The sequence below is a fragment of the Thalassoglobus neptunius genome, assembly GCF_007859735.1.
GTDB classification, from domain to species: domain Bacteria; phylum Planctomycetota; class Planctomycetia; order Planctomycetales; family Planctomycetaceae; genus Thalassoglobus; species Thalassoglobus neptunius.
Genome location: NZ_SIHI01000008.1, coordinates 1 through 101,119, shown reverse-complemented (window position 1 = coordinate 101,119; position 101,119 = coordinate 1). Strand labels below are relative to the sequence as shown.

Here is a 101,119-nt window from a genome sequence, read left to right as displayed (position 1 = left end):
GAATCATTTCGATCATCTCCCACTGAAGGTCAGTCAGGTCACTTGGGTACGCTTTTCGAATCGCCTCGGACACCGTGCACTCCTTTGCGTTGATGAACCGCAAAGTGTGAACAAAACCAGACTTTCAAAAAACCTCAGTTTCCGGATAGCCTCTAACTCGTTCTCATGACTTCTGTGCGGTCGATGATCGACGCAGTTCCATGATCTGAAAATCGTTGGATTCTGGCTGTTCAAGTTCATTCAGTTTCGAGTCGAAGACCCGAATTGAGAATCCTTGACTCTGGGCCAATTGATAGAATTTCTCAGACTGATATCGTCCGGGATCGCCGAGCCAGCAGACCCCATTTTCAGAGAGCATCAGGGAGAGCAAGTTCAGGATGACACCATGCAACGGGGCATCATACGTGACTTCACAACCGACGATGGCATCAAACGTCTCGGCAATCGGTTCCCGCCAATCCAATTGAAGCGTCGCAGGGTCTGAAAACCCGTTGCGAACGGCATTCATGCGACACAGATGCAACGAGGTTGGATCATAGTCGCTGAAGGTCACGCGATCTCCTCGCGCCAAGCCCGCCAACCCCACAAGACCAATTCCCGATCCAAGCTCAAGAACCTGTGTTCCAGGTGCCCATGGCGCTTGCGACATCAACTGACTCATTGTAATCGAAGAGGGCCACAGAAACGCCCAATACGGTGTATAGCCGTTTTGCTCATTGGCCTTTAAAACTTCATCGTCATCCAGGAAGAGATCCGGTTGTGAAGGACACAAAACTTCAAGTGTTGTTCCTGAGACGTCAAACTTTCGGTCTTGCCATCCGCCCGGAATCTCCGGAAGCGATTGCAAGTCTGAGGACAACCGAGGGAATGCCGATGGCTGATCGCTTCTCTCCTCGGATTCATTCTGTCGTTCCATTCCCAACACTTCTCTCTTCAAGAAAGCAATTCTTCACTCGACAAACCGCCAACGAGCAAATTTGTCCCGCGTCGATCTCGATGCCGTCGCTTTTATTTTTGGATGCGAATTCGAGTTTCGGACAAGAAAGAAAACAGCACAATCCTCCCGGTGGACGATTCCAGAGAAACGGGAGAGACGATGAGTGACTGGATCTATTATCTGTCGGCGATAGTTCTCCTCATCGCCAATCTCATTGCCTGGGCGGGGATTTTCTACCGTCTGGCAGGGCACTGGATCATTTTCGCAAACTGCCTTCTGTTTATGTCGCTGTTGCCAGCCCGACCGAGTGGGCTTGGATTAGGCTGGTTTGCCATTTGTCTGATCGGCCTGCTGGCTGTGCTCGGAGACTCATTCAATTTCGCCATTCGACGACATTCCCTCTTCCGGGCCACGAAAGACATGACCAGCCGCAGCCGAATCCTCGTCGGCGCTGGTCTTGGAAGTTTGACGTGTGTGATTGCCGGAATGGCTGTTCCCATCATCGGTTCCATGCTTGCCGTTCTGGGAGCTGTCGCGGGTGCGGCAGGAGGTGCGTGGCTGGGCTCTGTCATCACTCCGACAGCGCCGATTCGTGATTCCGCCGATCAAGTCGAGAAGCGACTTCTGACGCGATTCCTCACGGAAGAACAGATCAAGATTCTTCCTAGAGTTGTCTGCGGTGGCTTAATGCTCCTGATCGCCTTTTCTTCCACGTTTGTCTGACCGCTGTAATCGTCGCGAGAAGCAGGACACGTTGAAGTTCCGAGAACTTTCCCGAAGAGGGCATGCGCACTGCAGAAAGACAGAACCGCTTCGGCGTCGAATGCGTCCTGACAGTGTGAACAGGCAGTGCAACACCTCTCGTGTGGCTGACTTTAACAGTTCCGAAAGAGATCGTGGACCACCGCCACACATCGAGTCGAGGTATTCCGCAGGGGCGTTCACAACGTGCCCCAGGAATTTCAGTGAAACTCGTCGTCAAGGAAACTTCTTCCCCAGACATTTGATATGCCTCCTCGTCGCCGTCCCCAACAATCCGCTCCGAGTTCGGTGGAACATCACCTCCATCCTTCCCAGTTTGTCGATGCGTTTCTCTCGTATCTGCAGGCTGAATGCGGAATGTCGCTGAACACGGTGAAGGCGTATAAAAATGACATCGAGCAGTTCGTCACCTGGATGAACAACTCGCACGTTGGATCAGTCCTCGACGTCGATCTCAATGCTCTCTCGCAATTCCTGCAAGCTCTCCATGAACGCAATCTGAAGCCGACGACTATTTCTCGCCGGCTTGTCGCGATCAAAATGTTCTTCCGCTATCTGGTGCTGGAAGGAGTCGTCGCTGAGAGCACCGTCGACTTGATGTCTTCGCCGAAGCTTTGGCAATATCTTCCGACTGTCCTCAGCCCGGAAATGGTTGACCGACTTCTCGATGCTCCATCATGGGAAGACAGCTTCCCCAAACGCGACCGGGCCATTCTCACTGTTCTTTACGCGACTGGTTGCCGTGCATCTGAAGTTGCCGGGATGCAGTTGAGAGACTTGAGACTCGAAGAAAACTATTGCCGGTGCCTCGGAAAAGGAAACAAGGAACGCATCGTCAATCTGAATCCCGTCGCCCGCAAGGCGCTGGACGATTACCTTCATAAGGAACGTCCTCAATTGATCCGTCGACGAGACGCTGACGATCTGTTCGTCACTCGCACCGGACGGGGAGTGACGCGGATTATGATCTGGCACGTCGTGAAGAAGTACGCGAAACGAATCGGGTGCAGCGACAAGATCAGTCCGCATACGCTCCGGCACAGCTTCGCAACTCATATGCTCGCCGGGGGAGCAGAGATTCGTGCACTGCAGGAGATGCTCGGGCACGCCAGCATCCGAACGACTCAAATCTACACGCAAGTGGAACACAGTCGTCTAAAGTCAATTCACACAAAGTGCCATCCACGCGGATAGTGCAAGTTGCTCTGTCCTGTGCACTCGCTTGTGCGGTCTCACTCATCCGAAAGTTGAGTTTGCGGGTGCGAGTCAGTGGAAACCAAATTGAGAATGTTCTGGCCCGATTTCGCGATGCTGACAGGGTAACTTTCTGCTTCGGGCCCTGAAGATTGAGAATCCACAGGCCCGATCACCTTTTCAATTGCGGCCGACTCAATCATAATTGTTGATCTGTTCCACTGATGAACTTTTTGACCGACAGATTGACTCCCGGAGTTTCCATGCGAACACCTTCAATAGCTCTCTCCCTCTTTGCGTTTCCCTTATTGCTCAGCACCGCAGTCATTGCGGAAGACTGGACAAACTGGCGCGGCCCCGGAATCGACGGAACCGTCGACAGCGGAAACTATGCCGTCGAATGGTCCGACGAGGAGAACCTCGCCTGGAGCATCAGCCTGCCAAGCCGAAGTGGTTCCACTCCAATCGTGCTGGGAGACCGAATCTTCGTCTCTTGTACGATCGACGAGAAAAACGGCCTGCTCTGCTTGAACCGTCAAGGAGAGATCCTGTGGCAACAAACGCTCGGGGAAGCCAAAGCCGGAAAACATAAGAAAGCCAGCGCCAGCAACCCTTCTCCAGTTACCGACGGAGAACTTGTTTTCGTCTATTACAAGAACGGCGACTTCGCAGCACTCAACCTTGAGGGGGAAGTTGTCTGGAAGAAAAACCTTCAAGCTGCCTATGGTGAAGACACTCTCTGGTGGGATCTCGGAACATCTCCGGTTCTCACCGAAGACAACGTCGTTATCGCCTGCATGCAAAGTCCGCCCTCCCCTTCTTATCTCGCAGCTTTCGACAAAAAGACGGGTGAAGAAGTCTGGAAAGTCGATCGCGAATTGGGAGCCCCTGAAGAAGCAGCGCAAAGCTACTCAACTCCAGTCGTGACGGAATTCGAGGGACAGGAACAAATCGTGGTTCTCGGGGCCGACTTCGTCACCTGCCACTCTGCACAGAACGGTGAAGAGCTGTGGCGTGTCGGAACATTGAATCCCGAACAGGAACGGTTCTTCCGTTCCATTGCTTCACCAGTGATTACCAACGGGATCGTCATTGCCCCTTACGCCCGAGGAGCCACACTCACTGCAATCCGCATGGGTGGAAGCGGAAACGTGACGGAATCACACGTCCTCTGGACGAAGAAGGATTTTTCATCTGACGTCCCGACGCCTGCCGCGATCGACGGCAAAGTCTTTCTGTGCACAGACAAAGGGCAAGTCGGCTGTATCGACGCCGAGTCAGGCGAAGAACTCTGGAAAGTCGAAACGCCCAAGCATCGCCTCAAATTCAGTTCGTCTCCGATCCTCGCTGGCAACCGGTTGTATCTGGTCCGCGAAGACGCCGTCACATTTGTGGTTGATACCGATCGCAAAAAGATCATCGCGACGAATGAGCTCGGAGATGACGAATTCATCGTCTCGACTCCCGTCTTCACAGATGGGCAAATTCTGATTCGAACATTCGATCACCTCTACTGCATCGGCGGCTCGGCCAAAAAAGTGGTCAAGAACTGAGCGACTCGATGAACGCCCCGGGACTCGCAATCCGAACAATTGGCAAAACCGGAAAAGGTTCTGTTCGATTTGCAGTCGACCGGGAACGACAACTCATTAACGTGATCCTGCGTTGTCAGTGAACCGTAGGTTGGGGCGAATCCATCACCCAACCTCGTTCACCGGCATCCCACAATGAACACAGTGAAACCGCTCCTTGGAATTGCAGGATTTCTGTTGGCACTCGCATTCATTCCACTCCGGAATGCGATGATGTCCCCACCAGACGACTACTGGTTTCAGGCGCGAGTCGTCGATCAGGACGAACCTGTCCTCGTCAAATTCGGTGCCGACTGGTGCCCTCCGTGTGTCGCCATGGACCCGGAAACTTGCCCGGCTGAAATCGCGTTATTCCGGGAAGCTGCACGTCGTCAAAATTAATGTCGACGAGAAACCCCATCTAGCAAAGCACTACGGTGTTTCCGGGATTCCTCGTGTCTTCCTTTTCGATCACGGACGTGTCAAACGATCGCGAACCGGATACGCTTCCCAGGAAGAACTGAGCGAATGGGTCTCTCCTTATCTGTGATCCATTCGCTACGAATCCGAGTCTTCGAGCGTTTCGAATTGAATGTGAAGAATGCCAACAACAGTCCATGGATTCGGAACATCAATCTGCGACGCTCGCGGACACCTTTCGTGGAAATATTCCAGCTCCGGAGACACAACAGACTTCGATGCTGTGGAGTGCTTTTGCATCGCCCATCTCCCGGTCGTTCCGCTCAAAACAGTCCACATTTTCAGAAAATCGGCGACCGGGCAATCGTTCAACTACCTGCAAGTTCCCATTCGCTGGTCCGTGGGCCTCGTGGTTGCAGCGTTTCTTCGACGATGGGCTGTCGTTCCCGTTTTATGCAACACGGGGTTCTTTCTTTTCCTCACATTGGAACTCTATGAGGGCCTTCGCGAATGGAATCGCGAAACACTGCGTCTCCTCGCGATCAGTGCTTCCTTCGGCATTATTTCCTGCCTGATCTGGCCATTGCTCAATTGGCTCGATCGAAGAAATCGCGCCCTGCGGACAGTTTTGGGGCCGAGTCTTTACGGAAGCAGTGACCCCGCGACGTGGACGAGGGAACTTCTGGAAAAAGTGGCCCCGCCCCATCAAATGTTCGCGACGTCCAGCTATGATGAAGCGGTTGACCAACTCCTGCATGAGCGACAATTCGGACGGGCGATGTTGGCAGCCCGTCTCTCGACAGCACTTGAGGAGACCAACCTCGGCGAAAAACTGACCGACAAAATTCTCCGCGATCCGGATGTCGTGAGAAAACTGCAACTCGTCCAGCACGACTCGTCGCTCTGGGCCAGCGAATTCGGACAGGGAATGGTCAACAGCAACGAGACACTCGACCAAATCAACTGATCCCGAGTCCAGTTCTATCTAGATCATTTTCTGTTTTGGTGTGCACTCACTCGCACGAGCAAACTCAGCCATTGACCTGATGAAAAAGCTCAAGCGAGTGCACAGGAAAGAGCAACTTGCTCTAAAGACTCGCAGAACTCAAACTTCCGGAAGTTTTCAAGGCGACACGGATGACTCGCGCTGCGGCAAAATCTGATCAAGCACTGCACTCTCGCAAACAGCTTGCGAAAGTCCTCAAGGACTACTGGGGATACGATTCCTTCCACGAGTTGCAGTTGCCCGCAATGGAGTCTGTCCTCGCAGACCGTGACTCGCTGGTCGTCCTTCCAACCGGTGGCGGGAAATCTCTCTGCTATCAGGCTCCTGCGATGTGCCGCGAAGGGATGGCCATTGTCATTTCACCTTTGATCTCGTTGATGAAAGATCAGGTCGACTCACTCAGAGAGAATGGAATCTCGGCAGCCTTTATCAACAGCACACTCACTGCTCAAGAGAAGTGGGAAATTGCCGACCAGATCAAAGGCAGAGAAATCAAACTTCTCTATTTGGCCCCGGAACGAATTCAGGCGCGTGGCCAACTCACCCGGTTGATTGAATCGGGAAACCCGTCGTTTGTCGCAGTCGATGAAGCCCACTGCGTCAGCCAATGGGGACACGACTTTCGCCCGCATTATCGAGAACTCAAATCGCTGCGAGAATGGTTTCCGGAAATCAGTTTTCATGGTTACACAGCCACAGCAACAAACCGGGTGCGGGCAGACATCATCGAACAACTCGGGCTTCACGAACCGGAAGTTCTGATCGGCCACTTCGATCGGCCGAATCTCTTCTATCGGATCGCCCAGCGAGACAATTTGCTGGAACAGGTTCAAGGGGTGATCGAGAAATTCCCATCACGAGCGGGAGTTATCTACTGCATCAGCCGCAAAGAAGTTGAACGTGTGACGGATCAGCTTCAGTCGCTGGGATATCGGGCTGCGGCGTACCATGCAGGAATGGACGACGCACAACGACAGGCGAATCAGGACGCCTTCATCAAAGACGAAATTCAAATCATCGTCGCGACCGTCGCCTTTGGAATGGGAATCGACAAGCCCGACGTCCGCTTTGTGATCCATATTGGAATTCCCAAAACCCTCGAAAACTATCAACAGGAAACAGGCCGGGCTGGGCGCGACGGATTGAACTCGGAATGCCACCTCTTCTTCGGAGGCAACGACGCCCGAACCTGGAAAAGAATTTTCAGTGACCAGCCGCCGACTCTCCAACAAGCTTCACTTGAGTCGCTGCAAACCGTCGTCGATTTCTGCCATTCCCTCGACTGCCGACACCGGAGTTTGGTGGAACATTTTGGACAGGAACTCCAGGAAGACTGCGGGACCGGATGCGATCACTGCACTGACGGACGAGAGTTCGAACCGGATTCGCTTCGCTACTCTCAGATGATTCTCTCTTCGATCTATCGGCAGGGAGAACAATTCGCCACGAGCTACACCGTTCGAGTGTTACAGGGCCGGGCGGATGACCGAATTCGTCAGAACGCACACGATGAGCTGACGACCTATGGACTTCTCCGCGACAAATCTCAAGAGACCATCAAAGCATGGATTGGCCAACTTGTCAGCCAGGGATTTCTCGGCACTTCAGGAGAGTTCGGAATCCTGAAGATCACGGAAAAAGGCGGAAAACTTCTGCGGGGGGAAGTCGAACCGAGGCTCTCGATGCCAACTCCGAAACGCTCCTCTTCGGCATCTCGAAAAACGTCATCGAAGTCGACCGTCCCTGCCGGGTCCGTAGAACTCTTTGAAGAACTCCGTATCCTCCGCACTCGCATCGCACGGGAGAAATCGGTCGCTCCGTATCTCATCTTCGGAGATGCTGCCTTGCAAGATATGGCATCGAAACTTCCGACAACCGAACAGGAGTTCCTTGAAGTCTCAGGCGTTGGAACCAAGAAGTGCGAGCAATACGGGGAAGAATTCTTGAGCCTGATTCGCAACTCGCTGCAACAGGAATCGTCTCCTTCTGAGGTCGTTGAAGATTCCGAAGAGGGGCAAAATGTTGAACCGTCCCGTCGACCCATCTCACAGGCGAGTCTTCGAGTTTTCCCGCTCTTTGACGAGGGAAAATCGATCGAGCAAGTTTGCGAGGAACTGGGCCGCCAACCGTCCACCGTTGAAAAATACCTCGTCGACTATCTTCGCGCACGGCAGACGACCGATGCGGAACGATGGGTGCGTCCTGAAATCATTAGCACAGTAGAATCTGCACTTGAGGAACTGAAATCTCCCCGCTTGAAGGATCTCTTCGAACACTTTGAAGAGAATATCGACTACACGACACTGCGGATTGTCGTCGAATGTTACCGCAACAAAATGGCAACTTGAGCGTGAAGCGACCTCATCACTTCTCTTCCCGGGCCCGAGTCCGGACCAGTTGACTTGTTGTTCGTCCTGTTGGCGCGTGCAACTTCGTGAAGACAATTTGGCAATGCCCCTTGAAAGCGGGTCATTGCCCGCGAAAGATCCGATACGGTATCGTTTTCAGTCGGCGTTGAGATTTCTGATTCAGGCGCAGCCCGAGAAACAAGGCAGGCAACATGGCGAAAAAAGCATCGAGCTCCGAACAAGATGACATGGATTTTTCCATTGGGCTTCCAGCTTCGGGAAAGTCTGACGTGATCACAGCTCGGAAAGCGGGCGGGATCAGCGATCTTGAACTCTCAATTTCTCCTCGATCGACGTCGCCTGCCATCGCTTTGAGAAATCTCGCGAAAGCGATGAACGTCGCGCTGAAGATGGATTTCATCGAGACCGATTTGGACTGGGTCTACAAAGTGGCGCGTGTTCGCAAAGGGCAGCTGCACATTATTCACAAAGACTACATCGGCCTCGGGGATGGAATCTTTGCCTCATTCGGGAAGGCCATCCGATCCTTCCGCCTGACACTCACTGGGCCTGATGCTGCGTCACCGGAAGGGAAAGAGTGGATTGAAAAGCATGGAAAAGCTCCACTGAGCGGAATGATCAGCCTCGTCGGCCGAAAACTTGACCTCCTTCAGGAGTTCGAAGACATGGCTCCGCTTTATGTGCAGCAAACACTCGATCGCCTCGAGGCCAAGCGAATCATCAAGGACTGGCACAGAAATGAATGGGACATCAAAACCACTGTGATCGGTCTCGATGTCATTCTGACTCCTCTCACCGAAGACGAAGATGAAGAGTGATTCAAAACTCAACTGAGACGCGGTCTTCAACGCGTGTTGTTTTCTGGTTCGAGAATTCATCGACAGCGACAGCAACAACGACATCGCATCGAGAAAACGACCAGAGAACGAATTTCAAATAATAAAAAAACGTGGCGAGCGTTTTATTGCTCGCCACGTCTTGATGAAGTCTGGACCACTTCTCAGTGAACTCTCGGTTATTCCTCAGGAAGCAGAGTTGCTGGTGGAACAAACGAGGCGATTCGATGGAAGCCGGCATTCACTTGTGCTTCCATATCGGAAACACTTGCTCCTCCAGGAACAATGATGTGATGGCCGCCGCCGAGATGGGCGATCGCTTCCATCAGGTCACGATCCGCATCGACCCCCACACTCATGGTGTGAATCATGATCCCAGCTTGCTGTGCCTCATAGGCAAGACGCAGCACATATCGCTTGTGACCACTGTTAGTCGAGTAGTCCGCGTTTCCATCGTTGTCGTAGTCGAGTAGTTCGTTCCAGCTCCAACCGTGTGGAAGGCTTGTGCTCTCCCCGGAATCCATGGTGTTGGTATTTCCGTCGGTCATGAGCAGGATCGTTTTCTTCGACCCAGGTCGGCTGTAGGTATTTACCATCAGCGTTCCATCTTTCAAACCGCCGCCCATATTCGTTGCATTCGAATAGTGGGACGCCTGCTTGTAACGCATCAAGTCCTTAATTGAGAGATAATCGTCCGTAATCGGCTCATCTCGGACATCCACGTAAGGGATGAGTGGATCATCCTCATTAACCACCATTTCCATACGGTGATTCGTGTCGTAACTCACCATCCCGATGTGGTCATCAAATCCCAAATCGGCGAGATAGTCACAGAACAGGAAGTGCCCTTCTTTAATCGCGTGAAACGGATAGTGACGGGTCTTCCAGAGATCTGCAGTCTCATTCGCACTTGAGTAATACTTCAGGATGTAGTTAATCAGAGTGAGTCCGCCGTATTTTTCGCGATAGTTGCGGTCTCTAAACTCTCCATAGGTCCGAACGTGATCGATATATCCGTTCCAGCTTCCAGACCGATACGGATATGACTCAGTAAGGCCGAAGTAGTCCCGTACTGCAGAATTCGTATCATCGAACCGAATCGTGACAGTTCCAGCACCATCGGGAGCGTCGAAGTAGTACCAGAACGACCGTCCATCGAGGAGTTCCAGATACAGATAATCGATGGGTTCATTTGCTTCATAGGTGTAGTTGTATGGTCCGTAGCTTCCGTGACTTTCATAGTCATCTCCGCCGTTCGTGAAACCAACATACACTTCGCGGACTCGATACGGCGCATTAATTGTCGCCGTCATCCGGTCTCCTGAAAACTCGACATCCACTCCCGATTCCGTGACGGTCACCGGTTCGGATTCCCCCGATGCATTGAGAGTCACCCAGGCTGTTTCAATATCTCGGTTTCCGTTGATATCGACATCGTTGCCGCTGAGACCTGTGAATGTATGGGAGCTTCCATTTGTATAACGAACCTGAACTTGCTGAATTTCCGAACCACTGGTGACCCGGAGGTCGTCGAACTGGAATTCAACAGAGGCGGTTAAACCATCGGAACTATTCGTCACCGTCAGATACTCAGGAGTGAACGAGAGATTGCCAGTATTTGGCATCTGAAGATCATTCCAGACCTTCGCGAGGTTCGCGATCACCTCAGCATCGGCAAGATGGTAGTTCGATTCGTCGTTGAAGTAGCTGTCGAAGTTCATCGAACGAGAAAAGTCGTGAACAACAACGATGTCACGAGATTCAACATAGGCAATGGCATCAGTTCGGACGGCTGCCCGTCGATCCCCGGTCACACCAGAGAAGAAGAGTTGCAGCTTGCCATCAGGTTGAGAAACATCATCATTGTCGCGGCGAGCGACAACTTTGACGACATTCGAAGGCGATGTATTCCACTCAACACTGTAGCTGTCGGTATCGTCGTTGTAGGTTCGTTTTCCGAACGTCACATCTGTGTCCGGGTCAACATACACGCCATTGAGCTGAGCAACACGAGCAGCTTCAAGGCGGGCTTGTGCTTGCGCATACACCGTAACGTCAAGCGTATCGAGCGGTGCATTGTTAATGGCGTTTGTAATCTCGAGCGAAGCTGCCAGTGCAGCTGCGTCGACGGCATTTTGCATCCGCTGTTTCGTCAGGTTTAAGAACCCGATATCGACTGCCAGCGACACAATCGTCAGACACCCGACAAGCACAACGGCAGAGAGAATCAAGAATGCCCCTCTGCGCCCCCTCAACTCCTTAGACATTTGTGCCATCCTTGACCACCATCTTTTTTGTTTCACTTTCATGAATTCACATCCTGGAACAAATTGGTAAGTGGATCCGCGACATCATCGTTCAGTAAGCCCATTGAATCAGAGCTGAGCATCGTTTCGGGTGATCTGTTCCACCCGAATTCGAACTCAGCCCTCAAACTTTCGACTACTTCAATCCGAGTCGGAAGATGATTGACGAACGCAATGACTGTCCGTGCATAAATTTGAGGGGAAAACCGCTCACTTCCTGATAAGCGATGGAGATGTTGATATTGAAGTACTGCATGTAATTCGCCGAGGAATCCAAATCGAACGTCTGGCCCTGATTGGGTCCCTCTGCATGCGTAATCGTGATCGTGGCTGCATCGCCATTGACTCCATTGGCTTTGAGCACGTTGCGAATGTCTTGAATGACTTTCTGATTCGTCGTCGTCCCCGGGGGAACAATTCCGTTCCGGTGCATCGCCGCAAAACGCCCTGCTTCGCGAACAGCACTTGTCAGGTTCGTGGACACATCAAGCGCTCGCCCCATCTCCATCACACCAAGAGCGATCGACATGAAAATCGGAGCGACAATCGCGAATTCAACCGTTGCCACAGCACGTCGATTTGACTGGCACGCCGACTTGAATCGCTTCAATGAAACTCTCATTCGAACTACTCCTTATTCGTGACGCATCACGGATTGGCCAACCAGCGTAATTCCTCTGACCCAGAACGGAGGCATTATGGCCACCTGTTCATACGGCACGGTGACACGCACAACGAACAGCTCTCGACGATCAAGATCAGTCAATTCAACTTGCTCAAGCGAATCGGGATCGAACGTGTCAAAGTCGAAGTCCGGATCATCGAAACAGTTTCCGTCGAGCACCTTCGTTGTCGCTTGCGCCGGGGAAATCGTCGAACTGAGAATGGTGTCTACTTTCGAGGCCACCTGAGCACTGGTGATGCCCTCCACAGCCCCGTATCGTGCTGAACGCTTTGCAGAAGCATTCAGAATGTTGATGACCATGTACACATGACCAAACTCCACAATCGCTGCCAGAAAGACAGCAAAGAGTGAACAAACCAAAGCAAATTCGACAAGCACCACCCCGGAGTTTCGATCTCCGGTAGCCCTGACTTGCCTCCCAGCCCGCCTTCGGTTGAGGGATAGCATAGTGTCTCTCTCTTATATGCGCAATTGAATTGCATTTAATCGTCCACACTACTGCAATTTAGATCACGCATTTTTCCGGAGTTGTATATTTCTGCTCACATCGCAAAGAAATCTCGGATTTGGGGAAATTGCTAAGAATTCTCGATTTCAGGCGTCATTTCCAAATTCGTGAGAGCTTCCGACTTGAGTCTCCGAACAGGAGAAATCCGTTGATCAAGATCAACACGAAGCGATTTCGCCACATTGCTCGTCTGATCGTCGGCCTTGTGATGAATGAATCGAAAACTCGGATGGTGCCAGCCTCTTCAAAAACGCCCCGGTGATTTAACTCTGCTGCGAGATGAAGCACGTCAAATGGTCATTCAGATCACCAAAAGAGCACTTGTCATCGCTTGCGCTTCAAGAAATGTCGCGTTCTGCGTACTCTGGAGGCCACTGCTGTTGCCCCATACTGATCCACAGGGACTCATGAACGAACTTCTTCAATACCTGTCGACACTCTCGACACTCATCATCGCCCTGACCTGCGCGGTGCACTTGTTTGTGTTTCTGGTCTTGTGGATCTGGTCACGAAGAGATCTCAAGAAGATCGCGTCCGCACTCTTCGATTTCACGAGAGGCATGAGCCATCAGAGTCTGCTGGATTCGACAGCTCATCTCTCTGACCAGATCGATGCTTTCCTTTCGGATGTCAACGAAGCTCTCGACGAAGATGACCGAAAAGCTGATCGCGGAATTCTGCTTCAAAGAATGCGTGTTCTCGACGAGAAGCGGCGATACCTGAATTCGATGATGTTCGAGACAGTTTACAACATGGCCCGCACCATGATTGAGGCATATCCCCTCGCTGGAGTCCTGGGAACGATTCTGGCGATCGGAGCGGCACTTCAGGCGAATCCTGGAGGAGCAGGTGAATCGACCGCGACCGTTGGGCTCATTCTGGGTCGGTTCGGAGACGCCATCTGGTCGACCGCTGCCGGTCTCATCGCAGCGATGTTGTTGATGTTCATCAACAGTTGCCTCGAAACCCCATTCGGGAGACTCTCTGAGAATCGAAGGCATGTCCGCGAAACGGTTGCGCGCGTCAAACGAGAACTGGCATTCGCTGAGCAAGCTGAGGAGATCGCATGACGACGACTCAGGGAGTGCGAAAAATGACGCTGCAGCTGACGCCGCTGCTTGATCTCCTGCTGATTGTCATCTTCGCTCAATATATGGAAGTTCAGGAAACGCAAGTCGCTGTCGAACAGGAAGCATCTGCGGCACTGGTCGAACGTGATCAGACGATTGCTGAATTGAAGACAGTGGAAGCGGAGCTTTTTGAAACGGCACAAAGACTCTCCGTTCTCCGCGGCGAGTTAAGCGAACAGTCACAGCAACTCGCACTTGCTCAGGACCAACTCGAAACAACTCAGCAACAACAAAATGTGCTGACCGACCTTCTCGTAGAACTGTTCGACATTCCCGAACAGGTGGTCGAACGGACGATTACATCGACGAAACCTCCTGCTGGCAGAACGACGTCCGAAGTCGAACGTCTCAAAGAGCGGTTTCGACAGATCGCTGTCGAGCAATCCGGCCGCGTCATCGAGCACCTTCTTTCGTATGAGGAAATTCGAAAGCGATGCGATGTCTGGGACGTGCATGTCACTCCCGACAACTTCCTGACGATTTCCAGCGGCGACCAGATTCTGAAGATGCAGATTCCCATCGACATCTCGAAAGATTTCGTTCAGCAGGAATTCATAGACGAGTTTATCGAAACCGCCCACACGCTGCCTGACCCGAAAGATCTCGTCATCATGATGCTCACCTACGATCGTCGCTCTCAGCGTTGGGCGACAGAAGGTGTTCGCGATGCGCTCCCTCAAATTATTCTCAGAATGAATTTCGAGAGCAGTAGCCGAACGAGATATGATTACGCCGATCTCGGATTCCGAATTGAATAGCTGACAAGTTTCCGGGTAACCTGAAGACAGACGCAATTTTTATCAGACAGGATGCCAATCCAGTCTGTCGATCCAAGGAAACGAACGATGAAGAAACGTTACGCAGGCGGAATCGGGGTCATTCTTGTGCTCGGTTTTATCATGGGACAATTGTGGAGAATTCCTGGACTGGGCACTCACTCTGACGAAGCAGGCGATGTCGCTACGGAAAACTCCGAGACTAACAACGAAGATGATTCAAGCACAGACTATTCACAAGTTTCCGTAAGCAGCGACTTGCGCAATTCAGTCTCGACTCTCCCTGCCTCGGAAACAGCACCTGTCTCGCCGTTTGTGACTGTGGCGATTCAAGCTGACAAATATCGATTGACCGATCCCGAAGAACCGCAAGGTGGCGAAGTCATCTCGCTGGAAGAAGTTGTTGAGCTTGTGAAGAAAGCCTCCGGAAGCGACAACGGAATTCGCCTTCGCGTCCTGTTTTATAAGAACGCTCAAGAAGGAGCAGTTGCGGATCTGCACGCAGCGATGGCTTCGGCGAACATCCCGAGAGAAGACATTCAGGAGATTTCCGATTTTGTCGATTGAGGAATCTGACCGCGCGCTGAGCGACTGGATGAGTCACAACCTTCTTCGACAACCTTCCCCAAGTTACCCGAACTGGACGACGGACCAACTTTTCGCTGCACTCGCAATCCAGCTACGAACGGTTTGAAGTTCTTGTCGAATGATGCCGATTCTGCCGATGGACTCTGTTTTTCCAGATTCATCACGTAGTCCATCTGGACTGCCCTCAAGAAAACCAAAGTGACAATCTCCATGCCGTCCCAATCACTTCCCGAAGTCATTGAACAGCAACGAAAAGAAATCGAAGGGTTGCGTCAACAACTGCTTCAATCTCAGAAAATGGGTTCGATCGGTGAACTTGCATCATCGATGACTCATGAATTCAACAACATCCTCACGACGATCATCAATTACTCCAAACTCGGTCTGCGCCAAAAGGATGAACAGGCGCGGGACAAGGCGTTCGACAGAATCCTGAACGCAAGTCAGCGGGCTGCCAAAATCACGACGGGGCTGCTGGCCTATTCCCGCTCGAGCGAGAGTCGACGCGATCCGCACAATCTTTCCAAACTTGTGCGCGATGTGATCATCCTCGTTGAGAAAGATCTCAAAGTTCACCGCATTCACCTCGATACCCAGTATCTCGCGGAGCCTTATGCCAATGTGAACGCCGGGCAAGTCCAGCAGGTCTTACTCAACCTGATTGTGAATGCCCGACAAGCCATGGTCGCCGGTCGAACTCTGACCATCAAGGTTTCTGAGTCCGTCGACGATCAATGTGCTGAGATCTCAATCCGGGATCAGGGATCCGGAATTTCTCCTGAAGTGTTACCCCGGATTTTCGAACGTTTTTACACCACCAAAACGGCCGATGATCACGGACAGGGAGGAACGGGATTGGGACTCTCCTTGTGTCGGGAAGTCATGGAAGCCCACGGAGGACGAATTCGCGTCGAGACTGCTGTTGGACACGGAACACAGTTCTCGCTGCGGTTTCCGACCGTCGCTCCCCCGGACTTCAGCCTGAAATCCGCGTCGAAACAAGAATCTTCCGAATCACCGACAGGGAGCCCGTCCGTTGCGGCCGCTTCTCTCTCGTAGTTCCTTCTGGCTGATCGCTTGTCTCATTCTGTGTTTCATTGTGCGAGTGGGCGTGGTCGTTCTTCGATCCTCGGAATTGTCGGACGATCCGGACTCGTACATTCAGCTTGCTGAAGGACTGGCAGCGGGGCGAGGATTTTCCACTCCCGGAACGGAACAGTCGACCGCTTTTCGCCCACCGTTCTATCCGGTGTTGATCACACCGTTTGAGTATTTTGGCGGGGGATGGGGACGAGGGTTACTCAATGTTTTCTGTGCCGTGGGGGGCGTCTATTGCATTTGGAGAGCGAGTCAGAATCTCAACCTGAATCCGTTCTCAGGCATCATTGCGTGTTTGATTTTCGGACTCGATCCCCTGCTCGTCCGGTACACGTCGCTGTCGATGACCGAATCAATCACGGCCTTTCTCGCAGCTGGGTTAATCGCCCGGCTCACGAATCGAAACGCAGCCTCGCCTGCGGCAAATTCACTCACCGGTCTCCTGTTCGGAGTCACGGTGTTGACGCGGCCTACATTTTGGGCCTTTGGAGGTTTGATCGCCCTCTGGATGATCACAACCGAAGCGAAAGCCCGGCTCGCAAATAGTCACTCTCGTGAGATGCGTCCTCTTCTCTTCGGAGGGCTTGGTATCTTGCTGATCGTGTCGCCCTGGGTACTTCGGAACTGGGGCGCATTCGGGCGTCCCGTGCTCATGACGACTCACGGAGGCTATACCGTTCTGCTGGGAAATAATGATGCGTTTTACGACGAAGTCGTGAATCAACCGTTGGGCACTGTCTGGGATGGTCAACATGGCCCCGGCCAAGCTGTGTGGGCGCACAGCGTTAATCAAGAGATGGACCGACTGGGGCTTCGAAGTGAGATCGAGCGCGATCGATGGATGTCTCTCAAAGCTCAGGAAACAATTCGCCGCAGGCCGACAGAATTTATTAAGTCCTGCGGGATTCGCTTCCTGAGATTCTGGAATCTCGGCCCGATGGCCCCTGCTGCAGAAGGAATCCCGTCCGCGCTGATGCGAACAATTCAAATCTATTACGCGATGCTTTGGACTCTCATGGCGATCGGCATCGTTCGCCTTCTCCGGTCCGGGTCACAAGCATGGATCGCGTGGGGACCCGTCTTTTGCCTCGTGATCGCATTCACGTGTGTGCATCTGATTTATTGGAGCAATGCCCGGATGAGAGCCCCCGTTGTGCCCGCGATTGCACTTCTCGCTGCGGCAGGAGTGGCGAATTCAAAACTTCTCCGATCATCGAAAACAGACCGTTCTCAAATTGATTCTGACTCATGCAAGTCGAGTCATTCTCAACTCATTTGAGGTGCGGCAGACAGCTCTCGCTTGAATCCGAGGCCCTTCACCGGCAGTTCCTGCGTTAAACTGGTGGTATTGTTCTAGTTATTCCACCTGAGAGCAATTTGCTGAATAGTCAACGCCCCCCGGATCGATCATGAGATTGACGGGCGTGTCTTCGGCTCAATTGAGACGGTCTGTAAAGTTCCGGTGATAGTTCCTCATGGATGAGGTGAAGTGGTGTACGAAGAATTTTTTGGACTGGATAAACGACCTTTCAACAATATCCCCAATCCCGACCTCTATGTGGATCTGGAGTCCTCGAAGAAATCGCTGAACGAATTGCTGAATTGCGTGATGCAATCTCGCGGGATTGGAGTCGTCACCGCTCCGGCTGGACTCGGAAAAACAATCCTTTGCAAGAAACTGGCTGATCTTGCAGCTTCGCGCTTTCAAACAATTCTTCTGGGAACCGCGACCTTCTCGAACCGCCTCGATCTGCTTCAACACATCCTCTACGAATTCGGGATTGAATACGAAGGGCTCAACGAGCACGAAGCTCGGCTGAAGATCATGGATGCGGCGCGCGCCATCTCCAGCGAGGGGCGGAACCTGCTGATCATCGTCGACGAAGCACACCTCCTTAATTCCAAGTTGTTCGAGGAACTCAGAATTCTGGCGGACTATGCCCCGGACGGCGAATCGTTGATTCAGCTTGTCTTAAGTGGTCAGTTCGAACTTGAGGAAAAACTTGTCCATCCCTCTTTGGATGCCTTCAATCAGCGTGTTGCCGTTCAAACGTGCCTGAAGCTGCTCTCTCTCGACGAGTCGATCACTTTCATTGTCGAACGACTCCGGATGTGCGGAGTTTCAAATCCGGGCGACGTTCTCGACGAGAGTGCTCTTGAGACCATTTGCCGAGCGAGTGATGGCAACCCGCGGTGTCTCTGCCAACTTGCTGACCATAGCCTCATTCTGGCCTTCGCTGAGGAACTCAAACCTTTCCAACAGGCAACTGTTCTGGCGGCACTGGAAGACTTGAAAGAGCTTCCGCTGCATTGGAACGACGTCAGTAGCGACGTTGAGTCCGAACAAGAGTTGACTCAGGATTCCTCACGTGAAACGGACCTCTTCGAACTGCCGGAACAATCGACGGAAGAGTTCTCCTCCTCCGAATCTGATGACCAGGGCGTTGAGTCTGAATTGAGCGAAACTTCCCTCGACGAAGAAAACGAGGATTCGAACAACGCGACTTCCGAGTTGCCTCTGAATCTGAATGAGACCGTTGAGTTCTCTGTTCTCGAAGTCGGGGCGGGGATTGAGTCGCCTTCCGAATCATCACCTGCAGCGGAACACGAGGAACAGCCCGCTGTTGAACTCTCCGCTTCCGCTGATCAGGACGAGCAGTCGAAAATGATCGAAGAACTCATCCGAGACAAATACGCGACGCTCGATGGGCTGCAAGAGCGGGAAGAAATTGACCTCGACCACATTCTCGATTCGGAACACTATCCGCATCCGGTCGGTTATCGAAATTCACTGACGTCGATCAAACGCTCCGTTGCCGACAAGTCCGAGATGGGTCAGGAAGATGAAATCCTGATCACCGTTCAGGATCTCGGACAAGAAATTGCCGAGGTCGTTCAGCGATCTCAACGTTCACGTTCGAGTGATTCGAACTGGCAAGGAGATACCTGGATTGAACTCGATGTCGTTCAACCGTCTCCGCTGCCGAGTGAATTCGAGTCCGAGACGATTCACGATGTCAGTGCTCAGCCCGTCAACTCAAGTCCGCTTGAGCACGAGCGACCAACTCCGCAAGAGCCGGAGAAAACGAATCCTGAAAGCGGAAATCACCAACCGCCACAACGATTCTCACGTCTGTTTGCTCGACTCAGCGAACGCCGTCGCCAACTCAAGAATCGTCAGAAACATGACGTTTGAGAGTGCGGATGCGAAGGAGATCTGTTCAACAGGTTCTTGTAAACCACCAAGCTCCATCGTCTGAAATCCGATCGTGCGAATCCCGAGGAACTTGCTCTGCCTGAAGTTTTTTCGAATGATAGAGGTTGGAAACCCTCGACGGTCTTCTTCGATTCGGGAAGCCGATCAATCAGAGCAACAAAGTACACGTCCGTGAAGTTTGAAACCGAAAAGTCGCCAGCCCCTTATCTCAACCGCAAGGACCAGTATCGGTTGATGGGGCTTTGCGGCATGCTGCTTCTGATCGTTATCTCAATCGACTTCACATCTCGAGCGGAAAACTGGGCATGGTTCTTCTCCATTGGTCAGGAAGCGGACGTTTCGGAACTGAAAAAACTCGATCTGGAAGACCTCGATTTTCGAATCGAAGATCCCAATCAAACTCCGCTGGCTCAGGATGAATTTCGCGTCCCCAAAGAAGCTGACCTGGAACCGCCCGCCGACAACCTCCAACTCGATGTTTCGCAGATTCCGAAAGAGCTCTTGGAAGACGTTCAGGACCGGCGTGTGGGGCTGCTGAGAACCGAAGAGCCAGCAATGGACATCGTTCTCAAACGGGCTCAGGTCCTCAGCGAGGAGGAACTGGAGGCAGCAGCAACTGAGAATCCCGGATTTCGGGTGGTCTTTACGGATTCCGAGAAACATCGCGGGCAACTTCTGCGCGTTGACGGAACGCTCTGGCGTCTTCAGCGATACCCGTATGGTGATCCGGAGTCGGAAGATGATGACCTCTGGCAAGCCTGGATCTTCACCGCTGATTCCGCAAACAATCCCTGGGTTGTGTTTCTCACCGAAAAACCGGAATCACTAACTCCCGCTGAACAAATCGATGAGCCAGTCACCGTCGTTGGTTACTTCTTCAAGAATTATGGATACGCCACCGAACTCGGTTTGCACATCGCTCCGATGCTCATTGCAAAGACGATGAAGCTGGTCGAGGTTGAGCAAGTCCCGCAAGACAAGAATGACAATCTGGGCCGCTACATTTTCGGTTTCCTGATGGGAATCGGCCTGTTGTTTGGGATCATGATCTGGCGTTTTACTGTGAGCGATCGTCGCTATCAGTCTGGTCGACTGGCCAAGATTGCAGAGTCCACTCACGATGCCAGTCCTGAGACCATTTCCGCCCTCGACACGATCGAAACTCACGATCCGAATCAGCTCAGCATTTCCGGAAGCGATCAATCCGATCGTGACGATGAGACCAACATCTGACACGGGTCTCCGAAAAATCTTCGTCCTGTCCGAAGAGCCGACTCTGGGCACTCTTTTCTGGAAATGTTAAGAAATCGTCCGAGACAAGCACGTTCTCCGATTTCTAATGAGGTCTTTGAGCCACCCGCGTTTGCAATCCCAACGTTCGGAACTGCTTCAATCGATTGCCCACATCGACCAGTGAGCTAAGATTGCATTTGAAGCAGACTTCGTCGTTGTGTTCACAAATCGCATGAACGACTTCAACCATTGTTGTCGTTATCCATTCATACGATCCCACCAAATTGAGCGACTTGCTCGAGTGACTCGAATTCAGACAGGATCTCATGGACGCTCAGGTACTGACCTTTGTCCTGCTGCTGGTCGGATTCCTTCTGCTGGGGCTGGAACTGTTCCTCCCTTCTGGAGGGGTCATTGGAGTCATGTGCGCTGCCTCCTTTTTAGGATCGGCGTACTTTGCGTACACAGCCTGGGCGACATCGCATCCTCTCTACTGGAGGATTTATCTGTCGACGATGGTGATTCTCGCCCCAATCACCCTTTACGGAATTTATTATCTCCTCACTCAAACTCCGTTCGGGAATCGGATTCTGCTTACCGCTCCCACTGAAGAAGAAGTAACGCCCTACCAGGATGAGCAGAATCGGCTCCAGGAGCTTATTGGAGAACGAGGCAAAGCTCTGAACCTGATGACACCCGGCGGGCTTGTCGAAGTCAACGGAGAGCGTTTGCACGCGATCAGTGAAGACATGGTCATCGAGTCGGGACAATCGATCGAAGTGGTGGGAATTCGGGGAACCCGCGTGCTCGTGCGTATCGCCGATGCAATCCCTCCACGAGATTCCCAACTCGCGGAGTCTGTTGAGGATTCCCCCGAACCCGATGACAGCCACGACCGAAACGTCGACCTTGAAACCGACCCTTTCGATCCGTTCTTGCCACAGGAAGAAAGCTGAGTGGCTCACTCGATCATTACCGAGCTTTGCCTTTCTTCCTGGACTTTTTCTTCTTCGAAACTCGATGGACCGCTTGAACAAACTTTTCGTCCAGGCGGACGAATTCTGTCGAGCGTGTATCTTCCCGTCTGACTCGACCGTTGAAATCTCGCAAGAGGACAAACGGAAGACAAATGGCTTCCACGGTCCATGGGCGTCCGCGATCACGGGAGCGCCATCGGATGCGCACCGGATCGCTCGGCGAGTTCGTTTGAGAGTCGAGGCACCAGAAGAACGAGGGAAACTCATACACCTGATTCAGCACAGCGACGACGAGACCACACCGAAGATCTTCCGGGGCAACTCTCGCAGCGACAGCAAAGTTCTCATTGTTCAATGGCGTCGTATTCTTTTCGTTGGAGAGCATCTTCTTCTCGGGTTCGCAGTGATTCGCGCAAGCAAACGCAGCATCTATCGAAAGAAGCAAGTTCAAGTGAGTGCATGCCCGGCATGAATTTGGTCGAGCGTCTTCAGTCCGCAGCTTCGCCCATTTCAAACACTCACCGTTTCTTTCTCGAGATTCCGAGATCGAAAAGTGGAAGCGTTTGAGAATGTGTGGACACTCACGTTGTGATGCGGGTTCACATCAAACAAAGAGAATTCGAATTCTCCAGCCCGAAAGATCTCAAGCTGAGAGAGTTGGGAATGAGATTCGAATGGCGAGATCGAAAAAGTGATTCGTCAAACGTTGATTTGCGGTTGAATGGTCTCGCAATGAATCTTTAAGAGCGCGGCTTTGAGTTCGTTAAACATTTTCTGATCGGCGAACGTTCCGACAATCGCTCCTCCCGATCCTGCAAACTTCGCACTGGCGCCAACGCCACGGGCTGTGTCAATCATCAACTTTTGAGAAGGCGAAATCGTACAGATGCTCGCACGCGTATCGAAATTCCGATCAACGAGTTGATGCAGTTTTGATGAGTCACCTTGTTCAATGGCACTCTTTGCCTGCACCGTGAGATTGGCAAACGTCTCCATCGCTTGCAAAACGTCAGGATCTCCAGCCTGATACCGTGCACGGAGCGGATTATGAACGACATATGTCGGCTCGCCCGCTTCCAGGCTGTAGGCCACATAGACGTTTTTGAGATTCTCTGACGAGAGGCTTTCGTAACGACCGCACTCCATTCCGTCTTCAACGGTCATGACGTCGGTCGCAAAATCCATCGACACAAGTCCTTCATAGATCTGAACAACTCGGTCCTGTAATCCTGCTGCGATTCCCAGCTCTCTTGTTTCGACGCTTAACGCCAACGAAGGCTGTATATGCTGCGGGACGTCGATGTTATAGAACTCGATCAACGCTCGAAGAGTGGCAACGATGATGGCACTCGACCCCGCCATTCCCACTGCGCGAGGAATTGTTGTGGAATACCGAATCGAAAAGTTTCGATCGTGCAGGGCGAGGTTCTTCTCTTCGCAGTATTCGTAGAACCGTTTGATCGTCGCTTTAATTAAACGGACTCCGCCATAGTAGCCATGGAGTCGAACGTCGTCGAAGAGATCACGAATCGACCGAAAGCTTGACTGATCGTCGACGGATTGAACGATCTCCACTTTCGGCCAGTCGTAGAGAGTCACCTCCGCGAAAAACTGACGGACGGTGAACGCGATCGTTTTTCCGTGATACCCGTCCGACGGATTCCCGATCAGTCCCGCCCGCGCGTAAGCCCGTTTGCGAATAATCTCCATTACGAAACTCCTTCTTCGGAATCGAGCTTCTCTCGAAGGTAAGTCCGCAATCCGTCTCCGAACTGAGGATCGGAGAGAGAGAAATCGACAAACGCCCGGAAGTAGCTTTCAAAGTTTCCGATATCAAATCGAGGTTCCGTGGAAGGCAGTCGAATGCCAATCCCCTTCCCGCCTTCTCGGAGAACTCGCTGCATGGCATCGGTCAGTTGAATTTCGCCACCTTTTCCGCGATCGGTTTGTTCGAGAGCTTCGAAGATCGCGGGACTGAAAACGTATCGAGCCGCGACGGCCAGATTACTGGGAGCTTCATCGATTGCAGGTTTTTCGACGAGACTTTCCAGTTCGAAGATGTCGTTGCTGATCGGGCCTCTTGGCTTCGCAACTCCGTAATGGACGACTTCACGAGGATCGGTCAATTCTTCGAAGGCAACGACGACGTCGGCTTGAGAACGTTCGTACTCTTCAATCATTCTCTCGACGATCCGCGACTTCGCATGCATGCCGATAATGGAGTCACCGAGAGCGACAACAAACGGCTGCCGTCCCACGAATGGTTCTCCGATCAAGACAGCATGGCCCAATCCCAACTGTTCGCGTTGGCGAGTGTATGCGTATTGAACCTGATTCCGTTCGAACGCCAATTCCGCGAGATGCTCTTCTTTTCCCGATTCGCGAAGATGCTTCACGAGCTGATGGTTCACGTCGAAGAAGTCTTCAATCGAAGACTTTCCGTAACCGGTGATGAACAGAATTCGTTTAATGCCCGATTCTTTGAGTTCTTCGACGACATATTGCACGACGGGACGACGGCCGACCGGCAGCATTTCTTTTGGTTGACTCTTCGTCGCTGGCAACAGTCGTGTTCCCAGTCCGGCAACGGGAACAATCGCAAGATCAAGTGGCATCTGAAACTTCCTCCTGAACGTCCTGAGCTAGGTGCTCATCCCTGTGCACTCACTTGTCCGGTTTGACTCAATCAAGTTCCGTGTCTGCGTGTGCGATTCATGAAATTCAATTCGAGACTCAAATCACAGTGCTTATTTCACACTGTTTGTTTCCGTGTTATTTCGAAGACTCTTCGTTCAACGACGACAACAATCCGACGATGGAACGAACCATGGCACCGGTTCCGCCAGCGTCACGACTTGCACATTCTTTCTCAGAATAGGCTGCGCCGGCAATATCGAGATGCACCCAGGGAACGTCATCGACGAATTTCTCCAGAAACTTTGCTGCTGTAATCGCTCCGCCCCAGCGAGTCCCGATGTTTTTGCAGTCCGCGAAGTCGGACTTCAGTTGATCCGCATAAAAGTCATACATCGGCAATTGCCAGATCAGTTCGTCAGAATCACGGGTTGCCTGAATGACTTGATCGCACCACTCCTGCTGATTGGTGAATGCTCCCGTCAATTCCTCACCCAATGCGACGACACAGGCACCGGTCAGAGTGGCGAAATCAATGAGGCGATCAGCTTTGTGGTCGACGGCATACGAGAGAGCATCCGCGAGAACGAGTCGGCCTTCCGCATCGGTATTGTGAACTTCGATCGTCGTTCCGTTCCTCGCTGTCAACACTTCACCGAGTTTGTACGCTGAGGGCCCGGTCATGTTTTCGACCAATCCGATCACCGCCAGAATATTCACCGGCAGTTCAAGTTTGGCACAAGCGTGAACGATTCCGAGCACTGTAGCTGCCCCGGCCATGTCCGCCTTCATCGAGATCATACTCGCAGACGGTTTCAAAGACAGGCCACCACTGTCGAAGGTGACTCCCTTTCCGACCAGTCCGATTGTCGGTGAATCCTCCCCAGCCCCTCGATACTCAAGCACGACAACGCGCGGCGGCCGGGCACTTCCGCGAGCGACAGCCATCAAAGCCCCCATCTTTTCATTCTCGATGAGGTGTTCGTCCAGAATTTTTCCGGTCACTCCGTGTGAAACAACGGCGTCGACGGCGCGGGCAGCGAACGTTTCCGGATAGATGTCGTTCGGATGTCGGTTGACGAGTTCGCGCGTCAGATTGATCGATTCACCGAGTATTCTTCCACGCTGAATCGCTTCTTCGTTTGACGGAGATTCCGGAAGGCCCAGAATATTGACTTCGGTCAACTCAAAGCGATCTCGTTCCTTTCGATAAATCGCTTGCGACGCACAGGCTGTCGTCGCGCATTCTGCAAACCGCTCGAGAAGAACCGTTTCTCCGAATTTCTCGATGAGGCACGCCGGGATCGTCAGTGCGGCGGACTGCTTTTCTTTTGAGGCAACTTTTCGAAGAACCCCGGAGAGGATCTCATAGGTTTTGGAAAGGTCCGGTGAGGACTCGTCCCCGTAATTGACGATCAGGAGCCGATCAGCTTTGATCGACGGGACATCATGGAGGGTGAGAGATTCCCCTCTCTTGCTGGGCCAGCCGTCGCGGGTCGACAATCGAGACAGTTGGCCACCGAGGAGTTCATCCAACTCCATCAGTTCCGGGCTCAGCGACTCGCCCTCAAAACACCCAACAATCAGCCAACTGGCAGCGATTTCGGCAGGAGACGCTTCAGCGACGTGAAACTTCATGATGACGGCAACACACTAATAGAAGTTGATGGGTAACGGTCAGAAAAGTCTAGTTGTAACATATTCGCCCAATGCCGCCACTTGGCAGCAGACTGAAGGTCACATACGATCCGGGAAATTTGAAACTGCTCAAAAAATCTCCAGAACAGAGTCTGTGAAATGGCGAAGAAATCAATTGCTGACGTCGATGTCTCCGGCAAGAAAGTGCTGATGCGAGTCGACTTCAATGTGCCACTCGACGATGAGTTGAACGTCACGGATGATCGACGAATTCGAATGGCCCTGCCTTCGATCGAGTCCGTCCTCGATCGTGGAGGAAGCCTGATTCTGAAGAGCCATCTCGGACGACCAAAGGGAAAAGTCAAACCCGAAGAGAGCCTCAAGCCAGCCGCTGAGAAACTGGCGGAACTCCTGGGACGCGAAGTCGCGTTCGCGACCGATACCGTGGGCCCTGACGCACAGGCGAAAGTCGCAGCTTTGGAACCCGGCGGAATTGTGGTCCTTGAAAATGTTCGCTTCGCGGGTGAAGAGGAACTCAAGGACGAAGCGGAATCGACGACTGATGAACAGCGTGCCGCCAAGAAAGCTTTCGCCGAGAAACTCGGTTCGTTTGCTGACATCTATTGCAACGACGCATTCGGAACATGCCATCGCGCTCACGCCAGCATGCACACCGTCCCGCTGCTGATGGAAGGAAAGCCGAAAACGGTTGGATTTCTCGTTCAGAAAGAGATCCAGTATCTCAACGATGCCATTTCCTCGCCCGAACGTCCATTCATTGCGATCCTCGGCGGAGCGAAGGTTTCTGACAAAATTAAAGTCATCAAAAATCTGCTCGGCGTGTGTGACAAAGTCTTGATCGGCGGAGCGATGGCTTACACGTTCTCGCTCGCTCAAGGTGGAAAAGTCGGACAGAGTCTGGTTGAGAAGGACAAAGTCGACCTCGCTCGCGAACTGATCAAGGAAGGCGGCGACAAACTCGTTCTTCCGATCGACACTCACTGCGGAGACGAATTCAAGAACCCGAACTGCAACAAAGTGGTTGTGCCCGCCGGGGAAATTCCCGACGACTACGAAGGCTTCGACATCGGCCCGGAAACGGCGAAGATGTACGCTGAAATCGTGAAATCGGCAGCGACAATTGTCTGGAACGGCCCGATGGGTGTCTTCGAAGTTCCTCCGTTCGACGCGGGAACAAGAGCCGTCGCTGAGGCGATCGCCGAGTCGGATTCCATCAGCATCATCGGTGGCGGTGACAGTGCAGCTGCGATTCAGCAGTTTGGCCTCGCTGATAAAGTGTCACACGTCAGCACTGGTGGAGGAGCGAGCCTCGAAATGCTCGAAGGCAAGGACTTCGAAGCCTTGCAAGTCATTGATGAAGCGTAATGCTCATTCCTGCCCGGATGAAAGCGAATTGCACTCAACTGGACTTGTTTCGTTGCCGTCACGCAACCGATGCTCGTCCATCTTGAGTGCACACTCACATGCTTTGAACTCGTGGGAGTTCGTGAAATTTCGGAGAAGAATTGCTTCGAAACCTCCATGTTTGCAGCTTGGCGGCGGGTTTTCGCTCGCCGCTGCTGCACGGCGGAATCGTGAGATTTCCTGAATTCATATGTTGGTTTCAACTTATCGACGCAGTATGATCTATTCTCAGGATGTGACTGCTCTTGTGGGTCTCCTATCGTCCAAAATGATGAGGATGTGAGGCTGCTTACAGTCTTTCCGAGAGTTTTGCCAAACACTCTCATGACGGCAGACGTTCAATACTTCAATCACGCAATCAAAAACAGTAGGCGTTGTACATCTCTGTAATTGATTGCCCCGCCCCACTTCCTAGCCATTCCATGGACTTTGACCTCAGGAGGTTCATATGACCCCAAGAATTCTATCGCTTCGACTCATTCTCGGCTTGTTGATCGCCGCGATTGCTTCTCCCACGCTCATCGCAACTGCTCAGGACGCTGCAGCCGAAGCCGAAACAGTTGATGTTTATGCTGTTCCGGAAGGGACTGACGCGAACGAGTTGCAACTCTACCTGCGAAAACTCGCCCGAACACCACCTCCGGAAAGAACCCCCGAAGGAATTCTCGCTCACCTGCAGAAAATGGATGAATCGTTCACAACGATTCTGGATCGCGACGCGGTCGACGAAGAAACATACCTCATGGCTGCCGAACTTCGCCTGCAGGTTCTCGGTCTGCTTCCTCAGTTCGGTGACAACACCGGAGCATTGAAGCGAGCCAAGCTCATCGAAAAACTGCAGAACGATGATCGAGCTCAAGTCAAAGCCCTGGCAGCACGCATCGAACTTCAGGAGCGAATCGGTCGATTGCCAACGCTTCCTGACGCTGCCAAGAAAGAACTGATCAAAGAACTCGCTGGCAATTTGAAATCCGCCACAATGGAGAATCCGGAAGAACTCCAATTAGCGATTCAAGGTGCCATGCAGGCCGCACAAATGCTTGATCGTTACGGAGACACCGAGAACGCGGTGTTTGCCTACGATACTTACACTTCAATCCTCAAAGCCAAAAACGAAGCTGACCTCGGCGATCTGATTGAAACGCTCGAAGCAACCGCTCGACGTCTCAAACTGCCCGGGAACGAAATCGAAGTTGCTGGCACAACTCTCGATGGATCGAAGTTCAATATCGATCAATACAAAGGAAAAGTCGTTCTCGTCGACTTCTGGGCAACCTGGTGTGGTCCATGTATCGGTGAACTTCCAAACGTCAAGGAAATGTACGAAGCCTATCACGACAAAGGCTTTGAAGTTGTCGGGATCAGCCTCGACAATGACCGCGAAGCATTGGTGGAATTCGTCAAAGACAACGACCTCAACTGGGTCACACTGTTTGAAGAAGCACCGGAACTTCAAGGTTGGGACAACCCAATCGCCCGCTACTACGGGATCAGTGGAATTCCAACTGTCATCCTCGTCGACCAAAGCGGAAAAGTTGTCAACCTGAATGCTCGCGACGAAGTGTTGCGAACGGAACTGGCACGACTTCTCGGACCGATCGACGATTCGAAATAGAGATCAGAATCACAAAACCGGGATCACGTGAGTGATTTCAAAGTCTGATCTACAAACAGTTTCGAGAGATACAGAAGGCCGCCTGAACAAGATTCAGGCGGCCTTTTTCCGTTCTCAAATCACCTCAGAACGAAGCATGCCTTCCAAGCGGCAGAATGATCATCTTCAACTGTTTGGGCTGACGCAAAATGAAATTCTCCTTGTGACGTTTTGCCTCACGCCAGCGGGGTTTGCTAGAATGTCTGCATGAAAATGACTCGCCTCTTCTCTCTCCTTGCGTTCCTTTCTTCCCAACTCTTCCTCACACAACTTGTGTTTGGGACCGAGCGCATCGACTTCAATACGCAAGTGCGGCCGATCCTTTCTGATCGCTGCTTCCTGTGTCATGGCCCCGATGGAGAAAATCGCGAAGCGGATCTGCGACTCGATCAGGAAGCCGACGCGCACAAAGCTGTGGAATTCGCGACAGCCCCTTTTGTCATCAAGCCGGGAAGCCCTGACGAAAGCGAAGTCTTTCTGCGGATCATTTCCGATGATTCGAGCGTCAAAATGCCGCCGCCTGACTCGAATCTCTCTTTGACTGACAGTGAAATTGACATCCTTCGGAAGTGGATCGAGCAAGGGGCAGAATATGACCAGCACTGGTCGTTTCGAAAACCGGTCGCTCCAGAGTTGCCGGAAGTCTCCGATCCCGATTGGCCTCAACAGGACCTCGACAGGTTCATTCTCCGGAAACTCGATCAGGCGGGGTTGGCTCCCAATCCTCCTGCGACGAAGGAAAAATGGATCCGTCGCGTCACGTTCGACCTCACCGGCCTTCCGCCTACGCTGGAAGAAATCTACAACTTCCTCGCCGATGACTCGGATCGATCGTACGAAAAAGTTGTCGATCGCCTGTTTCAGTCAGAGCGCTACGGCGAACGGATGGCCTCAGACTGGCTCGATGTCGCAAGGTACAGCGACACCTACGGATATCAGGTCGATCGTGATCGGTATGTCTGGCCGTGGCGAGACTGGGTGATTCGGAGCTTTAACAAGAACACTCCGTACGATCAGTTCATCACCGAACAAATCGCGGGCGATCTTCTTCCCAATGCGACAGACGATCAGATTCTCGCCACCACTTTCAATCGCCTTCATCCGCAGAAAGTCGAGGGAGGAAGCACGCCTGAAGAGTTCCGCATTGAGTATGTCGCCGATCGAACGCAAACGTTCGGAACCGCATTCCTCGGGCTGACTTTCGAATGCTGCCGATGCCACGACCACAAATTCGACCCGCTCTCCCAGGCGGAATACTTTCAGCTTTCCGCCTTCTTCGACAACATCGATGAAGCGGGGTTATACAGCTACTTCACGCCCGCCGTTCCCACTCCAACGCTGTTGTTATCGACACCTGAGCAGAAACTGGAGATCGCCAGTCTCGAAGAGTCGGTCGTGAAATCCGAGACCAAGCTGCAACGGATCGCGAAGAAGAGCGTCGGCAAGTTTGATCAATGGCTGTCGCAAAACAAGACGGAGAAAGTCCAACTTCCGGAACCGCTGCTGCATCTCGATTTCGAAACGGTTTCGGGTCGAAATCGTTCCGTCGAGGGCGTTACCGGAAAGGCAGCCCAACTGACGGGTGATGATTCCATCGACACAGAAGTCGGGAACTTCCAACGTTCGCAACCCTTCTCCATCTCATTGTGGCTGAAGACTCCGGATGTGAAGGAACGTGCGGTGATTTTGCACCGATCACGAGCCTGGACGGACGCGGGAAGCCGCGGATATGAATTGCTGATCGAAGACGGGAAATTGAAGTGGTCACTGATTCATTTCTGGCCGGGGAACGCTATCAGCATTCGGACTGCCGATCTGATTTCGACCAACGACTGGCACCATGTCACTGTCACGTATGATGGTTCGAGTCGGGCTGACGGGTTGAACATTTTTGTGGATAGCAAGAAGTCCGAAGTCGACACAATTCGTGATGGATTAAAGAAAACGATTCAGGGAGGAGGCGGCGACAACATTGCGATTGGGGAACGTTTTCGAGATCGAGGATTCAAGAATGGGACCGTCGACGAGTTGCGAGTGTTCGATCGCGAGTTGACTCCCGGAGAAGTCCAGGCACTCACCAATCTCGAATCACCCGAAAGTTCTTCAAGTGATCTCTTGGTCTCTTCTCTCTCACAAAAAGAGGCTCACCAATATTTCCTGCAGACTCAACACAAGAAATACCAGTCGGCGCTGTCGGAGCTTCAGAAAGACCGAAAGAGGCTGAACGACTACATCGAGACGATTCCGGAAATCATGGTGATGCGTGAACTTCCCAAACAGAAACCGACGTACCGACTGATCCGAGGCAATTACGACACACGAGGCGAGCAAGTCCATCCGGCGACGCCTGCCGTTCTTCCTCCGCTCACAGACTCTGCCTCTGCCAACCGACTCGCACTTGCAAAGTGGTTAACGAGTCCAGACCACCCGTTGACAGCACGTGTGACGGTCAATCGCATATGGCAAATGGTCTTCGGAAGTGGCCTTGTCGCCACGCCTGAGGATTTCGGAAGTCAGGGTTCCAATCCTTCCCATCCCGAACTTCTCGACTGGCTGGCCGTTCGTTTCATGGACCAGGGATGGGATCTTCAGCAATTACTCAAACAGATCGTGCTTTCAGCGACCTATCGACAATCATCGCAAGTCCGTTCGGACCAGATGAAAATTGATCCGGAGAACCTGCTGCTGTCTCGGTCTCCAAGCTATCGCATGCCTGCTGAAATGTTGCGTGACAATGCGCTTGCTGTGAGCGGCCTGCTTGTGAATCGAGTTGGTGGACCTCCAGCCAAGCCGTATGAAGTGGCGGTCTCTTTCAAACCGGCCGAACCTGACACGGGAGAGGGACTCTATCGCCGCAGCGTTTACACATACTGGAAACGAACCGGCCCCGCGCCCGATATGACAACGCTTGATGCATCCAAACGGGATGTCTGTCAGGTGAAACGCGAGCGAACGTCGTCGCCACTGCAGGCACTCGTGATGTTGAACGGCCCTCAGTTTGTCGAAGCAGCGCGTCTTCTCGCAGAACGATTGATGGTGACTCATCGCCACGACGATCAATTCGAGGTCGACGACATATTGACCGATCTCTTTCGGATGCTGACGAGTCGCTATCCGACGGAGCAGGAGCGCGAAGTGCTCCATCATTTGTACGAATCGCAGTTGGCCAACTTTCAACAACAGCCGGAAGACGCTGAAGAATACTTGAACGTCGGACAGCACGAGCGCAACAAAAACCTTCCTGCCCCTGAGCACGCAGCGGTCACCTCGATCGCGAATGCGTTACTCAATCTGGATGAATGTGTCATCAAACGCTAAACAGCTGAAAACGTTCGAATCTCCACTCAACTTCAAGAAGACCAGACATGAAAACTCATTGCGTCGGACATTCAATGTCGTCTTCCCGTCGGGATTTTCTCTCGCACGCCGGGTTCGGACTCGGCTCGGTTGCCCTCTCGCAACTCCTCTCCCCTTCCAGCGCGAATGCAGAATCGGGCGCGCTGTCCGCGTTGCATGTCCCTCCGAAAGCGAAGAGTGTCATCTTCCTGTTTCAGGCAGGAGGACCTTCTCAAATGGACACGTTCGATTACAAACCTGAGCTGACAAGACTGCACGGGGAGGAACTTCCTGACGAGGTCCGCAAAGGTCAGCGACTTACCGGGATGAGTGGCAATCAATCGAGTCTGCCACTCGTGGGATCCCCATTCAAATTCGCCCAGCATGGCGAGTCCGGGGCGTGGCTGAGCGAATTGTTTCCGCACACAGCCCGCGTTGCTGACGATCTCTGTTTCATCAAGAGCATGCACACCGAAGCCATCAATCATGGTCCGGCAGTCACTCATGTGCAAACAGGATCTCAATTTCCTGGACGCCCCAGTATCGGGTCGTGGCTGAGTTACGGATTAGGTTCTGAGAACGCCAATCTTCCCGCATTTGTCGTGACGGTAACGAAGAACAAATCCGGACAGCCGCTCGTTTCCAGATTGTGGGGAAGTGGCTTTCTTCCCTCTCGCCATCAGGGTGTTCAGTTCCGAGCGGGAGACGAGCCTGTTCTCTACATCAACAATCCTTCGGGCCTTTCGACGCAGAGCAAACGCAACATGCTCGATTCGCTGAGAGAGCTTCACTCGATGCAACTCAAAGAATCAGCGGACCCGCTACTCGAAACACGGATCTCTCAATACGAGCTTGCGTTTCGCATGCAAATGTCCATTCCCGAAGCGACGGACGTCTCTTCAGAAACGGAACAGACCTTCTCTCTTTACGGTGAGGACTCTCGAAACCCCGGAACATTCGCAGCCAACTGTTTGCTGGCGCGCCGACTGGTCGAACGTGGTGTCCGGTTCGTGCAGCTTTATCATCAAGGATGGGATCACCACGGGGGACTTCCGGGAGGACTTCGAAGACAATGTCAGGAAACTGATCAGGCCTCCGCAGCATTGATTGAAGATCTGAAACAGCGTGGTTTACTCGATGAAACGCTTGTCATCTGGGGTGGAGAATTCGGTCGCACGAATTACTGCCAAGGGAAGCTGAGCGAGAATTTCGGACGCGATCATCATCCGCGGTGCTTCTCGACGTGGATGGCTGGGGGCGGCATTCAAGGAGGAATCAGCTACGGACAGACCGACCCTTTGTGCTACAATATTGAAGAGAATCCAGTGCACCTGCATGACTTTCAGGCGACGCTGCTCCACCTGCTCGGGATCGATCACGAGCAACTCACCTACAAATATCAAGGACGGCGATTCCGACTCACGGACGTTCACGGACACGTTGTCGAAGACATCCTTGCATGATTTCAGCGAAATGATCATGTTCATTGTTCCAATTCGCTGATCAGTTGAAGCCCCGCCTCTTTTGCTATGAGCCACAACATGACTCGCCACATCTTACGACTCACCATCGTTTGTTTGATCGGAATTGCATTGCCCGTTAGTGGCGATGATGAGATCCGCTTCAATCGCGACATTCGCCCAATTCTTTCGGACAAGTGTTTCGCCTGCCACGGGCCTGACGATGCACATCGCGAAGGAGGAATTCGCTTCGATCAACAGGAAAGCGTACTCCGAGAAGCCGATTCCGGGCTGCATCCGATTGTTCCTGGAGATCCGGATGCCAGCGAGTTGATTGCCCGTATCACGTCGAAAGAAGAGTTCGTTCAAATGCCGCCGGCAGACGCGAACAAACCGCTCACCGCCGAGGAAATCGCTCTACTGACAAAGTGGATTGAAACCGGAGCCCAATGGGAAGACCACTGGTCGTGGGTTCCTCCCGTTGATCCGGCCGTTCCAGATGTGTCGGATTCTTCGTTCGTGAAAAACCCGATCGACAACTTCATCCTCCGTCGTCTTGAACAGGCATCACTGACGCCGAATGCCGAAGCAGATCGCGCAACCTTAATTCGCCGAGTGACACTCGATTTGACGGGACTTCCTCCGACACCGGAAGAAGTTCAGGCATTCATCGCTGACGAGTCGCCCGACGCCTACGAACGAGTCGTGGACCGTTTGCTCGGTTCAGAACGATTCGGCGAACATCAGGCGCGATACTGGCTGGACGCTGCACGCTATGGCGACACACACGGGCTGCACCTGGATAACTACCGGGAAATGTGGCCGTACCGGGACTGGGTTGTTTCCGCCCTCAATGACAACATGCCCTTTGATCAGTTCATTACCGAACAACTCGCGGGTGACCTCCTTCCGGATCCCACTCCAAGCCAACTCATCGCGACAGGTTTCAACCGAGCCCACGTGACGACAAACGAAGGCGGATCGATTAAAGAAGAAGTTCAGGTCCGTAATGTTGTCGACCGAGTGGTGACGTTCGGAACAGTGTTCATGGGTGCCACGTTTGAGTGTACTCGCTGCCATGATCACAAATTCGACCCGTTCACGATGCAGGATTTCTATTCGATGTATGCCTATTTCAACAGCATCGATGGAAATCCAATGGATGGAAACCGAAAGGACCACGCACCGATTCTTGCCGTCCCTTCGCCCGAACAGTCCGAACATCTCGCAGAACTTAACGACAAGATTTCACAGCTTCAAAAGGACAAACAGAAAGACTGGCCAGAACTCGATGCCGAACAAGCAGCATGGGAACTCGCACTGTCCGAAGCGAGCGATCCCGATTCCGCCGCGTGGTCGGTTTTGACTCCTCAGGAATTCACATCCTCAGGAGGAGCATCGCTGGAGTTGCTCGAAGACCAATCGATTCTCGCGACGGGAAAGAATTCTCCGACCGACAATTACACCGTCGTCGCCAAGACCTCGGGAACAGAATGGCAAAGTGTTCGCCTGGAAGGGTTGACGCACGAGTCACTGACCGATGCCGGAGCGGGAAGAAGTTCGAACAGCAACGTCGTTCTCACAGAGTTTGAAGTCTTCACTGCCCCGATTCCGGAGAACAACGCCGATCCAAAATGGACCCGAGTGAAGTTGACCGGGGCCACGGCTGACCATGAGCAATCGAATGGAGATTTCAAAGTCACGAATGCCATCGACGGAAAGAAAAAGACCGGTTGGGCAATTGAAGGCTTCGCCAAAAAAGAGCCACACACAGCGATCTTCACGGCGGAAACTCCATTCGGTTCCGAAGAAGAATTCCTGGTTCGAATTGTTCTCAAACACGAATCAGTCCACAGCCAGCATCAGTTCGGACGCGTCAGACTGTCACTTTCGGAAGAGTCTCCCGTTCACACAAACGTTCCTGCGGAAATCCGCACGATCGCCGGGATTTCTTCTGATGAGAGGAACGATGAACAGAAGAATAAAATCACAGCATACTTCCGCGACAAAATCACGAAGAGCGAGGACTACATCGCTGTTCGAGACGCGCTGACTCAAACAACAAAGGAACGCGACGAGTTCAAAGCAACGATTCCAACGACGCTCGTGTGGAAAGAGAAATCAACTCCCGAACCTGCATTTATTCTGGAACGTGGAGAATATGACCAACCGGGCGAAGAACTGTCCCGTCGAACACCATCATCCTTGCCCCCAATGGACGAGGAATATCCGAACGACCGACTTGGGTTAGCGATGTGGCTTATTGACAGCGATCATCCGCTGACGACTCGCGTCACCGTGAATCGTTACTGGCAACAGTTCTTCGGAACCGGGCTTGTCAGAACTTCGGAAGACTTCGGTTCGCAGGGAGAACCTCCATCGCATCCGGAACTTCTCGACTGGCTGGCGGTTCGTTTCGTCGACATGAACTGGGATGTCAAACAGTTCATGAAACTGATCGTAATGTCTCATGCTTACCGACAGTCGTCGGTCGTCTCGCCGGAGAAACTCGCGAAAGATCGAGCGAACCGGTTGCTTTCCCGAGGACCGCGATTCCGTCTCGACGCGGAAGTTCTGCGAGATCAGGCGCTCTACACCAGCGGTCTTCTTGTCGAACGCCTTGGCGGCCCCGGAGTGAAACCGCCACAACCGGAAGGACTGTGGTTTGCTGTGGGTTATTCCGGATCGAATACGGTCCGCTTCGAGCCAGATTCCGGACCGGAGAAAGTTCACCGAAGAACGATCTACACATTCATCAAGCGGACCGCACCGCCTCCTCAAATGAACGTGTTTGATGCCCCTTCGCGAGAATCATGTACCGTTCGCAGAGAACGCACCAACACGCCGATGCAGGCGCTGCTGCTCTTCAACGATCCGCAATATGTCGAAACCGCCATCGCGCTGGCGCAACGCGGGATGCTGGAAGGTGGAGAGACTGCGGAATCGATCGCTGAGAGAATGCTCTGGCTGAGCCTTGCTCGCGAGCCGGAACAAATCGAAGTCGACCGCCTTGTCGATGCTTACAAGCAAGACCTGGAAACGTTCCAAAGCGAGCCGGAACATGCCCGCGAACTCATTGGACTGGCGAACTTCCCGATCGACGAATCCATTGCTCTTCCTGAACTGGCAGCATGGACGATGTGTGGCAACCTGCTGTTGAATCTGGATGAGGTCGTCACAAAGAACTAAAACAACGTCCTCTCTGACTCGCAGCGACTGACACGAGCGAACTTGCACGCGTTACCTGAATTGAGTCAGGCAACTGCGTTCAAGAGATTGGACTAATCTCCGGCGCTCGCAGCGATTTCGAGGAATTCGCTGGTCGGATTGGAGATTACCGGAGAGTTCTCGGAAGCTTGGGGTTTGGCAGGATCAGAGTGGTTCTCACCGGGGGTATTCAGGGAGAGTTGCATCCAACCGTCGGCAATTTCGATCTCGGTCACTTCAAGTTGACTTGGAGCGTTCACGTTGTCGGAGTGAATGGAAAATCGCGACGGAAATCGGGGAGTCTGAGCAAGCATTCGGTTGAAGGAATCTCTGCGAAGTTCGAAGACGGTCGTTTCGTTGGATGCGATCGATTTCAGTTCGTCGATCATGACTCCGATTCCGATTTGCCGTCCCTGCAGTTCCGGTTCGATATTGACGGTCACTTGATGTTCCGGAAACTCGGGTCCCCACACAGGTCGAAATCCCAAATTCGCCTGCAAGACAACAAGCCCATTCTTCAGTCCCACTCGAAGAGGTGACTGCTCGGCCATCACCAGACTGCCGAAGCGTGGGTTTTGAATAATCAACTGCGGCGAGCCGTTGTCGATCTGCACGCTTTCGAGAATCGTGTCCGGAATCATCAGACCCGCAAGTGGGGAACGTTCGATCACATCATTCATGAACGACTGCTGCACTCGGACAATCACGCCTTCTTTGGGAAGGCTGTTGGGATCGAAATGGCGAGTGGCCAGTTGATCTGCTCCAGGACCAATATGAACGAGCAAATGCTCATTCGTGGAGCGGGTCGCGATGTCCGTCGGATCGAATTTGAGACGACTCAACACGGAGCCGAACTTCGATTGCAAGTTCTGATTGAGTGCGAAAACCCGAGCATTCACGCGTTCATCAAATTGGCTGATCACGCGTTGATTGATGCGGTTCGCTGCGTTCTGCCGGACGTACTCCTGTCGCTGATTCGCCATTCGAAGAGCGGTCTCGCTTGCCAGATTTCCGAGAAGCGGAATTCCGTCGAAGGGAGTTGAAGCGGAATAGTTCTGTTGAAAGATCTGACAGGTTGTGACCGGTGCAGCCGATGCCAGTTTTGTTCCGTCAAACACAACCGCTTTTCTGGAATGAAAGTGATATTGGCCTCGCGACGAAATTTGAGTCCGTCGGACAAAGCTCGTCGTTTGGTTGTGTGTCTGACCATTCAGCGTCACAAAGAATTTGGCCGGTCGCAGAGACTTGACCATCTCGAGATTCGCCTGAGTGGTCGTACACTGATTCCCAAAAACTTCTGCTTCGAGAATCCGATCGCGGACTCCACCGCATTCGGACGTTGACCGATTGATCCACTTCGAAAGAAACGACTGATGGACAGCAATCGTGATTCCCTGTGAATGTGAATCAACTGTTTCGATCTGAATCGGAAGATCTTCGTTTTCGGATGCACTCTCCAGAAGCTGTTCGAATTCTTCACCAATCGAACCTGACTCAACGGATTGAGTTTCGGGAACAACGTGAGTTTCGGGAACGAGAAGCGATGGAGACTCTGCAGCTTCTGCTGTTCGGGAAAGCAATTGTGTTGACAACACGATCAACTAAACTGCCACGATCTCAGTGGAGATTTTTGCCATGAGACTGGTCTCTGATTAGACAGGAGAAACGCGTTCACGAGACGTGATAAGGGAAATGTCTGAAAGCCTAGGTTGCACAGCGACGCTGCAAAGGGGTTTGGCATGGAATTGGATCGACCATCGCGTCCATCACCGACGGATCGCCAATTGACGCCTGAATTCTCGTCCGAAATTGGAAGCAAATTCGGCCCAAAAATCATGTTGCATTCGAAAAATCACGACACGGGTCCAATTCGGTCACTATCTGGACCGGTCCGATTGATCCGAAAAGTCAGGACAGCGCAAATGCCCGGATAGGTACGTTTTCGGAGACATTTTTTTGCAAATTTGCATGAGCAACGCATGAGCAAACGCGGTGAAAGCCATTTCAAGAGTCCAGCCAGAGTGCCGGCACCAGCAACATGCTCACTGACGCGGGCTCAGGTGGCACGCCATGCAAATTTTGCTACGATCAACGTTTGTTGAATTGTTCTCTCCGGAATGTTCAGACATTCCCAATTTGATAAGTCCTCCACTACTTCTTCCTACCCGGAGTCCTTGAATGTTTCGTGTTTTCATTTCCTGCTTTCTCGTGGGAGCTCTTTCCATCACAGCGTGCGGCGAGGAGGGATACAAATCTCTCTTCAATGGCAAAGACCTCACTGGATGGGACGGCAACCCCGAACTCTGGTCCGTCGAAGACGGTGTGATCACTGGCAAAACAAACGGACCTGATCATCTCGATCACAACCAGTTTCTCATCTGGGACGGTGGTGAAGTTGGTGACTTCGAACTGAAACTCGAGTTTCGTGTACTGGGTGACAACAACTCAGGAGTTCAATACCGATCGAAGAAAATGCCCAATGTCGGCAAATGGTCGGTCGGTGGATATCAGGCCGATATTCACGGAAAACCTGAATACACCGGAATGCTTTACGACGAGCGCGGTCGCGGAATCGTTGCTCAACGTGGTCAAAAAGTGACGGTCGACAACGAAGGGAAGAAACATGCAAGCTCCCTTGATGTCGCTGTTGATCCCATCGACGTCACCGATTGGCATGAACTGACCATCACGTGCAAAGGAAATCACCTGAAACACGCAATTGACGGAGTCACGACAGTCGAGATCATTGACGATCACGAAGCTGAACGAGAGATGAAGGGACTGATCGCGTTTCAAGTGCACCGCGGCCCAGCGATGACAGCGCAGTTTCGCAACATTCGCTTGAAAACACTCGATCAGAAAAAGAAGTCGAAGAAAAAGACCAGCCAGTCAAAAGTGCGGCCTGAGAACGCCAATCCGAAATGGATCTGGCTCAACGAAGGCGATCAACTGGCCGAGAAAGTCTTCTTCCGAAAAGAATTTGAGCTCAAAGGTGCGATCGCTGCGGCACGGCTTTACACCACGTGCGATGACGAAATGACGATCTTTCTGGATGGAAAGAAAGTCCTCGAAAGTTCAAGCTGGTCGGAACCGGTCTTCTTCGACCTGAATCCTCTCATCGACGAAGACGCTCCGGGCGGAAAACATGTTCTTGCCGTTGAAGCCAAGAACAGCGACGGCCCTGCTGGTCTGTTGGTGATGCTGAACTTTGAATCGGGCTGGCGCGACGCGTGGTCGATCGTCTCTGACGGGAGTTGGAAAGCCTCCACGAAACCGGCGAAAGGCTGGCGGAACCTCGATTTCAAAACTCCGAATTCGTGGAAGAACGCCGAAGTGGTTGCCGAGCTGACCGGTGGTCCATGGGAAATGACCGACGAAAAACTTCTCGCCGCTGCGAAACTCAAACAACCTGAAGCGACTCCGATTGACCAGCTGATCACCAAAAAGGGATTCGAAGTCGAGTTGCTTTATTCCGTCCCGAAAGACGAAGAAGGATCATGGGTCAGCATGTGTACCGACCCGGAAGGACGACTGATTGTCTGTGATCAGTACGGCGGACTCTTCCGCGTCACTCCTCCAGGAATTCGAGGGGCAACTGAAGTTGAGATTGAACCAATCAATTTGAATATCGGAGAAGCTCAAGGACTTCTCTGGGCTTTTGACAGCCTCTACATCGTCGTCAACTCCGGTGGAAAATTCACCAGTGGCGTTTACCGAGCCACCGACACTGACGGAGATGATCAACTGGACCAGTTGACGACGCTGCGTCAGTGGGAAGGCGGAAGCGGTGAGCATGGTCCTCACGCTGCACTGCTGACTCCGGATGGCGAAGGGTTGTATATCGTCGTCGGAAACAAGACCGCATTGACGGAGTTCGCGAGTTCGCGCGTCCCGCAGATTTGGGATGAAGACAACATGCTGCCTCGCGCTTACGGCCGTGGCTTCATGAAAGGAACTCCCGCACCCGGTGGATACATCAGCCGCATCGATCCTGAAGGCAAGAACTGGGAACTGGTCACTGTCGGATTTCGGAATGAATACGATGCTGCCCTGAACGCCGATGGAGAACTTTTCACATACGATGCCGACATGGAATGGGATATCAACACTCCCTGGTATCGTCCAACTCGAATTTCGCACGTCTTGAGTGGTGTCGATTTCGGATGGCGAAACGGTGGCGGCAAGTTCCCCGAATACTTCGCGGACACACTCCCCCCCGTGGTTAACATTGGACCGGGTTCTCCCACGGGGATCGTCTTCGGTTACGGAGCAAAGTTCCCTGCCCGGTATCAGAAAGCACTGTTCATCAGTGACTGGAGCTACGGGAAAATGTACGCCGTCCACTTGAAACCGGATGGAGCATCGTACACTGCCGAATTCGAAGAGTTTATCGCCGGAACACCGCTTCCGTTGACCGATCTGGTGATCAACCCTGTTGATGGAGCGATGTACTTCGCAATCGGTGGTCGAAGAGTTCAATCCGGTCTCTACCGAGTCACTTACACCGGAAAACAATCGACCGAACCTGTCGATGCCAGCCAGAAGAACGGTTCCAAACTCCGCGCACTTCGAGCGCGACTCGAAAAATTACACGGAGAAAAACATCCTCGCGCAGTGAAAATCGCCTGGAAGCATCTGAGTCATCCCGACCGCGTCATTCGGACCGCAGCACGAACAGCGATCGAACACCGTCCGATCAGTGAATGGCAAGAGCTGGCACTGAAGGAACCCGATCCCAATGCACGCATCGAAGCACTTCTCGCATTGTGCCGAACACATCGTCGTCCGTCCAAGAACGACGATGAAGCTGTCGACACAACACCCCCTGACTGGAGCCAGCCCACACAAATCTCCAAAGAAGACCTTGAGCTTCAAACGAAGATTCTCATTTCTCTCGGCGAGCTGAAACCGGAGTCACTCGACCGTCAGCAACAGTTGGCGTCATTGCGAGTCTTGCAGCTTGCATTGCTTCGGTTCGGTCAGCCTGCTGCGGAAGTCAGAGATGAACTCATCAAACATCTGAATCCAATGCTTCCCGCCGACAGCCCGGAAGCAAACTCAATGCTGCTGGATGTTCTGATTTACCTTCAATCTCCGCAAGCAGCTGCCAAAGGGGTTGCCTTGCTCAACAATGCTCCATCGCAAGAAGAGCAGATTCTGTACGCGAAATCGCTTCGACACCTGCAAGCGGGATGGACACCCGAACTGCAAGAGCAGTACTTCAACTGGTTTGTGAAAGCGTCTGGTTATCGCGGAGGAGCAAGCTTCGGGATGTTTGTGAACAACATCAAAGAAGAAGCTGTTGCACACCTCAACGAAGAAGAGAAAACCCGCCTCGAACCGATCCTCACGAAGAAACCTGAAGGTCAGGTCAACCCGTTGGCGGCCGAGCCACGCCCATTCGTGAAGAAGTGGACGATGGATGAACTGCTTCCCAAGGTTGAGTCGAGCCTCGTCAATCGCGACTTCGAACATGGCCGAAAAATGTTCGGTGCTGCCAACTGCTTTGCATGCCATCGATTTGCGGGAGAAGGTGGAGCCGTCGGACCGGATCTGACCGGACTCGCTGGTCGATTCGACAGAAAGTACATTCTGGAGTCGATTCTGGATCCGAGCAAAGTCATCAGTGATCAGTATTCTGCCGTCCAGATTTTGACCATTGATGGAAAAGTGATCCAGGGACGTATCGTCAACCTTGCTGGCGATTCATTCCAGATCAATACCAACATGCTCGACCCGAACGCTCAAGTCCGCGTCGACCGGAGGCAGATCGAAGAGATGATTCCTTCCCGAGTTTCTATGATGCCACAAGGACTGGCCGACACTCTGAACGAGGAAGAATTGCTCGACCTGATGGCGTTTCTTCTTTCACGGGGAAACCGTGATGACAAGATGTTTTCCAAACCGGAACAGGCCTCAGCAACTCCCTGACGAATTGGGACGAGTCCTGAACTTCGATTGATTTGACGAAAACCTTCCGTGTCTGATGCTGAGACGCGGAAGGTTTTTTCCAATTATTGAGGGGTTTCTTGCACCCTTATTTCGGATAGGATTTGCTTGATCTCAACAGATCGGATTGATTGACGATTGCAAGCTGACAGGAATCTGCCAGACTTCGATAGAGCGCCTCACGGCGTCCCCTTTCTTAAATGATTTCAACGGAGCCCATCGATGCCCCCATCTGCAACGGATTATCGTCGGTTGCATGACCTGCACAAGGATCTCAAAAAGACACAAGACAAGTTGGCTCGGGGTCCTCGGCAAATTCGGGCTCGCCAAGCTCGCGTAGAAGCAGCACAGGATGAGTTGACCAAACTTGAACAGTCGCTGCAGGAAGTGCGTGGTCTCGCTGACCGCAAGAATCTCGACCTCAAGTCCAAAGAAGCTCACATGGTCGAGTTGCAGTGCAAACTCAACACAGCTGCTTCGAACCGAGAGTTTGACATCATCCGAGGGCAAATCGACGCAGACGTGGCTGCAAAAGCGGTGCTCGAAGATGAAGTGCTCGAAGCACTCGAACGGGTTGATCGAACGCTTTCAGAGATTGCAGAGAAGAAGGAAGTCATCGCCCAGCTGGAAAAAGAAACACGCGATTTCGCCAACGACTTCGAACAAAAATCGGCTGTGCTCCGGGAACAAGAGGTCTCTCTGAGTGAACAAATCAAAGAGACTGAGAAAATCGTTCCGTCGGAAATTCGAGAGCAATACGACAGACTGGTCGACGCTTACGGTCCGGAAGCAATGGCTCAAGCCAACGGCGGCGTCTGTAACAATTGCTTTACCCAGTTGACTCCACAGTCCAAGGTGCTGCTGAATTCCGGAAAGATTCTGTTCTGTGGTTCGTGCGGTCGTCTTCTCTATCAAGGATGATGTGAAACTTCCTTGAATGAAATCGCAACAACGACGCATCCGTTCGAGATCACAAGAGAGAGCGTGATGAGTGAATCTCGAGATCGAATCCGCGTCGCTCTTGTTCGATGTTTGATCATCGCTCTTGGAGTCATTTCTCCGCTGCAAGCGTTTGCGGACGACACAACTCCTTCATCCCTGACGTCGAACTCTGAATGGCTGAGTCTCGAGAACGAATTCGTCCGTGTGGCGATCAAGATGTCGGCCGGTGGTGCGATCGGCTGGTTTTCGGAAGCAGAATCGGAAGAGAATCTGATCAATCATTTTGATCAGGGCCGATTGATTCAGCAGTCGTTTTACGGCATCGTCGACGGGTCTCGCTGGGCTGAGAAACCCTGGCGATGGAATCCTGTTCAGGGCGGAGACTACCGGGGCAAGAAGTCGACAGTCACCGATTTTCACGCGAAGCCGAACGAGTTGTATGTCAAAACTCTCCCGATGCACTGGGCGGCTGGCGATTCAATTCCCGAAGTGACGTTCGAGCAATGGATCACTCTGGACGGGCCACTTGTGCGAATCCGGTATCGCATGGAGTATACAGGCGACGTCGAACATCCGGTTCACGATCAGGAAATCCCGGCTGTCTTCCTCGACCGGCGGTTTTCGGAACTCGTCTACTATTCAGGTGAGAAACCTTTCACCGATGATGCGCTGACTCGCCGCAAACCCGGTTATCCCAACGAGCGTTACAACTGCCCGGAACACTGGATCGCATACGTTGATGAGAACGATTACGGAGTCGGCGTTTCTGTTCCCGTCGCGGAGGTCTTTACCTGCTATCGCTTCGGTGATCGAAATCAACGAGGAGCGTGTTCGTACTTCGCTCCGCTCACTCAGTTTGCCATCGTGCCTGGCACTGTCTTCGAGTACGAGTGTGCTCTCACCTGCGGGATGCTCAGTTCAATCCGTAAAACGCTGATTGAATTTCAGAGCTCGTCCACGGATGAATGACGCTCAAACGAATAATGCTCAAACCGTTCCCATGGCTCTCTGAGCGCGCTGGGATTACTCGCGCGGATTCAAATGCTTCAACAAATCGCGTGTTCTCGCACGTTGTAAATTGAATTACTCGTCTGTTTGTTACTCGACCACTGGCGGGGCGAACAAAGACGGATCAACGGAAGCGGGTTGAATCGAACGGCTGGTTTCGACAGCCTGCGGACTTGGCATCGGCGGGAGCTGTGTTCCCGATTGAGGCGGATAATAGTACTCGTTCGAAGTGTGTTGAGGAATCATGCTTGTCTGTGGATTCCCGCTCTGAGTGGGTTCAACCGGCGGAGACGACGGAACAGGAGTCGGGGCCGCTTCGGAAGGAGCCCCGTAAACTTCACCCGGGTACATTTCGCCGGAATGATACACCTCTCCAGAAGGATAGGTCGATCCGCTGAACTGGTTTTCGCAATCGGGACAGTAGCTGTCCGAAACTCCTCCGTGGTAAATCCCGCCGTCGACAGGGTATTCGCCACCGTAACTTGAGAAGCCGTCGACGTATGAGCCGTCATAAGAGCTGAATTCGTCCCAGCCTCCTCCGCATCCACAATCAGTTCCATAATCGATGGGCTGACTGCAGTGTGAACAATGAGAGGCCGAATGCGGAGCTGAGTTCAGGTCGCGATACCATCGCTTCAAATCTCGTTGCTGTCGCCGTTCCGCAATTGTCATTCTGCGGGGATGTTTTCCGTAGTGTTGACGCCCCGTCGCTGGTGGAGGACAGGATTCACTCACACAGGAATTGTAGGAGGGTGTCCATCCGTAGCATCCACCCATTCCCGGACCGTAGTACTCGGGACAGCAATAGCATCCAGAAACAGAGACACAGACGACAAGAAGGGACAGCAGTTGAGAATGCATGTTTGATCCTCGTGATCAACTCATAGGGCGCACTGAGGAATGTGCGCAGGGGGGGTTACCTCTGCTATCGTCCGGGGGAATAGAGAAGCTTTAACGATTTTGCGTCCTGTGAGAAAAAAAACTGAATCTCGCAGACCGGCAGTTTCTGCCGGGAAGAACCGGGAAATGAAGTCGACTGTCCAATGCGGACAAACCGCATCATCCGGAACAATTCTGAGGACAACACCTGCGAATTCTTTTGCTGTGTCGGTCACACAGCGTAGAATTTGAGCTGAGAGAGCGAACTTTTGCAGAACATCTTGCACACCGTAAACTTGTGTCGCAAAATGAACTTCCGTCGACAGCAGCATCGACGACTCAGGAGACGAGTCGTTCGGTCAGCGTGAGCACACGAACCGGTTCACGCCGACCTCACAAGATGATTGCCGGGCGGCGGACCGGAGAATGACGCACTCCGTCATAATCCGTATAATGGATAAGGATGCACATTCTCAACGATCATTGATTTTGACTGTCGAGTCTTACCGATTTAGCGACTGTTGTGGAATGTTTCTCTCCACTACTCATCGGTCATGGAGGATCTGAGCGGTTCCTTTGAAAAACGATTTCCTCATCCTGTCGCCGACTGACACTATTCTGGAGTCGACCCCAAATGTCGAAAAAGTATCTGAGCCTCGAAGAAGCCGCCAAAATGTTGAACGTTTCCCCCGCAGAGTTGTTGCGGATGCGGGAGCAGAATGAGATCCGTGGGTTTGCGGATCGCGGGAACTTCAAGTTTAAGACCGATGATGTCGAAGCATTGGCTCGTGAATTCGGAGCTGACTCCAACCCTGAGCTTCCACTTCTGGACGATGACGATGATCAGGATGATGTCGGCGAACAGCCAACCGTCATCTCGAAGAGTGGTTTGGAGGATCTCGACGACTCGCTGAAGAGCAGCGATAGCGATGTGCGAATCGTCGGTGGCCCTGATATCGATCTCATCGACGACAGCGACAGCGACGTCAAACTCGTTGGGCTGGACAGTTCTGACGACATCCCGGTTGAGGAAGACAAAACTGCTCCCGAGATGAATCTGGGCGACAGCGATAGCGACGTCCGTCTCATGGGGTCTCCTGACGAAGCAGAGAAAGTCGCGGAAGATACCGGAAGCGACAGCGACGTGAAGCTTGTGAGCGACGACGACGACGCAAGTGATGTCACTCTGATGAGCAGCGAACACGAAGCTGTCCGTGTCAGCGGAGATGAACAGTCCGTATTCGCCGATGACGACGATTCCGGAATTTCACTCGATACCGATGACAGTTCTCTGATCGGCGAAGACAGCTCTCTCATGCTTGGAGCTGGCAGCGGAATTGCTCTCGAGGGACCAACCGACAGCGGAATCGAATTGACCGCTGACGAAGATGACGAAGGAATCACTCTCGACCTGGATGACGATTCCGGAATTTCTCTGGTCAGCGATGAGAGTGGAATTTCTCTCGATGCCGCAGACGATAGCGGAATCTCCCTCGAGGAAGATGATCACTCGGGGACGATTCCTATGATGGACGCTCTGTCTGACGATTCCGTCGCTGAGACACAATTCGAGATTCCTCCGCTTGAGGACGAAAGTCCAAGCAGCGTGTTCGATCTCGACACTGTTGATGCGGACGACAACGCACTCAGCTCAGCCGAATTGGGAACAAGCGACAGTGTCTTCGATCTCGACGATGAAGGTTCCGCATCGGAATTTGCATCATCGGATGTCTTCGATGCTGAAGAAGACGATCTGGAAATTGAAGAAGATGTCTTCGGCGATGAGGACGATCTGGACGTCTTTGACGCGGACGACGATGTCTTCGACGACGAAGAAGGTGAGGAGTACCCATCACGAATCCGCGGACGAGCGGGATCGGATGCTGACTGGGGAACGGGCGTTTTCGCTGGGCTGACGATTGCGAGCCTTCTGCTCCTCGTCTGCGGAGTGGTCATGATTGACCTCGTCAATACGATGTCGAACGCATCAACTCCGAACCCGATTTCGGGAGCGATCCTCAATGCACTCGGCGGACTCTATAGCTAAGAACGGTCAATCGGCAGATTGAGACGAACTCGTGACAGGAACAGGTCGAACCGACATCGCGTCGGTTCGACCTGTCTTCGTTTGATGATGTCAGCAACGTGTTTCTCGGCGGACCGATTTTCATCACAGCGAATGGTTCAATCGTTCGGAATCTTGTATCCTCGATGAGAAATTTGAACCCAACGAGCAAGCCAATGCCTGCGTAGACGTCTTCGAGACGACTTCGCAGTCCGGGAACGTTCTGGTTCAAGCTCAACCGTGAACTTTCGCAACTCATTTGACGCAGGTGGTTGCCCATTGAAGTTGGTGAATGTCGTTCAACACAACTGAGAAAGCCTCACTGCCCGATCGTTCGAGTGGTCCCCGAGCACGCCATTCATTCAATTTCCGATTTGAGACACCCTACAGCCAGGAATTCAGAATGCTGATGAACCGATTATCCGTCTGTCTCTTCACTCTCGGATTCATCGTTCCCCTTTCAGTTGTTTCTGCGGACGAACCAACGCTTGAAAAAGGTGATCTGGTCGTATGGATCGGGAACACTCTCATCGAAAGAGAGCAGGAATACGGAGACTGGGAGTTAGAGCTCACGCGTCGTCTTCCGGGACAAGACATCCGATTCCGAAATCTGGGCTGGAGCGGCGACACAGTCTGGGCAGAGTCTCGCGGAATCTTTGATCCTCCCAAGGTTGGATATCAGCGACTGGTCGAACTCGTCAAAGAGTTGAAGCCCGATGTGATTGTCTTCGGATATGGGGGAGTGGAATCCGAAGGAGGGATTGACGCGTTGCCTGCATTCATCGAGCAATACGAAAAACTTGTTAGCGATGTTTCCAACCCGGAGATTGAGTGTCTCCACTTGCTCCCGATTCCGCTCGAAGAGTCTTCTTTTCCGGTTCAAACTTCAGAATCGAAGAGCTTCATTCAACAGGCGAATCAAAACATCCAACTTTACGCGGATGCGATTCAGAAATTCGGAGAGAGTCGCGGAGAGGCTGTCATCGATCTCACCGATGCATTGAATCATCGACCGGAGAATCAACAGTGGCGTGACAATGGCCTGCATCTCAATGCAACCGGCTACCGGGAAACCGCTTCGGCATTCGTCGACGCATTCGGTCTCGAAGAGCAAGATCCTGTCGGAGATACTGACGAGTTACGCGCCTTGATTCGCCGCAAGAACGAACTGTTCTTTCACCGGTGGCGTCCTCAGAACATCACCTACCTCACTGGATTCCGAAAGCACGAACAAGGTCAGAATGCCGTCGAAATCGCCCAGTTCGATCCACTGATCGTCGAAGTGGAAACTCAAATTTTTGCGATCATCGATTGAGGTTTCGGTCTGTCCAAGGAGGATTTCAATATGCTCAATCGCAAAATGTCCGGAATTGGATTCCTGGCGATCATCGCATTCATTTGTCTGTCACCTGCCCGGGTGTTTTCTCAACAACAACCGATCAGTGATGAACAGCTTCGCGACCAGGTCTTAAACGCGATCGAGCGTGGACAGCAGTATTTGATCGACAAGCAAGCCCGCAATGGAACCTGGACACCCGGAAATTTCGCAGCTTACAGCGACGGAGTGAACAGCCTGGCGACACTGGCCCTTTTAAACTCAGGGCTGTCGCCAGATCATCCAACTGTGGATGCAGCCTTGCGCCATCTTGAGAATCCGCGTGTCGATCCGAACAAAACGTATGAAATCGCGATGGTGATCATGGCTCTCGCAGCGGGAGACAGGGCACCGGGAAAAATCGGGCGGCTGGCCGCTCGGCTCGAACGCATTCAGGAACGCGATGGCTACTGGGGATATGGAGATCTCGGCGGAGGAGATAACAGCAACACTCAGTTTGCCGTCTTAGGACTTCGTGAAGCGGTCTATGCCGGAGCAAGTGTTGACCGCGAGGTTTGGGAACGTGTTCAACAACACTTTCTGAAAGCTCAAAGCGGAAGTGTCGACAACCCCAACGGTGCTGGCTGGGCTTATACCGAAGGTGGCTCAGCGTACGGAAGCATGACCGTGGCTGGCCTGGCATCGTTGATTATCACTCAGGAGATGTTGCAAGACGATTCAGACGTTGATGAACAAGGTCGCATCGACTGTTGTGCGGGAGACGACAGCGAAGCCCAAAAGGCAATCGATGCTGGTGTGCGATGGCTTTCCAGTCACTTTCAAGTGCGCAGCAATCCTGGGGAAAGCGGATGGCTGTTGTATTATCTCTATGGGCTTGAACGTGCTGGCCGATTCTCTGGACGGCGTTTCTTTGGCGATCACGACTGGTATCGCGAAGGAGCCAGATTTCTGGTCGACCGACAAAGCCCTCGCGAAGGATTCTGGATTAGTGAAACACAACGCAACGAAGTTGTGGGGACCAGTTTCGCACTGTTGTTTCTTTCGAAAGGTCTCTCCCCCGTTCTGATCAACAAAATCAAGTATGGTCCGCGCGATCAACAGACTCGTGATGTCGCTGGGAATGCCTGGAATCAGCACCAGCGTGACGCCAATAATCTGACAGCATACATCTCTCAACGCGATCAATGGCCAAAGCTGATGAGCTGGCAAGTAGTCGATCTGCGGGCGGCAGCCAACGGAGACGGAGTCGCTTCGCTGCTGCAAAGCCCGGTTCAGTTGTTGACCGGATCAGAGGATCTCGATTCCATTCAGGGACGGGAACTTGAACTTCTGCGTCAATACATTCTTCAGGGAGGATTCATCTTCGCTGTCAACAGTTGCCAGAGTGCCGACTTTCACGATGGATTTCGAGATCTGATCAAACGCCTGTTCGACGATCAGTACCAACTCTATCGACTTCCAGAGACTCACGATGTCTATCGCAGCGAAGAACTCTTCGACAACAATCCGCCAGAGTTGTGGGGAGTCGATGTTGGCTGTCGAACGGCGATCATGTACTCGGAGTTTGATCACGCCTGCCGCTGGAACAAGTGGACTCTCAGCAACTCTCGCGATCGACTTCCGCAGATTAAGTCACAGATTGACAAGTCGATGAAGCTGGGCGTGAATGTGATTGCTTACGCAACTAGTCGCGAACTTCAGGACAAACTCCGAACACCTCAGCTTCTCACTGCGAGTGATCTCAATGAAATGAATCGCGGCCGGATGACAATCGCTCGCCTTCAACACACCGGAGGTTGGGACACCGCCCCCAACGCTCTTCGCCGACTTCAGTCCGCACTGGAAACCGTCGGAATTGATTCCGCTCCGCAGATGCCAAATCTCCGAGCCAACGATCTGGCGATCTTTGAATACCCGATGATTTACATGCACGGCCGCAAGAACTTCTTCCTCAGTGAAGAGGAAACTGACGGCCTTCGCGCTTATCTCGAGAACGGCGGATTTCTGTTTGCCGATGCCTGCTGCGGAGCCGAAGAATTCGACGAGAGTTTTCGTCGCATGATCGAACAGATTTTTGGGGAACCGCTCTCCCGAATTCCGTCCGGACATGAGATCTATAATCTGCAAACTGGTTACGATCTGCGTCGGGTCAATCGAAGAATCCCCCCGAATGGAAAGGGAGGATCGATTCTCAACGTGAGAGACACAGTCGGAGAGGCAGTTCTCGAAGGAGTGCAGATCAACGGGAAATACGTTGTGGTCTACAGCAAATACGACCTCAGTTGTGCACTCGAACGTCAGTCGACTCCCGCATGTGCGGGCTATTCGACCGAAGATGCCGCGAAGATCGGAGTGAATCTCGTTCTCTATGGATTGTTCCAATAGAACGTTGAAACTCCATCCCCCACACCCAAATCAATTTCGTCTCAGCAAGACTGTACGTTCACTCCAGTCGAAACGTACCAACTTCGAACTCAAGTAGCGCGATGGCACTTCTCAAGATACGCGGTGGACGACTCTTCGATCCGGCAAATGAGATTGATGGAGAAGTTCGAGACCTTTGGATCGAAGACGGAGTCGTCATCGCCAAATCTCAAGTGGCTGCACGACGGCCAGACCGGGAGATTGATGCCACTGGAATGATTGTCATGCCGGGTGGGGTCGATATGCACTGTCATATCGCTGGTCCCAAGGTCAATGCCGCCCGAAAAATGCAACCGGAGGACAAACGCAACTCGCCTCCTTACAAACGCACCAAGCACATGCGTTCAGGAACGGTCGGAAGTGTTCCAAGCACATTCGCCACGGGATATCTGTACGCCGGACTGGGCTACACGACAGCGTTCGACGCAGCTGTCCCTCCGATTGCTGCTCGTCATGTTCATGAAGAATTTCAAGACACCCCCATCATCGACAAGGGCTTCTACCTGTTGATGGGAAACAATCACTATGTCCTCGATCAGATTGCCGCCGGCGAGAAGGACCGACTCAAATCGTATATCGCCTGGCTTCTCGGCGCAGCCAAAGGGTACTCAGCGAAAATCGTCAATCCCGGGGGAGTTGAAGTCTGGAAGCAGGGCGGCGGCAATGTCGGTTCACTCGACGACGAGATCGATCAGTTTCGCATCACTCCTCGACAGATTGTTCAGGGAGTGGCTCAAGCTACCAACGAACTGGCGCTCCCTCATCCGCTTCACGTTCACTGCAACAACCTCGGAATTCCCGGAAATTACACGACGACACTCGAAACCATGAAAGCTCTTGATGGGCTTCGCGGTCACCTGACGCACATCCAGTTTCACAGCTACGGAGGAGATCCGGACACCCAGGAAACCTTTTGCTCGAAGGTTCCGGAACTCGTTGAGTATGTGAACACTCACGACAATTTGACCGTCGATGTCGGACAGGTCATGTTCGGAAAGACGACGTCCATGACCGGGGATGGACCGTTGGGATACTTTCTGCACAACGTCTTCGGGAGAAAGTGGTTCAGTTCCGACACAGAGATGGAAGCGGGCTGTGGGATTGTTCCGATCGAGTACAAAAACAAATCGCTGGTCCACGCTCTGCAATGGGCGATCGGACTTGAGTGGTACTTGCTGATCGACGATCTCTGGAGAGTCGCCATGAGCACCGATCATCCGAACGGAGGTTCATTCCTCGCGTATCCGCAAATCATTGCCCTTCTCATGGAACGAGCACGACGCGACGAGATGCTCGAAAGCGTGCCAGCTGGTGTTCGAGATCATTGCACTCTCGCCGAAATTGATCGCGAATACACACTCTATGAAATCGCGATCATCACCCGAGCAGCACCTGCGAGAATGTTAGGACTCAAACGAAAGGGTCAACTCGGACAGGGCGCTGACGGCGACGTGACTATCTATCAACCGCAGGATGATCTTCAATTGATGTTCGAGTTGCCTCGATACGTCATTCGACGCGGCGAAGTAATCGTCGATGATGGAGACCTCCGATCGGACAGCGAAGGCAAACTCCTGCACGTTTCTCCCGGATACGACGAAGACGCCGTCCCGCATATTCGTAAATGGTTTGAAGAATCGTACTCCATTCAATTCCGCAACTATCCGGTGGACCTTTCTCACCTCCATGACCACGAAGAAATTGAATGCCTGACTGATTGATGCCCCGGCCCCGCATTCCTGGACCAATTCGATCGGGGCAGTGAGAGCATCTTCATTTCAGGTTGGCACTCAGCCGCTTGGGCAATCTCAGCATTCATCGAAAGCAACGAATTCAGGTGAGTGTTGAGAGACCCTGAAGATAAATTGCTTACTCTTCTTCCGGAACTGGCGGCCGGATCACGATCTCGGCGAAGTCTTCATTCTGCTCAGCCCGATAGCCGTGATGTCGGACGAGTTCCAGGACGGCAAGGAAGATTCCGATGATCTTCGATCGAATCGTTTCTTTCTCAAACAGCGTACTGAACTTCACTTCCTGCTCAGCTTGCACACGCAGTGAAATCTGCTCGACATACGTTTGAATCGGAGTCTCGTCGTAACGAATGGTCGATTCAGATTCCACGTCCTGCTTCTTCAGAATCCGACCAAGCGCGCTCACAAGGTCCCATAGCTCAACTTCTTTGATCCGATCGATCGACGGGTCTTTTCCGGTCGAAGGTCGTTCATTGGCGAGTCGCGGATACCGTTCCTGCCATTCCGCCGCACGCTCCTGAAGCGCCAGCGCAGCATCTTTAAACTTTTTGTACTCAAGGAGTTGCAGCACGAGATCGGACCGGGGATCTTGCGATTCTGCACTCAACTCTGGTTCGTCTTCCGACGTTTCATTCGGCAAGACCATTCGACTCTTGATCTCAACGAGAGTGCTCGCCATCACAACGAAATCTCCGACCAAATCGAGATCGAGATGCTGCAAGACCATCAGAAAGTCTTGAAACTGCTGCGCGATCTCACCAATTGGTAGGTCTTTAATGTCCACTTCGTTTCGTCGCACCAGATAGAGCAACAGATCGAGAGGACCGGTAAAGATTTCGAGTTCAACGCGGTATTGGTCAGACATGCCACACACGGAACGAGAATGCACAGAACACTTTCAATCCTCAGAGCGTAGCAGATCCCACGAAACAAAGAGAGCGCGGAATTTCTCCGGGAGCGCGTTCTCAATCGCATGCGAAGACGTTGAAATGTCCGAGCTTCACACCGAAGAAATCACTCCAGGTCAAGAAGTTTGGAATCCCCGGTCTTGACGTCTGTCACGGTGATCCCGCTCGCTTCATCGCTGGCCATCACGAGTTGATTTGTCTTGCTGCAATATTCGAACGAAGTCCGCGACTCGATCGACCGTCCGAGTTCTTGCAGCTCGCCTTTTCGCAAATCCGCCAGCCGATAGAGCTTTCGGTTGACTACAATCAGCTCGTTGTCTTCGTCAAAAACCAGTTGCGGCTTTCCACCGACAATTGAATGCCGAGACAGTTCGCGCTGTCGTTCGAGATCGTAGACAACAATTGTTCCGTCGCCATAAGCAGCAGCGACGAATTCGAGACTCGGGGAAATCGCCGCCGATGTCATTGCTCCAGATTTCGTCGAGATCCGCCCGATCTGATTGGCGTCGAAGAGAATCTCTCCCGTTTCGACCGACCAGACGAGCAAGGCAACATTTCCCCCGGCGAGCAAACGTCCTTCGTCGGCAAGAGCGATGGCATTCGAAGTCTTCGGAATCGTCAGTCCGCCCGTCGTGTTTCGAGCTTCCAGACTCCAGACTCGAACAATCCCTTCGACGTCAATCGTGGCAGCGAAGCGACGATCAGACGTCGATACGGTATCACGAATGGCGGAAGTGTGACCCGGAACTTCTGCTGGGTTGGTCAGACTGCCATCAGTTCCGAAATCATAGAAGAGCGCACTTTTCGCAGATGAGATCATCACCTGGTTCAGCCCTTTCGAAACGACCATTCCTTTCGCTTTGGGAATGTCCGTTCCTGACCAGAGTCGCTCACCACTGGAAACTCGCCAAGTCTCTGTCATCCCGCGATTTCGGGACGCGACGATCACCCCGCCATCTTCCGCGATCCCAACGGAACTCACGTTGCCTCGAAGGACAACAACCTGTTCTTCGCCTCCGCCTCCGGATCGGAAAAACAGAAAGTAGGCAGCCAGGAGAAGCACACACGCTGCTCCCCCAATGACCGTCGCCATTCCACCGGGGACAGAAGAAAGAGCCCCCACATCGAAGCCGGACAACGCAGGACCCTTGGAGACCTTTGTCCGAGCCTTCTTCAACTTTCGCCCAGCTTTGACGATCTCCGCTTCACTCCGCTCGTCGCCTAAAGTTTCCAGCGACTTCAGAGCTGCACGCTTCACCATCAATTCGTCGTCGGCAGCTAACTCTTCAAGTTCGGCGATCGACGATTTGTCTCCAACTTCCCCGAGCAAACTCGCGACTTGATAGCGAACCTGCGGAAGCGGGTCGATGACCATATCCCGAATGACGGGCAAAGCATTGGAGGACTTAAAACGAGCGAGAGAAATGAGGGCTTTCACCCGGACTTCTGATGTTTCGTGAAGAGCAGAAGTCAATACCTCAATCGCTTTCGGATCACCAAGATCACCGAGAGCCTTCGCAGCCGAAGCACGGACTTCGTCAGCATGATCACGCTGCAACACACGTTCGAGTGCCGGACGAGCGGCTGAATCCCCGACGGCACCGAGAGACTCGACGACCCGGCGACGCAATTTCGCATCCGCAGTATCGAGCAGTTCGCAAAGCGGAAGAACAGAACGCGGATCACGAAACTTATGAAGCACTTTGACAAGGCGATGAAGAACGTCCGGATCGTGACGTCCATGCGTTTCGTTCTCCAGAAGCCCGAGCAACTTCGGAACAATTCGCTTGTCGCCGAGTCGGGCAATCGCTTCTGCAGATGTCAGTTGAACTTCTTGATTGTCGCTATCAAGGAACGGAGCGAGATTGGAAACGAAGGATTTGTCCCCGAGTTCCCCCAATCCCACGATCGCATTTCGCTGAACTTCTCCCGAAGAATCGTTCAGTGCTTCAACGAGAACGGGAGCAACCTTTTTGGATCTCGTACGAGCCAGCCCTTTGATCGCGTTCTGGCGAATCTCTGGATCCGGATCAGATGCCAGTTTCATCAGCGGGCGGAGTGTCCTTGGATCATCAATCTCGACCAACGCTTCAGTCGCGATTTGCCTGATCGGAAGAGAATCGTGATCGAGAATCGCAGCCAAGGCTTCGACGCTGTTTTCAGACTTCAGCTCTCGCAACGCGGAGAGTGCAGCATGCCGCAAGGAATCCGAACTCGACGGAGACGTCACGACTCCCAGCAATGGCTTCAAAGCCGGTTCGCCCAGCCGGGCGATCGAAGATGCAATTCGAATTCGATGTTCCGGGTTAATTGTTTGAACATAAAGAAGCGGCAACACAACATTCGCGACACCAAAATTCCCAGCTGCGCGAATCGCTGCTTCGACTTCCTCGGATGAAGAACTCAGAAGAGTTCGCATCACCGGTTCGAATCCCTGTGCAATTCTGAGTTTTCCGATTGCTCGAATCGCATCGGGACGAACCTGATCGGAGAGTTTGGGAAGTAGTCCGAGAATGGCTTCCCCGCCAGATTGACTTTGCAGCTCAACGAGTTTTCGAATGGCTTCGCGAGCGTCCTTCGACTTCCGATAATCGAGTGGAGTTTCCGCGTGGCGTTCGACAAGTTGAACGTACTTTTTCACTTTCCCTTTTCGTGCCTGATCGCTGCTGGTCGGACTCTCGATCAATGTGAGATCAGTCTCGCGAATAGCGTTCTGAACGACTTCGGCGAGTTGCCGGCGCACGACGTGTTCAGGAGCCTCCTCTTCATTCCCGGAAGACTTCGATGCCCCTGATTCTGAAACCTTCAGCTTTGGAAGACGCACTGCCTTGCCGCAGGATGGGCATCGGACTTCGGCACCGGCGAGATCGCGTGGGGCATTCACGACACGTTGACAATGTCCACACTTCGTCGAAACTCTGTCGGACTTCGGAGTCGCTTCCCCGGAGTCAGCAAGTTTCACCCGATTCTGCGAAACATCGTTGGTCTCAACAGCAGGAGCCTTCGAATCGCTGACGGCAGCGGACAAATGATCGGCACCTGACGGCGTCTTTGTTTTCCCTGCGACTTCGGGCTTTCGCGAACCGATGCGTTCGCTTGATTCCCGAAGACTTGTCTGGGGTGTTCGACTCTTGTCTGCCGACTGAGCCCCGTTCGAGACACCAACGCGGGTTCCGCAATCACGACAACGCAGCATTGCCCGGGGAATCGCTGCTCCGCACTTCGGACAGTCACGGTCAGCTTCTGGAACCAATGGAGAATTCACTTTTGATGAATGGCTCATATCGAGAAAGTCGGTCGACGGCGCACACACAACTGACGGGTCGTTTGTGGCTCGATGAAAACACAAGAAACCGGAAGTCGGCATACACCGACTCCCGGTAGTTGAATTTGTCAAACGATCAACAAATCCGTCTTATTCGAAGCTTCCTTTGATCGTCGAAGAACGGATGATGTCGATTCCACCGTAGTTGGCGGTTTTTGTCAGTTCGACTGTTCCATCGAGGTATCCATCGCCAGCATCGAATGCTGTTGCTGGTTGGAAACCTGGGTTGAGGTATCCGTCGCCATTCAGGTCACGGAAGGTGCGAACGCTTCCGTCAGCCATCAGGATGTTGCAAGATGGCTGTGATCCTGCACCGTGAAGAGCGAACCAGTCGCGAGTATCCTGCAACCAGATGATGCCGTCGCCAGCGAGTGTTCCATCTTCGTTACCGCGATCAACTCCGGCAGGAGTGTTCTCGGTTGGGAGGATGTCGAATTTCCAGGCGTGAACGCCACCAGCTGTCAGAACAACATCTGCAGTTGTGATCAGAACGATGTTGTCGCCTGAAGACTGTGCAGGACCGTCGTTGAAGGATTCAACGAGTCGAGCGTTTGCAGAAACCAGACCAGGAAGATCTTCAACCAGGACAGCTTCATCAGCGTCCCCAGGAGCCGCATCGCCGAGCATGGCGATCGCACTGGAAACGATTGGTGAAGTTTCAACAACACTCAGAGTGATTGGACCGTTCGATCCGCCCAGACCTTTAGTTCCTGAAGTTGGAACGAGGTTTCCTGATCCATCGTCGATTGTACGAACACCGGATCGAACCATGTGCCAGCTACTTGCGTAGTTGGTGGAGTAACCTTGTGTCAGAATTCGGTCAACGAGGAAAGTTCCACGAGTACCAGCAGCGAGTGAAGTCAAACCGTCAGTGCTGTTGCACAATCCGGTGTCGAGACGAGAAACAGGAGCTCCGTCTTTTCCGTCTGTGGTGTCAGCACCGAGAAGGTCGTTGACCTTTTCTGAGTACTGGAGTGGGTTTGATGGGCAGATCATCTCTGAAGGATAAGCTGCTCCGATGTTGACGAGGTCGGCAACCCAACCCCAAGTGTCAACACATCCGTCACGACGGAAGTCGTAAGCACCTGTGCAAAGTCGCTTCTGAGGATCTTGTTCTGCGAATGTGTAGAAACCGATTCCGAACTGGCGAAGGTTGTTTTTGCAAGATGCACTTCGTGCTGCTTCACGAGCACGCTGAACAGCTGGCACCAACAGGGCCACAAGAATCACGATGACTGCAATCACGACCAGCAGTTCGATCAGTGTGAATCCGCGACGATCTGCGGACCGCTTCAACATAGTACGCTTCATTAGAGTTTCTCCTGGGATACTCATCTTTGGAGCTCAACTGCTTCTAACTTCCAAACAGTTAAGTCACAAAAAAATAAAACATTTCCAACTCACAACAGAACACTCTGTTGCGATCGACATTCAATGGACTCTGAGCGCTTATTCTGGGAGGGCGACACTCCTTCTGTTTTGGATTTTGTTCTGGCTCAAAGAGTGCAGCCCACATGAAGTTCACTCGCTTCGCACTTCGAACCCGTGTTTTATGTCAATCTCTACAGTCGCTATCCCGACAGATGTACTCGTGCCTGATATACCACTACGCCGCACGAAGTCCTGCAACCACACTGCCTGCCATGGCACCGTTGAATGAAACATCTTCCAATGAAGATGAGTGGGTCAGGACGTACTCTCATAGCTTCCGATTATTGATCTGGCATAGCTTCCGATTATTGATCTGGCGCGAATGCTACCCCCCGAAAAAGAAGATTTCGTGAATGAGATGCGAAAAGACGTTTAGAATCGATTTCTGTCCTAAAGTCGGTGGATCAGCTTAAAAATTGTGCCTCTTGCCTTGGTTCGATATGCTCTGTTCAATGAAACCCAATTGACATCAGCAGCTTGCTGCGAACCGATTCACAGTTTCTTCACATATTCTTCAATCAATCTCGACAAAGTTCCCATGACACAATTTCGATACTCGCTCAACTCAAGCACCATCAAACCCACTCCAATTCTGGACAAGATTCGAGTCGCTGCAGAAGCGGGCTACGACGGAATTGAGCTATGGCATGCCGACATTGATGAACACCTCGAATCAGGCGGGACGCTGACCGAGATCCGGAAGGCAGTCGATGATCACGGGCTGGCTGTTCCGACAACGGTCATGCTCAAGGGATGGTGCGAACCCGATGGCCCCGCGGACCAGGAAGGCATCGCAGAATGCCGCAGGCGCATGGAGCAGGCAGTCGCTGTCGGTGCCCCGCACTCAGTGGCAGGCCCTCCGCACTTCGATGTCGATTTCACACTCGCTGCCGAGCGCTATCATCGACTTCTCGAGATCGGCATCGAGATGGGCGTTCGACCGTCGATGGAGTACCTCGGATTTGCACAGGAAGTCAACTCGATTGCAGCAGCGCTTCAGATCATGAATGACTCGAAGCATCCCGAAGCGACAATTGTTCTCGATCCGTTTCATGATTTTCGTGGCGGAGCTGGACACGACGACATCGCACAACTTCGACCAGAACAGATTGCGGTTTGCCATTTTGATGATGCCCCAGCAACGCCACCTGCTGGAGAGCAAAGAGACCCCGATCGCGTGATGCCCGGGCAGGGAGTGATTGACCTCAAGAAGTTTGTCGCCCTGCTTCGACAGATTGGCTACTCCGGTTTCGTCTCGCTGGAACTGTTTCGAGAAGACCTGTGGGCAGCAGACCCGCTTTCCGTGGCAAAATCTGGACTGCAAGCAATGAAGGCAATCTGCGATCCCAATTGATCGATTCCGGAATGTTGCTGAAAGGAAACAAACTGGTAATCGTGGATCGATTCGGATGGTTGTACACGTTCTGACGGTTTCGCCAATGTTGCGACAGAATTATCGGTCGTCAATTTCCCCATGCTGTAAGTTGGAGTATCGCATCATCATTGACGCCTTTTGCCAACTGTTGCCATCGGGAAACTGTCTATGCCCAACGATCGACGAGTCATCTGTCTTGAGTTGAATGAACTCTCCACCGAACTGCTGAACCTGTTCATTCAAGCAGGAGAACTTCCCGCGTTCGACAGGTTGCGAAACCAATCGATCGTTGCAACAACAGATGCAGAAGCTTCCGGAAAGTGGCTTCACTCGACGACTCAATGGCAAACCGTGTATTCCGGACTGCCACATCATGTCCATCAGGAAGATCGTCTCGCCTTACCTTCAAGCGTTCGATCGTCGCCGGTTGTCGAATCGATTGCCGACTCCGGAAGACCCATTGCCCAGTGCGGGACATGTTTTGATGACGATGAAGTTCGCTCACTCAATGAAGATCTGAGCGAGTCGAATTCCCCAATCGCTCAACTGCTCTCGAACGATGAACTCGAACTGTTATCCCGGTTCTTTCTTCAACGCGCAACTGACGACCGAGACCACTCAACACCGATCGGTGCTCGAGAAACGCTCGGACTTTTCCGCTCGCTGAGGAAGCGAGGACTCACCGGTCAGACCGCACAAAGAATTCTGCAACAACTCTTCGCCGAACGAACTCGATCAGTCCGCTGGAAACGGCCGCTTCTTCTGGATGCCATTCAGTGTGATCTCTTCGAAGAGTATTACAGTTCTCATCGTCCGGCATTATCGATGTTTCGGTCTCACACAGCTTCTCACTTTCAACGTCGCTACTGGCGATATTTCCAACCCGAACTCTTTCCCATTCGTGCTTCTGCTTCCGATCTGCTGACATTTCGCACAGCTCTTCTGGAGTGCTACCGAAGCATCGATCAAACCATCGAACGGTTCTTGAGGCTGGATCCCCAAGCGACCATCATGGTCGTCCCAGGCTTAGGACAACGAGCCTTCCCGGAACATGATCAAGCAGGTTCTTCTCGCGAATCGTCGTTCGTCGGGCGGGAGTTTCTGGAACAACAACTGGCCCCCAACCGTAGCGTCTTCTCCGAACCGACATTCGGCCCCGAGTTCCGATTGCGATTCGAAAACTGCGACGATGCTGCCACTGCCGTAAACGCTCTGGAGTCGCTGATCGACTCCGAAGGTCGTCCGGCCTTTGAACTTCGTCAGCATTCCAATCGACTGACAGGAATCGCGACGCGACGAAGCATCGCCGCGAAAGAAGAGTTGCTGACGGACCAAAAGACCCGGCAGAAGGTCTTGCTCTCAGACCTTGTCCGAATTGAGCAGAACCCGCTCAGCAGCCATGCAGATCCCGAAGGAATTTTCTGGATCAGGCAACCCGGAATTCGTCATCGCGTCGTGCAACAACCGATCTCGCTGACGCAAATTGCCCCGACCATTCTGGACATTCTCGATCTCCCCTGCCCTTCGGAATTGCAGGGAGCTTCACTCTTCGAGTCTCCGGCCGAAGACATTTCCCCCGTAAGAAGCCATCATCTCCAGACGGGACGTCGCACGGTTTCTGCAAAGTGCTGAAACAATCAGCGGCGGTAGCGGCGACTTGATTCGGCGAGAAACTCACGCTCCTCATGGGTCAAGCTCGCCTCGCCTGACTCACTGATCTTCTGCAAGATCTTGTCAACTTTCTCAGCGATGTGTGGAGGAATTGTCGTTCCGAGACTCGAAGTGGTCTCTTCCTGAACGGGTGGTTGATGCACTTTCAGCTTTGGACCCCGCATCCGTCGGAACACATTGTTCTTCGAAATTCCCTTGGGGATCAGCGACGAGATCTGCCATGCCCGCCGGTAATAAAGAAACCCGAACAACATCCCGCCGATATGGGCTGAGTGAGCGATATGATCGCCTCGATTCCCCCCGGTGAGTTGTTTCAACATCGGAAGAAAGTCCATCCCCGCAGAAATGACGACCAGCAGGATCACCGGAACAGGGATGATTCCATAGATATACCAGCGATGATGTGGCCAGTTCATGGCGTAGAGAACAAGCACCGCCGAAACAGCCCCCGATGCCCCCACCGCAGCGACGTTCTCACCGTTAATGAGCCCCCAGATGATGTAGAACACCGCTGAGAAAACTCCGGCCGTCAGATAGAACCAGAGAAACTCGTACTGACCATACTTGGCAGCGACCTGTCGACCAGCGAGAAACAGCAGCCACATATTGAAGACGATGTGCCAGATCGTTTCTGTGGAATGCAAGAAGTCGTAAGTGGTCAAACGCCAGATTTGGCCTTGGAGAACTTTCGTCGTTTCCAGCGTCATCCAGCGATTCAGAACTGGAGTATCGGGCAGACGATTTTGTTGTCGGAGTTGCTGATAGACTTCCTCGAGATTCGCATTCTGAGGAACGATCGGAGCGTTCATCTCGAACCGAGTCTTGAACTCGTCAAAACTCATTGGGCTTTTGATGACGAGCTGACCGACGAAAACGATCACATTGACAATGATCAGCGTCTTAACAATATTCTGCATCCATGGGTGTGAACTCCCCCCGTACCTGTAGGAGGACTCTTCACGCATGTAATCCCGATTCTCAACACCCATAACTTCCTTATGTCCCTACGAAGTCGATCGCCGCCACCAAGGTGCTTGCCAGCGATCTTCGGTCATATGCGATGTTCGTTCAACTTCGCATATGGGAGGATGATAACTCACTGGACTGCGGTGACCAGTGGACAATCTCATCGAGAAGCGTTTGGAACTCAGAGTGTTGTCGAATGCCCGCGACCAGCGCATAGAACGGAATTTGGCGCCGTTGAAGCTCACTTTGCAGTTGCGGAAGAATCATCTTCTGGAAATACGCCTGCTGACGTTGTCGAACCCAGACGAAACAACCATAGAGCAACGGAAGCGTTAATCCTGGAACGATGTACCAGTAAGACCAGCCCAAGCCGACGAGTCCATGAATGAAGATGATGGACCAAACCAGCAGCATGGCTGTCACGAACAACGGAAGAGCGCCCGCTGTGTGAAGTCGTTCGTTGGCCTGAACCAGAAACCCATACAACTGGGCATCATGAATGCCGTCTCTCAGTTCGTCCTTTTGATACGGCTTGCATACGAGCTCACCCGATTCACGAGAGACCAAGACCATCTCTCCCTCCTCGGGCAGATAATCCGCGAGGTACTCAAGTTCCTCATACGGGCTGAACACGAAGGCTTCCTCCAACCGGAACGACTCGTCAACAATCGTCAAATTCTACGAAATTTGGCGAATTACTTCCATGATTTTTTCATAGTCATTTTCAACTTGAATCGGGGAATTCGCACAGCTGCTCCCAGACTGTCCATTTTTCCCCATGTGATACTCAACCGTTGCTGTTGAATCTTTCAGTTGATGGCCTGTGAGGATGCACACAACTCTGTCGCTGGGCGCGATCACGCCTTGTTCTCTTAACAATCGAGCCCCCGCAACACTTGCCCCGCTCGCAGGCTCACAGCCTAATCCACCGGCTCCGACCTGAGCTTTGCCGTCGAGAATCTCCGGGTCGTCGACTTCGCGAACGACACCGTCGCAGAAATCCAATGCTCGCAGGCACTTCATCAAATTGACCGGGCGATTGATCTCAATGGCACTTGCCAGCGTACTCGCTCGTCGATTGTCCGCATCCATCGCCTGGTAAAACTCATTCACCAAAGCTTCGTCAGGTTGACCACCGTTCCAGGAGAGTCCTTTCTCTTCAACGAGCTGATAGAGGGTATTTGCTCCGCGAGCATTGATCACCGCCAGACGAGGCACGCGATCGATCAACCCCAGTTCCTTCAGTTCGATGAATGCTTTCCCGAAAGCACTCGAGTTCCCGAGATTTCCGCCCGGGACAACAATCCAGTCGGGAACTTCCCAATTGAGCCCTTCGAGAACCCGATACATGATCGACTTCTGACCTTCCAACCGGAAGGGATTCACGCTGTTGCAAAGGTAGATATTCGCAGCCCGGCAGACTTCACGAACCTGTTTGAGTGCGTCGTCGAAGTCCCCCTGAATCTGAAGCGTTACCGCCCCATAATCCAGTGCCTGAGACAGCTTTCCGTAGGCAATTTTTCCGCTGCCGACGAAGACGATCGTTTTGAACAGCTTCGTCACTCCGGAATAGATGGCAAGCGAGGCACTCGTATTCCCCGTCGATGCACACGCTGCCATTTTCGCGCCGACAATTCTTGCGTGAGTCGACGCGGCAGTCATTCCGTTGTCTTTGAAACTCCCGGAAGGGTTTAATCCCTCGTATTGCAGAAACAGATTCTTGTCGTCGACTCCAACGAACTTCGCGACATGTTCGCTTTGCTGAAGCTGTGTCTGCCCTTCCCCGATCGTCACGATTTTGTCTTCGGGAGCGAATGGGAGAAGTTCTCGAAATCGCCACACGCCGCTGAAATCAAGCGGATTCCGACGCGTTGACCAGCGACTCTCGAATTCCTTGAGACTGCCCGGAACAGGCACACGATCCCAGTCATACTGAATGTCGAGCAAGTCACCCGTCTGGGGACAAGCTGTCAGGACTTCATTGACTCCATAGGTCGTGGTATGAGCCGGGTTGATGCTGGATTGAAAAGCGAGTTCAGTAGACATGTCTCTCTTCTTAACGACCGCGTCCGCAGCCACTCGATCGATCTGTTGATTCGAGGAATCTTCAAATCGCTGTGATCAAAATTATCTCAGTCGCCCGTTTTACGACGACGTTTCTGGTGTTTTAATGGAAACCATCTTTGAAAATTAACGCAGAAAGTTTCCGCCCGACGAAATGCTGCTCGCTCGGCCATGCTGCGTGTTCTTCGTGAATGATGCCCCGGTTCACTCCCTGCGAACACGCGAATTCTCAAACACAAGAGACGATCGCTTGTCAGGGAACGATTGTCAATGCGTCCTCACGACCGAACGTCGTCCACAGCTGTCCAATGCGTTTTCGGTCCGGCGTGCCATCAAATGTGAGGTAAGCGTATCGGGATCGAAAAGGCTGTCCGGGCTCAAGGGAAAACTCACCGAGCACGCACGGTGAAAAGACAAAATACGGCTTCGTTGGATGCAATCGAACCGGTTGAGGGCTTCGAAAATTTTCAGGATGCGAGAACATCACAGCACCGCACTGCTTTCCGGAGACCTGTCCAAAGAGACTGACCCAGTCGGGGCGTGAATGGTTCCCCTCAACCCTGTCGCTCGTCTCGTTGGTCACCATGGAGTGTCCCTGCTCTGAGAAGAATTCCGCAGCTCCTCGGAAAGCAAACCCGCCATAGTGATATTCGTCAATCGTGAGCGGAGTTTCGGCAACACATGTTTGGACCGATTCGATTTCGAAGAAATGAGGATCAGCAATCGCAAACAGGCGAATCGTCCAGACTTCGTCCAGGACATCCTGATTTTCAGTCTTGGTGACAACATGAGCCAGCCGAACCTTCAGCTCTCCAAAAACTGGTCCCGAAACCAAATCCAGCACTTCACGATGCTCGACTGTTCCGGTTTCCGCTTTCTGATTCCAGAAGTCGACCCGCTCTCCTTCGAAAGTGGTTTTCGTCCACGCGGAGAAAATGGCGTGTTGATGAACGTGATCCGCGGGGAACTCGTCCGTCACAATCAGCCCGTCGGGAGTCCAAGCAGGATGAATGTGACCGCTCCGACGAAAAATGGGATCTGCACCTTCTGGAGGAGAAACGACTTCGACGTTGTAAGCGAGAACGTTTTTGTCATTCAGACTCATGATCACTCGGCCCTCGTCACGAGAGACTGTGACCTTGTCCGCAGGCGGATTCTTTGACTTTTGAATCGAGAACTTCGGAGTTTCCCCGGCTGAAATCGGGTCCTGAAGAATGAATACGCACCGTTCGGAATCTCCGATTCTTTGCGCGTCTGTCACTGATTTTGTTCTGAGATCGACGACCTCCAGGTGTTCCACTTCCCCCAGACTTTCGGGAACCGCAATCTGAATGGGGCAATCTTCAAGCAAAATCTCGGACGCCGGAAGCTCAAACGTGTGATCGTCAGCGGAAGCTGCGTCACCGAAAGGCCCCCCGAGGAAAACGATCGAGATCGTTATGATTGTGCTGTTCCGCCAACTCATGAGACAATCCTCTCGACTCAGCCAATAATCTTGAAGGGTTTCGCAACTTCCGGGGTCCGCCGAACATTCATCGCCGAACATTCAACGCTGCTCATCTTGGCGACAACTGCTGACTTCACAGATTGAGGACGTCCTGCATGGAATACAACCCCGCAGGCTGCTTGCATACAAACTTCGCAGCTGTCAGAGCACCGTAAGCATAGCTGTCGCGAGTATGCCCCCTCACGTAAACTTCCAGCGTTTCGCCCATCATCCCGAAGACAATCTGATGCTCGCCGACGTTGTCGCCGGTCCTGAGGGCGTGATAACCGATTTCAGATTGCGGCCTCTGCCCGCTTCGTCCTTCGCGGCCATGAACATGGTCTGTCTGGCCCATTTCCTGGGCAACAACTTCTCCGAACTTGAGAGCAGTCCCGCTCGGCGCATCTTCCTTAAACCGGTGATGTCTCTCAATAATTTCAACGTCGACCCCACCCGGAAGATTCTTCAAAGCACGCCCCGCTTCTGCGACGAGCTTCATCGCAAGATTCACTGCGAGACTCATACTCGGAGCGATAACGAGTGCCGTTTCCTGAGACGTCGCGATCACGCTTTCCCGCTGACTCTCCGTCAATCCTGTTGTGGCTTCAACGAGTGGAATTCGCCGCTCTGCACACACCTGGGAAATCGCAATCGCCCCGTCCGGAGTCGAAAAGTCGATGACGACATCGACACGATCCGGAAGCGCCGAAGTGACGACGACTCCGATATCTCCAATCCCCGCAATCTGACCGACATCTTTGCCGATTGAGGGACTTCCCGGAGCGTCGATCGCTGCGACGAGATTCAGTTCCGGATCTTCGTGACTGAGGACAATCAAACGTTGTCCCATCCGACCGGCGGCCCCGTTGATTGCAATATTGAATTGGTCCAACATGTGACTTCGATTTTCCACTGGCAAGTAAATTTCTATCTCGAAACATGCTCAAAAACATAAGGCCAGAATAGCAAATCCAGCGCAATTCCGCAGTCGACGGACTGATTTCAGACGCAATCAGAAAGCTGAGAGAGTTTGCCCATTTCGCCGTTCAGTCAATTCCGAACGGAGCAGCATACACAACTCTTCCCGAAACATTTTCAAGAGACCCGGGAGTCAATTCAGCGGCCATCCAGACATCGCCCGAGAACGGCGAAGCGAGCGGCTTTGCCAACTCGCTCGAAAAACCGAATCTCGGATAAAACTCCGGATGACCGAGAACGATCACGATGTGATGCCCCGCCTCTCGGCAACTCTTTAAGCCTTCGCTGACAAGTCGCGATCCGATGCCTTGATTCTGGAACTCCGGAACGACCGCGACCGGTGCCAACGCCAGTGCATCGACAGTTTTGTCGGCACAGACGATTTCGAGATGACTGAAGATGATCGTTCCAACGACCGATCCAGAAACTTCCGCAACAAGCAACTCCGCGACACAACCTTGAGCGGTCAACTCTTTGACCAAAGCCGCTTCATCTTTGGTCTCAAAAGCGGCTTTGCAAACCGAGATGATTGCATCTTGATCGCTCGATCTTGCTCGCCGGACGGACGTGACGGAATTGTTATTCACGAACGTACTCTTGGAATCGTTGTCGGAGCTTTTGAGTCACAGGCCCCGGTTTTCCATCGCCGATCTCACGACCATCGAGTGAGACAACGGGAATCACTTCCGCGGCCGTGCCTGTCAAAAAGCACTCGTCAGCAATGTAGATATCGTGCCGCAAGAGCGTCATTTCCACGACTTCAATTCCGGCCTCACGTGCCAGTTCCATGGCAACGTTGCGCGTCACTCCTTCGAGAATTCCTGCATCAGTCGGGGGAGTTTTCAGAACGCCGTTCTTCACGATGAAGATATTGTCGCCGGTACACTCAGCCACTTCTCCCTTGTGATTCAACATCAGAGCTTCGAGAGAATCGGCATCGGTCCCTTCGATTTTCGCCATGATATTGTTCAAGTAATTCAGCGACTTAATTCGCGGACTGAGCGCAGACGGATGATTTCGAATTGTGCTCGCCGTAATGATTCGCAACCCGTTTTCGTACAGTTCTTCCGGGTAGAGCGAAATCGTATCCGCAATAATGATGACTTGCGGATCACTCGTCCGTCGAATGTCGAGCCCTAATGTCCCTGACCCGCGTGTGATCACAAGTCGCACATAGCCATCAACAATTCCATTCGCAGCCACAGTTTCATTCACTGCAGCCAGCATCTTCGACTTGTCGATGGGAATTTCGAGACGAATTGCTTTCGCGCTTTCGTAGAGGCGATCGATGTGATCTTCGTGGCGAAAGACTTTCCCGGAATAAACCCGAATGCCTTCAAAAACGCCGTCGCCGTACAGCAACCCGTGGTCATAGACACTGACAACGGCCTGTTGCTTATCGACAAGTTGACCGTTGAGATAGACCTTTTGCGTTGCCTGATCCGCCATCTTTGTCTCGACTTCCGTTAGAGCATTCTTCGAATTGGTTTCACGAACTCGCACTCGCGGTCGTCCTGCTACGAAATGTGACTCCCGACATATCCGGGAAAAACACTCGATTCACACGTTTCAGGATCGCATCGGGACGACGCAGCCAAAGCTGAGTCCAAATGTTCCCACGAGTGCACAGGACAGAGCGGATTGCTCGTGCCACAGGATCAACCTTGCACTCTGTCAAGATAGCAAAAAGTGATTCGACAGAAAGCCAGTCGCGTCAATGACACTCGCAATGTCGAGCAAGTTCAGGAAGACTCTCCGAATTCTCATGAACGGAACGAATCACGCAACGCCTTGGGCAGCTTCATTCAGCGACTGAATTCGCCCCTCGCTGAGCCGCACAATTCGCTCAGCCTGGCGTGCGATGTTGTCGTCGTGAGTCACCATCAAAATGGTGAGTTGCTGCTCCTCATTCAGTTTGTGAAGCAATTCCATGATGTCTCCGCCGGTCCGGGAATCGAGATTTCCTGTCGGTTCATCGGCGAGCAGCACATTCGGGCGGGCAATCAATGCTCGAGCAATCGCTGCCCGCTGCATTTCTCCTCCCGAGAGTTCCGAAGGACGATGCCGGAGTCGGTGATCGAGACCAACCTGCTTGGCAATCTCGACCGCCTGCTCTTTCAGTTCTGACTTTCGACGCAGATATTCCCAAATCGAATATCGGATCATGAGCGGAGAAAGAATGTTCTCCAGCAGACTCAATTCCGGAAGCAAGTGGTAGAACTGAAACACGAATCCGAAGACGTTGTTTCTCAGTTCATCCCGAGTTCGTTCAGGCAGATTGTCAATCCGAGTTCCTTCCAGCCAGACTTCTCCGACGTCCGGAACATCCAACAACCCGAGCAAGTGCATCAGAGTACTCTTTCCGGATCCGGACTGTCCCACAATGGACAGAAACTCGCCCCGGTTCACTTTGACATCGACTCCCCGAAGAACGGGAACCTTGTGTTCCCCTTTTCGATACGATTTGTCGAGAGCTTTCGCTCGCAAGTGAACAGGTTCATTCATCGAAATCACAGAAGGTTGAGACATGGGTCACTCGTCTTGAGGTCTCGCTGCTGCCATCCGTATCAACAGCCTGATGGGCCACCATTATTCGTAGCGAAGTGCCTGCACAGGATGGAGTCGTGCTGCCCGGCGGGCGGGTAAAACACTCGCCAGCACAGCGATCACAATGGCCCCCAACGCAACCCAGAACACCATCATCGGTGAGACAAGTGTTGGAATTTCACGGAAGTAATAGATGGTCTCATCGAAAACTTTCCGCCCCGTAAACCATGAGAGGAACGCTTCGACCTGATTGATGTATCGCACAAAGAGCAGCCCCAGGACCACGCCCACACCACTCCCGACAATTCCAAGGGAAAGTCCATACGACAGGAAGATAAACATCACCCCGCGAGAACTTGCCCCGAGAGCCTTCAGGATTCCGATGTCGCGAGTCTTCTCGACAACGATCATGAAGAAGATCGCCAGAATTCCGAACCCAGCGACAGTAATAATGAGAAACAGAAGAACGTTGAGAATGGCAGACTCCATCGCGACTGCCTCAAGCAACGGTCCCTGTTTTTGCTCCCACGTCAAGACTTGAAACGTCCCCGTATGAGGACTCAGCCCCGAACGCAGTTTCCGAACAACATCCCCTGCCGAGTTGTAGTTCTTCAGTTTGAGTTGAAGACTTGTCACAGCACCATCTCGCCAGTCGAGCCCTTCGTTCGGTCGAGAAGGATCGGGCGAAAAGAGCATCCCGCGTGCGAGTTGAAGTTGCTCCAGATTGCAGAATACGAGATTGGAATCGTACTCGCTCATGCCGCTCTTGAAAAAATCAACAACCGTCGCCTTAAAACTGGCCGGTTCCGGCTTTCCAGTTTTGATGGTTGTCAGCGTCACGTCCTGACCGGGCTTGACCATGTAAATCATCTTGGTCTTGCCGGTCGCTTTGTCTTTGTAAGGAAAACTGACGAGTCCTGCCCCCACGTAAATTCGGGCTGGCAGCGGATCCATCGGGTTAATCTGCTCGGCGATGCGAGTCGATTCGAATGGATCACGAAAAGACTGAATTCCCCCAGTCCCATCGAGACGCTCGTGGCGCTCATGGCTGATTGATGAACCATTCGCTGATGAACCGTTCGCTGTTGAATCGTTCTCTTGTGAACCGTCCACCGACGAACCACTCACTTGCTGAATTTCCGGAGAAGAACCATCGTCAAAGGGATCCGCCAACGAGAACGACGAAACAGGCTCAATCGCAGGTGCAGCTTCAACTCCTGACAATAACTCGGGAGGAGCAGAAACGGGCGATTCGAAATTTCCGTACTGGTTATCGAACTGATCGCGAAAGTTCTCGAACTCGATCCAGTCTTTTCGAGTCGCTCTCGCATCATCGGTAAGCTCCCAATCGAGCGGTTCGTTGGGATCTCGTAAGCGCCCGCGAATCAATTCGTCGTCAAGAATAATTTTCTGTCGACTCATCATATGGCCGGCAAACGGACTCACATGATTCTTGCCATTGGGGTCAATCCCGATGAGAGTCACCGGACGGTAAACAGTCTGTCCGCCCCAGTCGAAACTGATCATCCCGTAGATTTCGACCGTCGGAGTCATGAACTCGACTTCGGCACCAACGAGTCTTTCGACATCCGCCATCAACTGACGCGGATCGGGAGTCCCGTCCGTATTGGTCGTCTCGATCATCACATCCGCAAGGATGGCGTGAATTCGATCCTTCATCTGGCTGCTGAACCCAGACATGACACTATTGACGACAATCATCGTCGCCACGCCCAATGTCACGCTGATGATGCTCGCGAGAGCAATCAACCGCGTCCGAAGATATCGATTTGCAATCAAAAACTTGTACATGCGCACTCCTTTGCGTTCGGCAACTCGCCGATTCTGCCGGAGTCTAAAGCACTTTCCAGTGTGAGTCGAGGCGAGATTGACTGCGATATTCTTGCAGTCGCCGATCTTTCGATGAGACTTTTTCCAAATTCATCCCGGAATGAGCCAGCATCGATTCACGCGATCAAACACCGCTACGAAGAAACGACGCGAGTCGAAAAATTCCGGAAAAGGTCGAACCAGTCACGACTGAATCAGAACCCACGCTGCAATCCCGATGCTGCTGACAATCGCGACCAGAATCCAGATCCACCGAAAGCAATTCACAAGCGAGTTGCCGCGACCGTGATGCGAGACGTCCTCAGCAGGCAACAGCTTCAACAACCCCACCATGCTCACGAGAACGGCACCAGTGAAGATCCACTTCGACGCCGCTCCGTATTCTTCAGACCCACTCAAGAGTTGATGAACTTGCCAGAACAGCAGCATTCCTGTCATTCCGGGCAAAACACCGACTGTCACGACCGCGATCCATCGTCCAATCGCCACCGAACCTGCCTCACGATCCTCTCCTCCGTCGGTGTCGAGACTCAAGAGAACCAGCGAGGAAAACTGAGTCACGACGGCATAGAGGACGCACACGATTCGCAGCGGAGGCAACAGCACAAATCCCAGAAAGACAAACTGGTGCGCCCAGGTCACGACTCGGCCTCGAAGTTGAGAAGAATCGGCACGAGCATTCAGAAAAACGGAAAGCACGGCGAAACCAAGAATCGCAGGAATGGACAACTCCGGAAGCGAAAGCGGGACGGTCGGAATCTCTCCAGTCGCTGCAGGAACGTCGGTGAGAATTCGAGCGAAGTGAATCAATGCTGCGTTCGACAGAAACAACAGCCCAAGTCGTTCCTCAAACGTCGCGTTCGCAAAACGTCGAGAATACAACTCCTGAAACGGGAAGAGCCCGGTCAGCAAACCGACACCAACTGCAAGCGCTCCGATCGGCAGAAGTCGATACTGCTCCCAGAGAAAATGAGCTGCCGGGTGTTGTCGAATTGAGACCTGAAGGAGATGCGCAAGGTCTGTTAAAACGAATGTGCTCTCTCCTGGAACTCCATGTGGCGCAGATCGCACGATCGAAGCGACCGCCGCCAGCCACGCGATTCCACACAGAAATACCATCCAGCCGACGAACAAAAACACTGGCACGTCGAACCCCGAATCTTCCGTCGAGGAACTTTTTGAGCTTCTCGAAATCCCGGCCAGACACAGCACGGAAAGCGAAGACGCACTCGCCAGGGAGATAAGGTCATCTCCCAGCAACAACCACGATCCGGACGCCAGAAACGCGAGCAGATGTCGCTCAATGGACGGGCAGCGCGGTTCTCTCGCACCAGCGATCGTCAGAAGCGCCAATTGAAGGCCGACAAGCCCCAGGCAGTTGAGCAAATCCAGACGGAGCGCAAGTTTGAAAACAGTTGGCTCAGGCGACAGCGAAATTGAAGCAGCGAGATGAGAGAAAACTGAGGTCTCAGCGGGTGTTTGAGAAATCATCGCCGAAGCAGCAATCGCCACCAACATCACGACCTGAACGATCGTGGCACCAAGCAACCAGTAGCAGCCCCTGCCTGAACGCGTCTCTCTCAGAGAGTCAATGCCCAGCACGATGACCGGAATCAGCAGAATGGCCAGAAGGAGAAACTCTTGAATGGACGCCACAAGTCACCTTGGATGATTTCACGAACGCGGCACTGAGAAGTCTCCTGTCCCCAAGGAAACTCCGATCTCGGCGATCCCCGATCAGGAATCATCATCGAAACAAACCGCGTCCATGAAGAGCGCTCCTCAGCCACGGGATCATATTGAGTGGGGATGCGAATTTCGAATCAGAGAGAGCACCAACAAAACAATCCGACGAGACACCCAGCGTCACCGGCCATTTGAAGTCCACTGCCACACGTTGATGATCCCGGTTTGATGCACGATCGGTCGTCAGTCTGAACAATTCACGATGGTCATTTTTGCCAGTTGGCGAGGATGTCGACATAAAAAAAGCCCGGGAACAATTTCCCGGGCCGAGTCTGAAGACTCATGTTGGAAGACGACTTACTTCTTGGCGAGTCGTTCTTCTTTCTCTTTGCGGCGACGTTCGACAATTTCTGTCTGGATGTTACGTGGAACCTGGCTGTAGCGGCCGAATTCCATACTGAAACCACCCTTACCCTGCGTCATCGATCGCAGTTCGTTGGCATAGTCGAACATGTTCGCAAGTGGAACTTCCGCGACGATGTAACAGGTTCCTTCACGGGTCTCTGCTGAGTTCACGACACCACGCTTACTCGACAGGTGACCGGTCACGGCTCCCTGAAACTCTTCTGGAATTTCCACATCCAATGTCATGATCGGCTCAAGCAATGCGACAGATGCCTTTGTCAGGGCATCGCGAACCGCCTGCCATCCACAAGTTTCGAACGCTTTTTCCGAGGAGTCGACATCGTGATAGCTTCCGTCATCGAGATCGACGGAGGCGTACACAACTTCGGCTTCAATCAACGGTCCTTTTTCAAGGGCTCGTTTGAAACCAGCTTCCGCAGCAGGAATGTACTGGGCTGGAATACGTCCCTGTGAAATGTTGTTGTTGAAGACGTATTCCTCTTCGGAACCTTCCGGGAGGCAGTGCAGTTTTCCCACAACGTGAGCGTACTGACCGGACCCACCCGTCTGCTTCTTGTGCTTGTAGTTGAAGTCGACGTCTTTGGTCGGCATTTCCTTGTAAGCCACTTTCGGTTCCCCGATGGTGACTTCACAGCGATATTCTCGCTTGATTCGCTCGATATAAACTTCGAGGTGCAGTTGTCCCATCCCGGCAATGATCGTTTGATTGGTTTCGGGATCAGTGCTGACCTGGAAGGTTGGATCTTCGCGACGGAAACGCTCGAGGGCTTTTCCGAGACGATCGGCACCTGCACGGTCGGTTGGCTCGATCGAAAGTCGAATCACAGGTTCCGGAACGTAAATGTTTTCCAGCGAGTAGTTCGCTCCTGGTCCACAGAACGTATCCCCGGAAGCACAATCGATTCCCACAACCGCAACAATATCGCCCGCTTCCGCGACATCGATATCTTCTCGATCGTTCGAGTGCATACGAACCAGTCGACCGAACCGGACCTTCTGGCCGGTACGAGTGTTGATGTAACTTTCACCCTTAACGATCTTTCCTTGGTAGATCCGGGTGTAGGTCAACTGTCCGAACTGCTCCAGAACGGTTTTGAAAGCCATACAGACAAGTGGATCGTCGACGGAATCCGACAGGGTCACTCGCTTCGCTTCGTTTTCCTGAATTTCGCCAGCTTTGATTGCCTTCTCAGTCGCATCGACATCGATGGCTTCAACATCGACGTCATTCGGTCGAGGCAGGAAGTAAGTCACAGCATCAAGCAGCGACTGAACACCTTTGTTCTTGAACGCCGAACCACACATCACTGGTGTGATGTCCTGAGTCAACGTCGCTGCGCGGATGATTCCCCGAATTTTCTCGGTTGGAAGCTCTGCTTCTTCGAGCAGAGCTTCCATGAGTTCATCGTCGAACATCGAGAGAGCTTCGAGCATCTCTTGACGATAGGTTTCTGCCTGTTCCTTCATGTCCGCAGAAATTTCGCCGCGAATCACGTCTTCCCCGCGGTCACCGCCGAAGGTGATTGACTGCATTTCGATGAGGTCAATCATTCCTTCGAAGTCGTTTCCGGCTCCGATTGGAATTTGAATCGGGACAGCGTTGGCTTTCAGCTTGTCTTTGATTTGACGCACAACGGAGTAGAAATCCGCTCCGGTTCGGTCCATCTTGTTGACGAACGCAATTCGCGGAACTTTGTACCGCTTCATCTGGCGGTCCACAGTCAGCGACTGACTTTGAACACCACCGACGGAACAGAGAACGAGCACAGCTCCATCGAGAACACGCAGAGAACGTTCGACTTCCACAGTGAAGTCCACGTGACCTGGTGTATCGATGACGTTCACGATGTGGTCTTTCCACTGAACCTGAGTCGCAGCGGAAGTAATTGTGATCCCACGTTCTTTTTCGAGCTCCATGTGGTCCATGGTCGCTCCGTCACCGCCTCCACGCACTTCTTCGATTTTGTGGATACGACCGGAGTAGTAAAGAATTCGCTCAGTGAGCGTCGTCTTTCCGGAGTCAATGTGGGCGGAAATTCCGATGTTTCGGACTTTATTCAGATTCATGGCCATACCAAGGCTGTCAGGATAAATGGAAGAGGAGCCACAACTCTGCGACTCACCCATCAGTAACGAGTTACGCAATTCTCAAGAGGAAATTGGCGTTCACCGCCAACACAAAGCAGTTTTCATACTTGGAAAGAAAGGATTCTCAGTGGGAATCCAGGGAGTCATGCGAGACCCAAGCAGAACACTTTGCCAATTTTCCGGTTCGTGAATCGCTCGACGTGAGTTCACTTAACTCACAACGTCGAACAGTTCTCTTAAACCTGAAACCGATGGGAACGACCCGTCGATGTGGCCAGGATGCTGCTCGAGTCAAACTCGAACTGCTCGAATGGGATTTCGCATGATGAATGACTCCGTCGTCAAATTTCGACTCTCTCGTCAGTTGAGAGAGTGATAACCCTTTTATGTGAGCCAGGTGTTCGCCTCGTTGAGGAGTCTCACCCGTTCAAATCTTCGGCTCTTGCCGCTTTCTTACTCTTCAAAAAACTCGATCGACTTTCGACAACTTCTGCGGAACTTCGACGTATTTGCAACCGAATGCAACCGAAGCTTCTGCGAGAAGATTGAGAAAAGAAGAAGCAAGAGTCGTCAAAAAAATGGAGGGTATTGCTGAATTGACCTCCCGTGTCTCTCAGATTCACTCTCGTCAACGCAATGAGAATCCAAAGGAAGAAACGTGGGAAGGTGAGATTGTATAGACCTTCAGCGATCACTTTCCATAACAGCTGGAAGGATCATAGCTATCAGGCAATTTCAGGAAAAGGGGAAATTCTGAAAATTAGAATGTGTTTTTGGTTAACCCTTGATTTTCATGACGACTCACAACTTTCCGGGCTCCTTCCGAGCCCTCTCAGCCCCCGATTTTGTGCCAGAATTGAAGAAAGTCGACACTCTGGCCGCATCGACAATGGCGGGGGACTCAGCTGCCGCGCTCATTCAGCGACTCCCATTCAACTGATGCGGGATTGCTCGACCAACCACCGGACGAGCTGCTGCTGGCAGCCGAATCTTTCCAGATGATCCATTTGTCGCTCGGCCCAGGTCGGTTGTTGAACAAACTCACCAAACTCCATCAATTCAGCCTCGCAACCGAGGTCCTGAGAGATGCCCCGGAACTTTTCAATCGTCGACTTGATGATCTCTCGCGTCGGAACGAGTTGATGATTCTGGCTGTCGACCAACTCGGCATCCAATCCATATCGGGCAGCGCGCCATTTATTCTGCCTGACCAGCATCGGATGACAATCATGCTGATAGAGACCTTCATCGATCTCATCGGAAAGCGACTTGATCAAACAGTGAATGTAAGCGACCAGTCCGAGCGCATCGTCCAGGCGACCGGGCATATCACAGATGCGAACCTCCACTGTTCCAAAGTTGTGATGCGGCCGCACGTCCCACCAGATTTCTCGGATCGATTCAATAAATCCTGTATGAATCAGATGATTGACGAGCCACGCGTATTCGCTCCAGTTGCGCATAAAGGGAGGCAAACCTGCCGTCGGAAGCCCCTCCATTACTTTCGTCCGCCACGAACACAAACCCGTTTGGCGGCCTTCCCAAAACGGGCTGTTACAACTCGCAGCGAGAAGAATCGGCAAGTGACTCAGAATGCGATCACAGATCATCACCGCCTTGTCACCCGAATCCACACCGACATGCACGTGAAGCCCGAAGGTTACCAGTTGACGGGCTGTGTCTTGCAGAAGATTGACGATTCGGTTGTAACGTTCATTGTCGCTGACCTGCTGGTCATGCCATGACGAAAACGGATGTGTCGCAGAAAAGAGCAAATCGACACCGTTTTCCTCTGCAGCGGACTGAACCGCCTTCAACTGCTCGCGAAGCTGTGCTCCCGCCTCGCTGACTGTTGAACAGACATCCGTGTTGACTTCGATATAGCACTCCATCAACTCCGGCTTGACCGTTTCGCAATCAGCACTTGAAAGCACCTGGAGGATCGCCGGACACCCTGACCGCAGACTTCCCGTCTCGCGATCCACCAGAGCCATTTCGATTTCGACTCCGAGCGACGGCCCGAGACTTTCTGAGAAGGGAATTTTTGACATCGTCGGCTTCGCTCCAGTTGCGACTGTGTGGAAATAACCTCGCGGGAACAGTCTAACCGCAATTGGTATGCCGCAGATACCATTCCACGACACTCCCGGCGAGAACTTTCGTTCCGACGGCAAGAGAATCTTCGTCGATGTCGAACAGCGGAGAATGAAGCGGAGGGGCGTTTTGAGTGTTTTTCACACACCCCAACCGGAACATCACCCCCGAAACCTTCTGCAAGTAATTGGCGAAATCCTCGCCTCCCATACTCGGCCGAGAAATCTCCTGCACACCTTCTCGACCAAGCAATTCACCCGAAACTTCGCGAACGATCTTCGTCAATTCCGGATCATTCTCGACCCCCGGGGGACCATGACGATGCGAGACCGTGATCGCTGTCCCGCTGGCTTCTGCGACACCTCGTGCGAGTCGTTCGAGATGCCGAATCGTGTTCTCGCTGATCCGCAAATCGAGAGTCCGAAGCGTTCCGCGGACGATCACCTCATCGGGAATCACGTTCGGATTTTGCCCTGCCTGAATTTGGCCGAAGCTGACCACAACGGGATCTTGAGAATCTGTTCCACGCGGAATGAACAGGAAAATTGAACTGATCAATTGCGCAGCTGCTGCGATGGGATCACACGCCTCATGGGGACGAGCTGCATGCGCCCCGCGACCGAGAACCTGAACTTCCAGCTCGTTGCAATCCGCCGTGAATGCTCCCGAGCGAACTCCAATCGTCCCGGTTTCTCTTGATGGATCCATGTGCAGACTCATCAACGCCTGAATCCCATCAACCGCTCCCGCCTTCACCAGTTCGATCGCTCCACGATTCGTTTCTTCTGCCGGTTGAAGCAAGACCCGCCACGGAACCGACCACTCGGGAAACTTCTTCGACAAATCAATCAGCGCCAGCATCGTCCCGTATGCGATCGCCGCATGCGCATCGTGCCCGCAAGCATGCATCAACCCTTCACTCTGGCTGCAATAGCTTGTGTTCTTCTGATCCTGAATTCGCAGCCCGTCAATATCTCCACGGATTGCGATCAACGGATCTTTTCCGGGCGCATCAATAATGAGTCCACGATTTCCTGGCCCGACAACAGTCCGGACATCCAGTTCCTTGAGCTTCTCAAGAAAAAACGCCGTCGTGTGAAACTCTTCGCCGCTCGGTTCAGGATGCTGGTGGAGAAATCGCCGAATGTCCCGAATATGCCCCGCGCGTTGATCCACCAACCGACTGATTTCTTGAAGCCACGGGCGTTTTCCCTGTTGATTCACAAAAACCTCCCAGCCTTTCGTCATTGCTCTCTCGATCAATCGTAACACGTTGACTGACACGAAAAAAACGCGCCTGCTTGGAGCAACTTCATCCTCGGCGCCGATTGGCTACAATGCCATCTCATCTGAACCCAGGACAATCCCATGCCTCGTGAATACTCCAATTACCAGAAAAAAGTCATTTCCCGGTACTACGAGAACCGGGAACAGATCGACAGCCAGCGGCTGAGCGAACTGGTCACCAGCCTCTATCTGGCGACTGGCGCCAAGCAAAAAGCCAAGCTGTGGAACTCAGCTCAGGAAGCGATGGAACGACTTGATGTTCCCGGTGGTCGCATCCAGCATGTTATTGCATCCGGAGACCCGGCAGTCCTGGCAGAGGTCGTCAAAGACCTCGAATCGGGTGCCATCAAACCCAAATAAATCTACTGGGCTTCGATCGAATTCTCTGTGAGTGAGATCGAGAACTCTCAAACTCACGGCCATTTTTTGCTCGAAATACGAGAAAGCCGCATCCATGGCGAAGCAACACTTCTATTGCTCAACACCCACTCAGAACTTTCCGCTTCCAGAAACGCAGCGTCTCACCCTGTTGCTCGGATGCCTTACTCTTTCGTTCACCATTTCCGGGTGTAGCGAGAATCCGCCGAGCGAAAGCTCCGATGGCTCCGCTTCAACCTTCACGGCGGTCAAGCCTGAAGAACAGCCCTCGAATGCGGAGGACGACACTCCGAAAATGTTGAGTGCGGACGAACTTCGCACACAACTCGGAGCCAACGAAAACGCCCACTTCGAAAAGACCGGACGCAATTTCACGGTCGCCGATCTCGGAAACAGCGGGGTCACAACCCTCGAACCGTTGCGCGGACTTCCTCTGAAAGTCTTGAACCTTTCCCAAACGCGGGTCACTGACCTGTCTCCACTGGAAGGGATGAAAATCGAACGGATGGGAATCTCCGAAACCGACATTTCCGACATGTCGCCCTTAACCGGTGCTCCACTGGAACACCTCGACGCGACGCGCTCTGAACTGGAAGACCTCTCGTTCCTCGAAGGAAACACGAAACTGACCCACCTCTATCTGGAAGGTGCGAAGGTTGGCGACATTTCTCCATTGAAGTCATGCCCGCTCAAAGTCTTGTGGCTGAACGGCTGCCCCGTGGAAGATCTTTCGATCCTCACAGGCAAACAACTGGACGAACTGAATCTTTGCGATACTCCCATCGAAGACCTGAAGACTGTTCAGTCCATGAGGCTTGGCACTCTCTGGATGCGAAACACGAATGTGAAGGACCTCACCGGAATCTCGGACCACGGACTTGTGAGCTTGGACGTCGAGGGAAGTTCGGTGAACAACCTCAACGCACTCTCCGGAATGAACACCCTCAAGCGGCTCAACATTTCCCGAACTCAGGTCACCGACTTGAGCCCACTTGCCGACCTCCAACTCGAACGGCTGATTTTCACGCCAAATCTCATTAAAACCGGAATCGAAGCAATTCGGAACATGAGATCTCTCCAGCAAATTGACACATCATTCGACGGCGTCGCCCAACCAATGACACCTTCTGAATTCTGGGAACGCTACGACGCTGGGGAGTTCAAAGCTGAGAGTTAACGAAACTGCAGCGAATCGAACGTTGCAGATGTTGACCGAAGCCCTATAATCCGCCGAAGTTGCGATGGCAAAAGGGGTACCGTTTGCTCATCGGATGCTCGGTATTGAGTGACGTTGACCTCGAATTTTTGACGGCATCGAAATTGAAGGAGCCGAAATTGAGCTGGCTCACTGGCTTTCTGAAGTCTACCGTGGGACGCAAATTCGTCATGGCGCTCACGGGCCTGTTCCTCTGTTTCTTTTTGGTCGTGCACCTTTCAGGAAACCTGTTGCTGTATGTTGGAGGCGAAGCGTACGACAAATACGCCCACGCTCTGCACAGCAACGAAGAATTCCTGATGCTGGCGGAAACGCTCCTCTTCGCGGCCTTCGCTCTGCATATCGTGCTCGCCTTCACGACGACGTGGGAAAACAAATCCGCGAGAAAAACAGGGTACCGGAAAACGGAGTCGAAACGAGACGACCGTGCCTTTCCGCTTCTCCTGGCTCCAGATTACACGATGATGGTCACCGGTCTGGTCGGAATGCTCTTCCTGATCGTCCACATCTCCGACTTCAAACTGGAGTTTGGATGGGGACTCGAGGACATGACACCCGCCCAGAAGGCCGGATTGATCGTTTCGGACGGAACTCGGCTGATTATTTACATGGCCGGGGCCATCGCGTTGGGAATTCACGTTTCCCACGGTTTGGCAAGTGCCTGCCAGACAATTGGATTCAATCATCCCAAGTACACTGCGGGAATCCAACTGGTTTCGCGCATCTTCGGAGTTGTTGTCGCCCTTGGCTTCAGCAGCTTCCCTGTGATGGCTCAAATGTACCCTGAGTGGTTTCAGTTCGTCGGAACGGTAACAACCGGCCATTGATTTCAGTTGTCTGTGAAGTCGCAGCAGTCAGAAGATTGATTCTTCAATTCCGGAAAAACACATCGGGAACACCGCTGCTCGCTGTTGAAAAATGCCTGGTAGGAAATTGACGATGAGTCAAATGGAACTTCACTCAGATGTCCCCGGCGGCCCGCTTTCGGAAAAGTGGGAGAAGCACAGGAACGAGATGAAACTCGTTTCTCCGAACAATAAGCGTCGGTTCGACATCATCGTCGTCGGAACAGGACTCGCCGGCGCAGCTGCGGCTGCTTCTCTCGGAGAGTTGGGCTACAACGTCAAAGCTTTCTGCTATCAAGACTCCCCGCGACGGGCGCACAGCATCGCGGCTCAAGGGGGAATCAACGCTGCCAAGAACTACCCGAACGACGGAGATTCCGTTCACCGGCTCTTCTATGACACAATTAAAGGGGGAGACTTCCGAGCGCGAGAAGCGAACGTCTATCGCCTTGCAGAAGTCAGCGGTTCAATCATCGACCAGTGTGTCGCTCAGGGAGTTCCCTTCGCCCGAGAATATGGCGGACTGCTCGCCAACCGGACGTTCGGCGGAGCCCAAGTATCGCGAACGTTCTACTGCCGTGGACAGACCGGACAACAGCTCCTGCTTGGAGCTTACAGCTCCCTGATGAGGCAAGTTTCTGCGGGGAAGGTCAAAATGTACCCCCGCCGGGAAATGCTCGATCTGGTCACAGTCGACGGAATGGCACGCGGGATCGTTTGCCGAAACCTCAAGACCGGTGAGTTCGAAACTCACGCCGCCCACGCAGTGTTGGTCTGTACCGGGGGCTACGGGAACGCATTTTATCTGTCGACCAATGCAAAGGGGTGCAACGTCACCGCAGCCTGGCGATGCCACAAGCGTGGAGCATTTTTCGCCAACCCATGCTTCACTCAGATCCACCCAACCTGTATCCCGGTCAAAGGGGATTATCAGTCGAAACTCACTCTGATGAGTGAGAGTCTTCGAAATGACGGGCGGGTCTGGGTTCCCAAAGACCCTAACGACAGCAGAGCGCCACAGGACATTCCGGAAGAAGATCGAGATTACTATCTCGAACGTCGGTATCCTGCCTTCGGGAATATGGTGCCTCGCGATGTCGCAAGTCGCGCCGCCAAAGAACGGTGTGACGAAGGTTACGGAATCGGCGAAACCGGAATGGCTGTGTACCTCGATTTCCGACGAGCCATCCAGGAACAGGGAGAAGATGCCATCCGCAGCAAGTATGGCAACCTCTTCCATATGTACCAGAAGATCACGGACGAAAACCCGTACAAGACCCCAATGCGAATCTATCCCGCGGTGCACTACACCATGGGTGGGCTTTGGGTCGACTACAACCTGGAAAGCACTATTCCGGGACTGTTCGTACTCGGCGAAGCCAACTTCTCAGACCACGGAGCGAACCGCCTCGGTGCCAGTGCCCTGATGCAGGGTCTCGCCGACGGATACTTCATTGCTCCGTACACCGTTGGTCATCACCTTGCCGGACGAACGATCAAGCCGGTCACGACCGCGCATCCTCGCTTCGAAGAAACGAAAAACGAAGCGAAGGACCGAGTTGATAAACTTCTGCGAATCAACGGAACCCGCACCGTTCAAAGCTTCCATCGTGAGCTTGGACAAATCATGTGGGACTACTGCGGAATGGCCCGCAATGCTCAAGGACTGAATCAGGCGATTGACAAAATCCGGCTGATTCGCGAACAGTTCTGGAAGCAAATCCGAATCCCCGGCAGTGGAGAGTCGTTTAACCAACAACTCGAAATGGCTGGACGCGTGGCGGACTTCCTCGAGTTTGCTGAGGTCTTTGCTCAGGACGCTCTCACTCGTGAAGAATCCTGCGGTGGCCACTTCCGGGAAGAGCATCAAACTTCGGAAGGTGAAGCCGAACGCGACGACGAAAACTTCACACATGTCGCTGCCTGGGAACACGTTCCGAACGGCGAAGCCAAGCGGCACGTTGAACCACTTGAGTTTGAAAACGTCGAACTCACAACACGAAGTTACAAGTAGCGAACCACGCCCGAGGTTGCGGCAGTCACACATCCTTTATTCTCGATTGATCTGACCATGAGCCACTCTGACCAGAATCTGAACCTGACACTTCGAGTGTGGCGCCAGGACGGCCCAAGCGACCGTGGGCGATTCGTGGATTACAAAGTCAATGGGATTTCGACGCACATGTCGTTCCTTGAGATGCTCGACGTTCTCAACGAACAACTGGTCGCCGCGGGAGAAGAACCGGTCGCCTTCGACCACGATTGCCGCGAAGGAATTTGCGGAACGTGTGGAGTGATGATCAACGGTCAGGCACACGGTCCAGACAACGAAACGACGACATGCCAGCTGCACATGCGTCGCTTCAAAAGTGGCCAGACAATCGTCATTGAACCATGGCGAGCCAATCCATTCCCAGTGATTAAAGACCTTGCCGTTGACCGGACTGCATTCGATCGAATCATTGAGTCGGGCGGATTCGTCTCGGTGAATACGGGACAGGCTCAGGACGGGAACTGCCTCCCGATTCCTCGTCAGGATCAGGAAAGCTCACTCGATGCAGCTGCCTGCATTGGCTGCGGTGCATGCGTGGCTGCGTGCAAGAACGCGTCAGCCATGCTCTTCACTTCGGCGAAAGTGTCTCACCTGGCTCAACTTCCACAAGGTGATCCAGAACGGTCACAACGCGTCGTGAACATGGTCGCCCAGATGGATGAGGAAGGCTTCGGAGGCTGTAGCAACACTTACGAATGTGAAGCAGCCTGTCCTGCGGGCGTCTCCGTTGAACACATTGCCCGACTGAACCGCGAGTACATTAAAGCATCATTCTGCTCGACCGCCGTTCCGGCAACCAAATCAAAGTAAGAGACCAGTTGCATGGTGCTCGAACTCGCAACCGATTGAGCGCCACATGAAAGCCGCTTCAATTGTTGAACAACTTTTGAACAACATTAACCTCCGCAACTTCGCGGAGGTTTTTTCATCGAGCCACCCGATTTCCGCAATCGGTTTGATCCGTCGATAAAATTGGTATCAGCTTGCGAGCAAAAGCCACTTTCATGGGAAAAACCCGTTCAGGCGAGTGCAGAAAACCCCTGAAAATGGCCCAGAGCATTTTCTGTTTTGGTTTGCACTTACTCGCACGAGCAAACTCAGCCTTTTCCCTGATGAAAAAAGTTCAAGCGAGTGAACAGGAAAGAGCAACTTGCTCTAGAATGTTCTCTCTTCACGTTCTCACTCTAAGATTGGCAATCTCATGAAGTATGCGTTGGTAATTCCCGATGGCTGTGCCGACGAAGCTCAAGACTCGCTGGGAGGAAAAACTCCTTTGGAAGCAGCCAAAGTGCCACATATGGACGAAATCGCCAAGCTGGGACGATTGGGACTCACTGACAACGTTCCCGAATCAATGCCATCCGGGAGCGACGTCGGAACGATGAGCCTGTTCGGCTACGACCCGCTTGTCTACCACACAGGCCGAGCCCCACTGGAAGCTGCCGCTCAGGGGATTGAACTGGAAGCCGGGGACTGGGCCATTCGATGCAATCTCGTGACCGTCGTTGATGGCATCATGAAAAGCTTCACTGCGGGTCAGATTTCAAACGATGTCGCTCGCGAACTCATTGAGCTGTTGCAAAGTCACTGTTGCGGAGACCAACACTGGAAATTTCACGCAGGGGTCAGCTACCGAAATTTGCTGATCTACCGGGCTCGGGGAGATAAAGCCCCATTCGCGTCCGACACTTACACCGTTCCCCCTCACGACATTACCGATCAACCGATCTCGGATCATTTGCCGATGGGATCGGGAGGGTGTGATCTTCGCGCACTGATGGACAAAAGTGTCGAGCTGTTCGAATCTTCTCAAGCCAACCAAAAGCGTCTTGCCGACGGCCTTCTCCCAGCGACACAGGCCTGGCTGTGGGGACAAGGATCGCGACCGAATCTTCAACTGTTCTCAGAGCGTTTCGGAGTCAGCGGAGCGGTCATCACTGCGGTCGACCTGCTGCGAGGAATCGGAAAGCTGATCGGCTGGGATGTTGTCGAAGTCGAGGGCGCAACCGGTTATCTCGACACGGATTATGCTGCGAAGGGACGGGCTGCGATCGAAACATTAAACAAAGGTCATGACTTTGTCGTCGTTCATGTCGAAGCGACCGACGAAGCTTCTCACGAAGGTCTCGCTGAGGAGAAAGTGACCGCGCTGGAAGAAATCGATGAAAAAATCGTCGGTCCCTTGCATCGCCACCTTCGCGACCAGGGGGACTACCGAATTCTCGTCTGTCCGGATCATCCAACGTTTCTCCGCACCAAGACACACAGCCACGGGTACGTTCCCTATGCGTTCTGCGGATCGGATGTGCCATGTGTTGGAGCAAGCGCCTATAATGAACCGTCAGCCCGACAGACAAACGAAGTGATCGAACAAGGCCACAACTTGATGGGCACATTCTTCGATCTGTCAGGCTCGGATTCAGAATAGCTCTTCGAACTGGTGAGTGAACTCGAAATTACTGACTCACCAGTTTTCAATGCCGAGCCCCGTATGGATGGCAATTATGCCTGGCTCTCAGAGTTCGATTTCAACGTCGAGTCGTTACGCAGGAGGTCAAAGTCTGCAAGCCCTGCGAATGGTGGCGGTCTGCGTTAGTTCCGTGATCCTTGCCATGGGACTGACCTGGATTTTGCAGCGTCTTTTCGGCAAACCGAACGTCGATCACGAGGGGCTCTATTTCCCTCCTGCATTCGCCTTCAGCACTCTCATTCTCTTCTCGGGAAGCGCCTCACTGAGCAAGGCCCTTTCGCACGTCAAACGGGAGCAGCAGAAACCTTTCCGCAAGTGGTTACTCGCCAGTCTTGTCCTGGGAAGCTTGTTTATCGGCGTGCAGTGTTATGCCCTCTGGTCGCTCTTTCCGACTGAAAGGACATACGAGTCGGCATCAGTGGGAGTGACTGCTTTCGTGCTTTGCCTCGCGACCCTCCATGCCATTCACTTTTTCGTCGCGACGATGTTTCTCTCGCTGATCGTGATTCGGTCATGGAGCGATCGCTATGACCATGAGTACTTTTGGGGAGTCCGCGCATGCTTCTGGTTCTGGCACTTTCTGGGAGTCGTCTGGATTGCGATTCTGGCGGTCATCGCAATTGCCATTTGAAGCATAGTTCGCTCCCCCGTTTCGAGCACTCCACGAAACCGATGGCTTCTCCGAGATTCGCGACCGTGGAGTGGCTTTGTTCGATCACGTTCAATGCCGCTCAGTATCGATTCAGAAATCGGCAGCGTTTTTACTCGTCGGACGGGTTCGCCAGTTCAGTCAGATACCGTGCCAGAACACCGGGCACAGACTGCAACCGGTGCCATGCATCTGGAGGGAGCACGACATCTTCGCTGATTTGTTCATCGTTTTGACCTGCGTCGCTTTTCCGTCGACTTGAGATCGAATTCAGAGCGGCCAAGACCTCGGTTCGGGCGAATTCAACCAAGCTGGCAACCTGCGCTGCCTGAAGGGCATTTAAGTCAGCGGGACACTCCGGCGGCCCTCCGGGAAAGGCTGGCTGAACAAGTTCGTTGTCTTCCAGAAACACGCTGGAATCATCATCTGCGTCGACAGGAACTCCTGCACCGGCGATGTTGATCTCCGACGGGTTTCCGACGATCAACAGACATCTTCCCACAGCGATTTGATCCCCAAGCTGGATCATTCGCATTTTCGTGTAATGCCCATTCACTCGAGTCCCGTTGGTGCTGTCGAGGTCCGTGAGGATCAAAGCGTCGTCATTTCCTTGCACTTTTGCATGAAATCGACTGATTCGCTCATCGTTGAGCTGCACTTCGTTCTCTTCTTCGCGTCCAATCGTGAACGGCGTCTCGAGATCCCGCAAGACAATTCCCGCTTCATGCCCCTGAATCACCTGAATCGTGACCAATGCCATCGTCCGTCCGACCTTGCTATTTCGACGTGATCAATGCGGCGGGATGGATCTTTCGCTGGTTGGTCTGAAACCACGAATTGCGAAAGAGAGAGTTTCGCGACTGACTCTCAATACGACTTACCGCTTCCGCGACAGTTGCAATCGTCGAAACGGCAGAGACTGAGAGTCTCTACCGGGTCAGAAACGACCGCACTCCATTGAAACTATAGCTCCAAAGCACAATGGATGGTATCGATCAGGTGTTGCGCTCGTGGAGGCTTCCTCAGAACAGAAAACGTTTCCAGCCCGTAGGCTTCGGCTTCCAGTTCTTGTGACAAGTCCGAAGTCATCAAGATACAGGGCAATCGTGATTGATGTTCCCGCAACCAGCGGATCGCGTCCAGCCCGGTCATGACGTGCATGTGCATGTCGAAAAGAACGACATCGATCGATGTCGTGGAGACGACCTCGATCGCGTGCTCTGCACAGTCGACTGCGATTGTCTGGAAATGAGGCTCGAGAAACTCAAGAACGGTTTCACGAAAAGCGCAATCATCGTCCGCAACAAGGAGTTGCGGACTGGCATCAGACATCGATTCTTTTGCAAGGTTCACGGTCTTCGTCCACTTCTGATGATGATTTCCCTGTTATTCGGTAGCACACTTTCCGCGAAGCTGTCAATTGTTTTTCTGAACAGATCTCATTGCGGAGCCAATCCGGAAACATTTTTTCACCCAGGGCGTCTCCGACAAGTCCTGTCTTCAAGCAAAATTGATCCGTCGAAATCTGACTTTGCGGCGAGGTCTCGCATTCTCAACGTGGCCTCACCGGGTATGATTTCGGTATGAACAATCAGTCCCATTTGACACACAACCCGTTCGATATGTTCCCCGGAATCCCGATGAGTCATCATCGTCGAACTCAATTCATCATTGTCTGGTGTGCGACCTGCTTTCTGGTCGTCGCTGCACAGAACGCCCAGGCCCAGTTCTTTAACCCATTCGGGAATCAAAACCAGCTTCAGCCGTCCGGCGACATTGACGACCTTGTTCTGCGGCTGCCAACTGATCACCTCGCACAGTCTGCCTACCTGCAGGGGAACGACCTGATCGAAGAGGGAAAGGTGGCCGATGGGCTCAAAGTTCTGCAATCGATCCTCGACGAATCTGTCGACTTCTTCACCACAGACGAAAACGTTGTCGGGGAGCCCATTTCCAGTCTCGTCCGCTCGACAATCCAGACGCACCGGGATGAGTACGAAAGACTGTACGGCGGTGAAGCCCAACGACTCCTGAAACTTGCCGTCGCGGAACAGGACCAACTTGCAATCGGAGAAGTGGCGAGGCGGTTTGCCGCAACCAAAGCGGGGGGCGAAGCACTCAGGATTCTCAAGAGAACGCGACTGGATGTGGGGGATCTCTCGGGAGCCAAACGAACACTTTCCGACGACCGGTTAAACGTCCATATCGAAACTCTCAAAGAGAAGATCCAACTCGGCTCGGAATCCGAGTCCCCTCTGCAAACATGGACAAACCCGCATGGCAGCCCCTCTCATGCAGGCCGTTTTGAGTTCTCTCCTGTCCGGTCCAGTCAATTGTGGGGTCGGCAGTTGATCGACGAGTATGACTTCTTTCTGGGGGATAGAAACCGGGAAGCGGCGCTCGTTCAGGAATCGCTCTCGATTGCAAACGCAACAGGTTCTCAGGTTCATTCCTCTGACAAACTGGTCAGTTTCCCAGCCGGTCGAGCACTCAGTGTCGGCAATCTGGTCCTGGTGCCGGGTTACGCAGCCCCGAAGGCCTACGACATTGAGACCGGCGAACTTGTGGGTGTCGGAATCAAGTCTGACGAAACGTTCGACTATCTCTTCAAAGCGACATCAAGCCCTGCCGGTCAGCGTGATCCCTTTCGAGAGGAAATGCTCTCCCTGTTCTTTTCTCTGCGAGGCTGGCGAGACTTGACGTCATCGTCGTTGAGTACAGACGGGGAATTCGTATACGCCATCACCGACTGTCAGCTTGTCGGAAGCACTCAGCCCGATCTTCTGATGCGGTCGAACCATCGTCATGAACTTCTTCCTCAGTCGTTCAATCAGCTTCATTGTTACGAAATCGCCTCCGGTCTCCGAAACCGGTGGTCGATCGGATCGATGGACGACCAATCCATGATTCCATTTGACCAGGTGACGGAACTTCCCCGACAGGTCTTCTTCTATGGGGCTCCACTTCCGATCAACGATCAGCTCTTCGTGATTGGTGAAGAACGCGGTGAAGTCCAGTTGTTCGAAATCGACAAACACAATGGAGACATTCTCTGGTCGATCGGTTTGCTCAATCCCAATCAGGATCTGGTGTTCGCGGATTCGAGGCGGCTGGCTGGTCTGATGCCTGCGTATCTCGACGGCCTCTTGATTTGCCCGACTGGGGAAGGAGTGCTCACAGCGATCGATCCTCTCAATCGATCTGTTGTGTGGACACATCAATATCAGAAAACAGCCCGAGCATCTTCACCGGATCTGTTTCTTCGAAGACGGCGTCCCCGCTCACAGAACATTTCCGATTCCATCGAACGCCTGCTGGACGATCGGCGATGGTTTGAAAGCAAGATCGTCGCTGCAGATGGACTTGTCTTTTTCACTCCACCGGACAGCGATGAACTGGTCGCAGTTAAACTTGAAGACGGTTCTTCGGGCTGGGAAAACACTGTCCCACGTGGACAGATGATTTCGATTCTGGGAGTGCGTCAGGATCAACTCATCGTTCTGTCGAGGCGAGAGATTCTGGCACTCTCCACAGTTGATGGCAGCCGTGAGTGGAGCGTTTCGATTCCGATTCCATCCGGACGAGGAGTTCGCATGGGAGACACTTATGCGCAACCGCTTTCCACCGGAGAAGTGGCTTTCGTCGATCTCGCCACCGGAACAATGCTCGCTCGTTCAATGGTTTCTCCGGATGCTCCGATCGGCAACTTAACCGTCGCTGGTGACCGACTCGTGATGCAGACAGCGACTGAAATTTCCGCATTCTCAAGCGAATCAGAGATTCGCGAGTCACTCGCAAGTTTCGATGGCAACTCCCCGGAGCGAGTCGCCGCTCTCGCCGAAATCACTTTGCAACAAGGGGACTGGGAACAGGGATATCAAGCCTTCACAAGTATCTCGCTCGATGAATTGCCGGAAGCGAGTCGTTCGGTGCTTGCATGGGCAATGATCGAACGTCTGGCCCGGTATGACGAGGAGTTCAACGTCGACGAAATCAGCAACATCGAGCCGCTCTTCACGAACGCGGAGCAGATGTTTGAATTTCGCAAACACCTCGCCAACCGCTTCACCAGAAGTGGCCAGTACGGAGAAGCGATCGACCAGTATCTGGAGATTCTCAACAAGAATGAGACTCAAGGGACAACACAAGACTCTGACGGAATCGTTGAAATTGATTCCCAACGGTGGGTCCTTTCTGAAGTCTTCGACATCTATCAGTCCGCATCAGAAGACGATGCCAAGCTTCTGCGTCAACGAATCAATGACTGGCTCCTCGAACAATCCGATGACTCCGCTGCTATCCTCGTGATGCGGTCGTTTCCGAAAGAGATCCTCGACTTTGAAAACGTCCTCGAGAGGCTGCAATCGATCGAACTCACTTCGAAACGGGCAAATGAACTCTCTCTGATGTGGACTCGACTTCTGAAAGATCTCCCGTCGGAAGAACATCCGCAGGCGCTCGTTGAACTGGCGAAGATCTCCCTGTTCATGAATGAAGGGCGAAACGCAAACGCATACCTGACAAAGGCCGAGCTGACCCTTCGCGGTCAGGAGCCTGCCGCAGAGGGTGCTCTCGAAGAGATCAAAAACCTCCGCACCGCGCGGGAATGGGCCGAGCTTTTTCAAACGGTGCCTGTATGGCCGGAAACAGCCTCGTCGACAGACGACGTGAATGCCGTCGAGCTTCATCACCGCTATCAAATCCCTCAGCTGGGGCCTTCTTCGATTCCCCTTGAAGGCTGGTCATTCTTTCTCGACCAAATGGGAAGCTACATTGATGTCTACGATAACGATGGGGTACGAAAAGCCCGTCTTCAAACCGGCATCCGATCGACTCGATTTCCTCTCGGTTCCCGGCTGGGACGGCACGTTTCGACGTTCGGCAGCTTTGCCGTCATCGTTCTCGCAGAACGATTTCTACTTGTCGACTTTCAATCCAACACCGAGCTTCCCCGCGTTCTCCTGAATGAATCTCTCGTTGAAATTGAGGATGACTTTGTCGAACAGCGTGTGTTTTCCGATCCGCTCAATGAACCGGTTCCCGGATTTCGAACGTTTCTCTCGTACCGACAGGAGCAAGGTGAGTTCACGGGCGATGTGGGAACATTGACGACATCGTTTCTCTGCTTCGGACGAGGAATCGATCTGAAGGTCATCGATCCGCTGACGGGTCGACTTCTCTGGGAACGGAATGACCTGGAACCCGGGAGCGAGATCTTTAACGACGACGAATACATCCTCACCAAAGCTCCGAAATCAGAAATCGTCCGGATTTTCCGAGCGCTCGACGGAGAGGAAATCGGAACTCAGGAGATCCCTGAAGAGACCATTCGAGGCCCACTCGACCGACACTTCGGCGAATGGCGACGTTACTGGCCAGTGCTTCACACGAACGGTGAGACACTCGAATTTCAGATGTATGACCCCGTTTCGGACGAGGCCATCTGGACAGCGACAGTCCCGTCCGGATCGATCTGGACAACCGTTGATGGCTCTTCAATTGGTCTTCTCGACCCAGAAGGCAAGTTCGTTGTTCTCGACGGTCAGACAGGCGTGCAGCGAATTCAAACGCAGACGGAGATCACAAACTCTCCTCGAAGCATCGAAGTTCTCACTCGTGGTTCGACATGGATTGTGGTCCCGGGAGATGGTGCCCCGGAATTCCATCACTTCTCGTATTCTTCGGTGACGACTCAAACCCTGGAAACGACGGTCAACGGGAAGGTCACCTGCATCGATCAACAGGATGGAAGCTTGATGTGGGCGAGAGAAATCACCGACCAGAAGTTTAACACCCTGACCCCGTCGGCATGGCCCATTCTGTTCTTCGCGTCTCCAGAAGGGAGAAGAATGGAGTTGATCGTCCTCAATCGATTTACCGGTCGAGAGATCTTCAACGATACATTTATCAGCGACGCATACCTGATTCGATGGAAAGCGTCGACGCAGCCGCTTCTCATTCAGATTGGGGTCGGCAGAAACACCGTTGGGATCGCCTGCGAGGAAATTGTCGCTCCCGCAGTCCCTCAGCAATCAGAAGATCCACCTGCACAGAATGAGTGATGCGGTTTGAGGAATGAGATCTCTGTGATGCGATCTCTGCGTTCGCAATCTCGTTGTACGCGCTCAGTCCTGTTGGGCACACGCTGGCAAGAGATGACGGAGAGCCTTCTCTCATAGGTGCGATTGCCCGAAACCGATCGCGTGACAAGATCGCCCAACGATCACTTTTCCGTGGGTGTGGACTGTGGCTTACAGCCTGACTTCTGTTCGCTTTGAATGGCCTGATAGACCTCTTCCCGATGGATACTGACTTCTTTAGGTGCTTCGATCCCAAGGCGAACCTTGTCGCCTTGAATAGAGACGACCATCAAAGTGATCGAGTCTCCAATAATGATCTTTTCATCCTGTTTTCGACTGAGTACTAGCATAACTCCGATTCCTGTCGTGGCTCCTTTGACATCGTCCCCTTGAAAAGTCGGACGGATCACCAAACGTAGCCCACTATGGGTTCACAGGATCGGAAGGAAAGTCTTGAATTTCAGGATGTTGAAGCGAAAGGGCCAATTCTGATGGATCGACTGGGCAAAGCGAATCGTTCCACTGGCTACGGTTACTTCGAATGTGACGCTGCGTCTCGGACAACTGTCACATCCCCATCACCCGCCCTCTCTTCATGCAGGAACCAACAGCGAACCTGATGAGATTCGACAGGAATTCGCTGATGCTATTCTGAAAATCGGGGAATCCGAGAAACCCGCTCAATCGATAATCTTTGAGATGGGAAACTCAACAATTCCATTCGCTCCATTGGCAATCAGTTCAGGCACGATGGTCCGAACTACTGACTCTTCGATGATGGTATTCACTGCCACCCAGTCAGGGTCCGCCAATGACGCAACCGTTGGATCTTTCAATGCTGGAAGATTCCGCAGAATCGTTGGAAGGTCCGATCTCCGAACATTCATCATCAACCCAACTTTTCCCTCAGCAGCCAGACAGGACTTAAGCATCAGAGCGATGTCCTGCAACTTCTGAGACTTCCAGTTGTCGGTCATTGAGGTCTTGTTCGCGATCATCCGCGTCGTGCTTTGCAGCACTTCGTCGACGATCCGCAAATCATTCGCCCGAAGCGACGAGCCCGTTTCTGTGACCTCAACAATGGCATCTGCGAGTCTGGGTGGCTTGACCTCCGTCGCTCCCCATGAGAATTCCACAGCTGCCGTCACCCCGTGCTTTTTCAGATAAGCTTCTGTCAGGCCCACTGCCTCAGTCGCGATGCGTTTGCCTTCGAGATCATTCACACTCTGAATTGGAGAATCGTTCGGGACACAAAGAACCCAGCGAACCGGGCGACGACTCACCTTTGAGAACACGAGTTCGCAGATCTCAGTCACTTCGGCCTGCGTTTCCTGAATCCAGTCGAAGCCGGTGATTCCCGCGTCGAGAATGCCATTCTCGACATACCGGGCCATCTCCTGAGCGCGAATCAGCAGACATTCAATTTCGTCGTCATCGATGGTCGGGTAATACGACCGAGAGGAGAATTTGATGTTGTAACCAGCTTTGCGAAACAATTCTGCGGTAGCATCCTGCAGACTTCCAGCTGGAATTCCGAGCTTGAGAGTTCTCTCTGACATGAGGCGATCACTCGTGGTTCGATATCGATGAGTTGATGGAATAAGTCGACGACGTTAACGGACTCGCAGAGAATCCAAAGTTTCAAATCGTCTTGTTTACTTCTTGCCGTAGACCTGGCTGGGATCGAAGACTCGCTCACCTTCGACAGACACGGATTTCGATTCGGGATCAATTTTTCGAAAGAAGCAGGACTGATAGCCCTCGTGGCAGGCGGCGCCTCCAACTTGAACGACCTTCACCAGAATGGTGTCCGCGTCGCAGTCGAAGTAGATCGATTTCAGTTCCTGAACGTTCCCGCTCTCTTCCCCTTTTCGCCACAGCTTCTGCCGACTCCGACTATAGTAACAAACTCGCTTAGTGCTCAAAGTTTCCTGATAAGCGACTTCGTTCATATACGCCAGCATCAATACGACGCCCGTCTCATCGTCTTGAGCGATGACCGGGATCAGTTCGTATTTTTCAAAATTTGGACCATTCACGTCAGCTAACTCTCTATTGAATTCTCATCTGAAGATCACGTCCCCTCTTGGCAAGTTCAGCGATCATGACAGTCTCGCTTCTGACAACTTCGCCGGAGGTCGTGTTGATCTGTTTCGTGTCACATGATTTCAGTTACTTCGAACTCTGAATGTGCTCCCGCCTGAGCAATGTCACTTTCTGCAGTGATTCTCGACCAGTCGCGACTGCCATCTTCAACGCAGGACACATCTGCCGGGAACAAGTTCGAACTGAATCGATCGGCAACGAGGGAGCCATTTCCAGTGATGGCTGCATGTCCCTCAAGATGCTGAATGTCCCTTGAGCTTCTCAGTGTTTCTCACCTGGCGTTTCTCACCTCATCGGTGTTTCTCAAGGTGTGGTGAGAATCAGTGACTGAATTGACCAGCGTCCGTTCATCCGCCCCACAATCACCGACGGTGCTAATCTAGCACTTCCGCCCAGACCGCTCCAGTAAGTGCCCTGCGACACACTCCCCTGTAACGAGCCCCTGTAACGAGGGCACATGCTGCGGGAGCATAATCGAAAACGAGAGGGCGAAAAGATTCCGGTCGATTCCTTTTCACGCTTTCAGAGATTCTCTAGCATGCGAGAAGAAAATGGCATCTTTTCCATAGCAAAACTGATTTGAGAAACGCAATGGCCGAACAAAAGGCAACAAACGTTCATTGGCACGATCACCGGGTTTCCTCCGAAGACCGTAAAAAACTGAAGGGTCACAAGTCCTGTGTGCTTTGGTTTACCGGACTGAGCGGATCGGGAAAAAGCACAATTGCCAATACCGTTGATCACAAACTGGCTGAGATGGGCAAGCACACCTACTTGCTCGACGGCGACAATATTCGCATGGGGCTGAACAAAAACCTCGGTTTTTCTGCGGAAGACCGAGCGGAAAACATCCGTCGAATCGGAGAAGTTGGCAAACTCTTCTCAGATGCGGGGATGATCACCCTGACTGCATTCATTTCCCCATACCGAGCAGACCGTGACGCTGTCCGTGCATTGCTCGAAGATGGCGAATTCGTCGAAGTTTACGTCGACGCACCGCTCGAAACATGCGAAGCACGTGATCCGAAAGGGCTTTACAAGAAGGCCCGAGCTGGCGAAATCAAAGGTTTCACCGGGATTGATGACCCATACGAAATCCCAGAAAACGCTGAGCTTGTTCTCGATTCCGACTCCAAAGGGATCGATGAACTCGCTGACGAAGTCATCGCATTTCTCAAAGAGCGTGGGATGATTTAGTCACTCAACTGCCCGCTTTCGATGAGTCATATCGCGTGGAATTTTCATCGATTGGAGTTCACTCAGCGTCACTGGTGATCTCGATGGTTGCACCCGGGAAACTGTATTTCCTGTCCCAAATGAGCGTTGACCGCAACATTTTTGCGGAAAAAGCGACCATTTTGTCGACTTTGCCTGCGTGCGGCAATTGACATCCATTGACTGCAGAATTCTACTTAGGGCCTCAATAACTTCAATTTCAGGTCGATTTCAGACCGCCATTTGAAAGGAGCCACGATGGCGAAGAAGGCTGTAGCTGCTAAACCTCTGACCAAGACACAGATCCTCAACGAACTGTCGGAACGAACCGGCATGACCAAGAAGGAAGTCGCTGACTTCTTCGACGTTCTGGAACAAGTCATCGCTGAAAACATCGGAGCAAAAGGGCCCGGCGCTTTCACGATTCCTGGACTGCTGAAGATCGTGAAGAGAATTCGCAAGAAGCAACCTGCCAAGAAGGGAATCAATCCCCGAACTGGCGAAGAAATCATGATTGCTGCAAAGCCTGAACGAAAAGTCGTGAAGGTCACAGCGCTCAAAAAACTGAAAGAGATGGTTTAAGCCACAACGAAGCCAGCAGTCGAGTCTGAACCGACTTCACTGAGTCCATCGACGACGTTTGGTTTTCTTGCTCCATCGATCCCTTCGACCACGTAACATGGTCGAAGGTTTTTTTATGGAGTCACCCCGACAAACAGAAAACTCACTCCACCATTCCGAAGCGAGTGAGCAAATTTTGACTCGCAGAGATTCGCTCTCCTCGAAATTTCTCCCGACAGAACTCATTCACATTCTTTGATGAAACCGTCGCACTCTTTACTATGACGGGGCTGCTCTCGAATGACTTCGTGTTGAATTAGAGGATTCTTTTTGATTGGGTTTGTACTCACTCGCACGAGCAAACTCAGCCATTTGTCTGATGAAACAGCGAAAGCGAGTGCACAGGCAAGAGCCACTTGCTCCAGAAGTCACCATCCCGCATCACTCGAAGAGCTTCTGATCGATTTTCAACTCAGGAGAGACAGGCATGGTTGTTCCCGGTCCGATTCGCTGGCTGCTGATCCTCGCAATTGCGATCTCTGCCTCGCCGAGGCAACACGCAATCGCGGAAGAATTGCACGACATCAAATATGCGACGGTCGACAGCCACGAGCTTCTGCTCGACCTTTACCTGCCGGACGATGCCGTCAATCCGAAACTCATCGTCTGGGTTCACGGAGGCGCCTGGAGGTCTGGTTCGCGAAGATCAATACCGCTGAAAGATCTCGTCGACGAAGGGTACGCCGTTGCGAGTATTGACTATCGATTGTCACCCGTTGCTCGTTTCCCCGCACAGATTCATGACATCAAAGCAGCGATTCGGTTTCTCAGAGCGCATGCCTCGGAATACGGATACGATGCACGCTCTATCGGGATCGCGGGAGCATCGGCCGGAGGACACCTCGTCGCACTCGTCGGTGTGACTAATGGGAACTCCAAACTTGAAGGCCGGGTCGGTGGTCATCTCGACCAAAGTTCTGATGTCCAGGCAATCATCGACTTGTATGGACCGACAAATTTGACAACGATTCTTCCGCAATCGACTCCACACGGACTCGGAGTACGCATCCCTGCCCTTCAACTTCTTTTGGGGGGCCAACCGGAAGACAAAACGGAACTGGCTGAACTGGCGAGCCCCGTCTTTCACGTCGATGCTTCGGACCCTCCGCTTTTAATGCTCCATGGAGATCAGGATCCTCAGGTTCCGGTGAACCAATCTCTTGAGCTGCTGGGACGGTACGAGGAGTTCGAGATTCCTGTCGAACTTGAAATCATCCACGGAGGAGCCCACGGTGGGGCCCTATTCTATGATTCTTCTCGAATCGAGCTGATGGTGAGTTTCCTGCAAAAGTCACTGAAATAGAACACGTTAGACCGATTTCACGGTTTCACGAAGTCGTCGGAATTCGAGTCACTGGAGCTTCGGTTCCTCCACGCATGATTGTGAACAACGACCATTCAGGAACCTGCTTCACCTGACTCATCGATTTGTTGACACCAAAAGGCCATTCCTCAGGTAGTTCCTGTCAGAAAATTGGTGAGTCATTGGGAGGATTTGCGAATCGCGGGAGTGCTCAGATCGCCTGCCGCCAACTTCGCGAAAATCGTGATCCAATCCGCAAACAATTCACGACGACTGTTGAAGCGAATTTTGCAAGAAAACCGTGAGAAATCCACTGATGCACCGAAACTCTGAGGCGAAGATCGAGTTGGAACTTTAACTGAACTCCTGAATAGAGCATTTTCTGTTTTGGTTTGCGCTCACTCGCACGAGCAAACTCAGCATTTTTCCTGATGAAAGAGTTCAAGCGAGTGCACCGGAAAAAGCAACTTGCTCTCGGAATTCGCCCCACCTTTGACTCAACGCCCTGCCCCTTCAGTAGAATTGAGAGACCGGTTTTCATCCAATCTCGAGAATTGTCCCACGCAGCGAAGCAGATTGAAGACGCAAGACAATCGATCGCACCGAAGTGAACTCATCACATCGACGAGCGTGACCAGCACTCGTGACTCTGAACCTGAACGAAAGTCATCTATGAAACGTCTTCCAGTCCTGCCCACTCAGACCAGTCGCGAATTCGTTCCGAGACTGAGACGAATCATCACAATTTGCCTGATCATGAGCTCTCTCGCTCTGATCTCCGCTCGGATCAGCAATGCACAGTCCTCCGAAGAACTGGACGAGGAAGACTACGGCCCTCGGCTTCCTTTTGCGATGGTGACCATCCGCAGCCTCGATCAGTCTCTCGTGAACATCGGCGAGATGTTCGAAGCCTCTGGTCGACCTGACATGACGGAGATGATTGAAGAGTTTCTCACAGATCGTGCTGGGAATCTGGATGGAATCGACCGGACGCGCCCGGTGGGCGTGATGTTCTTTCTTGATGATTCACTCCCGCCACGACCGACTCCAGTTGCGTACATCCCGATCGATGACCTCGACGCTTTCGTGAAAACCGCTTCGCTTGGCCCCTTGAAACCTGAACAAGTGGAAGGCGAAGAAGGACGCTTCAAACTGGGCGGCGGACGACGATCCCTGAATATGGTCATTCAGGATGACTATGCGTTCGCGACGCCCAACGAATACCTCCTTGAAGAAGAGATGCCGCACCCGCTCGATCACGTCTCTGGCCTCGCATCCCGGTACGACGCAAGTATCTCGCTTCAGCTTCGAAACATTTCGCCCATCATCCGCAACGTCTTCCTCGCAACGTTTCAAACCAGTGCTCAGGCGGAACTTCAGCAGAGAGATGACGAGACAGCAGCAGCTCACAAAATTCGAAAAGCCAATGGGCAAAGCGGGCTGGAATTCCTGACTCAGCTTTTGCGGGACGGAGAACAGGTCACGCTCGGCTTACAGGCGAATCCGGAAGAACAGACCGCCGCTCTCGAACTCCTCTTCGACGCGACACCGGATAGCGAATTCGCAAAGTTCATGACCAACATCGGTGGCCGGAAAAGTTCCTTCGAGGGGCTTTACTCCGAACTGCACCCGCTCACGCTCTCCATTTCATGGATGCTCGATCGCCGTGAACGCGAAGCGATGAATGGACTCGTCGACGCAATGGATATCGGATTCAAAGAGAATCTTCCTGAAACCGTTCACTCGTCGATTGAGAGACTCAGCCAGTCGCTCCGGGCGACGATTGAGCAAGAACACCTGAATGCCATCTTCCAGTTTGTTCCTCTGGAAGACCGAAAGTTCGTTCTGCTCGGGGCACTGAAACTCGTCGGGAGCAATTCCTTTGGAGAAGCACTTCGTGAAGTCTTGAGCGAAGTGACGTCCAATGACGCCATCGACTCCATTGAACTCGATGCGCACGAACATCAAAGCGTCGTTCTCCACCGGCTTCAGGGATCGGACTCAAGCGATCAAGATCGTCGAATCTACGGAGGCGATCCGAGCGTCTATCTCGGAACCGGAAACGGTGTTCTCTGGTTTGGGCTCGGGGGAGATGAAGTCACCTACGAATTGGATTTCGCAATCGATCAGTTCCTCGCTTCGTCAACGGCGACCATTGACGGAAGCACTGCCCCATTCCAACTGGTGTTTCGAATGTTGCCGTGGCTTGACCTTCCAACTCCGGAGAATGCAGATCCGCTTCAACGAGAATTGACTGACGAAGCGATGTCTGACGGCGGAGACGCTGTCCGCATCGAAATTCGACCGACCGAAAATGGAGCACGCGCTCGCATGCAATTCGAGAACGGATTTGTCCGACTCCTCGGCCTCTTCCTCGCAACAAAGTACGACGAAAGTCAGCTGTAACGTCGAAACATAATCTCTCCCAGTTCATCCGATCAACGCACTTGATTGAACCCAGCTCATTGCTGAACGGAGTCGATTCGCGAGAGAATTGTCACCGAGATCATTTTCTGTTTCGGTGTGCACTCACTCGCACGATCAAACTCAGAGCCTATCCGGAATCCTCTTCATGCTGTAAGTCGGTATTTGAACGGAGCTTGGTTGGGTGAAGGAGCTAAGCGGCGGAGCATGCGACCAATGGAAGCCACATAGATCATGGCTTCGCTCGATTTGGTG

73 protein-coding genes are annotated in these 101,119 nt (G+C 52.7%); 42 read left to right on the top strand and 31 right to left on the bottom strand.

Going from position 1 to position 101,119, the window contains the following annotated elements:
• Nucleotides 1-163: 163 nt before the first annotated feature.
• Complete coding sequence (locus KOR42_RS15125) at nt 164-916, bottom strand: class I SAM-dependent methyltransferase (RefSeq protein ID WP_146510676.1); 753 nt, start codon at nt 914-916, stop codon at nt 164-166.
• Nucleotides 917-1,096: 180 nt separating this feature from the next.
• On the opposite strand from KOR42_RS15125, the gene KOR42_RS15120 reads away from it, so the two are divergent.
• From KOR42_RS15120 to KOR42_RS15085, 8 genes are all read left to right on the top strand, one after another.
• A complete protein-coding gene (locus tag KOR42_RS15120; RefSeq protein ID WP_146510675.1) occupies nt 1,097-1,660 on the top strand; it encodes a hypothetical protein in 564 nt (187 codons plus the stop codon).
• 285 nt (nt 1,661-1,945) lie between these two features.
• Nucleotides 1,946-2,893, top strand: a complete 948-nt coding sequence (xerD, locus tag KOR42_RS15115) for a site-specific tyrosine recombinase XerD (RefSeq protein ID WP_146510674.1) — start codon at nt 1,946-1,948, stop codon at nt 2,891-2,893.
• A gap of 263 nt (nt 2,894-3,156) precedes the next feature.
• Nucleotides 3,157-4,446: an outer membrane protein assembly factor BamB family protein gene (locus tag KOR42_RS15110; protein WP_146510673.1), complete on the top strand. Its 1,290-nt coding sequence runs from the start codon at nt 3,157-3,159 to the stop codon at nt 4,444-4,446.
• 183 nt (nt 4,447-4,629) lie between these two features.
• Nucleotides 4,630-4,866, top strand: a complete 237-nt coding sequence (locus tag KOR42_RS15105) for a thioredoxin family protein (RefSeq protein ID WP_231740941.1) — start codon at nt 4,630-4,632, stop codon at nt 4,864-4,866.
• Nucleotides 4,772-5,014: a thioredoxin family protein gene (locus KOR42_RS27875; protein WP_390620888.1), complete on the top strand. Its 243-nt coding sequence runs from the start codon at nt 4,772-4,774 to the stop codon at nt 5,012-5,014. The genes KOR42_RS15105 and KOR42_RS27875 overlap by 95 nt, the downstream gene beginning before the upstream one ends.
• A gap of 51 nt (nt 5,015-5,065) precedes the next feature.
• Nucleotides 5,066-5,851, top strand: a complete 786-nt coding sequence (locus tag KOR42_RS15095) for a hypothetical protein (protein WP_146510671.1) — start codon at nt 5,066-5,068, stop codon at nt 5,849-5,851.
• 170 nt (nt 5,852-6,021) lie between these two features.
• A complete protein-coding gene (recQ, locus tag KOR42_RS15090; RefSeq protein ID WP_146510670.1) occupies nt 6,022-8,238 on the top strand; it encodes a DNA helicase RecQ in 2,217 nt (738 codons plus the stop codon).
• Between the two features lie 248 nt (nt 8,239-8,486).
• Nucleotides 8,487-9,077, top strand: a complete 591-nt coding sequence (locus tag KOR42_RS15085) for a hypothetical protein (RefSeq protein WP_146510669.1) — start codon at nt 8,487-8,489, stop codon at nt 9,075-9,077.
• A 197-nt stretch (nt 9,078-9,274) separates the two neighbouring features.
• Here KOR42_RS15085 and KOR42_RS15080 read toward each other — a convergent pair whose 3' ends face one another.
• From KOR42_RS15080 to KOR42_RS15070, 3 genes are all read right to left on the bottom strand, one after another.
• A complete protein-coding gene (locus KOR42_RS15080) occupies nt 9,275-11,362 on the bottom strand; it encodes a vWA domain-containing protein (RefSeq protein ID WP_197441214.1) in 2,088 nt (695 codons plus the stop codon).
• A gap of 175 nt (nt 11,363-11,537) precedes the next feature.
• The gene (locus KOR42_RS15075) at nt 11,538-12,023 is read right to left on the bottom strand and encodes a TadE family protein (RefSeq protein ID WP_146510667.1); all 486 of its coding nucleotides are present in this window, start codon (nt 12,021-12,023) and stop codon (nt 11,538-11,540) included.
• A gap of 12 nt (nt 12,024-12,035) precedes the next feature.
• Complete coding sequence (locus KOR42_RS15070) at nt 12,036-12,533, bottom strand: TadE/TadG family type IV pilus assembly protein (protein ID WP_146510666.1); 498 nt, start codon at nt 12,531-12,533, stop codon at nt 12,036-12,038.
• A 273-nt stretch (nt 12,534-12,806) separates the two neighbouring features.
• Here KOR42_RS15070 and KOR42_RS15065 point away from each other — a divergent pair, with 273 nt between their 5' ends.
• The 8 genes from KOR42_RS15065 (at nt 12,807) to KOR42_RS15030 (ending at nt 21,592) form a co-directional block, all read left to right on the top strand.
• Nucleotides 12,807-13,664 (top strand): MotA/TolQ/ExbB proton channel family protein, encoded by an 858-nt coding sequence (locus KOR42_RS15065; RefSeq protein WP_231740940.1) that lies wholly within the window; start codon nt 12,807-12,809, stop codon nt 13,662-13,664.
• Entirely contained in the window at nt 13,661-14,482 is an 822-nt protein-coding gene (locus tag KOR42_RS15060) for a hypothetical protein (protein WP_146510665.1), read from the top strand. The genes KOR42_RS15065 and KOR42_RS15060 overlap by 4 nt, the downstream gene beginning before the upstream one ends.
• Nucleotides 14,483-14,569: 87 nt before the next feature.
• A complete protein-coding gene (locus KOR42_RS15055) occupies nt 14,570-15,067 on the top strand; it encodes a hypothetical protein (protein WP_146510664.1) in 498 nt (165 codons plus the stop codon).
• Nucleotides 15,068-15,298: 231 nt separating this feature from the next.
• Nucleotides 15,299-16,147 carry a sensor histidine kinase gene (locus tag KOR42_RS15050; RefSeq protein WP_146510663.1) on the top strand — a complete coding sequence of 283 codons (849 nt, stop codon included), beginning with the start codon at nt 15,299-15,301 and terminating at the stop codon, nt 16,145-16,147.
• A 52-nt stretch (nt 16,148-16,199) separates the two neighbouring features.
• On the top strand, nt 16,200-17,465 hold the full coding sequence (locus KOR42_RS15045) for a hypothetical protein (protein WP_146510662.1): 1,266 nt from the start codon (nt 16,200-16,202) through the stop codon (nt 17,463-17,465).
• Nucleotides 17,466-17,678: 213 nt separating this feature from the next.
• Nucleotides 17,679-19,382 (top strand): ExeA family protein, encoded by a 1,704-nt coding sequence (locus tag KOR42_RS15040; protein WP_146510661.1) that lies wholly within the window; start codon nt 17,679-17,681, stop codon nt 19,380-19,382.
• Between the two features lie 192 nt (nt 19,383-19,574).
• Entirely contained in the window at nt 19,575-20,636 is a 1,062-nt protein-coding gene (locus tag KOR42_RS15035; RefSeq protein WP_146510660.1) for a hypothetical protein, read from the top strand.
• Between the two features lie 326 nt (nt 20,637-20,962).
• Entirely contained in the window at nt 20,963-21,592 is a 630-nt protein-coding gene (locus tag KOR42_RS15030; protein ID WP_146510659.1) for an NfeD family protein, read from the top strand.
• Nucleotides 21,593-21,608: 16 nt separating this feature from the next.
• Here the strand turns inward: KOR42_RS15030 and KOR42_RS15025 are convergent, their stop codons facing one another.
• The 4 genes from KOR42_RS15025 to KOR42_RS15010 form a co-directional block, all read right to left on the bottom strand.
• Nucleotides 21,609-21,998, bottom strand: coding sequence for a hypothetical protein (locus KOR42_RS15025; RefSeq protein ID WP_146510658.1), 390 nt, complete (start codon nt 21,996-21,998; stop codon nt 21,609-21,611).
• 314 nt (nt 21,999-22,312) lie between these two features.
• The gene (locus tag KOR42_RS15020; RefSeq protein ID WP_146510657.1) at nt 22,313-23,323 is read right to left on the bottom strand and encodes a mevalonate kinase family protein; all 1,011 of its coding nucleotides are present in this window, start codon (nt 23,321-23,323) and stop codon (nt 22,313-22,315) included.
• The gene (locus KOR42_RS15015; protein ID WP_146510656.1) at nt 23,323-24,228 is read right to left on the bottom strand and encodes a UTP--glucose-1-phosphate uridylyltransferase; all 906 of its coding nucleotides are present in this window, start codon (nt 24,226-24,228) and stop codon (nt 23,323-23,325) included. Before KOR42_RS15015 ends, KOR42_RS15020 begins: the two co-directional genes overlap by 1 nt.
• A gap of 157 nt (nt 24,229-24,385) precedes the next feature.
• Nucleotides 24,386-25,885: a leucyl aminopeptidase gene (locus KOR42_RS15010; protein WP_146510655.1), complete on the bottom strand. Its 1,500-nt coding sequence runs from the start codon at nt 25,883-25,885 to the stop codon at nt 24,386-24,388.
• 159 nt (nt 25,886-26,044) lie between these two features.
• Here KOR42_RS15010 and KOR42_RS15005 point away from each other — a divergent pair, with 159 nt between their 5' ends.
• The 5 genes from KOR42_RS15005 (at nt 26,045) to KOR42_RS14985 (ending at nt 36,949) form a co-directional block, all read left to right on the top strand.
• Complete coding sequence (locus KOR42_RS15005; protein ID WP_146510654.1) at nt 26,045-27,271, top strand: phosphoglycerate kinase; 1,227 nt, start codon at nt 26,045-26,047, stop codon at nt 27,269-27,271.
• 487 nt (nt 27,272-27,758) lie between these two features.
• Nucleotides 27,759-28,925, top strand: coding sequence for a TlpA family protein disulfide reductase (locus tag KOR42_RS15000; RefSeq protein ID WP_146510653.1), 1,167 nt, complete (start codon nt 27,759-27,761; stop codon nt 28,923-28,925).
• A gap of 246 nt (nt 28,926-29,171) precedes the next feature.
• A complete protein-coding gene (locus KOR42_RS14995; RefSeq protein ID WP_231740939.1) occupies nt 29,172-32,282 on the top strand; it encodes a DUF1553 domain-containing protein in 3,111 nt (1,036 codons plus the stop codon).
• A gap of 47 nt (nt 32,283-32,329) precedes the next feature.
• On the top strand, nt 32,330-33,763 hold the full coding sequence (locus KOR42_RS14990; protein WP_146510651.1) for a DUF1501 domain-containing protein: 1,434 nt from the start codon (nt 32,330-32,332) through the stop codon (nt 33,761-33,763).
• A gap of 78 nt (nt 33,764-33,841) precedes the next feature.
• On the top strand, nt 33,842-36,949 hold the full coding sequence (locus KOR42_RS14985) for a PSD1 and planctomycete cytochrome C domain-containing protein (protein WP_231740938.1): 3,108 nt from the start codon (nt 33,842-33,844) through the stop codon (nt 36,947-36,949).
• Between the two features lie 92 nt (nt 36,950-37,041).
• On the opposite strand, the gene KOR42_RS14980 is transcribed toward KOR42_RS14985, so the two are convergent.
• Nucleotides 37,042-38,562 carry a hypothetical protein gene (locus KOR42_RS14980; RefSeq protein WP_146510650.1) on the bottom strand — a complete coding sequence of 507 codons (1,521 nt, stop codon included), beginning with the start codon at nt 38,560-38,562 and terminating at the stop codon, nt 37,042-37,044.
• Between the two features lie 583 nt (nt 38,563-39,145).
• On the opposite strand from KOR42_RS14980, the gene KOR42_RS14975 reads away from it, so the two are divergent.
• From KOR42_RS14975 to KOR42_RS14965, 3 genes are all read left to right on the top strand, one after another.
• Nucleotides 39,146-42,898, top strand: coding sequence for a family 16 glycoside hydrolase (locus tag KOR42_RS14975; protein ID WP_231740937.1), 3,753 nt, complete (start codon nt 39,146-39,148; stop codon nt 42,896-42,898).
• Nucleotides 42,899-43,138: 240 nt separating this feature from the next.
• Nucleotides 43,139-43,837, top strand: coding sequence for a zinc ribbon domain-containing protein (locus KOR42_RS14970; protein ID WP_146510649.1), 699 nt, complete (start codon nt 43,139-43,141; stop codon nt 43,835-43,837).
• Between the two features lie 66 nt (nt 43,838-43,903).
• Complete coding sequence (locus KOR42_RS14965; RefSeq protein WP_146510648.1) at nt 43,904-44,827, top strand: hypothetical protein; 924 nt, start codon at nt 43,904-43,906, stop codon at nt 44,825-44,827.
• Between the two features lie 129 nt (nt 44,828-44,956).
• Here the strand turns inward: KOR42_RS14965 and KOR42_RS14960 are convergent, their stop codons facing one another.
• Complete coding sequence (locus tag KOR42_RS14960; RefSeq protein WP_146510647.1) at nt 44,957-45,727, bottom strand: hypothetical protein; 771 nt, start codon at nt 45,725-45,727, stop codon at nt 44,957-44,959.
• Between the two features lie 652 nt (nt 45,728-46,379).
• Here KOR42_RS14960 and KOR42_RS14955 point away from each other — a divergent pair.
• The 4 genes from KOR42_RS14955 to KOR42_RS14940 all read left to right on the top strand — a co-directional run bounded on the left by KOR42_RS14955 (nt 46,380) and on the right by KOR42_RS14940 (nt 53,291).
• On the top strand, nt 46,380-47,792 hold the full coding sequence (locus tag KOR42_RS14955; RefSeq protein WP_146510646.1) for a helix-turn-helix domain-containing protein: 1,413 nt from the start codon (nt 46,380-46,382) through the stop codon (nt 47,790-47,792).
• Nucleotides 47,793-48,219: 427 nt separating this feature from the next.
• A complete protein-coding gene (locus KOR42_RS14950) occupies nt 48,220-49,125 on the top strand; it encodes a GDSL-type esterase/lipase family protein (protein ID WP_197441213.1) in 906 nt (301 codons plus the stop codon).
• Nucleotides 49,126-49,155: 30 nt separating this feature from the next.
• The gene (locus tag KOR42_RS14945) at nt 49,156-51,531 is read left to right on the top strand and encodes a DUF4159 domain-containing protein (RefSeq protein ID WP_146510644.1); all 2,376 of its coding nucleotides are present in this window, start codon (nt 49,156-49,158) and stop codon (nt 51,529-51,531) included.
• Between the two features lie 101 nt (nt 51,532-51,632).
• On the top strand, nt 51,633-53,291 hold the full coding sequence (locus KOR42_RS14940; RefSeq protein ID WP_146510643.1) for a formylmethanofuran dehydrogenase subunit A: 1,659 nt from the start codon (nt 51,633-51,635) through the stop codon (nt 53,289-53,291).
• 148 nt (nt 53,292-53,439) lie between these two features.
• Here KOR42_RS14940 and KOR42_RS14935 read toward each other — a convergent pair whose 3' ends face one another.
• The 3 genes from KOR42_RS14935 to KOR42_RS14925 form a co-directional block, all read right to left on the bottom strand.
• Entirely contained in the window at nt 53,440-54,186 is a 747-nt protein-coding gene (locus KOR42_RS14935; RefSeq protein ID WP_146510642.1) for a segregation and condensation protein A, read from the bottom strand.
• 149 nt (nt 54,187-54,335) lie between these two features.
• A complete protein-coding gene (locus KOR42_RS14930; RefSeq protein WP_146510641.1) occupies nt 54,336-57,596 on the bottom strand; it encodes a HEAT repeat domain-containing protein in 3,261 nt (1,086 codons plus the stop codon).
• Nucleotides 57,597-57,644: 48 nt separating this feature from the next.
• A complete protein-coding gene (locus tag KOR42_RS14925; protein WP_146510640.1) occupies nt 57,645-58,865 on the bottom strand; it encodes a DUF1559 family PulG-like putative transporter in 1,221 nt (406 codons plus the stop codon).
• A 658-nt stretch (nt 58,866-59,523) separates the two neighbouring features.
• Here KOR42_RS14925 and KOR42_RS14920 point away from each other — a divergent pair.
• Nucleotides 59,524-60,339, top strand: coding sequence for a sugar phosphate isomerase/epimerase family protein (locus tag KOR42_RS14920; protein ID WP_146510639.1), 816 nt, complete (start codon nt 59,524-59,526; stop codon nt 60,337-60,339).
• Between the two features lie 189 nt (nt 60,340-60,528).
• A complete protein-coding gene (locus tag KOR42_RS14915) occupies nt 60,529-61,992 on the top strand; it encodes an alkaline phosphatase family protein (RefSeq protein ID WP_146510638.1) in 1,464 nt (487 codons plus the stop codon).
• A 5-nt stretch (nt 61,993-61,997) separates the two neighbouring features.
• Here the strand turns inward: KOR42_RS14915 and KOR42_RS14910 are convergent, their stop codons facing one another.
• From KOR42_RS14910 to KOR42_RS14850, 13 genes are all read right to left on the bottom strand, one after another.
• A complete protein-coding gene (locus KOR42_RS14910; protein WP_146510637.1) occupies nt 61,998-63,020 on the bottom strand; it encodes a rhomboid family protein in 1,023 nt (340 codons plus the stop codon).
• Nucleotides 63,021-63,099: 79 nt separating this feature from the next.
• Complete coding sequence (locus KOR42_RS14905) at nt 63,100-63,630, bottom strand: hypothetical protein (RefSeq protein ID WP_146510636.1); 531 nt, start codon at nt 63,628-63,630, stop codon at nt 63,100-63,102.
• Between the two features lie 45 nt (nt 63,631-63,675).
• Complete coding sequence (gene thrC / locus KOR42_RS14900) at nt 63,676-65,043, bottom strand: threonine synthase (RefSeq protein WP_146510635.1); 1,368 nt, start codon at nt 65,041-65,043, stop codon at nt 63,676-63,678.
• A 271-nt stretch (nt 65,044-65,314) separates the two neighbouring features.
• Nucleotides 65,315-66,526 (bottom strand): DUF6807 domain-containing protein, encoded by a 1,212-nt coding sequence (locus KOR42_RS14895; protein ID WP_197441212.1) that lies wholly within the window; start codon nt 66,524-66,526, stop codon nt 65,315-65,317.
• Between the two features lie 115 nt (nt 66,527-66,641).
• Complete coding sequence (gene dapB / locus KOR42_RS14890) at nt 66,642-67,442, bottom strand: 4-hydroxy-tetrahydrodipicolinate reductase (protein WP_146510633.1); 801 nt, start codon at nt 67,440-67,442, stop codon at nt 66,642-66,644.
• Between the two features lie 151 nt (nt 67,443-67,593).
• A complete protein-coding gene (locus tag KOR42_RS14885; RefSeq protein ID WP_146510632.1) occupies nt 67,594-68,112 on the bottom strand; it encodes a GNAT family N-acetyltransferase in 519 nt (172 codons plus the stop codon).
• Nucleotides 68,105-68,974, bottom strand: a complete 870-nt coding sequence (gene ilvE, locus KOR42_RS14880; protein WP_146510631.1) for a branched-chain-amino-acid transaminase — start codon at nt 68,972-68,974, stop codon at nt 68,105-68,107. Before ilvE ends, KOR42_RS14885 begins: the two co-directional genes overlap by 8 nt.
• 330 nt (nt 68,975-69,304) lie before the next feature.
• Nucleotides 69,305-70,054 (bottom strand): ABC transporter ATP-binding protein, encoded by a 750-nt coding sequence (locus tag KOR42_RS14875; protein ID WP_197441211.1) that lies wholly within the window; start codon nt 70,052-70,054, stop codon nt 69,305-69,307.
• Nucleotides 70,055-70,114: 60 nt separating this feature from the next.
• Nucleotides 70,115-71,884 (bottom strand): ABC transporter permease, encoded by a 1,770-nt coding sequence (locus KOR42_RS14870; RefSeq protein ID WP_146510630.1) that lies wholly within the window; start codon nt 71,882-71,884, stop codon nt 70,115-70,117.
• Nucleotides 71,885-72,106: 222 nt separating this feature from the next.
• Nucleotides 72,107-73,579: a hypothetical protein gene (locus KOR42_RS14865; protein ID WP_146510629.1), complete on the bottom strand. Its 1,473-nt coding sequence runs from the start codon at nt 73,577-73,579 to the stop codon at nt 72,107-72,109.
• Between the two features lie 387 nt (nt 73,580-73,966).
• Nucleotides 73,967-76,102 (bottom strand): elongation factor G, encoded by a 2,136-nt coding sequence (gene fusA, locus KOR42_RS14860; protein ID WP_146510628.1) that lies wholly within the window; start codon nt 76,100-76,102, stop codon nt 73,967-73,969.
• 953 nt (nt 76,103-77,055) lie between these two features.
• Complete coding sequence (locus KOR42_RS14855) at nt 77,056-78,174, bottom strand: carboxylate-amine ligase (protein WP_146510627.1); 1,119 nt, start codon at nt 78,172-78,174, stop codon at nt 77,056-77,058.
• A gap of 52 nt (nt 78,175-78,226) precedes the next feature.
• Nucleotides 78,227-79,465, bottom strand: coding sequence for a M20 metallopeptidase family protein (locus KOR42_RS14850; protein ID WP_146510626.1), 1,239 nt, complete (start codon nt 79,463-79,465; stop codon nt 78,227-78,229).
• Between the two features lie 120 nt (nt 79,466-79,585).
• Here KOR42_RS14850 and KOR42_RS14845 point away from each other — a divergent pair, with 120 nt between their 5' ends.
• The 7 genes from KOR42_RS14845 (at nt 79,586) to KOR42_RS14815 (ending at nt 87,097) form a co-directional block, all read left to right on the top strand.
• Nucleotides 79,586-79,864, top strand: coding sequence for a hypothetical protein (locus KOR42_RS14845; RefSeq protein ID WP_146510625.1), 279 nt, complete (start codon nt 79,586-79,588; stop codon nt 79,862-79,864).
• A gap of 94 nt (nt 79,865-79,958) precedes the next feature.
• Nucleotides 79,959-81,059, top strand: a complete 1,101-nt coding sequence (locus KOR42_RS14840) for a leucine-rich repeat domain-containing protein (protein WP_146510624.1) — start codon at nt 79,959-79,961, stop codon at nt 81,057-81,059.
• A gap of 158 nt (nt 81,060-81,217) precedes the next feature.
• On the top strand, nt 81,218-81,925 hold the full coding sequence (locus tag KOR42_RS14835) for a succinate dehydrogenase cytochrome b subunit (protein WP_146510623.1): 708 nt from the start codon (nt 81,218-81,220) through the stop codon (nt 81,923-81,925).
• Nucleotides 81,926-82,046: 121 nt separating this feature from the next.
• Nucleotides 82,047-83,957, top strand: coding sequence for a fumarate reductase/succinate dehydrogenase flavoprotein subunit (locus KOR42_RS14830; RefSeq protein ID WP_146510677.1), 1,911 nt, complete (start codon nt 82,047-82,049; stop codon nt 83,955-83,957).
• A gap of 57 nt (nt 83,958-84,014) precedes the next feature.
• Nucleotides 84,015-84,806, top strand: coding sequence for a succinate dehydrogenase/fumarate reductase iron-sulfur subunit (locus KOR42_RS14825; RefSeq protein ID WP_146510622.1), 792 nt, complete (start codon nt 84,015-84,017; stop codon nt 84,804-84,806).
• A gap of 391 nt (nt 84,807-85,197) precedes the next feature.
• On the top strand, nt 85,198-86,424 hold the full coding sequence (locus KOR42_RS14820; RefSeq protein ID WP_146510621.1) for a cofactor-independent phosphoglycerate mutase: 1,227 nt from the start codon (nt 85,198-85,200) through the stop codon (nt 86,422-86,424).
• Nucleotides 86,425-86,500: 76 nt separating this feature from the next.
• On the top strand, nt 86,501-87,097 hold the full coding sequence (locus tag KOR42_RS14815; RefSeq protein ID WP_197441208.1) for a cytochrome c oxidase subunit 3: 597 nt from the start codon (nt 86,501-86,503) through the stop codon (nt 87,095-87,097).
• 130 nt (nt 87,098-87,227) lie between these two features.
• Here the strand turns inward: KOR42_RS14815 and KOR42_RS14810 are convergent, their stop codons facing one another.
• Entirely contained in the window at nt 87,228-87,875 is a 648-nt protein-coding gene (locus tag KOR42_RS14810; protein ID WP_146510619.1) for an FHA domain-containing protein, read from the bottom strand.
• A gap of 203 nt (nt 87,876-88,078) precedes the next feature.
• A complete protein-coding gene (locus KOR42_RS14805; RefSeq protein WP_197441207.1) occupies nt 88,079-88,447 on the bottom strand; it encodes a response regulator in 369 nt (122 codons plus the stop codon).
• Between the two features lie 308 nt (nt 88,448-88,755).
• Between KOR42_RS14805 and KOR42_RS14800 the strand changes: the two genes are divergently transcribed.
• The gene (locus KOR42_RS14800; RefSeq protein WP_197441206.1) at nt 88,756-93,177 is read left to right on the top strand and encodes an outer membrane protein assembly factor BamB family protein; all 4,422 of its coding nucleotides are present in this window, start codon (nt 88,756-88,758) and stop codon (nt 93,175-93,177) included.
• 161 nt (nt 93,178-93,338) lie between these two features.
• Here the strand turns inward: KOR42_RS14800 and csrA are convergent, their stop codons facing one another.
• From csrA to hisI, 3 genes are all read right to left on the bottom strand, one after another.
• Nucleotides 93,339-93,545 carry a carbon storage regulator CsrA gene (gene csrA / locus KOR42_RS14795; RefSeq protein WP_146510616.1) on the bottom strand — a complete coding sequence of 69 codons (207 nt, stop codon included), beginning with the start codon at nt 93,543-93,545 and terminating at the stop codon, nt 93,339-93,341.
• Between the two features lie 330 nt (nt 93,546-93,875).
• A complete protein-coding gene (gene hisG / locus KOR42_RS14790; RefSeq protein ID WP_146510615.1) occupies nt 93,876-94,754 on the bottom strand; it encodes an ATP phosphoribosyltransferase in 879 nt (292 codons plus the stop codon).
• Between the two features lie 96 nt (nt 94,755-94,850).
• Nucleotides 94,851-95,234 carry a phosphoribosyl-AMP cyclohydrolase gene (hisI, locus tag KOR42_RS14785; protein ID WP_146510614.1) on the bottom strand — a complete coding sequence of 128 codons (384 nt, stop codon included), beginning with the start codon at nt 95,232-95,234 and terminating at the stop codon, nt 94,851-94,853.
• Between the two features lie 658 nt (nt 95,235-95,892).
• Between hisI and cysC the strand changes: the two genes are divergently transcribed.
• The 4 genes from cysC to KOR42_RS14765 all read left to right on the top strand — a co-directional run bounded on the left by cysC (nt 95,893) and on the right by KOR42_RS14765 (nt 100,846).
• Complete coding sequence (gene cysC, locus KOR42_RS14780; RefSeq protein WP_146510613.1) at nt 95,893-96,498, top strand: adenylyl-sulfate kinase; 606 nt, start codon at nt 95,893-95,895, stop codon at nt 96,496-96,498.
• A 276-nt stretch (nt 96,499-96,774) separates the two neighbouring features.
• The gene (locus tag KOR42_RS14775; RefSeq protein WP_146510612.1) at nt 96,775-97,098 is read left to right on the top strand and encodes an HU family DNA-binding protein; all 324 of its coding nucleotides are present in this window, start codon (nt 96,775-96,777) and stop codon (nt 97,096-97,098) included.
• Between the two features lie 466 nt (nt 97,099-97,564).
• Nucleotides 97,565-98,440, top strand: coding sequence for an alpha/beta hydrolase (locus tag KOR42_RS14770; protein WP_146510611.1), 876 nt, complete (start codon nt 97,565-97,567; stop codon nt 98,438-98,440).
• A gap of 672 nt (nt 98,441-99,112) precedes the next feature.
• The gene (locus KOR42_RS14765) at nt 99,113-100,846 is read left to right on the top strand and encodes a hypothetical protein (RefSeq protein ID WP_146510610.1); all 1,734 of its coding nucleotides are present in this window, start codon (nt 99,113-99,115) and stop codon (nt 100,844-100,846) included.
• Nucleotides 100,847-101,119 lie beyond the last annotated feature (273 nt).

Coding starts and splice junctions, on each gene's coding strand:
- KOR42_RS15125 (WP_146510676.1), bottom strand. CDS start 916: ATGGAACGACAGAATGAATCCGAGGAGAGAAGCGATCAGCCATCGGCA.
- KOR42_RS15120 (WP_146510675.1), top strand. CDS start 1,097: ATGAGTGACTGGATCTATTATCTGTCGGCGATAGTTCTCCTCATCGCC.
- xerD (WP_146510674.1), top strand. CDS start 1,946: ATGCCTCCTCGTCGCCGTCCCCAACAATCCGCTCCGAGTTCGGTGGAA.
- KOR42_RS15110 (WP_146510673.1), top strand. CDS start 3,157: ATGCGAACACCTTCAATAGCTCTCTCCCTCTTTGCGTTTCCCTTATTG.
- KOR42_RS15095 (WP_146510671.1), top strand. CDS start 5,066: ATGCCAACAACAGTCCATGGATTCGGAACATCAATCTGCGACGCTCGC.
- recQ (WP_146510670.1), top strand. CDS start 6,022: ATGACTCGCGCTGCGGCAAAATCTGATCAAGCACTGCACTCTCGCAAA.
- KOR42_RS15085 (WP_146510669.1), top strand. CDS start 8,487: ATGGATTTTTCCATTGGGCTTCCAGCTTCGGGAAAGTCTGACGTGATC.
- KOR42_RS15080 (WP_197441214.1), bottom strand. CDS start 11,362: ATGTCTAAGGAGTTGAGGGGGCGCAGAGGGGCATTCTTGATTCTCTCT.
- KOR42_RS15075 (WP_146510667.1), bottom strand. CDS start 12,023: ATGAGAGTTTCATTGAAGCGATTCAAGTCGGCGTGCCAGTCAAATCGA.
- KOR42_RS15070 (WP_146510666.1), bottom strand. CDS start 12,533: ATGCTATCCCTCAACCGAAGGCGGGCTGGGAGGCAAGTCAGGGCTACC.
- KOR42_RS15065 (WP_231740940.1), top strand. CDS start 12,807: ATGAATCGAAAACTCGGATGGTGCCAGCCTCTTCAAAAACGCCCCGGT.
- KOR42_RS15060 (WP_146510665.1), top strand. CDS start 13,661: ATGACGACGACTCAGGGAGTGCGAAAAATGACGCTGCAGCTGACGCCG.
- KOR42_RS15055 (WP_146510664.1), top strand. CDS start 14,570: ATGAAGAAACGTTACGCAGGCGGAATCGGGGTCATTCTTGTGCTCGGT.
- KOR42_RS15050 (WP_146510663.1), top strand. CDS start 15,299: ATGCCGTCCCAATCACTTCCCGAAGTCATTGAACAGCAACGAAAAGAA.
- KOR42_RS15030 (WP_146510659.1), top strand. CDS start 20,963: ATGGACGCTCAGGTACTGACCTTTGTCCTGCTGCTGGTCGGATTCCTT.
- KOR42_RS15025 (WP_146510658.1), bottom strand. CDS start 21,998: ATGCTCTCCAACGAAAAGAATACGACGCCATTGAACAATGAGAACTTT.
- KOR42_RS15020 (WP_146510657.1), bottom strand. CDS start 23,323: ATGGAGATTATTCGCAAACGGGCTTACGCGCGGGCGGGACTGATCGGG.
- KOR42_RS15015 (WP_146510656.1), bottom strand. CDS start 24,228: ATGCCACTTGATCTTGCGATTGTTCCCGTTGCCGGACTGGGAACACGA.
- KOR42_RS15010 (WP_146510655.1), bottom strand. CDS start 25,885: ATGAAGTTTCACGTCGCTGAAGCGTCTCCTGCCGAAATCGCTGCCAGT.
- KOR42_RS15005 (WP_146510654.1), top strand. CDS start 26,045: ATGGCGAAGAAATCAATTGCTGACGTCGATGTCTCCGGCAAGAAAGTG.
- KOR42_RS15000 (WP_146510653.1), top strand. CDS start 27,759: ATGACCCCAAGAATTCTATCGCTTCGACTCATTCTCGGCTTGTTGATC.
- KOR42_RS14995 (WP_231740939.1), top strand. CDS start 29,172: ATGAAAATGACTCGCCTCTTCTCTCTCCTTGCGTTCCTTTCTTCCCAA.
- KOR42_RS14990 (WP_146510651.1), top strand. CDS start 32,330: ATGAAAACTCATTGCGTCGGACATTCAATGTCGTCTTCCCGTCGGGAT.
- KOR42_RS14985 (WP_231740938.1), top strand. CDS start 33,842: ATGACTCGCCACATCTTACGACTCACCATCGTTTGTTTGATCGGAATT.
- KOR42_RS14975 (WP_231740937.1), top strand. CDS start 39,146: ATGTTTCGTGTTTTCATTTCCTGCTTTCTCGTGGGAGCTCTTTCCATC.
- KOR42_RS14970 (WP_146510649.1), top strand. CDS start 43,139: ATGCCCCCATCTGCAACGGATTATCGTCGGTTGCATGACCTGCACAAG.
- KOR42_RS14965 (WP_146510648.1), top strand. CDS start 43,904: ATGAGTGAATCTCGAGATCGAATCCGCGTCGCTCTTGTTCGATGTTTG.
- KOR42_RS14960 (WP_146510647.1), bottom strand. CDS start 45,727: ATGCATTCTCAACTGCTGTCCCTTCTTGTCGTCTGTGTCTCTGTTTCT.
- KOR42_RS14955 (WP_146510646.1), top strand. CDS start 46,380: ATGTCGAAAAAGTATCTGAGCCTCGAAGAAGCCGCCAAAATGTTGAAC.
- KOR42_RS14950 (WP_197441213.1), top strand. CDS start 48,220: ATGAACCGATTATCCGTCTGTCTCTTCACTCTCGGATTCATCGTTCCC.
- KOR42_RS14945 (WP_146510644.1), top strand. CDS start 49,156: ATGCTCAATCGCAAAATGTCCGGAATTGGATTCCTGGCGATCATCGCA.
- KOR42_RS14940 (WP_146510643.1), top strand. CDS start 51,633: ATGGCACTTCTCAAGATACGCGGTGGACGACTCTTCGATCCGGCAAAT.
- KOR42_RS14935 (WP_146510642.1), bottom strand. CDS start 54,186: ATGTCTGACCAATACCGCGTTGAACTCGAAATCTTTACCGGTCCTCTC.
- KOR42_RS14930 (WP_146510641.1), bottom strand. CDS start 57,596: ATGCCGACTTCCGGTTTCTTGTGTTTTCATCGAGCCACAAACGACCCG.
- KOR42_RS14925 (WP_146510640.1), bottom strand. CDS start 58,865: ATGAAGCGTACTATGTTGAAGCGGTCCGCAGATCGTCGCGGATTCACA.
- KOR42_RS14920 (WP_146510639.1), top strand. CDS start 59,524: ATGACACAATTTCGATACTCGCTCAACTCAAGCACCATCAAACCCACT.
- KOR42_RS14915 (WP_146510638.1), top strand. CDS start 60,529: ATGCCCAACGATCGACGAGTCATCTGTCTTGAGTTGAATGAACTCTCC.
- KOR42_RS14910 (WP_146510637.1), bottom strand. CDS start 63,020: ATGGGTGTTGAGAATCGGGATTACATGCGTGAAGAGTCCTCCTACAGG.
- thrC (WP_146510635.1), bottom strand. CDS start 65,043: ATGTCTACTGAACTCGCTTTTCAATCCAGCATCAACCCGGCTCATACC.
- KOR42_RS14895 (WP_197441212.1), bottom strand. CDS start 66,526: ATGAGTTGGCGGAACAGCACAATCATAACGATCTCGATCGTTTTCCTC.
- dapB (WP_146510633.1), bottom strand. CDS start 67,442: ATGTTGGACCAATTCAATATTGCAATCAACGGGGCCGCCGGTCGGATG.
- ilvE (WP_146510631.1), bottom strand. CDS start 68,974: ATGGCGGATCAGGCAACGCAAAAGGTCTATCTCAACGGTCAACTTGTC.
- KOR42_RS14875 (WP_197441211.1), bottom strand. CDS start 70,054: ATGTCTCAACCTTCTGTGATTTCGATGAATGAACCTGTTCACTTGCGA.
- KOR42_RS14870 (WP_146510630.1), bottom strand. CDS start 71,884: ATGTACAAGTTTTTGATTGCAAATCGATATCTTCGGACGCGGTTGATT.
- fusA (WP_146510628.1), bottom strand. CDS start 76,102: ATGAATCTGAATAAAGTCCGAAACATCGGAATTTCCGCCCACATTGAC.
- KOR42_RS14855 (WP_146510627.1), bottom strand. CDS start 78,174: ATGTCAAAAATTCCCTTCTCAGAAAGTCTCGGGCCGTCGCTCGGAGTC.
- KOR42_RS14850 (WP_146510626.1), bottom strand. CDS start 79,465: ATGACGAAAGGCTGGGAGGTTTTTGTGAATCAACAGGGAAAACGCCCG.
- KOR42_RS14845 (WP_146510625.1), top strand. CDS start 79,586: ATGCCTCGTGAATACTCCAATTACCAGAAAAAAGTCATTTCCCGGTAC.
- KOR42_RS14840 (WP_146510624.1), top strand. CDS start 79,959: ATGGCGAAGCAACACTTCTATTGCTCAACACCCACTCAGAACTTTCCG.
- KOR42_RS14830 (WP_146510677.1), top strand. CDS start 82,047: ATGGAACTTCACTCAGATGTCCCCGGCGGCCCGCTTTCGGAAAAGTGG.
- KOR42_RS14825 (WP_146510622.1), top strand. CDS start 84,015: ATGAGCCACTCTGACCAGAATCTGAACCTGACACTTCGAGTGTGGCGC.
- KOR42_RS14820 (WP_146510621.1), top strand. CDS start 85,198: ATGAAGTATGCGTTGGTAATTCCCGATGGCTGTGCCGACGAAGCTCAA.
- KOR42_RS14815 (WP_197441208.1), top strand. CDS start 86,501: ATGCCTGGCTCTCAGAGTTCGATTTCAACGTCGAGTCGTTACGCAGGA.
- KOR42_RS14810 (WP_146510619.1), bottom strand. CDS start 87,875: ATGGCATTGGTCACGATTCAGGTGATTCAGGGGCATGAAGCGGGAATT.
- KOR42_RS14805 (WP_197441207.1), bottom strand. CDS start 88,447: ATGTCTGATGCCAGTCCGCAACTCCTTGTTGCGGACGATGATTGCGCT.
- KOR42_RS14800 (WP_197441206.1), top strand. CDS start 88,756: ATGAGTCATCATCGTCGAACTCAATTCATCATTGTCTGGTGTGCGACC.
- csrA (WP_146510616.1), bottom strand. CDS start 93,545: ATGCTAGTACTCAGTCGAAAACAGGATGAAAAGATCATTATTGGAGAC.
- hisG (WP_146510615.1), bottom strand. CDS start 94,754: ATGTCAGAGAGAACTCTCAAGCTCGGAATTCCAGCTGGAAGTCTGCAG.
- cysC (WP_146510613.1), top strand. CDS start 95,893: ATGGCCGAACAAAAGGCAACAAACGTTCATTGGCACGATCACCGGGTT.
- KOR42_RS14775 (WP_146510612.1), top strand. CDS start 96,775: ATGGCGAAGAAGGCTGTAGCTGCTAAACCTCTGACCAAGACACAGATC.
- KOR42_RS14770 (WP_146510611.1), top strand. CDS start 97,565: ATGGTTGTTCCCGGTCCGATTCGCTGGCTGCTGATCCTCGCAATTGCG.
- KOR42_RS14765 (WP_146510610.1), top strand. CDS start 99,113: ATGAAACGTCTTCCAGTCCTGCCCACTCAGACCAGTCGCGAATTCGTT.